Raw genomic sequence first — 115343 nt, 5'->3', positions numbered from 1 at the left:
TGAAATGGTTCCCCTGGCCCGCACCGCCTCTGAACAAGTCCAGCATCTCCAGGCCTGGGCCGCGGCCGGTAAAGCGAGATCTGCCTCCCGCTATGGCTTGGGATTACCGAAATCTCAGCCAGATTAAGAGGTCTCATTTGGCCCAAAGCAGCCGTCATGGACATGGCTAGGGTTAGGAACACTTTAATTGAGCATCAAATGGGTCAGTTCCTATAATGAGGCTAATGCTGTTGGGAGTTCTCAAGACTGTGCATCCACCATCTTCAACTACGCCGACAATTCCCTTGCCTTCCCACATCCACTATGAATTATTACTCCAGCTTTTAGAACAACAGTCTCTTCCCAGTTTGCCCCCCGGCAGCCCCAGCTATACCCAAGTTCAGCAGATTATCATTCAGTTACGGAAAGCTTTTGCTGTTCAGAAAAATCTTGAGCATGAATGTGAACAAATCGGCTGGGGCGTAGATTATCGCTGGTCATTAACCCAACCCACGGGGCGAGCTTCATAAATCCTCAGATAATCTTGTGTCGCTGTTTATCCTTAACACATTGGCCCGTATTCCTTAAGCTGCTCCTAACCTGGAATGGCCTAGATTGGGGGGATATTGGGAGCAAGTCAATTTGCAGGCTGCTTGGTTGTGATTCTTAGTTCTTGTTGGGGATGGGCAGCGTTTTGAAACCTCAGGTTTTTTGGGTGTGGAGGAGTAAGGATGATTGGGATTAGGCCAGCTGGATTGAGTGTTGAACGTCTGATAGTCCCAGTTAAAAATTTGCCCCAGGCCTGGGCAGGAGTGACCATTGCCCAACTCTCGGACTTACATTTTGATGGGGAAAGCCTATCGAGTCAGTTTCTCCAAGCCACCCTTGCAGTTATCAACCAGGCCGAGCCAGATTTAATTTGTCTAACTGGGGACTATGTGACGGATAATCCAGATCCGATCCATGAACTTAGCCACCATTTGCACCAGTTACAGGCCCGCTTGGGGATTTACGCCTGTTTGGGCAACCATGATGTGTATTACCCTGAATCGCAAGCAATTGTCACCCAGGCCCTCGAAAATGTTGGCATCCAAGTCCTATGGGATAAAATTGCCTATCCCTTGGGGCCTGGCCTGGCAGTGGTGGGGTTACGGGATTTTTGGAGTTTTCAGTTTAATCCAGGTTTGCTCTTAGATGAGTTACCGCCAGACTTGCCGCGGCTTGTCCTTTCCCATAATCCTGATAGTGCCAAGGTCTTACAAAACTGGCGGGTGGATTTACAACTCTCTGGGCATACTCACGGGGGGCAAGTGGTCATTCCCAAGCTGGGGCCGCTGGTAGCCTGGTTAAAACCGTTAAGAAAAAAACTCCCAAAGCTTTGGCGGCCCACCTTTAGTGCTATGACCAAGGGAAGTGAGCGGACGGTGCAATATTGGCAATGGGCTGAGGGCTTACATCAGGTAGGGGCAAATTGGCTCTATGTGAATCGGGGCCTGGGTTCCTATTGGCCAGGGCGATGGAACTGTCCCCCGGAAGTGACGCTGATTACCTTAGTCGCCGCCCCTCAATCGGAGCCAGTTTCAGCATCTGTCTCTGAACGTCTGCAATCCGTTCCCACCTGTGTGTAAATCGGTGAGCTTAAGGTACGGTCAAGGGAATTAGGTGATGCTCTGGAAAATATTCGCGATAAGTTCCCTGATTTGCAAGGAGAACCACCAACTGTAACTGCCAATCGGGATGAATGTTGGGGAGATTTTGCCAGGGGACAGCCACCTCTAAGCAGCTTTCCAGGGCATAGGTAATGCTATGGGCCTGGGATTGCCATTGGGAATTGGGCATGGCTTCTTGAAAAATAGTTTTGCCAGTCCCTAAATTCAAGCAAACATGATGGTGGAAAAGATAATTGAGGGGAGCCTGGTTCGGTAAATCTGCCAAGGGAATGGGGCTGTTGTGCATGGTTTGGTGGGGATAAAACCAGAGGAAATGCAGTTCTTGGCAGTCCCCCGCTCCCAAGGTTTGTCCGGCTTGGAGATCAAAGCGAAGATAAAAATTCAGGTGATCCACCCCATACCAAAGTCGTTGCACGGGGCCACTCCGGTGCATAGTCCCACGCGCGCCCCCGACACTAATTCGGCCGGCATGGTTCCAATCCTGCTCATTGCCATACCCATCAATCACGGGATGGATAAAACCTTGGGGCGGATAGTCGGCAGTGGGGGTATGTTGCTCCAGGGGATGGCGGAGAATATCAGGAATGGGTTCATCGAGGGCCTGGTAAAGGGCGGCTAAATGCTCCCGAAACAGTTGGTCAAACATGGCATCCTGATTTGAGGAATGACCTTCCCCAAACCACCAAAACCAGTCGGAACCTTCAGCAGCATAGAGGGCTTCCCAGGCCCCAGGGTTAGTTTTTTCGGTGGCTTCTGGGTGCTGGGCCAAGGTATCACGGGCGGCTTTGAGGAGATTCCAGGCCTTGTTTTTAATCGGCTCCCCAATCCAGGTGGTAAAGTTGCCATCAATCCAAGAACCACTGTGGAGGGCCTGGACAGGAATGGTTTCACGGGGGGAAAATTGGTTCAGGTATTCACTGACGGTGACTAATTTAATGTCTTGGCGGGCATTGAGCCGGGAATAAAGGGCCTCTAAAAAGGGTAAGCCATCTTCCCGATAGAACTCCCAACAATTTTCCCCGTCCAAGGCAATCGTCACTAGCCAAGGTTGCTCTAAGGTTGTGCCATCATCCCCTTGATTTGCCTTCAGTTTGGTGGCAATGGCATCTAGATGTTTAATTAAATCCTGGGCAGCCACATCCGGCTCCATCGAACTATAAGTGAAGCCAATCAAATCCGAGAGGCGATGATCCCGAAAGACAATGGCTAAGTCACCGGACTCGGTTTCGAGGCGATAGGGCTGATAGAGAACCTCCGGGGCAATCACATTTCCGGCTTCATCCCGATGGAAAAAGTGATGTTTTGTCCAACCCAAGACCGCTTCATCGGAACAGAGCCAATTAAAGCCATGTTCAGCCACCATGGGTAAAATTGCCGGACTAACGGATTGCTCAGAGGGCCAGAGGCCACGAGGTTTACAGTCAAAGGTTTGTTTATAGAAATGGACGGCCCGACTTAAATGCCGCCGGACATCTTCGGGATATTGAAACCGGGCCTGGGGTAAGGCCATTTGGGGCACGGCAACCCGACCGGCCTGGGTATCCGCTAAAAGGGGCAAAATTGGATGGGTGTAGGGAGTTGTAGTAATTTCAATCTGCCCCGCCAATTGCATTTTTTTGTGTTGGGGGATGATCTCGCTCAAGATTTGCCGTTGTTTCGCAATAATCCGTTGGCGATCACTGAGGCTGAAGTGCTGACCTTGGGCAAACCACTGGGCAATTTCTGGCTCATCCCAAAACAGGGGGTCAATCCAGGCCAGATTATGCCACGCTAATAAGTCACTGTAATCCTGAGGAGTCCAATGCTCCCAACACCAAACCGGGCCATTCGTTTGCCGTTGTTGATAGAGTTCATCATAGCGGGGATGGGGGGTAATCATTGTCCGCTGGTGGGCATCAAAAAAATGCTCAATGATAAACCAGCGTTGCTGTTCGCTCAGATTTTCCTCTGGGGTAAGGGCGGCGGTCAAGTAGGGGTCTAAAGCCGTTCCAGCCACATAATCCTGAATTTGCAGAATCAAAGACGGCACTAAATTAACCGTTTGATGCAACTTCGGATAACGGGAGAGAATCAGAATCAGATCTAGGTAATCTTTAGTTCCATGGAGTCTGACCCAAGGCAAGAGGTAACGCCCACTAATCCGGCTTTTGTAGAGGGGTTGGTGTTGATGCCAAATAAAGGCAACGTAGAGCGGGTGACTCACAGGATAGTCCTGGCACGACTTCTTAGTATCTCAAGGGGCAATGGGGCTTGGCAATGAATTGGGGCAGGGCTTCACATCCCGAAATGTTTGCAAATAAATAATTTTAGAATAATTATTAGGCTATTCTCTGACATCGGCTATTTTAAACCCAGAAAACGACGCGAATTCGCGTCCAACAGATGATTCTCAGGTTAGCTCTATCCAGTCCTAGGATTCGAGAATACCCTGTAAATCTTGGGTTGAATATCATTTTCCAGAAAGATTAACCCATAGGTAGAACATGAACTAGGTAAGCTGCGATGCATAGGAAATACGGCTCGGACTTTTGGATGTTTGATGTCTCAACTTGATCAGGTATTTTTCTCATTAGCTCTTAAAAAGGCACAGAATCAAGGAGTTATACTTGTTTCCCCAGCTACATGGCTTGAATTGGAAACCGTATTATCTCGTCCAAATTTAATCGCTACATTACAACTGAGGAACGCCAAACCTTTCTTTTAGACCTCTCACAAACGGTTGAACTGATTTTAGAGGATCAATTTACAACCTATGTAGGTCGAGATATTAAAGATAATAAATACCTGGAGTTAGCTGTCAATGGTCGAGCAAAATATTTAGTCACAGGAGATCAAGACCTTTTAGTTTTAAATCCTTTTCAAGGTGTTTCAATCCTTAATTTAGTCTGAAGAACGCGATGGCTTGGGGGGAATGTTCAGGTGTCAATGGTATCGAAATCACTCTTGGCTCGCTTAGACCGACTCATCCACGCCCCCCGGACTGAATTGGCTTTGGTGGCTTTAATTTTAATCACAGCTATCTTGGTCGTTTATCAAGTCGTGATTAGCAGGCAAGGTCAGCCCATGGCCCCGTTTGTGATTCTTGAGCTAGTTATTCGCCTGACATTTATTGCTGAACTGGTGACGCGCTACCTCATCGCCCGCAAGAAACAACGCTTTTTCCGCCATTACTGGTTAGACTTAATCGCAATTTTACCAATTCCCCCAGGCCTGGGCCTCTGGCAACTGCTGCCCCTTTTACGCTTGCCGCGGGCCGCTACCCTAATTAACCGCAATCTGAATCAATTTTCCCCTTGGGCTGCAGCAACTTACCGTTTGCAGATTACCGCGCTCCTGTTAACGGCTCTAATTATTGTGGCGGGGGGCCTGGCGATCTTTATGCTAGAAGGCCAGAAGAATCAAGATTTTGCCTCCATTGAGGACTCGTTGTGGTGGAGCTTTTTTTCACTCATTTCAGCGGAACCGATTGGGGGGGATGCACGAACCAGGGCTGGGCGGTTTGTGACAGTTATTGTAATTTTAGGGGGCTTAACTCTCTTTGCAGTTTTTACGGGGATTGTTTCTGCGGTCATTGTCAGACGTTTTCAATCAGGAGTGGGACTGAAAAGTATGGATTTAGACGAACTCAGGGAGCATATTATTATTTGTGGCTGGAATCGCAGTTTACCTTTGGTGCTCCAAGAACTCCAGTCCGATCCTGATATGTATCTTTGTCCGATTGTGATTGTTGCCGAACTCTCTGAACTTCCAGAACTGGAGTTGCGACATATCAATCAAAACCATATTTTTTTCTATAGTGGCGATTACACCAGAATTGATGTTCTAGAAAAAGTAGAGATACATCACGCCTCGCGAGCCATTCTGCTGGCCGATTTTTCTTTACCCCGCAGTGATCAGGATCGAGATGCCCGCACCGTTCTGGCTGCCTTAACGATTGAAAAACTCAAACCTGGCATCTACACCTGTGCCCAACTGCTTGACCGTAACAATAATGTTCAACTGCAAATTGCTGGTGTTGAAGATATTGTCGTTGCCGATGAAATGACTGGGCATTTAATTAGTAGCGCAGTTCGCAACTTGGGGGGCATGAATGTGATTTCTGAGCTATTAACGGTACAAGTTGGGAATCAAATTTATCGTCTGAATGTGCCCAAGGACTTAATGCAAGCGACTTTTTGGCAAGCCCATGAATATCTGAAATTTCGCTATGATGCCCTCTTGATTGCCGTTGAAACCCTCAATGGTATCAAAGGGAAGCAAACCCTGATAAATCCACCACCAGAACATCTCCTCCAGGCCAGCGACTATTTAATTGTGATTGCCCGCCAAGCCCCGCGTTTGCCGGTTTAGGTCATCTTAGTCTTCATTGAAAGTGAGTTTTATAGTGAAAGACTAAATTTGCTAAAAAGTGATTACTTTATTTTTATAAATTTAAAATTGTCATGGTAAACAGTAATGATTCGTGAGAATAACCCAGAATTATCTATCCCTGCAAAGTTTTGGTTTTATCCTAGGTTTAACGAGGGGGGATTCTTTACCAAGGCTTCTGATGATCAGTCATTCTCACAAATGAAGACGGACTGCTATATATGGCATATATGGCAATGAATTGTAACTTGCCTAAGGGCTTGGCCGTAAGTTACTAGGGGAAGTAGACATCTTCACGCTCCCCACCGCCAACACTTATCGTCCACCAACACTTGTAATTAGGTCAACGCCATAAAAAACGTCCTAACAAGAAATTGCACTGATTCCCAAGCCATGTACTTCTTGTTCTCGAATGTACTCATTATATTTACCAGTCAGCTTTTTATCCCCATGCATCCACTTGACACTCCCCGCACTAAAGTGACGGGGATTCTTGGTTCACCGAGTCAACTTATCTGAACCAGTTGCCTGACCCAAACAGAGGTTGTTCTCTCCCCAAGCGTTAATTCCGGTATGCCCTACCGTACTCAAGCCTTTTTTCAAGATGTTGATGGCAGCGTTTTCATCTCGGTCTTGAATATGCCCACATTTGGGACAAACGTGCGTCCGAGTTGACAATGACTTTTTCACCCCATCGCCCCGCAGTTCGAGCATTCCTGACTGGTGTACTGAGGCGGTACAGCAACCGTGACCACGCCAAACACCTGACCAAAATACTCAACCCATCGGCGAAACTCGCCCCATGCCGCATCACTGATGGATTTAGCGAGATGACGATTCTTGACCATGTTCCGCACTTGCAAGTGTTCCATCGCCACGAAGTCGTTAGACATCACCACGCATCTCGTAGCCTTAACTGCAAAATCTTTACGCTGGCGTTGAACTTTCAAGTGTTTTCGTCCCAAACGGTTGATGGCTTTCCGTCTGTTTTTTGAACCTTTGACTTTCTTGCTGACTCGGCGTTGCGCCCGTTTGAGCCGCTTTTCCGACTTCCGCAAGTACCTCGGATTCTCAACCGTGTTCCCATCAGAATCGGTATAGAAATAGGCTAAACCCACATCAATACCCACCGTTTTCTTGGTCGGTTCTCGGTCAATCACACGCTTTACATTAACTAGAAACTGTGCATAGTAGCCATCTGACCGCCGTACGACTCGCACTCGGTTGATTTGCTCAAGCTGATAGAAATTCAAGTCACGGGTTCCCTTGAGCTTGAACTGACCCGCCCCAAATCCGTCAGTGAAACAAATACTCTTGCGGTCACTAGATAGCTTCCATCCAGTGACTTTGTACTCCACTGAAGCACGGGTTTGTTGCTTCTTAAATTTCGGGTAGCCTTTCTTGCCGGGAACTTGTTTCTTGCAGTTATCAAAGAACCTTGCAATAGCAGACCAGGCTCTCTCCGCTGAGGCTTGTCGGGCTTGAGAATTGAGCTTCTTTGCCCACGGAAACTCTGGATTGTCCGACAACACCTTGCAGTATTTATACAGGTCGTTGCGAGTGGTTCCCTTGTTGTCCATCCAGTACCGAAGACAAGAATTACGCACAAAAATCGCAGTCCGAATTGCCCCATCTAAGGCTTGAAACTGCGGCTCTTTTCCGTATAACTTGGCTTCTAGTACGAGCATCTTACGCTGAATTTACTGGCGTAAATACAGTAGAACAAATTGCGACTAAAGTCGCCGTAGAAGCTCTGCTTCGTTCGTAGAGGTCAGCCTTTTCATCCCCGGTCTAAAGACACGGGGCTTTCAAGAAACGCTCATTGTAAGTCCAAATGTGAGTATCAAGTACAATCATTGTGTAAGTTCCCAGTCACCTTGTGCCACAGGTTCAGTCGGATCAGTGTATTGAATTGGGTTTCCACGCAGAGGATAGCGGTTTTGTCCAGAGTCTCTTCGGGTTCGGGCTAAGATTATAACCTCAACTTGTTCGCCAGTGTGAAATGGTAAGTTTTCTAAGGTTAGCGTTTTATCCTGAGTAATAATCGCCTCAATCCGATGTGCCAGCATAACTCGAAACTCTACTAAGGCTTACAGCGACATGATAACGGTATGAGAAGAAACTCTGTCCTACACTTGATTGTTTTTCACTCCTCTTGAGCCGATGACCTCACTAAGTCAAAATTGTGCCGCCTAGTAACTGTCGGTGTCGGGTATCGAGTTCTGCCAACAACAGCGGCCAGGCCTGGAGGGTTTTATCCTTAGCGATGATGGATTCCGCCGCTGTCCGAGCTAATTCTAAGCAATCTTGATCTTCCACTAGGCTGGCCAAGGCAAAATCCGGCAATCCCGACTGACGCGTACCTAACACCTCCCCAGGCCCCCGGAGTCTAAAATCCATTTCCGCAATAAAGAAACCATCTTGAGATTGAGACAAAACATTTAAGCGTTGCCGGGCCGGATCGGATTTTGAGCTATTCAAGAGTAAACAAAAGGATTGATGGGAACCCCGCCCCACCCGCCCCCGGAGTTGATGCAGTTGCGACAGGCCAAACCGTTCTGCATGTTCAATTAGCATGACAGTAGCATTGGGAACATCAACACCAACTTCAACCACCGTTGTGGCAACCAAAAGTTGAGTATGTCCATCGCGAAATTCATTAATTGCCGCTTCTTTCTCTACCGATGACATTTTCCCATGCAGTAATCCCACAGTGAAATTAGGAAACACGGTTTGCAAGTGTTGATGTTCTTCAATGGCGGATTTTAAGTCGAGTTTTTCTGATTCTTCGACTAGGGGTAAGACCACATAAACCTGCCGCCCCTGAGCCACTTCTCGGCGAATTAAATCATAGGCCTGTTGCCGTTCGCCTCGACCTAGAATGGTGGTTTGAATCGGTTGCCGGCCGGGGGGAAGTTCATCAATTTGACTCACATCTAAATCGCCATGCAAAGTTAAGGCCAAGGTGCGCGGAATTGGGGTGGCGGTCATGGTCAGGACATGGGGAAATACGCCTTTTTGCTGCAATTTTGCCCGTTGTTCCACCCCAAACCGATGTTGTTCATCAATCACTACCAGGCCCAGGCGATTAAACTCTACTGCATCTTGGATCAGGGCATGGGTTCCCACTAAGACCGTTAATTCCCCAGTCTGGAGGTGACTATGAATTTGACGACGTTTGGCCGCTTTCGTGGATCCAGTCAGGAGTTCCACGGGTAAATGGAGTTGGGTTAACCAGGCCAAAAGCTTCTGATAATGCTGTTCGGCCAAAACTTCCGTTGGAGCCATGAGGGCCGTTTGATACCCGGACTGAATCGCCGCCAACATGGCAATCACCGCCACCACCGTCTTCCCAGAACCAACATCCCCTTGGACTAAACGATTCATTGGGATCGGCTGCTCTAAATCCTGCAAAATTTCCTGAACCACCCGCTGCTGGGCCTGGGTTAGCTGAAACGGCAAGACTTGATAAAACTCCTCTAGTAAGGCTCCGGTGGGTGTAAGGGGATTACTTTTTTGTGCCGCCTGTTGTTGTTGCCGCCGCCGTAAAAGCCCCAATTGCAAATAGAAAAACTCATCAAACACCAATCGCCGCCGGGCCAAACTCAATGTTTCGTGATCATCGGGGAAGTGAATTTGCTTTAATGCGGTGGGTAAATCAATTAAGTCATGGGCCTGGCGCAAGTCTAGGGGGAGCGGATCCGGTAGTTCTTCTGTGTAAGGTAGAGCTAACTGCACCGATTTGCGAATTAAGTCTGGGGATACGCCTTCGGTCAAGGGATACACGGGAACTATCCGCCCAATGGTCAAGGATTCAATATTCCCCCCGGCCTGATCCAGGACTTCAATATCTGGATCCTCCAAGGTTAGGCCATATTTTCCCCCTTTCACCAGGCCCGAGGCGGCAATGATCGTTTGCGGGGCATAAAGCCGTTTTTGTTGTTCTTGCCAACCCCGATTCGTAAACCGCGTCCCGGCATAAAAGCGATTCAGTTTGAGTTGGCCAGTGCGATCCTGAATGACGATTTCGAGGATGGTTAGCTTCTGATTGCGGGGACTGGTAAAGACTTGGCAACGGCGGACAGTTCCGACTAGGGTGACAGTTTCTCCGGGGACTAACTCTCGAATGGGGACTTGGCGGGCATAGTCAATGTGGTCACGGGGATAGTAGAACAATAAATCTCGAATCGTTAATAATCCTAATTTTTGCAGCCGCTCAACTCCCCATTTATTCAGGCCGGAGAGGGTATTGAGTCCTTGATTTAAGACCTTTGTTTGTTGAATTTTAACAGGGGGTGGATTGAGAGACTGCTGGGCCTGGTAAATTAAGCGGCGGGTTTCAGCGACTAGGTGTCGGCGTTGGGGAATGGATAACTCAGGATAGGTGGCAAAATTCTCCGCGGCTCGCTGCCAGCGTTCTGATAAAGGTTTTGGTAATTCAGGGCGTTCTGGAGTTGAAAGTTGTAGGTAGAGATATTCACTAAACCGATATTCCCGCCCGACCATATCTCCAAAGCCGCGATCCGCCTCGATGGCCAAGGCCTTTTGGAGTCGTTGCCAATCTAGAGACGCAGACATGGGCAGATGCAAACGGGACAGAAAAACAGCGGCACTATGGCTATCCTACAAACTTCCTGCCCTTGCCCCCAGACCTGGGATAGGTTGCCCCAAAAATACCCCACTCTTTGGCAACAGGTGATACTGAAGATCAGGCCAAGTTTGATCATTGGGAACGACAACAACCTTTGAGAACCCATCCAAGAGAAATCCCGATGGACTTCATCAACCCAAAACGCCAACAATTATGAAGCCACTGGCCTGGAGTACGAGAAATTCTACTTCGATGAACAAACTGGGGGCTATGTGCTGATGCATCAGGGGCATAATCGCGGCGAAAGCTTTGCTTCAGAGGTGTTTATCTCCCAGGTTTTCGCTAGACAAGGTCGAGTTGTCGAGTTGGTGAATGAGCAGGGGGAAGATGGCCTGAGACGATTTGATGCTCTTGTGGATGGAGAAGAATGGGAGTTTAAGGAGTTAACAGACAAGGCAACAAATATCCAAAGTGCTTTCCAACGCGGTCTTTCTTACGGTGCCTCTCAAGCCCAACGGATTGCGTATCATGTTAATAGAAATGCCGATATTGGGCTACTGAATGCTGGATTAAATCAAGCAATTTACCATGACAAGAAGAAAATAATACAGGTAGTTGCCCTGGTTTTCCAAGATGGTAGTGTTCAGCAACTAAGGAGGAAAGAAATTGACTCAGGACGATATTTTTGAAAACAATGAACGTCTCCGCCGCAAGCGGACGGAGTATCACTTCGCAAAGGCTCAAACAGAATACTTTCGACTTTGCTCAACAGCAACCTAATAGACTGCTGTACCTCATGCGCCCCAAGGGGCGGGGAATTAACCCAAAGAGATTAAAGAGCGGATTGAAATTGGCTTAAGTAACAACTTTCCAGTTCAGTCTCGCTTGATCATGTTGGGCGAAATCTTTTGCTCGGTGACCTATGGGCATATCACGCCAAACCAGGGATACGAACTAGAAGGGCTTTTAGGGCTGGAAGAATTGATACCAGACTATGAACAAATTCGCTCCCTCGGACTCATCGGAGAACTTCAGCCAGCCTAATGATGAGCATCTGAGAGAAGTCTGGAACACCCAACAACTCCAAATCTGATGTCCACGAGAGTCTAAACGTCACTGTAATTTTTAAGAATGACTCTGATGCCGCCGCAAAAAACGTTTTCCCAAGAAAAATATGATCCCGATCAGAAGGGCAATGCCAACGACCGTTGTAATCGTATCCATGTAATCACTGACGAGATGATATTCTTTGCCCAAACTAAAGCCTAAATAGGTCAAAATCGTTACCCAGGCCACGATCCCAATTAAGGAAAACAGGACAAATTGAGCAAAATTCATGGCCGCAATCCCGGCTGGGAGTGAAATTAACGTTCTCACCCCCGGAATTAACCGCCCCCAAAGAACGGCCTTGTTGCCATGGCGTTGAAACCATTGTTGGGATTTGACGATATCTTTGCCGGAAATCCCTAACCATTTGCCATAGCGATCAAAGAACCGCCGCAGTCGATCCGCTTTCATCCTGTAGCCCAAGTAATACCAGGGGAGCGCGCCTAAAATCGTGCCAGCCACACCCGCAAAAATCACCAGGCCAAGATTCATTTTCCCTTGAGAAACTGCAAACCCTGCTAAAGGCATAATCAACTCAGAAGGGATTGGGGGAAACAGGTTTTCTAAACACATCAAGAGTGTAATGCCAACGTAACCCAACTGTCCGATTAAACTGACGATCCACTCTGCCACGATTGACCTCACAACTGCTCATAGGGTTGATTGAAATAATTGGCTCGAAGATATAGAAATCAGAACTGCTACTAGCCAGTATTGAGTGATACATTTTTCCTTGGATATTGGATAGTCTAGCCCAGGCCTGGGGTTGCATAGCTGAGTCAGAATCCGGGTAAGTAATGTTGCGGTAGCTCTCCATCCAGCCCTAAGATTTAACAGAATGCAACAATTCGGTCGCTTCTACGAACGAGCAAAGCTCTATAGGAGATTTTAACCTTGACCGCTGTGGACACCCCTTCGACTCGCTCCTCTCAACCTCGGCGGGTTTCTGTTTTAGGCTATCCCTTAGATCTGTTGGACAATTACCCGGCCTGGTTGACTGCCCATCAGGGAGACGGCTTTCATGTTGTCACGCTCAATGCCGAGATGATCATGCAGGCCGAAAAAGTCCCCCAATTAGCGCAGGTCATCAAGCAAGCTAGTTTTATTGTTCCGGATGGGTCGGGGGTTGTTCTTTATCTCCGTCTCTATGGCATCAAGGCCAATCGCCAACCGGGGATTGAACTCTCAGAAAGTTTGTTAAAGTTTGCCGCAACCCAAAATCCCCCCCTGAAAGTCTTCTTCTATGGCAGTGCTCCCGGCGTGGCGGCCCAGGCTGCGAAGAATTGGCAAAAACGCTACCCCCATTTGAATGTGGTTGGCATTTATACGGGCTATCAGACCCAAGAAACCGAAGCAGAACTGAAAAAGCATATTCAGACCAACCAACCGGATATTATTTTTGTCGCCCTCGGAGTTCCCCGCCAGGAATATTGGATTGCCGCGAATCGTCATTTAGCTCCCCAGGCCACTTGGGTCGGTGTTGGCGGTAGTTTTGATATTTGGGCCGGCAAAAAAGTTCGTGCCCCCCAATTTTTCCTCGATCATCACTTGGAATGGCTGTATCGGCTCTATCAAGAACCCTGGCGCTGGCGGCGGATGTTAGTCTTACCTCAGTTTGCCCTGCGGGGACTTTGGCATCGTTTACGAGTACACCAAATTTAAGCTATCTTCTCAGCCTTTCCCCCTCGTTTCCCTTTTACCCCTGGGTGTTTAGTTACTATGCCCTCCCTCTCCCCCCCATTCTCCAGTAAGCCCCAACAACCCCAGGCCCCCCAAGCCCCTGAATCAGCCCCAATTTTGCACCTCGAACAAGTCACAAAAAGCTATCGCTCGGGACGATTTTGCTTACATAATGTGGACTTTCAACTGGCAGCGGGGACATTTACCCTCTTAACAGGGCCATCGGGAGCAGGGAAATCAACCCTTTTGAAACTGTTTTATGGGGCCGAGCAGCCAGATCGGGGGCAAGTTTTAGTTCAAGGTCAATCTGTGAATCGCTTACAGGGGCGGGCACTGGCCTATTTACGGCGACAGGTGGGAGTGATTTTCCAAGACTATAAACTGTTGGAACGGCGAACGATTGCTGAAAATGTCGCGTTTGTGTTGGCGGCCCGAGGCCTGGCCTGGAGTGAAATTCAACGGCGAGTTCCGGCAGCCTTATCGTTGGTTGGCCTGGCAGATCGGGGGAATTGTTTTCCAGATGCCTTGTCGGGGGGGGAACAGCAACGAGTCAGTATTGCGCGAGCCATTGTTGGCCACCCGCGGATTTTATTAGCCGATGAACCCACGGGTAATTTAGATCGCCATAATGCCCTCCAAGTCTTGAAAATCCTCCAACAACTGAACAAAAAGGGCTTAACAGTGCTGATGACAACCCATGATCCCCACTTGGTGGAAATGGCCCAGGCCCCAGTCTGGCAGATTAAATCGGGTCGATTAAGTCCAGTCAACAATCGAGACATCCTAATTCAACCGTAGAGCTGTGCTCGTTCAAAGAGGACATGATGGGACTTAAGCAATTACCACCGATCCAGCAATCAGAAACCCTCACCAGGGCCCGATATTTAGCACGGGAAACCCAGTTGGGCCTATGGCGGGGGGGCTGGCTAAACGGGGCGGCGGTCTTGACGGTGGCGGTGCTGTTATTTCTGTTTGGTTTTGGCTTTAATATTGCCAGCCAGATTGATACGGCCTTTCAACAGTTGGGGAGTCGTCTCGAGATTACTGCCTATCTGGAACCCGGCCAGGCCCCGGAACCGATTCAAACCCAACTGGAACAACTGCCCAACACCGCTCAAGTAATTTTAGTTAGCAAAGACCAGGCCTGGCAGGAACTCTTAAAAGACTTAGGGGCCAGTGACATCACCACCGCCGCCGAAAACCAAGGCCTCCTCCAAAATCCCCTCGTGGATGAGTTTAAGATTATTGCCACCCGTGGCGAAGAGGTACCTCAATTAGCGGCCGCTGTCAAAACTATTCCGGGGATTAACTCGGTTCAATATCTTGACAAAGCCTTGGCCAGCTTACAAACCCTCAGTCAAAGTGCCCAACGGTTGGGGGGAATTTTAGTTATTGCTCTAGCTGTTACGGCCGTGGCAGTGATTGCAACAGTCATGCAGTTATTAGCCGTTGTCCGCCAACCAGAAATTGAAATTATGGAACTGGTGGGAGCCACTCCCCGCTGGATTTATTTACCCTTTTTAGTCCAAGGGGCGGGTCTGGGAACCCTGGGTGGACTCTTGGCCTGGGGGGGCATTAGTCTGACGGAACAAGCCCTCCTCCAGTGGCTCGGGCAACAGGGGGATCTGCTCAAGCTTTTGGGGCAGCTATTGGCTAGCTCGGTTCTCGGTGGGGCCGGGTTGTTACTGATCCTCTTGCTGTTGGGGGCCGTTGTCGGTCTGATTGGCAGTAGCTTTATTTTTCTGCGGGGGGTTCGGGGGACATTATCCTAACCTAAAAATCAAGCTAGGAAAATGGTCGAAAATCTGTAACGGTTGATACACCAAATTCAGCCCCGAGTTGCCGATGATGCAAATGTCTGCTTCGATTTTTCTTATTCCCTAACCTTCCCTAAAACCGAGGAAATTCCTGTGTCCCGCCGCCGCCCTTTGCTCCGCCGCTCTCAACTTAATCTCTGGCTTTCTCGTCCCCCGAAATTACGCACCTTTGCCGGCCTAGGGGCGGTGATTTTGCTGTTGTCGGCTACGGCCGGTTTAGCCCAAGGAGTTGAGGTTCCTAAGGACTTAAACGAAGTCGCCACGAGCCTGCAATCATTACAGGTAGCTGCAAATACGATTTGGGTTTTGTTTACGGCTTGTCTGGTCTTCTTTATGAATGCCGGCTTTTGTATGTTGGAGACGGGATTCTGTCGCCCCAAAAATGCCGTTAACCTGTTGGCCAAAAACTTAATTGTCTTTGCCTTGTCTTCGATTTCCTTTTGGGCCATTGGCTTTGCGATCATGTTCGGAGACGGTAACGAGTTTCTGGGTAATTCAGGCTTCTTTTTAATGGGGGCTGACAATAGTCCGGCCACTGGGGATGCCTATAAAGGGGTCTATAGTGCCTTAAGTTGGACGGCAACTCCCCTCCTGGCCAAGTTTTTCTTTCAACTGGTGTTCGCCGGTACAGCCGCAACCATTGTTTCCGGGGCCGTGGCCGAGCGGATTAAGTTCTATGCCTTTTTTGCCTTTAGTTTGCTGCTGGTGGGTATTTCCTATCCCATTAGTGGGCACTGGATCTGGGGTGGAGGCTGGCTGGCCAAATTGGGCTTTTGGGACTTTGCTGGCTCTACGGTTGTCCACTCGGTAGGGGGCTGGGCTGCCTTAATGGGTGCGGCATTACTGGGGCCAAGGATTGGACGTTATACCGAAGATGGTGGGGCAGTGGCGATTCCCGGCCATAATTTCGCAATTGCCACCTTGGGCTGTTTAATTCTTTGGTTGGGTTGGTTTGGCTTTAACCCTGGCTCCACCATGACCGCAGATGCAGGGGCAATTGCCCATATCACCGTGACAACCAACATGGCCGCAGCCTTTGGGGGTGCTACCGCGACTGTTGTTTCTACCCTTTATTTTGGCAAGCCTGACCTTTCGATGATCATCAATGGGATTTTAGCTGGCCTGGTGGCAATTACGGCTCCCTGTGCCTTTGTCAGTATTGAGAGTGCCATTTTGATTGGGATTGTGGCCGGAATCATTATTGTGTTCTCGGTAGTTTACGTGGATAAGCTGCGAATTGATGATCCGGTTGGTGCAGTTTCAGTGCATTTGGTCAATGGGATTTGGGGAACCTTGAGTGTCGGGCTGTTTGCCGCCGGGCCTGGTCAACTCTATGCCGAGGGGCTTGGGCCGGCAAAGGGCTTATTACTGGGCGGTGGTACGGATCAGCTGTGGCATCAGTTTATTGGGGTGGCCACCGTTGGTTTGTTTACCGTGATTTTTGCAACAGTGGCCTGGTTCCTGATTGACAAAACCATTGGGATTCGCGTCTCACCAGAGGAAGAAATCGAGGGGCTGGACTTGGGGGAACATGGGATGGAAGCCTATGCTGGCTTTATGTTCCGGGATGAAGTCAAAGGCTTTGTAGATCTGCTGAAAAAAATGTCTGTTGGACGTTAATTGATCACTGAAGCTGGCCAATGGAATGGGGAGTCCTGAGCTAGGTTAGGGGATGGACTTGATCGGTAGCTTCATTAGTAGAGTTGGCCATCTTTGTGAGTAATTATCCATTGCCCATCGGTTAAGCTGGCCTGGAGATCATCATTGGGATAGTTAACCTGATCGTTGGGGCTGCGGTCACCAATCTCTAAGTATCTGACAGGTTCTGCTGATGGGTTGACTAATTGATGGGCAATCCCAGTGCCGGCCGGAAACCCATAACAATCCCCAGGCCCCAAGGTAAGTTCCCGATCACCCAGAATTAGGGTTGGTGTTCCTGCCAAAATAAAAATGAATTCATCCTGCTGGGAGTGATGATGGAGCAGGGCGGACTGGGCACCGGGGGCCAAATCGGTTAAATTCACCCCAAAATTCTTCAGTCCAAAAAAGTCCCCTAATTTTCGTTTCAACCGCCCTTGAACTAGAGAGGCATAAGGCTCTGGGTAGATGGTCTGCCCCTGGGTGGCGGGGATAGATGTTGCGGAAATTGGCGATTGATTCATTGGCGGTTACTGATGATATTTAATTGTTTATCAAAATATTTTCAACGCTTTGCCAAACTAGAACTTCCCCGACCTGGCCCCCAGCCGCCAAGAGACTGCCATCCCCACTCCAGGCCAGGGTACTAAAACCAGCTTTTGCCCCTTCCAGAATTTGAATCGGCTCCTGGGCCTGATCCCATAAACGGATCCAGCCCTCTGAACCGGCCGAGGCTAGGAGTAAGCTGTTGGGTTGAAAGACAACGGTGATCACGGCCTGCTGATGCAGATCTAAAATCCTCGAGGCCCACCCCAGCTCCTCATCCCTCTCCCAAACCACAATGCCTTCAGCACAACTAGAAGCTAAAAGAGGCGTACCCGCATCAGAAAGCGCATCCGACCAAACCAGTTGTTTAACTTTTCCCGGAAACCCGCGCATTTCCCAGGGGCTGATATCTCCCCACTGCCAAAGGGAAAGGGTGCGATCAATATTGGCCGCTGCCATAAACTGGCCATTTCCTGACCAGGCCAGGTTCACACAGGCAGACATTAGGGGTAAATGCTCAGGGTCTTGATCCCAATCTGCGGCAGTCCAAACCTGAATCCCTTGATACCCTCCCACCGCTAGGTATGCCCCTGTCGGATGCCAGGCCAGGCCCAGGACTGATGAGGCGGCGAAATCTAGGGTGGTCATCGGGGTAAGAGTGGAAGCCTCCCAAACTTGGACATAATGCCCCAGGCCAATGGCCAGTTCCGGTCGGATTGGGTGCCAGGCCAGGTGATCGATCCAAGTATCCGGGTTGGGCAGAGTTGTGATCAGGGTGGCCCGAGCCTCGGAATCTCTGAACTTTGGTGTTAGGCTGTCGGGGGTGCAGCCATGCTCGACAATTTGCCAAATGAACACCTCTCCCGTTTGCCCCGCCGCCGCCAAAAACTGCCCATCGGACGAAAATAGCACCTGACTGAGGGAATACCCATCGGCTTGTTTAATCAGGGTCAGGACTTCACCATCGGCAATTCCCACCTCTCCCGCCGCCGAGCAGGTTGCCAATAGCCCCCGCGATGACCAGGCCAGGCCCGTGACATAATCACTCAATTCCTCCCTAAATACGGGTTGAAACTTGGGCGCAGAGTTACTCATGGGAGAAGGCAGGCCTGGAATCCTTGGGTCAGCATCGCCGCATCTAAGTTTCGGCCAATAAAGACCAGTTCATTTTTCCGTTCCGCTGGGGATTTCCAAGGGCGGTCGGCGCGACCATCAAACAACATATGTACCCCTTGAAAGACAAAGCGGTGATCTTCCCCAGCCAAATTGAGAATCCCCTTCATCCGAAAAATATTTGCCCCTTGGGTTTGCAACAGGTGACTCAGCCAACCATCGAGTTTCTCCCCGTCCACTGCCCCCGATTCCCGAATCGCCACCGACCCCACGGTTTGATCATGTTCATGGGCCGCTTCATGGAGGAAATTGGGATCAACGTCTAAGGCGCGGTCTAAATCAAAGGCTTGCACCCCCAGAATGGCATCCATAGAGATGTCGGCATTTTGAGTCCGGTAAATTTTGGCCAGGGCATTCATCCCGCGAATTCGTTCTTCCAGTCTGAGCAACTGTTCTGGGGAGACTAAATCGGTTTTGTTTAACAAAATAATATCGGCAAAGCCAATCTGTTCCAGAGCTTCATCCGCATCCCAATGGTGCTCAATATGTTTGGTATCCACCACCGTCACGACCGCATCTAACTGGGCCTGAGAGCGAACATCATCATCCATAAAAAAGGTTTGAATCACAGGAGCCGGATCCGCCAGGCCAGTGGTTTCAATCACCAAATGGTCAAATTTATCCCGCCGCCGCATCAGATTGCCAATAATCCGAATCAGATCGCCCCGGACGGTGCAGCAAATACAGCCATTGTTCATCTCAAAAATTTCTTCATCAGCATTGACAACCAGTTGATGATCAATCCCAACTTCCCCAAACTCATTGACAATCACGGCCACCTTCTTGCCATGTTCGTAGGTCAAAATTCGGTTCAGTAAGGTGGTTTTGCCGGCCCCCAAATATCCAGTCAAGACCGTTACCGGGACAGATGTAGTGGACATCACCATAAATCAACCTCTGAGAAACATATCCGACTGTCAAGCTTGACGGGTTGGGAGAGGATCCTCAACTATCTACAGCCAGGCCTGGGATGCTGACAAACCTAGGGTCTCCCTTCTAGCATAAGCTGAGTTCAGGGATAAAGGTTTAGCTGCTAATGGTTTTGGCCGTTGTCCTTGCCTAGATGGGGATGGAAAACAAAGGCGATGGCGGACTGGCAAATCATTGGATTGCCCACAAATTCAAGAGTCAGGTCTTGAGAGATAGATTTAGATGTGGAAGAAATTGAGTGGGCTAAATAATTTATGAAGCATGGGCCGCAACTATCAGGGTTTCTGAATCTGAATAAACCAGCGGGATTTACCTCCCATGATTGTGTGGCAAAGCTGCGGCGGATGTTTAGACTTAAGCGGGTTGGTCATGGCGGAACGTTAGATCCAATGGCAACTGGGGTCTTACCGATAGCTTTGGGGACAGCAACGCGACTATTGCCCTACTTACCCACAGAAAAAGCCTATCGAGGGGTGATCCAATTGGGCCTGGTGACGGATACAGACGATATAACAGGAACAATTATTGCTCAGGCCAATGCTAGTGAAATCACTCAAGCACAGGTGAGGCAAGGGTTAGAAATCTTTCACAAGGGTTATGATCAACGTCCTCCTGCCTATAGTGCCGTTCAAGTTGCCGGAAAACGACTTTATCAGTTAGCAAGAAAAGGTGAATCCATTGATATTTCCACTCGCTGGGTTGATATTTTCAATCTTGAGGTTTTAGCTTGGCAACCAGGCCCCACTGCCACCGTTGAGTTAATGATTAATTGCGGCCCCGGAACCTATATTCGCTCAATTGCTAGAGATTTAGGGGCAGTTTTAGGCGTGGGCGCAACTCTTGCGAGTTTAACACGGACAAAAAGTTGCGGCTTTGAATTAGGAAATTCTTGCACCCTTGATGATCTCAACCCCGACTCAACCAATCTCATTGCCCCAGGCCTGGCTCTGCAACATCTCCCGGCAATTAGATTGGATGCAGAGATTGCTAAACGCTGGTGTTGTGGCCAGAAAATGGCGATTGAAACCGTGAATTTAACCACTCCCCATCGAGTTTTAGATCAAGCAGGAACATTACTCGGCATTGGTCAGCTTGAAGACGATATTTTCCGGGCTAAAGTTGTTCTCCCTAGCCAGATTGATCATTCAATCGACAACAATGCTTCAAATAGTCACACCTCGCATGATTCTTCGGCCAATGACTTTAGCGGATAGTCAGGATTTACTGCTGGTTTTTTCTGATCCAGAAGTAATGAAGTTTTATCCTCAGCCCTTTGATGATGAGATGACTCAAACCTGGATCAACCATAATCTCCAAAGATATCGCAATCATGGCTTTGGCCTGTGGGCATTAGTTCTTAAGGAAAACAACAAAGTGATTGGGGATTGTGGTTTGGTGTTGCAGAATGTTGATGGAATTGAAAAGGTTGAAGTTGGATTCCACATTCAGCGTCAACTATGGGGACAAGGTTTGGCCACAGAAGCAGCCCAGGCCTGTTGCCAGTATGGATTCAATCAACTACAACTTAAACAATTAGTCTGTCTGATCCATCCGCAAAATCTTGCATCTAGGCGCGTGGCTGAAAAAATTGGCATGAACTTAGTTACAGCAGAAATAACCTGGCAAGATCAAAAGGTGTGTATCTATGAAATGAACTGTTGTCATGCCTAACCTTGCAGCGAAAAGAAAGAACTCTCATGACCGATCAACAGCATAAGACTGTATTGAGGCGGAAATTAAGGTTTTTAATGATCGGGTTTGTAAAATTGAAAACTTTGTCAGAGTTCCTGGGCTAAAACTCGTTCCATAACGCTTTTATAGGCAGCTTCAATATCCCCTAAATCCTGACGGAAGCGGTCTTTATCCATCACGCGACGATGGGGATCTGACTCGGCCTGATTCCATAAACGACAGGTATCTGGACTAATTTCATCGGCTAGTAAAATTTCACCTTGGGGATTGCGACCAAACTCCAGCTTAAAATCCACTAGGGTAATGCCACAATCTTGAAAAAAGTGCGTTAAAAGGCTGTTAATTTTCAAGGCCAGGCCCCGCAGTTGGGCAATTTCGGCAGTGCTGGCGACATTCAAGAGGGTTAAGCGATCTGGGGTCAGGAGGGGATCCCCCAAGGCATCATCTTTGAGATAAAACTCCACCAATGGAAAGGGCAAAACCAATCCCAGTTCCAGGCCCGTTTGTTTGCACAGACTGCCAGCGGCCCGATTCCGAACAACGACTTCCAGGGGAATAATTTCAACAGCCTGGACTTGCATCACATCGGCGGCCACCTGGGCTAGAAAGTGGCTGGCAATGGCCTGGTGGGCTAAGTAACGGAATAGGTGACTGGAAATCTGGCAGTTCATTGCCCCTTTGCCGACAATGGCCCCTTTTTTTTGGGCATTAAAAGCCGTCGCATCATCCTTGAAATAGGCAAGTAAAACCTGGGGATCTGGGGTTTTGTAAATAATCTTGGCCTTACCCTCATAGAGTTTATGGTCCGGGGCCAGGTCAAATTGATTCAGGTCATTGCTTGCAGTCATAGTCAGGCCAATCAGGGCAAAGGGTGGAGCTAACGCATCTCGGGCAACTAGCCATAACAAAGGGAGACATTAGCCATTTTGACACCTTTTGCCTTGGTTCCCCATTGTTCAATCTGCCCGCAGTCAATTATTTCTGCTGAAGAAAGTGATGCCTAAAAGCTGCTTGCAATCGGTTTGTCTGTGGACGCAATCAATCTCCAATTAGCCCAGGAACAGTGAAGCCGGCCTCGGCCAAAGGGGCAAAATGCTTAGTCCCGACCAAGGATATTTCTCAAATCCCCATTGGAGGCAGTTCCTGAAGCCATAGCAGGACTCATTTCGGGTGAGACAGGGCCAAGTCAGAAAATGTTGGATGGGCAGTTTTTGAAGATTTCTACTCTCTCAGAACAGTCGGCGTAACCCTATAAAACAGAAATGGCCAGTTGATAACTCATCTCGGACTGAACCCCTGCTCCCCGCACAGAACCCGTCACCGGAGCTGCATTGAGGGGATGAGCCGCCGCCACCAAAGGAATATGCCGATCCGCCACCGCTAAACCATGGGTTGGATCATAGCCCAGCCAGCCAGCCCCCGGTAAATAGACCTCGGCCCAAGCGTGTAAATGCCGTTCCCGACTGTCGAGATCTCCTTCCTGGTAGCCACTGACAAACCGAGCCGCCAACCCCATACAGCGACAGGCTTCCATAAACAAAACCGTTAAATCTCGACAGGAGCCAGATTGCTTTTGCCAGGTCAAACAGGGGGGCCAGGGTGATCCCGTTTCCCGAATTTGGTAGGTGCTGTGTTCATAGAGTTTTTGGGTCAGTTGGTTTAGGAAGAGGATGATGTTGCTGTCACAGGCCTGGGCGATTTCTTGGGCGAGTTGATAGGCGACTGGATCAAAGCCAACGGGGGGCAGGGGTGGGGTGAGATAGGCCTGGAGGCTATGGAGGGTGAGGGTGGGATAATTGAGGGGAAAATGGGTGGCCCAAGGTTCTAAAACAAAATTAAAGGGATTGGTACATAAGGTTTCCACCGCGGCGGTAATTTGCACTTGGAGTTGCTGAGTCGGTTGTCGCCCCCACCAGAGATGAATAACCGAGTTTCCTTCTGCATCTAAGACTAGGGTTTGATTTTCCGGCAGCGGTAACACTTGGCAACTAAACTGATGCAGTAATTGTGATCCAGACACCCTTGGCCGGAGGCGGATCGTATGGGGTAAAAGTTCAATGGCCTGGGCGTAATTGTAGGTTGTTTGGTGTTGAATGAAGTAACGCACAAGTATCCTGAAGGTATTTACTGAATTGGATCCAAGTTCCAGGACAATATCCCTAAGCGACAGCCTCCAATGCAAAAAATGTATTAAAGATTTCTTGATCCACTTGGTTAATTTGGGTTTGCAGTTGATCTAGAAATTCATGCATTCCGCGGGAAATAATTTCCTCAATGGTTAAATAATCCAACTCTGAACGTAAACGGCCAATGACCCGTTCCACAGGTAGCTTCCAAGAGCCAATTGGTGTTCCCGTAACTTTATACATATACTGCTCAACATGGAGTAAGCAAGAGCGAATTGCCCGCGGAAACTCAGCATCTAAAATCAAAAAGTCCGCAACTCCAGCCGGTGTAATCCGATGTTGTCCCCGTTTGCGATACATTTCATAGGCACTAGCAGATTTGAGCAGGGCAATCCAACCCAACTCATCAATGGAAGACCCGACATCCTCCACAGAAGGCAAGAGTAAGTAATATTTCACATCCAAAATCCGACTGGTTTTATCTGCCCGCTCCAGCAATCGCCCCATCTGCCCAAAATGCCACCCCTCGTTATGGGTCATCGTTGCGTCCATCACCCCTGTAAACGAATGGCTGGCCTGTTTAACCTTAGCTAAGAAATCAGCAATATCTCCCTGGGGCTGACTTTTGGCTGCGTCTCGGACAAAGGCATAAAAACTATTCACCTCTAGCCACATCTCCGAAGAAATTACTTCCCGAATCGAGGAGGCATTTTCCCGTGCCGCCCGCATACAGGAGTAGATCGAGTTGGGGTAATGACTATCAAAGGTGAGACATTGGATCACGTTCTCAGCGGTAGGATTCCCATAATGCTGTTGGAAAAAGGCCAGATCTCCAGTGGTCAAAACTAAGGGATGCCACTGCTCGCCCACCATGGGTAAATCTAGCAGCAGATTTAAGTTAACATCTACAAAGCGGGCAATATTTTCGGCTCGTTCAATATACCGATTCAGCCAGTAAATAGCATCCGCAACACGACTCAACATAGGGCTAGTTTCCAACAACTTGGGCAAAAGAACAAAATTTCTGCAAGCCTGAAAATAATCTTAGCAAATTTAATCTAGACTATTGCGTTACTTCAGATGATTCTGAGGCATAAACCCCGATAAACCTTTTCAGAGCAAGGTTTGTCGATTTATTTTCGTTCATTTCTAAATGGATCGGCCCGACTGAACGTTGGCCGATTGGCTTGATGCTGACTCCAGTTGGATAGGCTGTTCTCAACAAACAGAAATATTAAGAAGTACCTAGAGATAAAATTAATCCCTCATGGGCTACGGTCGTGTTGGGAAAGGCTTGTTGGGCGAGTTGGCAAATTTCATCTAAAAATTCGTCATCATGGGTGGGATCGTGATGAAACAAAACGAGGTGTTTGACTCGGGCAGTTTGGGCCAGTTTAACCGCTTCTTGCCAAGTGGAATGGCCCCAACCAATTTTGCTCTGGGCAGGGGAGTAATATTCGGCATCGGTGTAAGTGGCATCATAGATCATCACATCGGCTTGATTAGCCAAACTAAGCGCTGCGGGGTCTAGCTTGTCTGGATAATGCTCTGTATCGGTGACGTAGCTGATCACTTGACCGTGCCACTTGATGCGATAGCCCACCCCACCCCCTGGATGATTCAGGCGTTGATTGGTAATGGTAGCATCGGCAATTTTAGTCACTGCTCCGGGCCCCAAGTCATGAAACTTCAGCGCGCCCGCCATGATCTGTAGGGGAACTGGGAAGTTGGGATGGAGCATTTGGTCGTTGAGGCATTGCTGAATACTATGGCCATCCACACCGGGGACACCATAAATGTGAAAACAATTACCGGGAATAAACGCTGGTTGAAAAAAAGGAAACCCTTGAATATGATCCCAGTGGGTGTGGGAAAAAAAGACATGGGCGGTGATGGGTAAATGTTTCAATAGTTCCTCCCCCAAAACCCGCAAGCCAGTCCCGCCGTCAAAAATGAGTCGCTCTCCCCCGGCCTGGATTTCCACACAAGGGGTATTACCGCCGTAGCGAACCGTATGGGGGCCTGGGGATGGAATACTGCCGCGCACTCCCCAAAACCGGACAATCAAGGGAGACTGAAACATGGGAGACTTACCAATCAACGAAGGAAAATACTCTAGAAGCAGCGATGTGATTTATTACACCTGACCTTAAGGCTCCCACATTCCACCGTGGCTGGGGAGTGATCAGGATCAATCTCGCTTTTGGACTCGGATCACAATCTGCGTTGAGATCAATACCTACTGGGGATCTCCAAAAACCGAGAAATGCCAACCTTTTTCCGCCTCACCACTGAGATCAAACATGACGTGCTTGGCAATGGTGTATTCCTCAAAGGCATAGCGGGATAAGTCTTTCCCAAAACCCGATTCTTTGAAACCACCGTGGGGCATTTCCGCGCACAAGGGCAAGTGATCATTCACCCACACCGTCCCAAACTGCAACGCCGCCGCGACTTTCCAGGCCTGGTGGATATTTTTTGTCCAGACGGACGCGGCCAAACCATAACGAATATCATTGGCCACCGCAATCGCTTCATCCACGGAGTCTACCGGATTGATCACCACCACCGGCCCAAAGACTTCTTCCTGCATAATTTCGCTGTCTGTGGGGGCCTCGACAAAAATTGTTGGGGGATAGTAAAACCCTGGGCCATCGGGAACAGTTCCTTGATAATGCAGTTTAATTCCAGCGGCCTGGGCCCGATCGACAAATCCAGCCACACGCTCTTTTTGATCCGCTGAAACCAACGGCCCCATATCCGTGGACTCAGAGCTAATATCTCCAATTCGGACTTCCTTAGAAAGTTCTGTAAAGCGGTCTAAGAAATGGTGATAGTGGGGGCGTTCAACTAAAATCCGTGTCACCGCCGTACAGTCTTGGCCCGTATTCACATAGCTACCCACTACTGCCCCCCGTGCCGCCGCCTCAATATCCGCATCAGCCAAAACAATTAGGGGAGCTTTGCCGCCCAGTTCCAAATGCACCCGGGCCATTTTGTGGGCCGCTAATCCCATAATCCGTTTGCCGGTGGCGGTGGAACCTGTAAAGGAAATCATCCGGGCTTGGGGATGGATGACCAATGGCTCTCCCACTTCTGGCCCACCACCAGTGACAATATTCAAAACTCCTGGGGGCAGGCCAATTTCCTGGGCAATTTCGCCAATTTTCAGGCTGGTCAAGGGAGTTTGGGGGGCGGGTTTCAAGACAACAGTATTTCCGGCAGCCAGGGCGGGGGCAATTTTCCAGATCGCCATCATGATCGGGTAGTTCCACGGGGCAATGGAGCCAATCACGCCAATGGGTTCGCGCCGAATGGTTGAGGTATAGCCGCCGACAACTTCCCCTGTCCCTAAGCCTTCAATCACACGGGCCTGGCCGGCAAAATATTTCAGGTTATCAATGGCAAAGGGCACATCCCCATTACTGACTAGTTTGATTGGCTTGCCCGCATTGGTGCTTTCCAGTTGGATGAGTTCATCGCTATATTTTTCCAGGCCCTGGGCTAGTTGCCAAAGGTAGTGACTCCGTTCTCCAGGGGAAAGGGTTGACCAGGCCGGGAAGGCTTTTTGGGCCGCTTGTACGGCGAGATCTACATCCACTGCATTGGCCTGGGGGACTTCGGCAATAATCTCTTCTGTAGATGGGTTGATGATGGATTGCCAAAGGCCCTCAACGGCGGGGACAAGTTCAGACCCAATCAGCATTCTGTAGCGTGGTGTCATAAAAACCTCAATCGGGGCCTGGACGGAGAGAGCGTGCAAGTTGACAGGCATTTAGCCAATTTTCATTTTAAGCGCGACCCGGACTGACTGGGGGTGAACTCTCGGCCTGGGCGTTTTGGCCTGGAGATAAGCCCGGTTAGGGGGGAATTTTACCCGCAACGCTGAGGGCTACAGACTCGATTACGATCCCCAGTATTTTTATTCGGTTATATTTCCCTGACAAATGTTCGACTTAAGGTCTGAAAATGCACCCAATTGGGGATCAAATCCTTAACAGAACTTGACGAACCTGGGGATCAACGGCCAAACTGAGTTCATTCTGAAGTGAGTTAGCCAGATTTAGATTTAATTCTTTTCCCTGCCCACTCATTCAGATCTGACCTCGGTTAATTAGGAGGTGTTAGATGCCAAAAGAACAACCCCCATTGGAAGACATGACATTACGCCAACTCCGGCGTGTGGCCAGCGAATTCCAAGTTTCTCGTTACAGTCGGATGCGTAAAGATCAGCTATTGGACGCGATCCGTGAAAAACAAGTCGTTGTTCCCGCCGCCACCCAACCTGTACCCCCGCGTTTGGAGTCTCAAGAAAAAGTGGAAGCTGCAAAATTTGATCTCGGGCCTGCTGTTGATTTAGATGACACCCTAGCCACTGTGGATGAGGGCCTGGGAGATTTACCGGCTGGATATGGTGAAAGTCGGATTGTCTTAATGCCCCGAGATCCCCAATGGGCCTATACCTACTGGGATATTCCTAATGAACACCGCGAAGATTTCCGGCGACAAGGGGGGCAGCAGCTAGCGTTACGGATTTATGATGCTACGAATGTTAATTTAGATAGCCAAATTCCCCACAGTGTCCAGGAATACCCCTGCGATGAACTGGCGCGGGAGTGGTATTTACCGATTCCGGTCAGTGATCGGGACTATGTGGTTGAAATTGGCTATCGGTGTGGGGATGGCCGCTGGTTGGCCTTGTCCCGTTCAGCCCCGGTGCGTGTGCCGCCGACCTACCCTTCTGATTGGATCTGGGATCAATTTATTACCGTGGATTGGGATATAGATTTACAGGGCAAAACTCTGTTCAATTTGGGCACTCCTGAATCTGTAGAAACTGAAGTACCCACCAGCCCAATTTACGACAGCATTTTCGGGATGGCGCAGGGAGTGGAAGCCCAACGGGTAGCTGGGTCTTTGTATGGTTCTATGCAAATGATTCCCTCCTCCGCTGAACTATTACCATCCCAGGCCATCAGTTCCTATGTTTTCCCCTCGGGTGTGGGTCTGTGGGCGGTTCCCAACGTCTCTGGCTTAACCATGTCAGGCGTGGGCTTCTCGGCCTCGGTTCCCCCTGTTAAACCCCGGCAGTTCTGGTTAGTGGCTGATGCGGAATTGATTGTCTATGGGGCGACTGAACCCGATGCCACAGTTACCATTGGTGGCAAAGTGATTGAACTCAGTCCTGATGGCACGTTCCGCTTCCAGATGTCCTTCCAAGATGGTCTGATTGACTTTCCTATTAAGGCTGTGGCGGCTGATGGCGAACAAAACCGGGAAATTCACATGAAATTCACTCGAGAAACCCCAGCCCGGCGGACGAATGCGAAGGCTGAAGCGGTGCAGGAGTGGTTTGTGGATGGGGAGTGGAAAGCCCCTGTCTAAGCCCTAACTCCTGAGCTTGTAGTCTAAAATTAAATACTTAAAGGCCTTGGATATCCAAGGTTTTTTTGTGACCTGAAAAACTTAGCCTGAAGTAACCCGTTATCATTGCAATTCAACCAAAGGAAATTCACAAATTTTCAACCTAAATTTTTCAATCTATAAGGAAGATATTCCCTATATTCTGATGGCGTTACGGGACATTATTAACCAGCAAGAGGCTGGTATAGCGTTACTCATTTAGGGTGAGATGGGGACAAGTCAGAAAATGCTTTATGAGCAGTCTTTTTGACATTTCTACTCTCTCAGAACAGTCTGCGTAACGCTATAATACCCAATTTCGGGAGCAGCACAATGCCTTTTTAGAGGTCTGTCGGCAGTTGATTAAGCCAGAAATTGAGATTTTTGATATTCATGAGATGTTGATTTAGCACATTCTCACAGAAGACATTTTTACGAATATTTTTCATGAGTCGCAGTTTCACCAAGAACATAATATGGTCTGAGAACTGTCGGAAATTATCAATACGTTTTTTACGCGCGCAACACGCAAGAATATGCTTAAGAGTATTAAATATTACGATGCGGTGATTCGGCGGAAATCTGAGAATATTGCTAATCATCATAAAGAGCAAAACTTCTGAAAATGAGTATCACAAACCTGCTTGAGGTATTTGAGCTGCTGCTTCACCTGACCAGAATCTAGCAATTTAGCCGCCTGTTGAATCCCTTCAGTCAAGTTTTCAAAATCATTATATTGCCAAAGATAAAAGCCACTATTCCAAAGAAGGGCTTGACGAAGTTGATTAAAGCGACCGTCTAAAACTGCTTCCATGGCGACTATTGAATCATTCAGATTGGCCCAGGCCGGGTTCTTCCCTCCTAAACCATAATCACTAGCGTGCAACCGCAACCGAGTGAGGGATGCTTCCCCATCAACAACAGAATATAAACCAATAATGGCGGTGCGTTCTTGGGGTAAATCACAACTGCCCTCCAGGCCCTTGACTGTTGTAAATTCCGTCACCCCTCTTAAGGTCAACGCCTCCTGGATCATGGTTTCTGTTGGCGGATGAACAAATCCAGCGACGACATGACAAGGGCCCGCATAGGGAGACCAAATCAATTCCAAGGTCGCTAAGGGGGGACGTTTACCAATTTGCTCGCGGTAGGGGACAAGGGCCTGGGCCTGGGGAAAATGAGTCGGTAAATAAACAAATCCCAGGTTTGTAGCTTCTAAAATCTGCTGTATCTGAGCTAGAGAACAGCCTGACCAATCTACGCCCAGGCCCCGCCACAGATCAATCAGCGGTATTCCCTCTTTTGTGGGCATCCGCTCGCCCCCATGTTGCAAGACCGGACAACCAGCCGCCGCCAAAACCAACGCTGTCAGGATACTCAACGGAATGGTGCGATCCCGGCCATCATAGGGTTGACTTAAAATCACCACGGGTTGTGCAGAATTGATAGCAGGGACTTTGGGGCCAAGCTGCTCGTAAGCATCCAACATTCCGGCTAATTCTGCCCCCGTCGGCCGCTTAATTCGGTGGGCAATCAAAAATGCCCCAATCTGGGCCGGAGTCGCCGCTTGGGTGAGCATCATTGTCATGGCCTGGGCCGCTTCAGCACGGGTTAAATCTTTACTCGTATGAGCACCACTGCCAATTTTTTTTAATAACTCCCGAAACGCTCGACTCATGATGTTCTCAAAATAATTGACTAAGATTAGACTGCTAAAAGCTGAGGTGTGCTTCCTAACTTTTCAGTGATTAGATGAAAGAAGTCCGCAATCGGGGAAATATTGAGTCGATCAATGGTCGTCACAACCATGACTTGCCGCTGTAAAATAATGCCCTCAGATGAGTTTTGATTGTGAAAATAATGGACGACTAAGGCAGGATTTTTGGCAGCATCCACTAACATTGACTCTGGCAACAAGGCTAACATTTGACTCGAACCGACAACTGTATTAAACGCATCCGGAGTATTCAATTCTAAGGCCGCCATTAACGGGGTGTTGCGCCGCATAAATTCATCTTCAACTAATCGCCGCATCCCATAACCATCCTTAAAAACCACATGAGGATAGGCTGCTACCTGCTCCCAAGTGATAGTTGTTTTTTTAACTAACGGATGATTCGCCGCCATTAACAGGCCAATGGGTTCCTCAAACAGGGGCTGGACAACAAATTCGGCTGTGTTGGCTAAACTGCGATTACCCATCACAATCGCTACATCCACCAGGCCATCCCGCAATACCTTCAAGGCCCGATCACTCCCCAACGCGGTCACTCGTAATTGCACCTGGGGATAGTGTTGACAAAATCGAGGTAGTAACGGAGGTAATACCGTTGCGCAAACGGAATGAATAGCGGCCACACAGAGTTCAGTTTGTTTGCCCTGATGAAATTCATTCAGTTCTTGATTGGCGGTTTGCCACTCTTGCCAAATTTTACGGGCCCGCTTGAGAAATATTGTTCCTGATACGGTGAGTTTGGCCTGGGTACTGCGATGAAATAAACAGGTTGCCAGTTCCGTTTCTAAGGCTTGAATTTGCCGACTGATGGTTGATTGATTGACACCACATTCGAGGGCCGCTTGTTGAAAACTCCCCCGTTCCGCCACCACCAAGAAGGCCTGCAATTGCTCTAAGCGCATGGGCAAAATTGTGACTCCTGAGGCTGTCGGCAAGATTTCATTGGATTGAAGGCTGACTTAGGGATTAAACCGTAGCGGATTTCTCGATGGAATTTGGTAAAATAAGATACATTCCTTTGATGCAAGCCTTCTGATTCTGATCGATAAAATGTATTATTAACAACACTATGCAAAGGACGCATGACTGACATGATGATATTGCATTGATGCCAAGAAAATGTAGTTTAAGTTACAAAACCCTCCTGAAATAAATTCATACAGTGACGGCTATTGTGACCTAGCGATCAATCGTGGCTAATAAATTTGAGACCGTCAAAGCAACTAAGGATGGCCTGGCAGTCCAGAGCGAATTGGAGCATTTTGCTGCCATTGGTTGGGAGAATATTCCCGAAGATGACCGGGATTTGCGCTTGAAATGGCTGGGCATCTTTTTTCGCCCCGTCACCCCCGGCCAATTTATGCTGCGGCTACGCATCCCCCACGGGATTTTGACCAGTGACCAACTCCAGACCATCGGTGAAATTGTCCAACGCTATGGTGACAGTGGCAGTGGCGATATTACCACCCGGCAAAACCTGCAAATTCGGGGGATTCGGATTGAGGATATTCCCGCTATTTTTGAGCGACTCCAGGCCTGTGGCTTAACCACGATTCAATCGGGCATGGACAATGTCCGCAACATTACCGGCTCGCCTGTAGCGGGGATTGAGCGGGATGAATTGATTGATACTCGCCCTCTGGTGGCCCAACTCCAGGCCATGATTACCAATAACGGTCAAGGCAACTCGGAGTTTAGTAACCTGCCCCGCAAATTTAACATTGCCCTCGAAGGCGGTCGGGATAATTCCGTCCATGCCGAAATCAACGATATTGCCTTTATCCCCGCCTACCGACAAGGAATCTTAGGATTTAACGTCTTGGTGGGTGGCTTTTTCTCGGCCCGACGCTGTGAGGCAGCCGTTCCGTTAGATGCTTGGGTGACTCCGGATCAGGCCGTGCTTGATCTGTGTCGGGCAATTTTGGAACTGTTTCGGGATCACGGGCCGCGGACTAATCGGCAAAAATCCCGCTTGATGTGGTTGATTGACCAGTGGGGCCTGGAAAAATTTCGTCAAGAAGTTGCCGCTAAATTAACCTTTCCCCTCCTCAATGCCGCTCCTGAGGATGAAATTAACTGGGACAAGCGAGATCATTTAGGGGTCTATCCGCAAAAACAGCCGGGATTGAACTATGTCGGCCTTCATATTCCCGTGGGGCGGCTCTATGCCTCTGATTTTCTGGAACTGGGGCGAATTGCCCAAACCTATGGCAACGGAGAAGTCCGGCTGACCGTTGAACAAAATTTTATTCTCACCCATGTTCCCGATGCTCAACTCCCTGGCCTGTTAGCCGAACCCATTCTCAAACGCTTTGGTATTGATCCATCGCCATTGCAGCGTTCCCTTGTGTCTTGTACTGGGGCCCAGTTTTGCAATTTTGCCTTGATCGAGACCAAAAATCGGGCCCTGGCCATGAGTGCCGCCTTAGAAGCAGAACTGGAGCTATCTCGGCCCGTGCGGATCCATTGGACTGGCTGCCCCAACTCCTGTGGCCAACCCCAAGTGGCAGATATTGGCCTGATGGGCACCAAAGTTCGGCGCAATGGCGAAACCGTGGATGGGGTGGATCTCTACCTCGGCGGCAAAGTGGGCAAAGATGCTCAGTTGGGAACCTGTGTCCGCAAAGGCATTCCCTGCGATGAACTCCAGGCCATATTAACCGAGTTGTTAATTGAACGGTTTCAGGCTCGGCCCCGCGCCCCGACTGCAAACAACCCCTCTAATCCGATGTTGGTTTTGGTTTAAGCCATCCAGACCAGCCACTGACTCTGCCCCCAAGGCGTAGGATTCCTTGCGCAGGGCTTGATGCGGCCATTTTTTCTGATTTCTCAGTTATTAAATATCCAGGAATGATTCTATGTTGCACCCGATTTTATCCTTTCGAGACCGATACCGTATCCTGCATTTAACTTGGTTTGCCTTTTTCCTGACCTTTGTTGTTTGGTTTAACTTTGCCCCCTTAGCGACGATGGTGCAGGAAGATTTGGGCTTAAGCACCGGCCAAATTCGCACCCTGGCCATTTGTAATGTCGCCTTGACGGTTCCGGCCCGGATCATCATTGGCATGGTCTTAGATCGGTTTGGCCCCAAGATTACCTACAGTTGTTTGTTGGTGTTTTCGGCGATTCCCTGTTTCATGTTTGCCATGGCCAATGACTTTAGCTGGTTGGTGATGAGTCGCTTGCTCTTGAGCATTGTCGGGGCCGGGTTTGTGATTGGGATTCGGATGGTGGCTGAGTGGTTTCCGCCCAAAGAAATTGGTTTTGCGGAAGGCGTTTATGGCGGTTGGGGAAACTTTGGTTCGGCGGCGGCGGCCTTTACCTTGCCCTCAATTGCCTTGGGCCTCTCATTTTTATCCGGTGGTCAAGGAAACTGGCGGCTCACCATTGCGTTGACGGGGATTGCTGCGGCGATCTACGGCGTGATTTACTTCTTCTCGGCCCAAGACACCCCAACGGGCAAAACCTATCAAAAACCAAGTCGGCATGGTGGCCTGGAAGTAACCAGTGTCCGGGACTTTTGGTTAATGTTGGTCTGCAATATCCCCTTAGTCGGTGTGCTGGGATTACTGGCCTGGCGGTTAGAAAAAATTGGCTTGATTAATATGGGATTTATGGAACTCATTTGGCTGGGCCTGGTGGTGCTGTATGGGTTCCAGGCCTACAAATGTTGGGATGTAAATCGGGCCTTATTTACGGAAAAGAGACAATACCCAGCCAGCGACCGCTATCGGTTTAACCAAGTTGCGTTATTGAACTTGACCTATTTTGTTAACTTTGGTTCAGAGTTGGCCGTCGTTTCCATGTTGCCAGCCTTTTTTGAACTCACCTTTAGTCTGTCTAAGTCCCATGCCGGGATGATTGCCGCCAGCTATGCCTTTATGAATTTGATGGCCCGGCCGGGTGGGGGAATTATTTCGGATCGGCTTGGCAGTCGTAAATGGACAATGTCTGTGTTGACGGGGGGCATGGGCATCGGCTATTTGGTCATGGCCGGACAAAATAGTGGTTCCTGGCTGCCGTTTGCAATTTTGGTAACGATGGCGTGTTCCTTCTTTGTCCAGGCCGGGGAGGGTTCTACCTTTGCGATTGTGCCATTGATTAAACGTCGGGTGACGGGGCAGATTGCCGGAAATGTCGGGGCCTATGGCAATGTTGGGGCAGTGTGTTATCTGACGCTCTATAGCTTGTTACCGGAAGGGGCAGCGGGCAATCAAATTTTCTTCCAAACCCTCGGTGTAACCGCCTTAATTGTCACATTCCTCTGTGCCTTCTTCTTGAAAGAACCCAAAGGCTCCTTTGCTAGTCACCATGAAGGGGAAGAGTTAGCCCTAGGCCTGGAAGCAGATTCCGTAGTTTTAACCCATTCTTCTGATTAGGGAACTGTAAGAAGATGAATGACTTCCCGACCCAGGCCACCTTGGCAGTCCAAACGCCGCCGCACCTCTGTTATTACCGCAATGCCACTGAAGAATTACAGGTAATCCGGTTAGTGCAGGATGGGGCCTGGGAGCGGGTGATCTTCCCCGGACAACAAACCTTGTTTTGGGCCAATCCAGATGATGAAGTTAAGGTTTACCATCAAGCCCAGCCCCACCAAATTGCCGAGGTCATTCCCTGTCAACAGCTTTTAGTCCGAGAGACTCAATCATCATCTAGGGCGAATAAGCCAGACCCAATTAACCCCCCAACTAATGTTTCAACGCTTTGCCCCTACTGTGGTGTCGGTTGTGGCCTGGAAGCGGTTCCAAATGCTCAATCTGCCACAGGCTATAAAGTCCGAGGCGATCGGGAGCATCCATCGAGTCAGGGGATGATTTGTGTCAAAGGGGCAACCATTCTCGAATCTGTGGATCAACAGCGATTGCTCTATCCCCTATGGCGAGAACGTTTGGATCAACCCTTTCAACGGATTAGTTGGGATACAGCCCTGGATCTGATTGTCAAACGGATGCAAACGGTACGGTTTACCCAAGGGGCTGATGGCATCTGTATGTATGGTTCGGGGCAGTTCCAAACTGAAGACTATTATGTGGCCCAAAAGTTGCTCAAGGGTTGTTTAGGAACCAATAATTTTGATGCCAATTCCCGGCTCTGTATGTCTTCGGCGGTGGCGGCTTACATTAACAGCTTTGGCTCCGATGGCCCTCCTTGTTGTTATGACGATTTAGAATTAACTGACTGTGCCTTTTTAATTGGGACAAATACGGCGGAATGTCATCCGATTGTCTTTAATCGGCTCCGTAAGCATCATAAATTTAATCCCAAGGTGAAGCTGATTGTCATCGATCCCCGCTGCACACCCACAGCCGAGGTCGCGGATTTACATCTCGCGATTAACCCTGGCACCGATATTGATTTGCTCCACGGCATGGGGCATTTGCTGTTAAAGTGGCGGCTGATTGATGCGGAATTTATCGATGAATGTACCCAAGGGTTTGCCCAATATATTCAGGTGGTGGCAGACTATCCCCCGGAAACTGTAGCAGCCCGCTGTGGGATTACGGTAACTGACCTGGAAAAAGCCGCTCGGTATTGGGGCCATGCCAAGGCGGTATTATCTCTCTGGTCAATGGGAATCAATCAATCCTCGGAAGGAACCGCTAAAGCCCGCAGTTTAATTAATCTTCATTTATTGACGGGGCAGATTGGCCGGCCGGGGAGTGGGCCATTTTCCTTGACGGGGCAACCCAATGCTATGGGCGGGCGAGAAGCGGGCGGACTATCCCATTTGTTACCGGGGTATCGGCTGGTCAAAAATCCCCAACATCGGCAAGAACTAGAAGAATTTTGGCAACTACCCCCCGGACAAATTTCCTCGATGCCTGGCCGTTCTGTGTGGGAAATGATTCGGGGCCTGGAAGCAGGAGAGGTGGGCTGTTTATGGATTGCGGCGACAAATCCGGCGGTGAGTTTACCCGATTTAGAACGGACAAAGGCCGCCTTACTACGCTCTTCCTTTACGATTTATCAAGATGCCTATTTCCCTACCGAAACCGCTGCCTATGCCCACTTAGTTTTGCCCGCCGCCCAGTGGAGTGAAAAAACAGGAACCATGACCAACTCGGAACGGCGAGTCACCCTATGCCCAAAGTTTAGAGAGCCTCCCGGATCAGCCCGGCCAGATTGGGAGATTTTTGCCGAGGTGGGGCGGCGGTTGGGCTTTGCGGATAAATTTAATTTTCCTGATGCGGCGGCTGTCTATGCTGAGTTTGTCCAGTTAACCCAAGGACGTGTTTGTGATCAATCAGGCATCAGTCATCAACGCCTCCAAGAACTCGGCCCGCTGCAATGGCCCTGTGGTGTGAATGCCAGTGATGAAACAGCCCAAGAAACGAAGCGACTATATACAGATTTCCGATTTTTAACACCCAATCATCGGGCTAAGTTCGCTCTTGAACATTCTCGGGGCCTGGCAGAACCAGTAGATTTAGAGTATCCCTTTGTTTTAACCACCGGGCGACTCTATGGCCATTGGCATACGCAAACCCGCACCGGACATATTGCCAAGATTACCAAAATGCATCCCAGGCCCCAACTGGAAATTCATCCCCGTGATGCCAAACAACTGGGACTGAAACCTGATGATCTGGTCGAAATTAAATCTCGCCGGGGTGGGGCCTGTTTACCGGTGCTAATTACCAAAGCAATTACGCCTGGAACTGTTTTTATGCCGATGCACTGGGGCTTTCTCTGGGGTGACAATACCGAAGTGAACGCCTTAACCCATCCCGAAGCCTGTCCAATTTCCTTAGAACCTGAACTCAAAGCCTGTGCCGTGCAACTGATTCCGGTCAATCAGCAAACTCAGCCACCTAAACTCCAAGTCCCCGTTCGACAAGACAATGCACTGGCATTACATACATAATAGAAATGAAAATTTCCTCTTGATCTTTATCATAGAAAACCTTGCGTTTGCAAAACAAATCCCTTGCAATTAACCTAATTTCATAAACAATAATCTAATGACACTACTGGAATCTTCTGACTCTAATCAGGGCGATACGTCATCCATTGAAGCATTTCTCAATTTCCTTGCCAAAGACATTGATCAACACCCTGAGCATATTCGAGAAGTTAACTCTGATCTCGTAGCTTATGTTCGTGTATTAGTTAAAGACGTTACCGTAGAATTAGATTTACCATTATCAGATGAAGATGAGTAAACTTGATTTTTGATTAGTAATTTATGTTTTTTCACTTTGAAACCGACTTTGTTGATTCCCTGCGTTGTATTCCGATGGTGGTGCGCTATCGGTTGGATAGTTGTGGGGTGAAGCTGAAGTTAAATCATTGGCATCAGTTTTCAATGACCCAACGACAATATCTGATTGATTGTCCGTTTGATTCCCCAGAAGACATTACAGCTTATGCCGAAAAACTCCAGGCCTGGGTAACCGCCTACACAGGAACGCCTGCCAAAACCTTAGAAATTCCTGAAAACCCGGCCTGGTTCAACACTGAAGAAATTCCTGCCCAAGTGACTGTTGAATTTATCGCTAAAACGGGTTGTGAGTCTTTTCCACGCTTGGCCTGGGCCCAGTTAACCCCATTACAACGCTTTGCCCTGATTAAATTGAGTCAACCAGGCCATGAGAATCGTAACTTCTTACCCGCCCTACAAGAGTTTGGCATCCTTGCTAAAAATGACTAATTTGTACTCTTTAGTATGAAGTTTAATCAATCCTTTACCTCTGGTGTCATCCACGGCCCTGTATCCCGTAAAAAAGGTGAAAAGTCTGGCTCTGACCAACGTACAGGTAAGGTATTTTTGCCGTAATAGCCCGCCTCAAGCTCAAACCGGAGTAACCGCTCGGCTCCTTCATAGGCTGTAATTTCTTCGCCTTCCCAAATCACCCAGGCCCGGCCTGTCAGATAAAGCAAATCACCCCCGATAAAATCAATAAAAATCAAGCCTGCTCTAGAGTTTAACTCCAGGTTGCCAAAGGTATTGAACTGGAGGTTGCCGGAAAAGTCAGGAATGGTGAGCGTATGCCCCTCAATCTTGACAAACCCTGGTTTACCGCCCCGATGAGACACATCCACACCCCGACCTCGCCCGGCAGAGTCATCCTGATAGGCCGTGGCAATGAAAAACGTATCGGCTGCTTGAATCAGGGTTTGCTCGGGTATGCCCAGGCCCTGGATGGAACGGACTGATGCGGCCGAATTGGAGTCACGATCCACAAATTCAACCATCCGGGCCTGGATGTACTGGGGGCAATTCCCAAAACTCTGGCCCACTTCCACAACAAAGTGATCGGGATAAACTGCTTTGACCGCCCCATTCAAGCGATTGCGCCGCCGACTGTGGAGTTCAATCCCGAGAAAACCAAGATCAACCCCGGTCGCAAGGTTTTGAATCAAGGGGTCTCCCGGCCAAAGCTGAGTTGAAACCACCAAGGTGCGTTCATCTGGAGTAGAAAGAAACCCTGGCTGGCCCACCAGAATTGAGGCCCAAGGCCTGGCTGTGGCATCCACCGAACCGACAATCACATAGGGCAGCTGCTGGAAAAATTGCCGATGCTGTTCCGGTAAATAATCGCGGATAATTCGCCGCCCTTGTTTATCAATACGCTCCCGGACACCCAAGCGAGTTTGAATCGCCAATTCACCCGGATGAAACGGGGATTCAGGATAGGCCCAGCCAGAGTTTGCCATCAGGTTTCTCTCCTAGATATTTAGAGGTTACAGTTCTACAAACCAGCCATGGGGAGATAACCCAGTAGTTGTTTTACCCGTGCAATCCAGGCCTGGACATGAATGTAAGGGGTTAAATCAATTTTGCCATCTACCACTATTCATCACCACATCAGTCGTTTACCTGTTTTCCATGAAGTTGGGTGCCTAGTGAGCATCATTACCCGTCACGATTTGACACAGGCTTTAAAGACTTAAATAATATAGCCATGAACATCACAGAAATTTTTGCAGATAAGGTATTAAAATTAAAGATACAGAAGGAACTCCCAGAGCTTTTCTATCTTGCAGAACTCGAATGTTCAAGAGCGGGAAAAATAGGCATGGAAGTAGGATCAGTAAGAGAGAAAGTATTAATTGCCTTATTGATTTATAAATTCGACATCAAAAACATTACAACTGATAAAATTACTGAACCAGAGATAGATGTTAAGTTATCCGATAATCCAATTTCTATCAAAACAATTACAGGTAACTCATTTTCAGGAGTCAAGCTAATTTGGACAGTTGATTGGGATAAAGTAATTGAGTTTAGCCAAACATACAGACCAGCTTGTGACATTTTACCAGTACAAATTCATTGGGATGCCCAAGGAGCTTTATATCTAATTCCAAGATCAATTCAAGAAAATATTATTCAGAAACTTGGCATTAATCAATATTTAAAGTTACCAAAGCAAAGTACAAATCCAAGGGGAGTAGAAATTTCTCAAGAAGCTCTTAAAATTCTTGTATCAAACCCTCAGGCAAGCTCAATACCCATCTTTTGGAAGCGGAATCAAATAAATTTCGATCCCTATGCAAGATGGCTTGAACTTTAGGGAGGAAGTTTGATTTATGAAAAAAGGAACAAAAACAAGTGCTTTTGGAACTAGCTCTCGGATTAGTCATGATGCTTCAGATTATTACGACTCTAAGCTATACCAAGACTTAAATATCTCAAGCACAACTCAACCAAACGGAGATCATGAATTTCCGGAGATTTATTTAAATCAAATTATTAACCATAGTTCTGAAGCTATGACTGAGCTACCTGATAGTTGCTTACACTTAATGATTACATCGCCACCCTATAACGTTAGTAAAACCTATGATTCAGATTTGTCATTGACTGAATATTTGGATTTACTTAGAAATGTTTTTCAGGAAACCTATCGAGTTTTAGTCCATGGTGGCCGAGCCTGTATTAATGTTGCCAATCTAGGACGGAAACCCTATATTCCTTTGTCTGATTATATTTCTCAAATAATGATTGAAATTGGCTTTCTCATGCGAGGAGAAATTATCTGGCAAAAAGGCGCTGGGGCTGGTGTTTCTATGGCCTGGGGTAGCTGGCAGTCGGCTTCAAATCCAGTCTTGCGAGATACACATGAATATATTTTGGTGTTTTCTAAAGGCACTTTTGAACGGAAAAGGCAGAATCGAGAAAATACAATCACAAAAGAGCAATTTATGGACTGGACGAAATCCGTTTGGACAATGAATCCAGAATCAGCCAAGAAAATAGGTCATCCCGCACCCTTTCCCGTTGAATTACCATTTCGTTTGATTCAACTTTACAGTTATAAGAACGATGTTGTTCTTGATCCTTTTATTGGAAGTGGTTCTACAGCAATTTCGGCAATTAATACTAAACGTCACTTCGTTGGCTATGAATTAGATAAGAGCTATGTTGAGCTAGCAAATAATCGAATTGAACCACTTTTAACTCAAAAAAATATAGAGTTTATTTCGTGATATTGTCGTTTGTTATCTCTTCAAGATTGGCAAGGATATTAAACTGGAGATTAAGATAAAAGAAGGTTAAATGATTATAAAGGTGGGAAAGAGGATTTAAGTAAAGTTATAGAGTGGCCGTTTATTCGAGATTGCAGCATCTCGCGGTTATCTTACAAACTTGGCTTTGACTACACCTGATATTTCAATACTTGACTAAGTATCCTATGCAGTATCCCCGGCTTCGATTTAATTGGCAAGAGTTCAGTGGCAGTTTTGGTGATATTGGCACCGATTTACCGTTGTTGATTGGGTTGATCACCGTTGCCCACTTGAGCAGTGCCAATGTATTTACCCTGTTTGGCCTGGGACAAGTTCTTTCCGGGGTGATCTATGGTTTGCCGATGCCGCTGCAACCGTTGAAAGCCATGGCCGTAATTGTCATGACACAAAAGCTATCGGGGCAGACGTTATGGGCGGGGGGATTTTTAATTGCGCTGATTATGCTGGTGTTGAGCCTTTCCGGGGCATTATCTTGGCTGGCCCGAGTGATTCCGTTGCCCGTGGTGCGGGGCTGTCAGTTTGGCCTGGGGTTATCATTAGCCTCTTTAGCCTTAAAAACCTATATTCCTGAGGGCAATACCTGGGGTTATCTCCTGGCTGGCCTGGGCTTTTTAATTCTGGTGGCGTTACCGAAACAAAAGGGAATTCCCGCCGGATTAGTCGTTGTCGGATTAGGCTTGCTTTATGCCTGTAGCGTTGGGTTACCCTGGTCAAAAATCGCTCTAGGGATTCACTGGCAAACACCGGAATTTCAAACCATAGACCCCGCGGCTCTCCTCCCAGGCCTGTTTTTGTTAGCCTTACCTCAACTGCCCTTGTCTATTTCCAATGCCGTGATTGCCACGCAACAAACCGCCGAAGATTTATTTCCGGAAAAACCGTTGAGCATTCGCCAGATCGGGTTGACCTATGGCCTGGTGAATTTAATTGTGCCGTTTTTTGGCGGTGTACCTGTGTGTCATGGCTGCGGGGGCCTGGTGGGGCATTATGCCTTAGGCGCAAGAACCGGCGGGGCAGTGGTGATCTATGGTGGGCTGTATTTAATTGTCGGGCTGCTCTTTAGTGCCGTATTTAATGATGTCTTGGGAATTTTCCCGATGCCGATTTTGGGGGTCATTCTCCTATTTGAGGCCTGGGGGTTGCTGAGTTTAATTGGGGATCAGGTGCAAGAGTCTCAAGATTGGATGATTGCCTTGTTGGTGGCGGTGATTGCGTTTAGTGTCCCCCAAGGTTTTTTGATTAGTACGGTTGTGGGTACGGGGCTGTATTACTTGGGACAATATACGCCGTTAAATCTCCAAAAAGTTAAACAGGAATCGCCCCCATGCCAGCCTTGATTAGCGTCGAAACCGCTGTGGAACGGATCAAAACCCACTTACCGGATTGGGGTGAAGAATCAGTTGATCTTGAACAGGTACGGTCAGGAATTTTGGCTGAACCCATTACCGCTGATCGAGCTTATCCGGCTGCCCACCGGATCATGATGGATGGCATTGCCCTGGCCTGGGAGTCTTATAATCACGATCAACGGGCATTTAAAATCTTAGGAACGATTGCGGCGGGTGAACCGAAACGAACATTAACCGACCCATTGGCCTGTTACGAAATCATGACCGGGGCGGTCTTACCCGATGGCTGTGATGTGGTCATACCCTATGAAGACATTCAGATTAGCTCTGAGGGGGAGTTACGGATTGCTGAAATTGTCCATGACCAGGCCTGGCAACGGATGGCAAATATTCATCCCCAAGGCAGCGATTTTAATTTAAGTGAGGTGTTACTCAGGCCTGGGGTGGTCTTAAATGGGCCGGCCTGGGGAATTTTAGCTTCTGTTGGAAAAGCTCAGGTAATAATCAAACGCCTGCCCCGCATCCAAATTACCGCCACCGGCCAAGAGTTAATTCCCGTCCACCAGCCCCCCCAACCCCATCAAGTCCGTATTTCCAACCCCTATGCCCTCAAAGCCTCCTTAATTAGTCATGGGTTTCCCGACGTTGATCTCGATTATGTTGCCGATGATCCAGAGTTAATGACGGCCCATTTCCAACAGCAAACCGTGAATTATGATCTATTGATTTACTGTGGTGGTGTTTCTAAAGGTAAGTTTGATTATTTACCCACGGTTTGGAGTCAGGCTGGTGTTAAAAACTATATTCATGGTGTAGCTCAACGGCCGGGGAAACCGCTCTGGTTTGGGGTCGATCATATGCATCAAACAGCGGTATTTGGTTTGCCGGGTAATCCGGTTTCGAGTTTAGTTTGTTTACACCGCTATATCCTCCAGCAGCGACCCATGTTTGCCCAATTAACCACTGATTTTGAATTTACCAAACCCCTAACTTATTTCTTACCGGTGCAATCCCATGTCAGTTCGGATGCCCGGATTTTAGCCACACCTCATCCCATGAAAAATTCTGGTGATTTTATGGCCTTAGCTCCTACCGATGGCTTTGTGGAATTACCAGCAGATCGCGCAATCTTTAAGGCAGGTGAATCATTTCCGTTCTTTCCTTGGTAAATCGCAATGTTGGTTGATAGTTATGGTCGCCGGATTCGGAAGCTGCGGGTTTCACTCACGGATCAGTGTAATTTGCGCTGTCATTACTGCATGCCGATTAATGCAGAGTTTATGGAGGTGAACCGCTATCTCACACCGAAAGAATATGGAGAAATTATTGCTGAGTTAGTCACCCTGGGCCTGGAAGAAGTTCGCTTAACCGGAGGAGAACCGCTTTTGCGCCAGGCCCTGCCCGAAATCTTAACTACTATTAGCCGTTGTAGTCTGAAAAAAATATCTTTGACAACCAATGGCATCCTTTTACATCGCTATTTAGAACTTCTGCAACAGCATCACATTTTAGATTTGAACATTAGTTTAGATAGTTTGAAACCAGAAATTTTTACTCAAATCACCCACGGCCGTAATCTGAGCCAAATTCAAACCAACATTACCTTAGCCAAGCAACAGGGCTTTCGGATTAAAATCAATACAGTCATGATGCGAGGCGTTAATGATCTTGAACTCTTTAATTTTGTCGAATATGCTAAATCAGAAAATATCGAAATCCGGTTTTTAGAACTCATGCGAATTGGCCAAGCCTGTCAACAACAACAGGATCAATTTATTCCAGCCCAAGAACTGATAGATCGCCTTAAAACGAGATATACACTCCAGGCCCAGGCCATGCCCCTTGACTCTACGGCCTTTAACTTTATAACTGAGTGTGGGGCCAGAATTGGTTTTATTGCTTCAGAATCTCAACCCTTTTGTGGTCATTGTTCCCGCTGGCGACTGTCCGCTGATGGCATTTTACGGGCCTGTTTGCTCAAAACTGATGGCCTGGAAATCCGGGAATTGAATCATGAGCAACGATTAGCGGCCTATGAACAACTTTTAGGAATGAAACCCTACCTAAGACCAATGGAAGTGACCCATCTCATGCACCAAATTGGAGGCTAAATGCTGAGTCATATTGATATTAACAATCAGCCAACTATGGTAGATATTAGCGAGAAATTGGATTCTCAACGGCGAGCTGTAGCCCAAACCTTGATACAATTACCGCCTTCCCTCAAACCCTATTTACACGGGGAAGAATTAATCCTCAAAAAAGGGCCAGTCATTCAAACGGCAATCATTGCTGGCACAATGGCGGTCAAAAAAACCAGTGACCTGATTCCCTTTTGCCATCAAATCCCCATTGAGTCCTGTAAATTTGAGATTGAGATTGATCCAACCCTCATGGTGATAATTACCTGTGAAGTTAAAACTCACTATAAAACTGGCGTGGAAATGGAGGCCCTATGTGGCGCGTCTGTGGCGGCATTAACAATTTATGATATGTGCAAAGCGGTTTCCCCTCAGATAACCATCTCCCAAACCAAGCTTTTAACTAAAACCGGGGGTAAATCAACCTTTAAACGAGTCCCGCAACCCCTCTATGGCCTGGTGCTAACTGGGGGGAAAAGTAAACGGATGCAACAAGATAAAGCACTGTTGAAATATCATGATCAACCCCATGCTAAGTACATTTATAATCTCTTAAATAACTACTGTGAACAGGTCTATCTTTCGGCTCGCAAAGGGCAATGGCAACATACGGAATTAGCTGCTTTACCGACTCTGATAGATCACTATGATGACATGGGGCCTCTGGGGGGAATTTTAACTGCTTTGGAAACGCACCCTGATGCAAATTGGTTGATCATGGCCTGTGATTTAGCCTATGTGAACACTGGTACGATTGAAAAGTTAATGGAAAATTATCATGATCATGTGGTTGCTACCTGTTATCAAAACCCAGAGCATGGTTTTCCTGAACCCCTTTGCGCCCTCTATACGCCCCAGGCCCTGCAACAATTTCAACGGGCCAAAACAGCCAAAATTTATTGTCCAGTAAAGGTGCTGCAAATGAGTGATTGTTACTTTATTACCCCAGGCCTGGCCCAAGAACTCGACAACATTAACACTCCCGATGAATATCAACGAGTCCGCCATGCACACAATTAAAATTCGTTATTTTGCCGCCTTACAAGAGCAAGCCCAACTGAGCGAAGAAACGGTGAAAACTGACTTGAAAACCTATGGTGAACTCTATGAATTCTTGTCCGATCGGCATCAGTTTTCTCTGCCCTTAAGTCAGGTTCAAGTTGCCGTTAATGATCATTTTTCTCAACTGACCGACCAAATTACCGACCAGGCCCAGGTTGTCTTTATTCCCCCGGTTGCTGGAGGTTAGGATTTGTGACATTTACCATTAGTTTAGCTTCGATTGATTCAGATAGTTTGCAAGCAAGTTTAATTAATTCCCAGGCCGGGGCTTTAGTTACTTTTCAAGGTTGGGTTCGCAATCATAATCAAGGCAAAAAGGTCACCTCCTTAGAATATCAGGTCTATCCTGAACTAGCGATCAATGAAGGATTAAAAATCTTAGCCGAAGCTACCGGGAAATTTGACTTACATGGAGCCGTGGCCTGTCATCGCTATGGACATTTAGAGATTGGAGAAATTGCGGTTTGGGTGGGGACAACTGCCAGCCATCGCCAGGCCGCCTTTGCCGGAACCGAATACATCATTACGCAAATTAAGACTCGTTTACCTATTTGGAAAAAGGAACATTATCAAGATTATCCGGCAGTTTGGGTCAATTGTTTAGATCATGAACATTCACTTAACTCCCCTCCCTAAAAAGAGAGACAGATCAATTAGGATTAGCTGGACTCTTTCATTCATTTTGCTAGCGTGGAGGGCTGGTTTCAAGGTAAATAACTTTTTCCGATTTTTATCTCAAAGTGCGCTATGGTCAATCTGCCAATGAGGTCTGGATTCTGTCATCTCTCTCTTCAAGCTCACCCAACAGTCATCGCCCCAGGCCAATCACCGCATTTTGCCCCCCAAATCCATAACTACAGCAAAGAATCTTCTCTAAGGGCCGGGCCTGGAGGCTGGTGATAAAGTTCAAATCAAACGCCGGATTTCTTAAACCAACCGTTGGAAATAGGACGTGATCCCGGAGAGAAAGCAGGGAAAATACGGTGGCCATGGCTCCAGCAGCTCCGAGGGTGTGGCCTGTAGATCCTTTACTGGCACTAATGGGGACATCAGGGCAAAGCTGCTGAATCCATTGAGCTTCGGCTTGATCGTTGAGTCGGGTGCCAGTGCCGTGGGCGTGAATATGATCAATTTCGGTAGCCGAAAGACGGGCCTGGGTCAAACAGGTTTTAACGGCAGATAGCATTCCCCTGGCCTGGTGATCTGGTGCTGTTAAATACAGTCCATCGGCGGTCAACCCCACCCCAAGAATCTGACCATAAATTTTGGCCTGGCGTGCAATGGCTGAGGCTTGGGTTTCCAAGAGCAGTAATGCCCCCCCTTCCCCTAAGGCAAATCCTTGGCGTTGGCGATCAAAGGGATGCACTCCGGTTTGACATAAGGCCCCCATCTGCCTAAAACCAGCTAAGGTCAGCGGAGTAATCGGTGTTTCCACGGCCCCCACAATCACTTGCTGACATTGACCCGATTTAATTAATAATATCCCGTGGGCAATGGCCCAAATCCCCGTTGCACAGGCAGCCGTTGGTGAGAGAACAGGGGCTTGGGTTTGGAGCTTAGTGGCCACACTCAAGGCTAAGGATTGGGGTAAAGATGCCCACCAGGCCCCAAGGTCTAAATCATGCCCCCCTTGATGGCGTAACCGTAACCAGGCTTCCCATTGGTATTGCAGGCCGCGACTAGAGCCAATCACAATTCCGCAATGGGGTAAAGGGGGGCAGAGGTTGGTATCGGTGAGGAGGGCCTGGAGAAGTTGATCCAGGAGGGTTAAGCAACCGGTTGGCTGGCGGTGAATCAGTCCCAGGGGTAAGGGGGGGTGTTCAGGATAGGGTTGTTGAACCTGCAAGCCAGATTGTCCCAAGCAAAGTCGCTGCCAAGATCCCTCCGCAGAATGTCCTAAGGCAGAAACTAAACTGATCCCCGTGACAACGATGGGGGCTTGGGAGGAAGGCAAAAGACAAAAGTAATATTTTTGAAGAAACTGAATTAACTATAACATTGGCTCAGGTTTTAGAGTAGAACTAGAATCATCCTGCAATGGGGCATCTGTGATGACCGCCTTTACTCTAGATTTGAGTCCACTCCCCCACTATACCGATGAGCAATTTGAAAAACTCTGCCAGGCCAACCCTGATCTCAAATTTGAACGGACAAGCCGAGGAGAATTAGTGATTGTGGCTCCAACAGGGGGAATCAGCGGATGTCGTAATGCTGACTTGATGATTGATATTGGGAATTGGAATCGGCGGGCTCAATTAGGGGTAGTGTTCGATTCTTCCACCTGTTTTCGATTTCCCAATGGGGCGATGCGCTCTCCCGATGTGGCCTGGATTAGAACTGAGCGTTGGCAAAGTCTTAGCATAGAGCAACAGCAAAAATTTCCCCCCATTGCCCCGGATTTTGTTTTGGAACTACGCTCGTTCAGTGATGGACTAGTCATGCTCCAGGCCAAGATGCAGGAATATCTCGATAATGGGGTGCGCTTAGGGTGGCTCATTGATCCGCTGAATCGGTCTGTGGAGGTTTACCGGCCTGGGAGTTCCGTAGAGGTGTTAGAAGCTCCAGCAACGATATCTGATACAGAGGTTTTACCGGGATTAAGTCTTGGCCTGGCCTGGTTATGGGGATAGGGAGCTTTCATCCCTTCTATAACGTTACTCATTTAGGATGAGACGGGGACAAGTCAGAAAATACTTGATGGGCAGTTTTTTTGACATTTCTACTCTCTCAGAACAGACTGCGTAATGCTATATAGTTGAGTGACAATCAGGCCATGGCGATAACTCATCATCATTACCTCTAGGCTTTAGGTGCTGACCGACTCCTGTTTAAGCCGCAAGGGGGCGTTTTATAAAAGGGGCTTAAAGCGATCTAAATTCGGTAATTGCCCAATTACAACCGCCTGCTGATGGGTAATCCAGGCATGGGCTGCAAGTTTTTTCTGCTCATCTAACATTACCCCCACACAGAGCCGGGCTTCATAGCCATAGGTTTGTAACAGGGTTTGAGCCGCCAAGGCCTGGGTCAGACAGGTGGCTTTTGGAATACGTCTGGCGGTAATTTTGATGCTCCAGATCAGCTTTTTGAGGGGAATTGATTGCAATGGGACAGATTTATGCAGCCGTTGACTGAGAAAATCTGGAAACCGCCGTAATCGAGCAAAGGGCAAAAACCACAATCCCAAACGAAACCCCAACACTAAAACACTAGCACTTAGGACTAATAGTCGATCAGCAACAGACCATTTTAGCCAAGTTTTGATGAGTTTAGAGATCATTGAAGGTGAGCTAACAACTGGAACCAGGAAAATGATTTCATTTAAGAATCTCTACGACTTGGCAATCAACCAGGCCATGTGATTTAGCTAGATATTCAGGTCTTCAAGATGAGCATAACTGTTGCAGAGATAGTTGTCTATTCTTATCAAGTTTCACCCTAATATGGCTTGAAAGGCCAATCTAACTACCCAGATTATCAAAATCTGCTCCATCATTTTCCCCTGCAAGAGTCATATTGGATAGATGACCAAAAAACTCTAACTGAGGAGGGCTGTAGAATTTGCATTGTCTGGTTTTAGCTTCTTTTTCCTGAGCCTGAATATTCTGAGGCTGTGACATGAAAGCTCCGGTAAAGGTCAATTCAAGAGAGAGTCTTAACTAGCTGGCTGCTGTCCGGCCCCGAAAGACATCAACAATCGAAATAGCTTGAGTTAACGAATGTAAATTGCCAAAAAACTCTAGCTTTGGGGTTTTGTAACGCTTGCGTGGGGCCTGGCTATTTTCCTCTGGGGATGCTGTACTGACTTGCGATTCCGACATCACTCAAAACTCCTAGAAATCAAGACTGGATGATATAAACTTACCTAAAATTGATGCGAAGTAGTCAGGTTACTCTCAAGCTGAATCAGGGGCCTCTACCCAAAGTTAAGGCAGCAGGGTTAATAATGGCGAGCCTCCAGGCCTTGGATCACCTCCTCCATATATTCAAACTGCCTGGGGCGATTCAAGCGATAGAGGGGAATCTGCTGTAAGACCTGCCCAATGAGTCGGAACTGCGTAGGGTTTTCACCTAAGACCGGGATCGCTGGGGCAATATAGCGATGACAGGTTAACTCAAAAAAAGCATTTTGCCCCAACAGTGGTTCGATGGAAACAGTATCGGCTGCGGTGAGAACATAAAGGGCCGTGAGAGGAACAGCCTCCTGGCAAAATCCCGCCTCTAAGCGGTGTATCTTTTTCGTGATGCCAGTAAATAAATTGGGTAGGCGGTTTAGACTGAATCCTAATGCGGACACCGTATCTGGCCAGAGGCGAATATGGGGATATCCCGGAATAACCACGGGTGGCCCGGCTGGACTAGGTTGGACTAACACCTTATCATCGGCAACCAACGAATAGCCCCGCTGGTAAAGGAAAGACGTGAGAGTGGACTTACCTTGACCGCTGGCTCCCATAAACGCAACTGCCCCAGACCCCATGACCACACAACTAGCATGGAGAACTAGATGCCCTCGCACATAGAGCAGTGCCCCGAATACTGGCCCCAACAAAAACGCCCGAATTAGGTCTTCCTGAGCTTCTGGTAGGGGGTCAAGCCAAATTTCTCGGGCCTGGTGAATCTGGAACAACCCCACATTGGGATAAAAATGAAACAGATCGGGGCTATCTGGGGCAGAATATGTGCGCGGACGGGCGGCTAGCTCCTGAATGGGGTGTTGGACTGGGGCATATTTGATTGTGATATCGGGTGGGGCCTGGGTTGGTAATAATTCGGGTAAGGCCAACTCCGAAGCAATATTCAGGTGATACGCCGTATAGAAATACACTGAGCAAATAGAAGTTAAAATCTCTTTAATCCTACAGTCCTAGGCCGGCATCTCTGAAGGGTTCTCTAATGCGGTGCCATATTCCTTGATGTTTTAGGTATAGCCTTACCGATTGAGGGTTAGGCATGATCCCATCAGAAAAACAACTGCTGCTCAATAGCTTGGCGATTTCTACTTGCTTAAACCAGCCTGTGTAACGCTATGCTTGGTAATTTTGTCTAGGATGGCAGAGACTTAGCTGATGTTTTTGCCGGAGTAAGCTGATGCGTGTTGCTGTCTTTAATACCAAACCCTATGACGAGAAATTTTTAACAGCGGCCAACCAAACCCTACCCCCAGCCGAAGCCCACGAACTCGAGTTTTTTGAGAGTAACCTCCGGCCTGGAACAACGGCCCTTGCCGCCGGATTTCCCTGTGTCTGTATTTTTGTTAACGATTATCTGAATCGCCAGGCCCTCGAACGCTTAAAACAGGGGGGAACCACTCTGATCGCCTTACGCAGTGCTGGATTTAATCATGTGGATTTAGCGGCGGCGGCCGAATTGGGCATGACGGTGGTGCGAGTCCCCGCTTATTCCCCCTATGCGGTGGCTGAACATACGGTGGGCTTAATTCTTGCCTTAAATCGCCACATCCATCGAGCCTTTAACCGAGTCCGAGAGGGAAATTTTGCCCTGAATGGCCTAATGGGGTTTGATCTCCATGGCACAACCGTTGGGATTGTTGGGACGGGAAAAATTGGTTTAATTGTAGCCCAAATTTTAGGACAGGGTTTTGGGTGTCATATTCTGGCCTATGACCTCTATCCCAACCCGGAACTCGAAACCATCGGCGGGCGTTATGTGGATATTCTCTCGCTTGCAGCCCAGGCCGATATAATTGCTCTCCACTGTCCCTTAACCCCAGAAACCCATCATCTGATTGATGCAAAAGCCATTGAATATATGAAACCGGGAGTGATGATTGTCAATACCAGCCGGGGAGCTTTGATTGATGCCGCAGCCATGATTGGGGGCTTAAAATCTGGCAAAATTGGCTACCTGGGCCTAGATGTCTATGAGGGCGAGGAAGAACTCTTTTTTGAAGATTTTTCCAACGAGGTGATTCATGATGATGTCTTTCAACGGTTGTTGACCTTTCCCAATGTGTTGATCACGGGGCACCAGGCCTTTTTCACCCGGAATGCGATGGTCAGTATTGCCGAAACCACGCTCCAGAATATTAGTGATCTTGAACAGGGGCGGGCCTGTGCCAACGTGGTGACAACCTCGTAATGGAAAACGCTCATTCCCTTGGCTTGCGGACAGACCCTATCCGGGCGGGGGGGATTACTGCAATTCCTTAACATTGAGTGGTTACTTGATCTAAATTGATAGGATAGTTAATTAATCCCTATTGTTTTGGCTAAATGAAGTCATCCTGGATATTAGTTGAGTGTCTATGAATTCTGGGTTTGCGGTGATCATGTATGTCTGAGGTATGGTCTTGGTTAGCCTGGTTGCAGCCCCTCTTGACTCCCCTATGTTTTCTAGTTGCTTGGTCATTTTTAGGACTCCTGGCCTGGAATGCTTGGCAATTTTGGCAAGAGGGGATGCTGGTTGCCAAGCGAATGCACCAAATTCCCTGTAGTCAATGCCGGTTTTTCTGCGCTGACTACCGTTTGAAGTGTGCGCTTCATCCCCACCAGGCCGCGACAGAATCGGCTATTTATTGTGTTGACTTTCAAAAATAAGGGGTGGCGGATCTGCTGCTCCGGTTCCTGCTTGATGTTGATGACTTGCCCCCCTTGAATAGTTGGTTGTTGACCCATTGTGCCTAGAAACTTTCCCCAATTAGTCGTTTATACCAATGGCGGTCATTATGTTGCTCCCCTTGATCAAGGCACGGCCTGGACTTTGGGGCGGGGTAAAGACTGTCAAGTAGTTTTGTCTGATCGCTGGATCTCTCGCCGCCATGCCTTGGTACAAAGACTCGAAAATGGTGATTACTATCTCATCGATCTCGGTAGTCGCAATGGCTGCACTCTCAATAACAGCAAAATCACAGTCCCAACACTCCTGAAAACAGGTGACCGCATTGCCTTGGGTAAAACCTTTGTCGAATTTCGGGCAGCCCAGGCCCAAACCACCATTCCGCCCCAAGCCGACAGCCCAATTGATACCTTACCGGATGCCGCAAAAATTCGGCCAGTGGTTTTGATTATCCAGGAATACACGAACCAAAGTCATCTCTGGCGCGATTTACTGGTATCTCAGGATATTAATGTCATTGTTGAGTCCGGTAAAATTAATGTCCGCCAAGTCCTTCAGGATTTTATGGTGATGGTGCAGTCTCATCCGGGCATTGTCATGTTGGATACGCGGGCTGAACTTCCCGATGTCAGCCATCTTTTACGCTGGTGCTATCAACAATCACCCCAACTCAGAATTATTTTGATTGATAGCCATGACCGTATTGTTTCCGCCGAGAAAAGAAACTGGGCCCGTCAACAACGAGTCTTAGGGTGTTTACCAGCCTTACCTGAGGATAATTTCACGGTCTATAGTGCCGAGATTGAGCAAATGATGAAGCAAATTTTACGAGTCTTGGCCTGGGGGCCGGTGCGGCGGGAAAAATTAGCCACTACGCTTTTAGATTTACAAATGGCTGTGATTTCCGATGACACCCCCTCCCAATGGTTAGGCGAATTTGTCGTCAGTCCGGGAAATGTCCAGCATCCCTCTTAGATCGGTTAGTTTAATATCATGCTTCGTATAGATTAAATAGGTGAATAGCTGCGATGATGGCTGATCCAGTAACTGCTGCGGTTCAAAAGCTCTACGATACCTATCCCTTTCCGCCAGAGCCACTTTCGGATCAACCGCCTCCCGGTTATAACTGGCGCTGGAGTTGGCCGGCTGCCTATAGTTTCTGTACTGGACGCACCCCCACAACCAATGCAATTAAAATTCTTGATGCGGGCTGTGGCACAGGGGTTGGAACTGAATATCTGGCCTATCTCAATCCCAAAGCCCAGATTACGGCCGTTGACTTAAGCCAAGGCGCGCTCACCATTGCCCAGGAACGGATTCATCGCCTGGGAGCTAAGAATGTTACCCTTCACCAGGCCAGCCTGTTAGATGATGCCCTCGATCTGTCTGGTCCGTTTGACTTAATTAATTGCGTGGGGGTTTTACATCATTTACGGGATCCGGCTCGGGGCCTGGCTAACCTGGCGAAACAATTGGGGCCGGGGGGGATTTTTCATATCTTTGTCTATGGGGAACTGGGCCGCTGGGAAATTAAACTCATGCAGGAAGCGATTCAGATTCTCCAAGGGGATCAACGGGGTGACTATACCGATGGGGTGCAACTGGGCCGGCAAATATTTGCCGTATTACCGGAGCAAAACCGCCTCAAACAACGGGAAACTGAACGCTGGGCGATGGAAAATATCCGCGATGAATGCTTTGCCGATATGTATGTGCATCCCCAGGAAGTTGACTATACCATTCCCTCTTTGTTTGCCTGGTTAGAGACTACGGATCTGGAGTTTCTTGGTTTTTCTAATCCGGCGATTTGGCGACTGGAGCGGGTCTTGGGTGACAATCCTGAATTACTTGAACGGGCCGCCCATCTCTCTCCAAAAGAAAGATATCGCCTGATTGAATTATTAGACCCCAGTAGCATTACCCATTATGAATTTTTCCTCGGCCGCCCACCGTTACCAGACCATACCTGGACAGAACCCACTGATCTGTTAGGGGCCATGCCCACTTTGCATCCCTGTATTGATGGCTGGCCGGGTAACTGTCTCTTTAACAGCTTTTACGAACTCATTCACCTAACCGATGGGGAAGTGGCGTTTCTCCAGGCCTGTCAAGAAAACCAAACCCAATCTGTGCAAGCACTCCTTCCCTCCAGCAGCCTGACTCTGGCCGAAGTCTATTCCCTCTGGCAACGACAACTGATTCTTCTCACACCCGATGCTGGATCGACTAAGGAATAATGCAACCTGCTATCTTAGTTTGGGGTTGTTGGGGCTAACCTCAAGGCACCTCAATCATCCTCACGGTTGTAAACATTGCCATTGGCCTGGGATTGTATGACACGCAAATATCAGCGGGTATTACTCAAACTTAGTGGGGAAGCCCTCATGGGAGACCTTGCCTATGGCATTGATCCCACCATTGTCCAGGCCTTTGCCAGTGAAATTGCCCAAGTTGTCCAGGCCGGGGTGCAAACGGCGATTGTCGTGGGTGGAGGCAACATTTTTCGGGGCATGAAAGGGGCAGCGGCGGGGATGGATCGGGCCACAGCAGACTACATTGGGATGATTGCCACCGTCATGAATGCGATGACTTTACAGGATGCCCTGGAACGGATGGATATCCCCACTCGGGTCCAAACCGCCATTGCCATGCAAGAAGTGGCCGAACCCTATATCCGGCGGCGGGCGATTCGGCATTTAGAAAAATCTCGGGTTGTGATCTTTGGGGCTGGTTCGGGGAATCCCTTTTTTACCACCGATACCACAGCAGCTTTACGAGCCGCGGAAATTGATGCCGAAGTCATTTTTAAGGCCACCAAAGTTGATGGCGTGTATGATTCGGATCCTCGCAAGAACCCCCAGGCCAAGCGATTTCAGACCCTGACCTATAGCCACGCCCTTGCCAATAATTTAGGGGTCATGGATAGTACGGCCATTGCATTATGCAAAGATAATGATATTCCCATCGTGGTGTTTAGCTTAAGTGAGCCTGGGAACATCTACCGCGCCTTGATGGGTGAGGCAATTGGCACGCTTGTGGGAGGAACCTGTGAAGTTAGCTGAAATTGAAGATCATATGCAAAAGTCCGTAGAAGCAACCCAACGGATGTTTAACTCAATCCGAACCGGGCGGGCCAGTGCTTCTTTATTAGATCGGATTACCGTGGACTATTACGGCACCGAAACTCCCTTGCGCTCCCTCGCCAACATCAGCACTCCCGATGCTACCACCATTACCATCCAGCCCTATGATCGCTCCAGCTTAACCCAGATTGAAAAAGCGATTCAGATGTCAGACCTCGGCTTAAATCCTAATAATGACGGGACAGCCGTGCGGTTAAATATTCCCCCTCTAACCACCGACCGCCGCAAAGAATTGGTCAAAACGGTGGCTAAACTAGCTGAAGAAGGGAAAGTAGCCATTCGCAATATTCGCCGGGATGCCGTGGATGCGGTCAAAAAACAAGGGAAAAATGGTGAACTTTCAGAGGATCAGGTAAAAGATAGCCAAGACCAAATCCAGAAATTAACCGATAAATACATTGCTAAAATTGAGAATCACTTGTCTGAAAAAGAAAAAGATATTATGACAGTCTAAAATCCCAATTACTGCACTGCAAAATCCCTATATTGCCGCAGGTTAGGTGGATCAATTCTCTGACTCGGTTTTTTGGGGTGATAGCAAACCGGAACAGAATAGACAGTGCTCTGAGGAAAAATAAGTTTCTATGAGAGCCGAGTCACATTTTTAAAGGCCATGACAATCAGGGAATCTTGGGCTTCTAAATGCTGAAAGGAACTATGCCGGGGATTAAGCAAGATTTCCCCATTAGCCTGCTTAACGCCTAACAGCAAGACTGGGTTTTCAGGATGTTTACGGCTGTATTGACTAATCCATTGACTGAGTTCTTCAAAGGTTTTGCCGATCAGTTGGGATGGATAGCGATCCGGATCAATAAAGTAAAATTCGTTTGTGTCCTCGGAATAGGTTAATAACTGTTGATAAACCACAGACATATTCGTAAATAAGGCACTTTGGGCAATAATTCCCGAACTGTATTCCCGAGCCGAAATAATTTCATCAACCCCTGCTTCTTTGAGATGTCGCTGTCGATCTAAATTGACTAACTCGGCAACTACATGGATATTTTGCTCCCGGCCTGGGGTTTCTTCTAAATGTTTAATCGCCAGGGCAATCAAGGCATTTTTCGCATCGGGGCTGGCACTGTCTTGATCGGCTAAGAGAATCACCGACTTGGCCTGGGTAGCCCCATATTTAGCTAAGGTGGCGTGGTGAGTCGGGTCGGCCTGGATGAGGTGAATATCTGAGCGAGCTTGTAGATCTTCGGGGAGTTTCACATCTGCCGTGGAAATAATCACAATCTCCCGCTGATGTTGTTTATTGGCTTCAATCAGTTGCTGCAGAATGGCCACCGCCTTGAGATTCCAATTACAGATAATAATATGATCCTGAAATTGCTTCATTATTGTTTTCCTCCGCAACGAGCGCATCACAAAAAACGATGAAACCCGACCAATCACTGCCCCAAAAACAAACGTCCCAAAGATAAATAAGAGCAATTGCAAAACCTGCCCAGTTAGGGTCTTCGGTCGATCTGGATATTCTCCCAAAAGCGTGATAATGACATTTTCTAGGAGTTCCCAGGCCTGGTCTTGTGAAGTTGCCCCCTCTGTCCACAGCAATAATCCCACCAGGCCAACCAGGCCCAAGCCCGCGATTGCGACTAACAGAAATTGCCAGCGAGGACGAAACATCAGGGTAGATGAATTTTAGAGAATCAAACTGACTTAAAGATAGGGCTTGAGAAGAATACCCAATTTCTCTTTAGTCGCCGCCGGAACTTGATCCAACGGGGTGAGAATGGCATGGCGCAGGGCTTTATGGGCTTTGGATACCGGGGGATTGGCGGTTAATTTGGCAACTGTGGCCTGGATGACGCTCTGGGCATTGGCGGCATTCCGATGCAAATTGCCAATGATCATTTCCACCGTCACGCTGTCATGTTCAGGATGCCAACAGTCATAATCCGTGGCTAAGGCTAGGGTGGCGTAGGCAATTTCGGCTTCTCGGGCCAGTTTAGCCTCGGGTAAATTCGTCATCCCAATTACGGTTCCGCCCCAACTCCGATAGAGATTAGATTCAGACAATGTGGAAAAGGCCGGCCCTTCCATACAGACATAGGTTCCGCCCCGATGCAACGTTACTTCTGGTAAATTCAGTTCGCTAATCGCATCTCCTAACACCTGGGCTAATGCCGGGCAAATCGGATCTGCAAAGCCAATATGGGCCACAATCCCATCCCCAAAAAAGGTGGAAACCCGGCTGCGGGTGCGGTCAATGAACTGATCCGGTAAGACCATATCCAGAGGTTTAACCTCTTCTTGGAGTGAACCCACCGCCGAAGCGGAAATGATGTATTTCACCCCGATGGCTTTTAAGGCATAGATATTGGCCCGATAGGGAACTTCCGTGGGGAGTAAATGGTGATTGCGGCCATGACGGGCTAAAAAGGCAACTTTGGCACCATCAAGCGTTCCGACAATCAAGGCATCAGAGGTAGGGCCAAAGGGAGTATCAATTGTCACTTCTTCCACATTTTGGAGGGCTGCCATTTTGTATAAGCCACTGCCACCAATAATCCCAATGGATACATCTGCCATGATGAGTTTCCTTGATAATGTCTGACGCTGAACTACCGCAAATTATACGGCTTTCCTTTCCCGCTTCTTTGACCGGCCCAATTGCAACCTAGGCTACAGTTTGCCCCTCAGAGAGATGTCGTACTCTGGAAAGTAGGGCCTGGTTAGACTGGGTGATTAAAGATTATTGCGTCCTTGAGAGAGGTTGGTTGTGGAAAATTTCGATGTTTTGGCAGTTTATCGGCAACATACAGCAGAGCGGGCTGAGTTAGGCATTCCCCCGTTGCCCCTAACTGCGGAACAAACCTCCCAGGCCTGTGAACTCCTGAAATCTCCCCCGGCCGGTGAAGCGGATTACCTGTTGCATTTAATTCGGGATCGGGTTCCCCCCGGTGTGGATCAAGCCGCCTATGTCAAAGCTGGGTTCTTAACGGGAATTGCCAAGGGTGAATTTTCCAGCCCGTTAATTAGCCCCAAATACGCCGTTGAACTGCTGGGAACCATGCTCGGCGGCTATAACGTGCATTCATTGGTGGAGTTACTCAAGTCCGAAGACATTGAATTGGCGACTACGGCCATGACCGCCCTGAGTAAAACCCTGCTGGTTTATGATGCCCTCCACGATGTCCAAGAATTAGCCGCCAGTGGGAATACTTTGGCCCAAAAGCTACTCCAGGCCTGGGCTGATGCCACATGGTTTACAAGTCGGCCAGAGTTACCCGCAGCAATTACGGTCACGGTATTCAAAGTCCCTGGGGAAACTAATACGGATGATCTGTCTCCAGCCCCTCTAGCCACAACTCGCCCCGATATTCCCCTCCACGCCACGGTGATGTTGGAAAGCCGCCAACCCGGAAGTTTGGAAACCATTGCGGAACTGAAGAAACTTGGGCATCCGGTGGCCTATGTCGGGGATGTGGTGGGAACGGGATCCTCGCGGAAATCGGCCACTAACTCTGTCCTTTGGCATACGGGGGATGACATTCCTTTTGTCCCCAATAAACGCACGGGTGGCTACTGCTTAGGCGGAAAAATTGCCCCGATTTTCTTTAACACGATGGAAGATTCGGGGGCGTTACCGATTGAATGCGATGTGACCCAAATGAACACGGGCGATGTGATCACGATTTACCCCTACCAAGGCGAGATTAAGAATACGGCGGGGGAGGTGATTTCCACGTTCCAACTCAAACCTGACACGATTCTCGATGAAGTCCGGGCCGGGGGACGGATTCCCTTGCTGATTGGGCGGACTCTGACGGATAAAGTGCGGGCGGCGATGGGGTTAGAACCAAGTCCTGTCTTTACCCGGCCTGGGATTCCGGCAACAGTGACGCACGGGTTTACCTTGGCTCAAAAAATGGTCGGCCAGGCCTGTGGATTGCCAGGAGTATTACCTGGAACCTATTGCGAACCCGTAATGACAACTGTTGGCTCTCAAGATACAACCGGGCCGATGACGCGGGATGAACTGAAGGAGTTAGCCTGTTTGGGGTTTGGGGCTGATTTGGTGATGCAGAGTTTTTGCCATACCGCCGCCTATCCCAAGCCGGTGGACATTACGACCCATAAAGAACTCCCAGATTTTATTAACTCCCGTGGGGGTGTATCGCTCCGGCCTGGGGATGGGATTATTCACTCGTGGTTAAACCGGATGTTGTTGCCGGATACAGTCGGGACGGGTGGCGACTCCCATACGCGGTTTCCTTTGGGGATTTCGTTTCCAGCCGGGTCGGGATTAGTAGCCTTTGCGGCGGCCTTGGGGGTAATGCCCTTGGATATGCCGGAGTCGGTGTTGGTGCGGTTTAAGGGGCAATTACAGCCAGGCGTGACGTTGCGGGATATTGTCAATGCGATTCCCTATGTGGCGATGCAGCAGGGCAAGTTGACGGTGGCTAAGGAAAACAAAGTTAATGTCTATTCCGGCAAAATCATTGAAATGGAAGGCCTCCCGGATTTGCAGTTGGAACAGGCTTTTGAGTTAACCGATGCTACTGCCGAGCGTTCTGCGGCCGGATGCACAATCAAACTGAGTGAAGAAACCGTTGCCACCTATTTACGCTCCAATGTGGCCCTCTTGAACAACATGGTGGCGCGGGGGTATGGCGATGCTCGGACGATTCTGCGGCGGGTGAAGAAAATGGAAGAGTGGCTGGCGAATCCTGTGTTGCTGTCTGCGGATGCCGATGCGGTCTATGCCGATGTGATTGAGGTGGATTTAGACCAAATCAAAGAACCGATCGTGGCGGCTCCCAATGACCCAGACAATATCAAGCTGATGTCGGAATGTGCAGGTGATCCCATCCATGAGGTGTTTATTGGCTCCTGCATGACAAATATTGGTCACTATCGGGCGGCAGCTAAGGTTTTGGAAGGGGAAGGGGCCTGTAAAGTCCGGTTATGGGTGGCTCCCCCAACGCGGATGGATGAGCAACAACTCAAAGAAGAAGGTTACTATGCCACGTTTGCAGCGGCAGGGGCGCGGTTAGAAATGCCGGGATGTTCGCTCTGTATGGGAAATCAGGCCAGGGTGGCAGATGGGGTAACGGTCTTTTCCACTTCAACCCGGAACTTTAACAATCGCATGGGCAAAGGCGCACAGGTTTATCTGGGTTCAGCAGAGTTAGGGGCGGTGTGTGCCTTGTTGGGGCGGATTCCCACGGTGGAGGAGTACATGAACATTGTCACGAAGAAAATTGACCCGTTAGCGGCTGATCTTTATCGCTATTTATACTTTGACAAGGTGGTGGGTTTTGAAGATGAAGGGCGGTTAATTTCGGCTGAGGAGGAGTCTAAGTTATTGGCTTCTGTTTAATTTTCTCTGTGCTTATAACCAGTTGTTCCCTGTTATCAGTAATTTATAGTTAATTAACTTGCAAAAATCACGTCGAAGTTGAATATAAAGCTATGCTTTCAAAAGAAGATGCTCTTCAAAGATTTAACCGTCAAATCAAAGCTATAGAGGATTTAATGAGAAAGCCTAGGTTTTGTCCAGACTTTGATAAGTGGCATCGAGATACTGAGATTTTGATTGAGAAGATATTTAGTGAGAATACTAGGCATATAAATGATTTCAATAATATTTCTTATGATTTAGGTATTCTAATGTCGAATACTCCAGACTACGAATATGACAAGGTCTACAGAAATGGTCTCACTCGTGCTGAGTCGATACTCAAGTCGTTTATCGATGAAATCAATGATTATTGGGACTTGGAACGAAAAGTAGATAACAGAGACTGTTTACTTATTGTCGAAAAAATTTGCAGTCGCTTTCCTAAGGTTGCCAGACAACTAGGTTCTCGCCAGCGCAATAAAAAACCTTTTGAAATTATGGATGAGTATGATGTTCAGTATCTACTTCATGCCTTACTTTTATTAGAGTTTGATGATATCAGACCTGAAGAATGGACACCAAGTTACGCTGGCGGTAGTTCACGAGTGGACTTCTTATTAAAGAATGAGAAAATTATCATTGAAGTCAAGAAAACTCGACCTAATTTGAAAGATAAGGAAGTCGGTGAACAACTAATTATTGATATTGAAGGTTACCAAACTTATCAGGATTTCAAGAAACTCATATGCTTTGTTTATGATCCAGATCATTTAATTAAAAATCCCTCTGCGCTTGAAAACGATTTAAGAAAAGACAAAGATGATTTCATGGTCAAGGTAATTATTGCTCCTAAATTATGATTATAATCGCAAAGGATTATTTGTCTTTGCTCGAACCGGGAGAATATTTTTATTTTGAATGACGCAAAATTTCAGCCTAAAGCCTTCAAAATTAACAGTGAAATATTTTTGTAAATACTCCTTGGAACTTAGTTTATGAAATTAGATCGGATCACTAGCAATCCTGCTCAAATAATGGTCAACCTTGCATTCGTAATATGCGTTTAACCGTGCGGAGGATTTTGGAACTATTAGCCCTTTACCCAGATCGGCAGGAGCTTTTTCAGGAATTTCCTGAACTTGACGATGAAGATATTCACCAGGCCTTAACCTATGCCACATCCGATTTATCAAGGTACGTCATCCCCAGGCCTCGACCCAGCCAATAGTGAATGGGCCTCTGCTGAGGTTTGGATGGATGCCATGCTGACACCGCCCTACTTATTGCTGTTGTTAAGCTCACCATCAGGTAGTTACCACATTTATAATCCAGCAAAAATTATAAATTAATTTTTAGTTGTGCCAGCTACGAAGAAGCCCAGGCCTGGTTATTGGAAGATGAATATGAACCTGTTGAAGGTAAAGTTCTAGCATCAGAGTTGTAATGGGTAATTTTCAAGAGATGCATGGTTATGTTCACAACTCAAAATCACAGAATACAGACTTTAGTTGATCTGAGTCAGATTCCTGAGTTATTCCAGCATTGGAAAATTAAAGAACTTACAGTCTTTGGCTCTATCCTAAGAGATGATTTTAATCCGAATCAGAGTGATATTGATCTACTTGTTTCTTTTACTGAAGATGCTCACTGGATTCTGTTTGATTGGATTGATATGCAAGATGATTTTGAGCAAATCTTGCACCGTAAAGTTGACCTAGTGAGTCGTAGGGGTATCGAAGACAGTCAAAACGTAAATCGTCGCCAGTCTATCTTCAATTCAGCCCAAGTGATCTATGTTGCCCCGTGAATTCAACTACCTGGAGGATATGTTAGAAGCAGCAACATTAGCCCAAGGCTTTATTGAAGGTATCGACTGGGAAACATTTGAACAAGACTTAATGTGTCAAGCTACGGTCATGCACCAATTTACCATCATCGGAGAAGCGACTCGGCGGATTTCACCAGAAACTCAAGCTACAATATCCAAAATATTCTGGCGACAAATTATTGGAATGCGGAATCGTTTAACCTATGAATATGATGATTTAGATATTCAAGTGATTTGGGATACTGTCCAGATCGCATTACCAGGCCTGGTTAATACCCTAGGCCCTAACCTATGCCTCGACCTAATTTTATGGAGAGGTAAAATTGGATGCTAAAGATCGCTATCACGTCATCCCCAGGCCTTAACCCAGCCAATAGTGATTAGAGCTTTGCAGAAGTCTCGATTAATTCAATTCGCCCATCAACGCAGGCGGTAAGATCAAGGTTGCACCCGATGATCTCGCGACTCAAGCCCCAACTAATCACATGTCCATCACTCCCCCATCCCGACTCCAGCAAGCCATTCAACGGGGAGAATTTTTAATTACTGCCGAAGTTTGCCCCCCCAAAGGCAGCGACCCCCAGCAGATGATGGACAATGCCCACCTCCTCAAACACCGAGTTCATGGCATTAATATCACCGATGGTAGCCGGGCTGTGATGCGCATGAGTTCCCTAGTGGCCGCCATATTGTTAAAGCAAGCGGGCTTAGAGCCGATCTATCAAGTGGCCTGCCGGGATCGAAATCGAATTGCCCTCCAGGCCGATCTCTTGGGGGCGGCGGCTTGTGGGGTACAAAACGTGCTGGCCTTAACTGGGGATCCCATTCAAGCAGGCGATCATCCCCAGGCCCGGCCTGTATTTGATCTTGAGTCAGTACGCTTACTACAACTGATTGGCAAACTCAATCAAGGCTTAGATAGCAACGATAAACCCCTACCCGATCAGCAAACCCAACTCTTTCCCGGAGCCGCCATTGATCCCCAGTCTCCTAGTTGGTCTGGCCTGCAACAACGCTTTGAGCGCAAACTAGCCGCCGGGGCCCAGTTTTTCCAGAGCCAGTTGATTACGGATTTTGATCGCCTCGATAAATTTATGAATCAAATTGCCTTAGGTTGCGGGAAACCCATCTTAGCGGGTATTTTTCTACTCAAGTCAGCGAAAAATGCCCAATTTATTAACCGAGCCGTTCCAGGAGTTCATATTCCAGATGCGATTATTAACCGTTTAGCCCAGGCCCCGGAGCCATTGCAAGAAGGAATCAAAATTGCCGCCGAACAAGTCCAACAGGCCCAACACCTATGCCAGGGGGTGCATTTAATGGCTGTGCGCCGGGAAGATCTGATTCCGCAAATTCTTGACCTGGCCAATATTCCCCCCGTAGCCTAAGTCGAGATTTTGGGGTTAGCCCTCTTCCGCGTTGGCCTGGTGCCGTGATTGGAGTTGCAGGAGAATTTGGGTGTGGTATTCCTGAGTAATGGGATAGAGATAGGCCAAGACAATCCCCAAGGCTAAAAACACAGTCGGAACTGGCCCAATGGCTAACCGAATGGCTAATAAGGCAGAGTCCGGTTGAATTGGTGGAGTGTCTCCAGGCCCCGAGGAAATAAATCCGGCAAAATTTAACCCTTGCCCAACAATAAATAACCCAAAGGCCAGCCCCATTTTTTGCAACAGCACCATAAAGCCATAGAAAATCCCTTCCCGCCGTTGTCCCGTATTGAGTTCATCCAAATCCACCACATCGGGAATCATAGACCAAGGAATTAAATAGGCCGTGGAAACCCCAACCCCCGCCAAAATTGCCATCCCATACATTAACCCGACTTGATGGGGCTGCAAGAAAAATAACCCGGCCTGGGCAATCATCCAAATCACCATCCCAAAGAAATAGACCGCCTTTTTGCCATAGCGTTTACTAAACCAACTCCAGGCAAATAACATCACCAACGCTGTTCCCTGCACTGCCAAAGCCACCTGAGTTGCCGCCGCCGCAGGCAGTTTCATCCAATCAATGACAAAAAACGCAATCATCGAAGCCGTAATTTGCACTGCCAACCAAGAACACAAATAAATCCCCATCACATAGACAAAAGGCCGATTGCTAAACACCAGCTTGAGTTGTTGCCGATAGGGAATTTGCGCTTGGACAGGGGCAGCTAAATGAATGGCTTCAGCAGCTTTAATCCGGTTGCGGGTGCCGAAAATACACCAATACAAAGGCAACACCGAAATAATCGCCGTGACCAGGCCAATGATCAGATATTGGTTAACGGGGTCTTTCACCTGCTGAAAAATGACCTGGGCTAAAAGCAGTGAGCCAATACTGCCACCAATGGAAAACGTAAACCGAAAACTATTTAGGCTAGTGCGCTCGTTATAGTCTTGGGTCATCTCTGGGGTCATCGCCGTGTAGGGTAAGTTCACAGCGGTATAACAGGTATTAAACAAAATCCCAACCAAGACGTAATAGGCAAATAGTACCCATTGGTTATCGGTGGGAATGATCCATTGCAGAAAGAAGGTCAAGCCAAAGGGAATGGCCCCCCAAAACATCCAGGAATGACGGCGACCCCAACGGGCATTTTTGGTGCGGTCACTTAAGACCCCAATAATTGGATCGTTAATTGCATCCCAAATTTTGCCAATCATCAGGACACTACCTGCCAGGCCGGCATTCATCCCCGCCACATTGGTAAAAAAGATCAGCAGAAAAAAGACAAGAATGTTGGCCGTAATGGCTGTGCCTAAGTCCCCGGCCCCAAAAGCCAGCTTTTCTCCAACTGTTAAGGGCTTTGTCATGGGACGACTCACCATCGGGACACCTCCTCCTTGCTGATCATGATTTGCAACCAGGGCTAAAAATATGGCCTTTAAGTATCATCCCCTGGCCTGGCTAATCTGGCAGTAATAGGGGCAATGCCTATAATTATTCCTAGGTTTGGCCAGTCTGATGAAGCTACCTCATGGGGAGTTTGCCATCATTCCAATCGAAAAGCTCACAGGTGATTGCTTGCACCCTGATCATCTGTTGGGCAAGGATCAGGCCAGAGTTTTTGCTTCAGCCTAAGGGCCACATGACACCGGCTAGGAGGTGATATATGTCTATCGTTGGTGAATTAAAAATTGAGAACCAGGCCTGGACAGATGAAGCCTTCATGGCCCTGCCTCAAGACGGACATCACTATGAAATCGTCAACGGAGAATTAGTGGACATGGGAAATTCAGAAGCCATACATGGTCAAATTGCCATAATTCTCAGTTCCGCTCTATTTGGTGCAGTCAATGACCAACAACTCGGAATATTATTTGACTCCAGCACAGCCTTCAAGATGAAAAGCGGGAATAAACGCTCACCTGATATTTCTTTCTTTGCCAAGGAACGGTTGCGGGGGATGAGGCAGTTGCCTGCTGGTTTTCTTGAGGGTGCACCAGACCTAGCGGTTGAAATACTGTCTCCTGGCAACACTGTAGAAGAGATGCATCAAAAGTTGGTTGAGTATTTTGACAATGGCTCCCGGCTGGTGTGGGTGGTTAATCCCAACGAACATTTTGTGTTGACCTATCACTCTGCCCAAGAACCAGATCGGCTCCTGAAGTCAGGGGATGTTCTCGATGGCGAGGATGTCATTAGAGGATTTTCCCTGCCCGTTGCGAACCTGTTTGCCCCCCTTTGCTTTGAATAGGTCATCTACCTTGATCTGCCCGATATTTTTCCAGAGTTGAGGGAGAGACAGTCCATGATACCCTTGGGATAGATTGATCAGCCCTGCATTGTTAAGTATTATTACCTACTATAAGTCATCCTAAGTTTTCCCTCGGAATGGCCTGGGATTGATCCGTAATTTTCCCTCTCGTTGTCCACATACCCCACTCCAGAAGCATCATGCCAGTCGCCACTACTCAGTCCCTCGAAGAACTTTGTATTAACTCCATTCGCTTTCTTGCGGTTGATGCCGTGGAAAAGGCCAAGTCTGGTCACCCCGGTTTACCCATGGGAGCCGCGCCAATGGGGTTTATCCTCTTTGACCAATTCATGCGGTTTAACCCGAAAAATCCCCAGTGGTTTAATCGAGATCGGTTTGTTTTGTCCGCCGGCCATGGCAGTATGCTCCAGTATGCCCTGCTCTATTTGACAGGCTATGACAGTGTCTCGATTGACGATATCAAAAACTTTCGGCAGTGGAAATCTCGCACCCCCGGCCACCCCGAAAACTTTGAAACGGCGGGTGTAGAAGTCACCACGGGCCCCCTCGGTCAAGGCATTGCCAATGCGGTTGGGTTAGCCGTTGCCGAAGCCCATTTAGCCGCCACCTATAACAAGCCTGACTGCAAATTAGTTGACCATTACACCTATGTGATTTTGGGTGATGGCTGCAACATGGAAGGGATTTCTGGAGAAGCGGCCTCGATTGCCGGTCACTGGGGCCTGGGTAAACTAATCGCCCTCTATGACGACAACCACATTTCCATTGATGGCTCCACCGATGTGGCCTTTACGGAAGATGTTTCCAAGCGGTTTGAAGCCTACGGTTGGCACGTCCTCCATGTGGAAAACGGCAACACCGATATTGCGGCCATTGCCAAAGCCATCGAAACCGCTAAATCCGTCACCGACAAACCGACCATGATTAAAGTCACGACCACGATTGGTTATGGCTCCCCTAACAAGGCCAATACAGCCGGGGTGCACGGTGCGGCCTTGGGTGGTGATGAAGTCAAGTTAATGCGGGAAAACTTGGGGTGGGAATTTGCCCCCTTTGAAGTTCCGGCTGATGCCTTGTCCCATATGCGCAAAGCCGTTGAACGGGGAGCCAGCTACGAGGCTGAATGGCAATCCACCTATGCCCAATACAAAGCCAAGTATCCAGCAGAAGCGGCGGCCTTTGAGCGGCAAATTTCTGGGCAGTTACCCCCCAATTGGGATAGTGTGCTGCCGACCTACACCGCTGCTGATAAGGCCCTCCCGACCCGGAAGCATTCTGAAACCTGCTTGAATAAACTTGCACCTGTGTTACCGGAATTGATTGGCGGCTCGGCGGACTTGACCCACTCCAACTTGACCGAGATCAAGGGCTATGGGGATTTCCAAAAAGGGCAATACCAAAACCGGAATATCCACTTTGGGGTGCGGGAACACGCCATGGGTGCCATCTGTAACGGGATTGCCTTGCATGGTTCGGGCTTGATTCCCTACGGAGCTACCTTCTTAATCTTCACCGACTATATGCGGGCGGCAATTCGCTTATCTGCGTTGTCTGAGGCCGGTGTGATTTGGGTGATGACCCACGACTCGATTGGCCAAGGGGAAGACGGCCCCACCCACCAACCGATTGAAACTCTAGCGTCTTTACGGGCAATTCCCAACTTAACCGTGATCCGGCCGGCCGATGGTACCGAAGCGTCTGGGGCCTACTATGTGGCGATTAACCAGGCCAAGGAACACAAACCCACCCTTTTAGCTTTCTCCCGGCAAAACTTGCCTAACTTAGATGCAACCTCCATTGAAGGAGTGACCAAAGGGGCCTATGTGGTGGCGGATTGTGATGGCACGCCGGAATTGATTTTGATCGGCACAGGGTCGGAATTGAATCTTTGCACAACGGCAGCTGAGAAATTAACGGCTGCGGGTAAAAAAGTCCGGGTGGTTTCGATGCCCTCCTTTGACTTGTTTGAAGCCCAAGATGCAGCTTATAAAGAGTCTGTCTTGCCGAAAGCCGTGACCAAGCGGTTATCTGTGGAGGCTGGTTCGAGCTTTGGCTGGCATAAATATGTTGGGACGGAAGGCGATACGGTCAGCATTGATCGCTTTGGGGCTTCTGCTCCCGGTGGTGTAGTTATGGAGAAATTTGGCTTCTCGGTGGAGAATGTTTTGGCTAAGGCCGAAGCTCTCTTAGGTTAGGTTCTCCTAATTTAAAAGTTCTTGAACGGGGCCTGGTTGTGTGAATCCTTTGAACGGGATAAGCATTCCCAGGCCAATTTTTTATAAAGACTATTTCCTTAGGAATGTGCAGAGATCAGACATAAAGTTGTTCTTTACTATTGTTAGAAATATTTCCTACCTCCTGCACGGTTAAGACATTAAAACCACGAGTTCTGAGTAAAGTGGAAACCAGTCCGGAAATGTCCTCGTTAGTATAAATACTTGCAAAGAGCTTCATTACAGGCCCGAAGCACTTTTAATTCGGATAGTTAAACGGGGTCAGGGCATTTGGTTTCGAGACAGGCCCCTTTCAATCGTGCAATAAACCAACTCAATATTTCTTTAGGTTGAAGAGTCAAATTTTCACTGACAAGGGGTATAGCTAAATTATTATTGTTAGGATAAAAATTGACCAGGGCAGCTAGGCCCCGGAACTCATCCCTTAGAATCTCAACCACCAAAAAAGGGCCAGATCAATGAAGATCTAGGCCCCTAGTTGAGAATCAACAGAATATCAGGAGTCAAACTTAACGGCTAAACTATCGACCCAAGATGGATGGGAATAAATCTGGCCAGGACAGAGATTCTAAATAACGACAATATCACTGGCGGTCAAGCTAGGCAGGCTAGTCAAAGTGGCAATTTGTGCCTGAGCTGTTCCCCCTAAGCCATCCACATCAAAGAACAAGCTGCCTGTTCCCTGGTCATAAATAAACCGCTGACTGGTGTTAGTGGCCGCCGTACCCAGAATAAACCGAGACGAAGCCAATGTACCTAGTAATAAACCACCGCCAAACCCACTACCAAGGATGTGAATCTTATCCGTATTCCCAGACACTTTACTGAAATCCGTAAGGGTATCAATCCCTTCGGTAGGGGCATTAAACCGGAAAAAGTCATTCCCGTTGCTACCCGTAAGATTATCGTTCCCAGCCCCCCCAATTAACAGATCGCTGCCATCCCCACCTAAAAGAACATCTGCCCCAAAACTTCCATCCAAAGTATTATTGCCTGTATTGCCCGTCATGGTATTCGCCAAAGCATTTCCTGTGCCGCTGAGAGCAGATGTGCCCGTCAAAAACAGATTTTCCACATTGCTGGTCAGGGTATGGGTGACTGAAGCATAAACGGTGTCAATCTCAGTGGTTATAGTGGAAGTCTCCGTGACTAGATCGCCAATGTTGTCCACTAAATAAGTATCGTTACCGATCCCACCGACAAGATTATCAGCCCCAGCCCCACCATCTAAATAGTCATCACCCATCCCACCATTGAGTGTGTTAATGCCCGCATTGCCGATGATGGTGTTATTGAGGGCATTCCCAGTTCCGTTAATATCACTGATTCCCGTCAGGATCAAATTTTCAACATTGTTCGTCAAACTATATAGCAGTCCGTCTTTATTTGTGAGAATGACTGATCATCAGAAGCCTTGGTAAAGAATCCCCCCTCGTTGAGCCTAGGATAAAACCAAGACTTTGCAGGGATAGATAATTCTGGGCTATTCTCACGAATCATTACTGTTTACTATAGCAGTTGGGTAGTGCTAAAATCTCCATGCCTAATCACTGCTATAGCATTACGCAGACTGTTCTAAGAGAATCGAAATCTTATAAGCATTGCCTAAAAAGTATTTCCTCCCTTGTTCTTATCTAGCCTTAAATGCGTAGTGCTATATTACTGGGGCAAATCATTTATTCGGATCGTTACAGTCGCCAAAGTCACTCAGAAAACAATCAGTGAGCCAGCATTTCAGCCTGATGGACAAATTACTTGACTGGATTTAGTTTATTTAGTTCGGGGTCTGGTTTAGCCATGTGGCCAGGTCGGTGGGGGTTTGAAAGTCTAAAAGGGCTTCAGCCAAACTCTCTAGTTGCGGAATGCCAAGACTGCAAATCTGCTGTCTGAGATCGTCTGACAGGGGGCCAAATTTATGCTGGAGTAGCCGCAGGGTTAGCAAAACCTCACCTTCTTGTCGTCCTTCTTGCCGCCCTTCTTGCCGTCCACGTTGAATCCCTTGTTGAATCCCTTGTTGAAGTCCTAGCTGAAGTCCCCGTTGTTCACTGCTTTCCACTAGCTCCCGATAGGTAACAGATTCCCGCATAATCTCCTCCCGTAGTAGTTGCTGTAACATCTCTTTCTTAAACTTTAGCCCACCCAACAAGTAGGTGTAGGTTGTTAAACTCAGTCGTAATTCTCGGTTTTCTAAGGTTTCTAATCGCTGAGTAACATCAGTTAATAGGTTATCGGGGTTTTCGGTTTTTGCCAAAATTGCCAGGGGCCACAGGGTCGGAAATGCTAGGAGTTTTGTGGCTGCCACTTCCCATAATCGAATGACTTGATAGTGATGCCGGGTGCTGGCGGATTCAAAAAAGTCTACTTGGACACCAGTTGAGCTTGTTTCTCTGAGAAATAAAACAATTTGTCTGACCGGCCGGCGGTATTGGCGATAAAGCCGGGTGTAGTAATCGAGCATTCGTAAAGGCATTTCGGGGTCGGCTTGGGTTTGAAATTCGAGATGTAAGATTTGATTGCCAACTTCTAAAAAGCTAACAAAATCGGCCCGGATCGGTTCCACGGATAGTTCGGTTTTGAGAATGTTAATTTCAGTGACAGATTCTCCTAATAGCCACGTGACAAAGGGCCTGGGGTTACTTTCTACGAGGGATTTACAGAGGTTGTCGTAGGCCATAGTGTTGATGTGAAAAGGCTTGCTCTAACTCTGACGTAATTTCAGCCAAGTTCATTACAAAGCATATCTGGCCTGGCAGTGTAGGATTAAACAGAATCTCATTTGGCCGCTGTGATCTATGCCCCGTCGTACTGACCTGAAAAAAATTCTTCTGATTGGCTCAGGGCCCATTGTGATTGGCCAGGCCTGTGAATTTGACTACTCTGGCACCCAGGCCTGTAAAGCATTACGGGAAGAAGGCTACGAGGTAATCCTGATTAACTCCAATCCGGCCACGATCATGACGGATCCAGAAACGGCCGACCGCACCTATATTGAGCCGTTAACTCCAGAAATTGTCGAAAAGGTGATTATTGCCGAACAACCCGATGCGATGCTCCCGACCATGGGCGGCCAAACAGCCTTGAACTTGGCGGTGACGTTAGCAAAATCCGGCGTTCTCGAAAAACATGGCGTGGAATTGATCGGCGCAAAACTCCCGGCAATCGAAATGGCGGAAGACCGAAAACTCTTTAAAGAAGCGATGGCTCGGATTGGCGTACCGGTCTGTCCCTCGGGCCTAGCGGAAACCATGGCAGAATCCAAAGCCATTGCCCAGCAAATCGGGAGCTATCCCCTGATCATTCGGCCGGCGTTTACATTGGGGGGAACCGGGGGTGGGATTGCCTATAACCAGGAAGAATTTGAAGAAATAGCTGCCTCGGGGTTAGATGCCAGTCCGGTATCCCAGATTTTGATTGAGCAGTCGTTAATTGGCTGGAAAGAATACGAGCTGGAGGTGATGCGGGACTTAGCCGATAACGTTGTGATTATTTGCTCGATTGAAAACATTGACCCGATGGGGATTCATACCGGCGACTCAATTACAGTGGCTCCAGCTCAAACCCTGACGGATAAAGAATACCAACGCCTGCGGGATGCCTCGATCAAGATCATTCGGGAAATTGGGGTGGAAACCGGCGGCTCGAACATTCAATTTGCCGTCAATCCCGAAACGGGCGATTTTATTGTGATTGAGATGAATCCCCGCGTCTCCCGGTCTTCTGCCTTAGCCTCTAAAGCAACTGGCTTTCCAATTGCCAAGATGGCGGCCAAACTGGCGGTGGGTTATACCCTGGATGAAATTCCCAATGACATTACCCGGAAAACCCCGGCCAGCTTTGAACCAACGATTGACTATGTGGTGACGAAAATTCCCCGCTTTGCCTTTGAAAAATTTCCCGGTTCTCAACCTGTGCTGACCACCCAAATGAAATCTGTTGGGGAAGCGATGGCCATGGGACGCACATTCCAAGAGTCATTTCAAAAAGCCTTACGCTCTCTGGAAACTGGCCGGGCCGGTTGGGGCTGTGACAAAGCCGAAAAACTTCCCAGTCTGGAGCAAATTCGGGCCAATTTACGCACACCGAACCCCGATCGCATTTTGACGGTGCGCCAGGCCCTGTTGATGCAGATGACTGTGGAGGATATTTATGAACTGACCGCGATTGATCGTTGGTTTTTGAACGAGTTCAAGGAGCTATTGGACACCGAAAAATTCCTCAAACGCAAGGCTTTAACTCAGATCACGGCCGATGAAATGTGGACGGTGAAGCAACAGGGGTTTAGTGATCGCCAAATTGCCTATGCGACCAAATCCACGGAAGATCAGGTGCGAGCTTATCGTAAATCCTTGGCGGTAATTCCCGTCTATAAAACTGTGGATACCTGTGCCGCCGAATTTGAAGCCACCACCCCCTACTACTATTCCGCCTATGAACGCCCCACCCAACGGGTGAATTTAGAAACCGGCCAAGTGGAAACCATTGCCCCCGACTCAGAAGTTTTACCAGCGACAAAACCGCGGGTGATGATTTTGGGTTCTGGCCCGAACCGGATTGGCCAAGGGATTGAATTTGACTATTGTTGTTGTCACGCGGCCTATGCCCTCTCTGCCGATGGCTATGAAACGATCATGGTCAACTCCAACCCGGAAACCGTTTCCACCGACTACGACACCAGCGACCGCCTTTATTTTGAACCCCTGACTAAAGAAGATGTCTTAAACATTATCGAAGTCGAAAAACCTGTGGGCGTGATCATTCAATTTGGCGGGCAAACTCCCTTAAAACTGGCAGTGCCGTTGCAGGCCTATCTGAATCAACAGGGGCCCGAAGGCACAACCAAAATTTGGGGCACCTCGCCGGATTCTATTGACATTGCCGAAGATCGGGAGCGGTTTGAACGGATTTTACGAGAACTTAATATTCCCCAACCTGCCAATGGCCTGGCCCGTAGTTTTAATGAAGCCCTCGCCGTCGCCCAACGAATTAGTTATCCCGTCGTCGTCCGGCCCAGTTACGTTTTAGGCGGACGGGCGATGGAAATTGTCTATTCCGATAGTGAACTGGAACGCTACATGACCTATGCCGTGCAAGTGGAGCCGGATCACCCAATTTTGATTGATAAGTTTCTCGAGAATGCGATTGAGGTGGATGTGGATGCCATTGCCGATGCCCAGGGGAATGTGGTCATTGGGGGGGTGATGGAGCACATTGAACAGGCCGGGATTCACTCCGGAGATTCAGCCTGTAGCTTGCCGCCTCAAACCTTGCCGCCGCAGATTTTAGAAACAATCCGGGGATGGAGTGTCGCCCTAGCCAAAGCCCTAAATGTGGTGGGTCTGATGAATTTGCAGTTGGCGGTCCAGGGGGATCAAATTTTTATGATTGAAGCCAACCCCCGCGCCTCTCGGACTGTTCCCTTTGTTTCTAAGGCCATTGGGGTTCCCCTGGCGAAAATTGCCGCCCGGTTGATGTCGGGGAAAACCTTAGCCGAACTGGGCTTAACCCAAGAAATTATTCCCAACCATGTAGCTGTCAAGGAAGCGGTCTTGCCCTTTGAGAAATTTGCTGGCACTGATACCTTGCTTGGCCCGGAAATGCGCTCAACAGGAGAGGCCATGGGGATTGACGTGGATTTTGGCCAGGCCTTTGCTAAGTCCCAACTTTCAGCCAATCAAAAACTGCCATTATCGGGAACCGTATTTGTGTCCATGAGTAATCGGGATAAAAAAGCCATTGCCCCGGTGATCAAAGATTTACAGGCCCTGGGCTTTCATGTCTTAGCGACAGAAGGTACAAGGGCGGCGTTGTTAGAGTATGGCCTGGAGAATATTGAGCTAGTCCTCAAACTCCATGAAGGGCGGCCGAATGTTTTGGATGCGATTAAAAACCAACAAATCCACCTGATCTTTAACACCCCTTCTGGAGAAGAAGCCCAGGCCGATGGTCGCCTGATTCGCCGTTCAGCTTTGACCTATAAAATCCCGATGGTAACAACTATTGCGGGAGCCAAAGCAACTGCCGCGGCCATTAGAGCTTTGCAAACCAATCCCCTACAGGTAAAAGCAATTCAGGATTACCATTAAGATTAAATTGATTGTTTGCAGTGTTCCCAGCCCTCCACAGGCTCAACAAACTGTGATAAGAACTAACAACCCATGACCAAATTCTTCTCATGCCACCAAAACCTATTGTCACTTACTCTATTTTGAATAAAAAACTATTTCGTAAAATTATTTTGCCGTTTTTCTGGGTTGCTGGTTCTTTCTACCCTATCAAATGTCTCGGACAAAATCTAAGCCCAGGCTGGGCAAAACTAGGGGGTGACTACAGCACTACTCAGGTGTATGTACTACCAATTCACCAAATTAATCGTCAGTCTTCAGTTCGATTTGGAGTTCCTGCCAGAATATTTAAGCCTACTTCAAATAATACTTTTGATGGAGAACAAAACAGATATAAAATATTTTGTTCAAATAATTCGATGCAATCACAATCTATAATTAGGATTTCACACATAAAGCTAAACAAGGACAATCAACAAGTAGGAATGTCAGATAATCGAGAAATATCTCAGTCAAATAGCGGCTATAATCGTGAAATTTACAACTGGTATTGCCAATAATAATTTATATAGACTATTCTAAAAAATAGAGTTGGTTCTACAATAGTCCACGATAGCGAATAAAAATCAGAATCGCCGCCCAAGACCCCAAGGCCACTTTGAAAGCCACAAGGGCATTGAGAATCGGAATCATGCCTCCACTCACCAGGGCCCCAAATTCTCCTTGGGCTAATTCCCACCCCCCAAAAGTCAGCCCAGCCAAAACAATAAACACCAAAACGGAAACTTTTTCCCAAGTCCCAATCTGCCAGCGTTGATAGAGTTGCTCCATCCAAGTTGTTGAGGCTGTAATTGCCACCAGGCCAATGGCTGTCCCCCCCGCAACCCCGGCCGCAAATCCCCCTCCCGGACTGAGATGGCCGCGAATGGCTAACTCAATGCTCACCAAGGCCGTAATGGTTGCACCCAGCCGAGCTAAGACAATCGAGGGCTGGTCTGAAAACTGCTCCACTTGGCCGAGGGGTTTCTCATTAGCCATCAGGTAACTAACCCCCATAATCGCAATTGTGAAGACCAGCACCTCAAAAATCGTGTCATAGAGGCGGTTACGAAAAATAATTCCCGTGACGGCATTGGGGACACCACTATCTAGGACAATTGATTGGACAATATCTACCCCAGGATAGTCGAGGCTGGGATTGGGCAGTAGCCAAACTTTCACGGTAAAGAATAGGGCCGTCAGGCAATACAGCCACTGTAGCGGGGAAATTTTCAGGGTCGGTCGGCTCATGGGGATTCTTCCGGTAGGGCTAAACTCGTAGGGGGCAGGGTTGGGGAATCATTGGCCAAGCGCAACCTACAAACTTGGATCAGCGTTGGGGTGAGACCGGCCTGGATAATCCTAAAGAGGCGGGGAATCCGAATCACGGCTTCAAAGCAACTAGGGGGCGGGGTGGCTAGGGGCGTACAAATCCCATGGACATCCCTTTCCTGTAGGGCAATGGTTAAGGCCTCTAGAGTTGGATAGGGGACTAACTCTAAGCGCAAATGGTAGGGAGCAATGATCTGGCGAAAGGCGGCAATAATTTCGACAAAATCGGCCTGTGGTATTCCATGGCCCTCCCCATTAGCATCTTCCTCTTGACCATTGGCCTGTAAAACCCCCAAGCGCATCACCAAGGACGAGCGCACCGCCACCGCGTAAAGGGTAATGGCTAACATCGTTCCCACGAGGGCTTCCGTTAAGGCCACATCGGCGGCTCCCAAAAGGGCATAGATCAAGGCGGCAACTGCACCTAAAATCCCCCGCGTTACCAGGGCATAGTAGGGGTTGGCCTGGAAAATCACCATCCCAGCAGCCAAGGGAAACAGGAGCATCATCGCGGTAATCGTTGGATCGGAGCTATCAATCATGGCTAGCCGTTAGAGTTTATATTCATCAGCAGTAAGTAAAGCATCAATCTGGGGACTAGGGGTGGAACAATAGGCCAACACATAGCCCAAAACCGTATTCCAAATCGCGAGGGAAATTAAGGCCAACAGGAGCAGGGGCCACTCCCGGGGAATTTTGATCAGCAACCCAATCGTAATAGTCAGGGAGCCAATCGTATCGGAGACCGAGAGACCATGCAATTTATAGAGGACGGATCGTTTTGACAGTAAGGGAGCAGTGCCCCAAAACCAAAAAACTAATCCCAGGCCAAAGCAACCATAACTGAGGATATTTAACATCGTGATCACCTCACAACCGGAGAGTTTGGGCCGTAACAACATCATTAATGCGTTTAACCAAGTGGGCCAGTAACATTAAGGCGGCATTCCCAACACTGAGAATAATTACCCCCACCACCCCAATCATCCAATCATCCCGGAGGACAGAAACAACCAAAATCATCATGGATGTTTTCGTGGCCACGCTGGCAAAGGCTAACATTTTCTGCCAAACCTCTTCTTCCCTCCAGGCCACCCAGAGGGGGATCAATAGAGCCAATAACATTCCCCACAGTACCCAGATCATTTCCCGATCCTCCCGGCGGCCTTGCGATGGACGAGATTGTGAACTTCATACCAGCCATCTTCCCGATACTTGAGCACAATGGTTTTCGGGGTAAAGGTAATCACAAAAATATCCAAAAAGATCAGTCCCGGGGTCCGATTCGGCCGGACTCGTTCCAGTTTGACTTCACTGTGGTTATAGGGGGCAAGCATAATCTGAAAGGCTTCCACATAGGCCTTAGGAATCGCGAGGATAATTTCTTTGAGAACACCGGCCCAATCCCTCAGCTTCGACTTAATTCTAGAACTGCGGGGCAAAATTAAGGCAACCGCCACACCAATGAGAATGTTCGCCAAGCTGAGATCCGATGTCAACAAAAACCAAATCACCAGCCGGAGGGTTAAATCTAAAATGCCAACCATGCCCAAAGCCCTCCAAAAAGTAGCACCAAGATCACGCTAATGAGGCCAATCAATTGCTGAAAATACTCTAAAACGCGGGGCAGTTGCACCTGGAACTGACGCAGGAGGAAAAAAGACGCGCCCCAGCCCCCGACAATAACTGCCAATGTCTTGAGTAAATTGGCCAAGGTATAGGCAGGTAGATAAACACCATTGGCGATCACCAAGCTCAACAGTAACAGCAGCACCCCAATCCAAAATCCCCCCGTTACCCCCTTTGTGCCAGGCCCCCCTTGACTTGCTCCCAGGGCAAAAGGAATAAAGATGACTTTGGCAAAAACCACCACCGTCCCCAAGGCCGCCCCATTCATTGCCCAACTTTGCCAGCCCGTTAGTTGTTCTAAGGCCCATACTTTTGCGCCATACCCTGCCAAAAGGGGAAAGCCAGAAATCGAGAGGGCCGCCATGGTTAAGACACCCCAGAGGCGAGCGGGGATTACCGTGGCCTGGAGCTTGGCTAATTGCCGTTCTGGTAAATTGCCCACAGTCAAAAACAAGCTTGCTTTAGCTAACCCGTGGCTGAGGGCATAGAATCCGGCCACAGTGGGGGAAGCAACAATAAAGCCAACCTGGGAAATGGTACTCAGGGCCAATAGCCGTTTTAGATCGGACTCAAACAAGGCATAGCCCACCCCTAAAAAAGCTGAGGCAATTCCAAAGAGTTGGATCATTGGGCTTAATTCCCCAAACATCAGGGAGAGACGGACTAAGGGAAAAATCCCTGCTTTAACCACCGCCCCCGAAAGCATGGCAGATACAGGTGTTTCCGCTTCAGCATGGGTGAGGGGCAACCAAAGACCGGAAATGAACAGCCCCCCTTTGGTGAATAACCCCAAGAAAATCAAGGCAATCCCTTCTAGGGGAGCATTCAACAATCCTGAAAAGCTAAAGGAATGATTGGCCTGATAGACCAAGACCGCCCCCATTAGGTAGAACAACATGGCAACGCTACTGACGAATAAATAGCGTAAACTAACCCAAATTGTCCGCTCAGTCCGGCTGTAGGCAATCAATAGAAATGAGGCGATCCCAATTGTTTCCAGGGCCACATAAACAGTGACAAAATCGGCACTGATAAAAATGGCATTTAAACTGCCGTGCAGAATCAGCAGTTGGGTATAGAAAAAACCGGACTTAGGCAATACCCAGCAATAGGCGAGGACGGCAGCCGTAACCAGGGCATTGGTCACAATGAAAAAGCCACTCAACCCATCTATGGACAAGATCACCCCAAAATGATCCAACAGTTCTAAGGTGATGGGAGTTTGGCTGACAATGGCCTGCAAACCATAGGCCAGGGAACTCACCACTGCGATCACCGTCAGATAGCGAGCGAGTTTTGGCAGTAGATAACTACTCATCCCTAAAAATAAAGGGAGCAGAATCCAGGTAATTGTTATTTCTGTCATGGTAAATAATTACGCTCAATCTCATCCAATTCCAGGGTGGGATTGTTTTTGGATAGCTTCATGGCCCCGACTAGCATTAAGGCCTGGGTGGATAGGCCAATCACAATTGCCGTTAGGATGACGGCCTGGGGAACGGGATCCGCATAGGTCACGGATTGAGTTGGGAACAAAATTGGGGTAAAAACACCGGTTCGGGCCGCAATTAAGACAAAGTAGCCAATCACTCCCGTACTCATCACATCTAGGGCAATGATTTTGAGGAGTAAACTCGGTTGCCAAACCAGGCCAGAGAACCCCAAAAGAATAACTCCTAAAACACAGGCCTCTAAAATCATTAGATTTCCTCCAGGGTACTGGTGATGATCCTAATTGTTGTCCTTTCCCCTAGGTTCTCATTAAACGGGGAGAGAATCGGCCGCGATGGCTTGTTTTTCATGGACGTAGATCACCGCCAACTCTAGGGCATCGGTTCGATCCGTCAGGATATGATCTGGGGTAATGCAGGTAAATAGGCCCAATTTTTCTAGCCGTTTCAATACCTTCGCACTTGCTCCAACTAAATAGACCACTACTCCTTTGTCTGAGGCATCTCGGATCGCATTTTCAATGGCAAGGGACGCAGTCACCCCCAACAGCGGCACATCACTCAAGTCCATCACCAAAACATCGGCTTCCTTCATGGCATTGTGTTCACGGGCAATAGCTTTGGAAAGACCAAAAATCATCGGGCCACTGAGGTAAAACAGCAAAATCCGTCCCTGTCCGGCATCAAGTAAAGCATTTTCAGCCTCGGTTAAGCGGGCATCATCATCCGTGTCGGAAATGAGCTTTACCTCCTGGGATTGGAGACTACTCAGGCGTTCAATGGTGAGAATATTGGCAATAAAGACCCCAACACCCACTGCGACAATCAAGTCCACAAACACTGTCAGCAGCAGCACCCCGTACATGATCAGGGAGCCTTTAACTGAAACTTTGTGAGACCGCTTCAGGAAACTCCAATCAAGAATATCAATCCCCACCTTCAGTGCAATCCCCGCTAGAACCGCCATCGGAATCGGTTGAGTATAACGAGCTGCTCCTAGCACCACCACCAACAGAACCAAGGCTCGGGTAATCCCAGAAACGGCTGTTTTGGCCCCGGTTTGAATGTTGACCACAGTTCCCATTGTCGCCCCGGCTCCCGGTAAGCCCCCACACAGGCCCGAGACAATGTTGCCAATCCCTTGCCCAATCAGTTCTTTGTCAGAGTTATGCTCCGTGCGGGTGAGACTGTCGGCAATGACAGCGGTTAACAAGGTATCAATAGAACCCAACATCCCTAACATCACGCCATTGATCAGCATGGTTGTAATCTGGCCTGGGCTAAAGGTGGGTAGGACAAAATCCGGTAATCCCATCGGAATGTCTCCCAAGTCCCCAATCCGGCGCAGGTCAGCAGTTTGGAAGAGAGTCAGCGAAAGAATTGTCCCAACGACAAGCGCAATTAGTTGGGGTGGCACAATCCGCTTCACTTTTTGGGGGGTAAAGAAGATAATGGCCACGGTTAAAATGCCGAGAATAGCCGCCGCCGGGTGAATATTACTCAATAATTCTGGTAATGCCCGGACGGTGCCAATAACGCCTCCTTTGGGGGCAGACTGACCTAAGAACGGCCCAATTTGCAGAATAATCAGAATCACGCCAATCCCGGACATAAAGCCAGAAATGACACTGTAGGGCATTAACGTAATGTATTTCCCAAGCTTGAACACGCCAAAAATAATCTGAAATGCCCCAGCCAGCATCACCACCGTAAACGCCATCGCCAGGCCATAGTCAGGATTAGCAGCGGTCAAACTGGCCACAATCGCCGTCATCACTACCGTCATCGGGCCTGTGGGTTCAGAAATTAAAGTCGGAGTCCCACCAAATAAGGCCGCAAAAAAACCGACACAAACCGCTCCATACAACCCGGCAATTGGCCCGGCTCCTGATGCCACTCCAAAAGCCAGAGATAAGGGCAGAGAGACAATCGCGGCAGTGACACCCCCAAATAAATCGCCTCGGAAGTTAAGAAAGTTAATCTTATTAGTTATTTGCATAGACTTGGCTCTATATATTAAAGTCAGTATTAAATATATTCAATTACTTAATGAGTCGTCATTACTCTATCTCTATTGATGACCTTTCTTTCATTCATTTTTAACAATGCTACTGATGGGTTTTCTCTATGATTTTCCTTGATGAGACAGGTATAGACCAGCCAAGACGGGTGGGTTGTTGATAGATACGAATCAAGGTTTGAATGTCACGGGCAGAAATAGGCGGTGGGTCGGCAACTTGGGCAAAGTAGAGGGCATCTGAGTTTAAGGGACTATGGCCCCAAATTCCGAGGGCATGGCCGAGTTCATGGCGGAGAGCGGCTAAGACATATTTGGGGGCCTGAGTGGGGCGGACGATGACTTGACACCGATGGGCCAAATGATCTTGGGGGTCAATATAGAGTTCATAGAAGGTTTCAGCGGATCTGACCCGCTCTCCACTCCGATGACTGGGCCGATTGGCTTGAATGGTGATGTCGGCCGTCGTCGGATACGAAGATAGCTTTAAGGGTAAATAGGCTTGCCATTCTTGAACGGCTTGTTGGGCGGCGGCAATCCAGGCCTGGGCGGTGGGACTATCGGGGGGCTGGATGTAAACCTGAATTGGAAACTGACTCCAAATGAGATACCCGACCTCGGTTTGTTTCACTTGATCAAAATAGTCAGGGGTGGGGGTTCCAGGGCCGGGGGATGTGGGAAGGGGTTTAGACCAGGCCTGGAGGGTGGGCGGGACGGGATGGGTTTGCAGGGGGGGGAGCGTAATTTGCTGATCTTGATGGCTATTGGCCAGGCCCCGTGAGTGGGAGAGACCCCAGGCCAAAATCAAGCCCAACAGCAGGGACAACCACCACCTAGGACGTAAGCACCAAGCCATAAATCAAACGAGAAGTGAGTGAAGATAAAAAAAGAGCCTAAGAACAGGTGGCTTCCGGGTAGATGAGAATTTTATAGGTTTCTGGGGTCGGGGCAACCGCTTGATTGACGGCCTGGTCAAGTTTTTCTAAGGGATAGCGATCACTGATCAGGGCATCCACATCAATACGGCGGTTAAAAACTATATCGGTGGCCAAGGCCTGGACGCGATAGGAGGAACTGTAACTGCCCATTAAGTCAATTTCCCGTTGGTAGAGAACATTGGGGTTGAGGGGAATTTCTACTTGATCCGGGAACTCAGCAAAGAAGAGAATCTTACCGCCTTTACGGGTACAGTCGAGGGCCTGGAAAAATGCCTTTTCACTGGGAACAGCTAATAAACTGACATCAGCCCCTAAGCCCTTGGTTAAGGCCTGGATTTTACTGGCTAAGTCAGGATCCCGAGCATCAAAGGCCGCTGCGGCTCCTACCTGTTGGGCTTTCTCAATCCGGGCGGGGATTAAATCGGTGGCAATGGCTTTAGCACCAAAATATTTGACTAACATAATAAACATCAAGCCAATCGGACCGGCTCCAGTAATTAAAACCGTTTGTCCAGGGGCAATTTGGGCCTTTTTAACCGCTTTTAAGCAGCAATTGGTGGGTTCGACAAAACTGGCCTGGTCAAAGCTAATGGAGTCGGGAATCGGAATTAACCCCCCGTTGGCGACAATGTGGCCAGGGACTTTGACATATTCGGCAAATCCACCTCCACTGGGGATAAATCCAGCCGTAGTCGTCACAGTTTTATAGATATGGCACATGGAATAGTTTTCGTTGAGGCAGTAATCACAGCGCATACAGGGGATATGGTGCATGACCACCACCCGTTGCCCAACCTGCCATTTTTTAACGTTTTCGCCAACCGCAGCAATGACCCCAGCCGTCTCATGGCCAAAGATGCGCGGGGGTTCGTAAAGGGGATAGCGAATTTTCTTAATATCCGATTGGCACAAGCCCACGACTTTCACCTGAACTAGAACCTCATCGGCCCTCAATTCTGGCATTGGCAAGTCTTCGTAGCTTAAATGATTAACCCCCCGAAACACCTGCGCCTTCATCTTTGCCCTTCTTTGTTTAGAGTCACACTGCTACACGGTAACATGAGATGTTCCGAGTTTTGGCAGCTAAGTTTGGGATCGATTAGGGAGGCAGGAGCCTGGGGGGATAAACCCTTCATTGATTGAATGTCTAACTGTTCCTAACGTTTGGCAGCCGAGCCACTATAGGGTTGAGTTCCAGTGGCGGGGTAATCATCCTTGACAGGAGTAAAGATGCGTCCACAGGCCTCAAACAACCGTTGCATGGCTTGTCGGAATTCGTTCCACATAACCTTGCTCCTAAATACTGTATAAACCGCTACCCTCATCTTAGGGTCTGGTTCTGTTTTCTGAGAATGATTGTGATATTTCTTGATGTGATAGCTTATTGTTAAGTTTTATAGCGTTACCCAGATTATTTTTGACTGATCAACATTTTAGGAAATATTGCTAGTGAGACACCCAAACTCATTTTAAATACGCAATCTCAATCATCAGAATCTGAACTTCAATTCCACTTCAGCTCTTGCCCATCAATCCGTCTGGCTTTTAGTGCTTTTTTAAGGATTTTTATAAAGTCTCAATTCGCCACCGTTGACAATAGCTCTCTCCAGTCTCCTCACTAGTTCATCCCTCTCCTGAACTGCTGGCTACTATCCAAATAATCTGTTTGACTTTATAAGTCATAAAAATGGACAACTCGATAAGCTACTAATTTCTTGCTCACGACTTTTGTCTGATTCCCACAATCTGGTTTATAGTTATTTTTAATCTTGACAATAACTTGCTGTTCTCTATCAATCATCTGTTGTAGATTCTCAAGCCCTGAAAACTCTCGATCTTCCACGGCTAAATCATATCTCTGGGACTATATATTATTTTTTAATTTATCCGAACAGGGTGTCACACTTTGGCGATATTTTTTAGCCTTTTCGACTGACTTTCAACACTTCTGAGTTAAGCTATTCTGAAATGGGTACTTTCCCAAAAATTTTGTTGCGTTTCAATCTTGTCCTGAGGTAGTTGCACCAGTGCCCAGACTTTGTATCTCTGTTAGTGTTGCTCGCTTAGGTAGCCTATTTTTTGTGGCAGGGATCAGTATCTGGCCCCTGAGTGTTGCCCAGGCCCAGGTCTTAATCCCCCATACTCCACAACTCAGCGCCACTGACATGGAGCGTGATGGCCTAACAGTAGCCCAAGAAGCCTTGCAACTGGCCCAATTTCAACAGTTTAACGAAGCCTTGGTACGGGCCAAATTAGCGGCTCAACTAGCCCCCCAGGCCTATGAAGTGTGGGCCCTCCTCGGTGGTCTCTATCTCACGGTTTCTCAACCCGCTGAAGCCATTCCGGCCTTGAATACCTCAATTGCCCTGAATCAAAAAAATGCTGGAGTTTATTTTAGCCTTGGTTCAGCCTATTTTCGGACAGGAGCCTACCAAGATGCAGCTCGGGCATTAGAGCAAGGTTTAGCCCTTCGCAGTGATGTTGCCGAGGAGTGGTTTAACCTCGGGAACGCCTACCTGAAGCTCAAGCAAAATCCCAAGGCCATCGCTCAATATCGCCAGGCCCTCAAGTACGACAAAAAATTCTGGCCAGCTTTAAATAACATTGGTTTACTCCAATATGAACAGGGGGAAATCCCCCAGGCCATTCGCAGTTTCCAGGCCGCCGTTGCCCTTGATAACAAAGCTGGAGAACCTAAACTAGCCTTAGCAGTTGCCTTATTTCGACAAGGGCAAGTACAGCAGGGTATTAACACGGCCCTTGTGGCACTACGTCTCGATAGCCGCTATATTGAACCAGAGTTTCAACGGGAGAACCTTTGGGGTGAGCGGCTGATGGCAGATACAAAAGCCCTATTTGCCAACCCTCAAGTCCAAGAACTAATCCAAACTCTGCAAGCGGACGTTGGCCAGTAATTCATCCATCATCTCTTTATCCTGATCCAGATTTTGCTTTGTCTGCTTCCCTTTTACCCCGCTCCCTAGAGTTTCGCCCCGCCCAGGCCAATGAATTAGAGGCCGCCGCCGCCCTGATTTGCCAGTCTTTCTATGCCCTCGACACCCCCTTACTGCTGATCGCGCCCCTGATTCAGTGGGGAATTTGGCAAGACCTAAACCAGCGACAACGCCACGGCAAGCAGGGGTATGGCTGTTTTATTGCCACTCATCCCCAGGCAGCAAATTTACTTGGAGTTGTCGAGGTTGAACTACGCCTCCTAGAGCCAAATCTCCCCTACAAAAAAGGGATTCCCCGCCCATACTTATCGAATCTGGCTGTTCACCCCGATTATCGGCGGCAAGGGATCGGCCAGCAGTTGATCCAAACGGTCGAGGCCTGGCTGATTCAACACCAACATCCAGAGGTTTATTTACACGTTTTAGCCAGCAATACAATTGCCCAAGGACTCTATCAACAATTGGGATATCAACTGCGGGCCACCGATGCCCATTGGCTATTCCCAACTCGTTTACTGTTAAGCAAAACCCTCTCATCCCTAGCCTAAAAATCAACGTGGAATATTAGCTAATCGTGTTATCTCCATCCAGGCCTGGGGAGGAATGAGGAGGAAACTCTCTGGCCTGAGGCAGCCGATTGTAACTCCTAAAAATCTCAGCAGCCCTGGCTAGAGAACACTTTTCACACATTTCCATCAAGTCTTCAGTGAAGAACACTATCCTTAGGATCGCCCACAGTCAAATAACAGACAGAAAATATTGGCAAATAAAATTTTTGGTTTTTCTAGAAATATTAAGCCATTCTAAAAATGGTTCAGCCTCAATGTTTGCCGAGTATCTGCAAATTATCATGTCATCAAGGTTATGGAAACTTACACCGATAAATTCTTTGTACTTAAGCGTGAGTAAATTAACCAAACCTTTCCCTAACGTTAACCAAAAAAATGCTGATTGCTGCGTATTCTGATCGGTGGGCCTAAGAATTCTTGCCTATTGGGAGCATTTTTACGCAATGTTACCCAAACTCCTCTAACCTCCCTCAATTACTGAATTTCAACCATTCCGAGGAATATCATGTTTCAGATGATCAAGCAAAAGTCCCTACCCATCTTGGGGGCCCTTGCCGGTACTGTTGCCATCTCTGCCCTCTCAATCCCCCTTGCCCAATCCCAAGGCGTGCCCACCGTCAAAATTGATGGTTCTAGTACCGTCTTCCCAATAACGGAAGCGATTGCAGAGAGCTTTCAAAAGTCCACTGGTGGTAAAACACGGGTGACCGTTGGGGTTTCTGGAACTGGTGGTGGTTTCAAAAAATTCTGCCGGGGTGAAACCGATATTTCCAATGCCTCTCGCCCCATCTTGTCCAAGGAAATTGCTGACTGTAAAGCAGCCGGGATAAACTTTATTGAATTACCAGTTGTTTACGATGCCCTGACCGTCGTCATCAATCCAAAAAATACCTGGGCCAGCAACTTAACCACCGCTGAACTAAAAAAAATCTGGGAGCCAGGTTCCAAGGTTAATAACTGGAGTCAAGTCCGGGCTGGCTTCCCCAATGTTCCCCTTAAGCTCTTCAGCCCAGGAGCAGATTCTGGCACTTTCGACTACTTCACTGAAGCAATTAATGGTAAATCAAAACAGATTCGTAAAGACTTTACCGGCAGTGAAGATGATAACGTGCTGGTTCAAGGTGTGTCCCGGGATCGGGGTGCGCTAGGTTACTTTGGCTTGTCCTACTATTTAGAGAACAAGAGCAAGGTTAAGGCCGTTGGGGTCAACAGCGGTAAAGGCCCCGTCATGCCCTCTGCCAAAGCGGTCTTGGATGGGACTTACAGACCATTGTCTCGTCCCTTGTTCATCTATGTGAGCTCAAAGGCTGCCTCCCGTCCCGAAGTCAAGCAGTTTGTCACCTACTACATGAACAATGCAGCACCCGCTGCCAAGAAGGTTGGGATGGTAGCCTTACCTGCTTCTGCCTACAAAACTATTCTTGCTAACTTTAACAAAGGTCGGGTTGGCACGGTCTTTGGCGGTGAAGAGGCTGTCGGTTTAACTATTGCTGAACTGTTGAAACGGGAAGCCAGGTAATTTCCTCTGGCTCGTTATATAACCAATGCGGCTGGTGGCTGCTTTCGCTGCTGGCCGTTTTTAGTTAAGCTCTTGTTCAACATCCTTCCGTTCTTTCCTTAGCTCAAACCATGTCAGATTCTGCCCCTAATTACGCAACACAACTACCCCTAAACCTGCCATCACGCACCGTGAGAATATGGCGAGAGCGAATCATTGCAACGATCTTGTTTTTAGCAGCTTTCTCTTCTGTCGCTACAACCCTTGCTATTGTCTATATTTTATTTAGCGAGTCAGTGATTTTCTTTGAACTGGTGGCTGAGGATCATGCTGGGACAGTTTGGGCTGCTTTGGTAGAATTTTTGACTACCACTGAATGGTCGCCCCTGATTGAGCCAAAGACTTTTGGGGTTTTGCCATTACTGACTGGAACTTTAGTGACCTGCTTGGTGGGTTTGACGGTTGCTATTCCCTTGGGAACTGTGATGGCCATCTATCTGAGTGATTTTGCCTCCCCCCGCCTTCGGGAATCGCTCAAACCCGTTTTGGAGCTTCTGGCCGGCATCCCCACTGTTGTTTATGGCTACTTTGCCCTGCTTTTGGTTAGCCCAACGTTGCAAAAGCTAATCTTAGCTGTGCAGATGTTTTTCTGGCCGGGGCGTGAGGAATTTGAATATTTCCAATTACCTGGGTTTAATATGCTTTCGGCCGGGATTGCCATTGGCATTATGATTATTCCTTACATCAGTTCTTTGGCAGAAGACTCCATGCGGGCTGTGCCAGTTTATTTGCGGGAAGGTTCCTATGCGATGGGGGCAACCCGTTTACAAACTGCTATTGGTGTCGTTTTGCCCGCCGCATTTTCTGGAATTGTGGCTGCCTATATCTTGGCCATCTCGCGAGCAGTTGGGGAAACAATGATTGTGGCTGTAGCAGCCGGTTTACAACCCATTTTTACCCTTAATCCCCTTGAAGGTGCTGCCACCACAACTGCCTTTATCGTCTCAGTAAGCTTAGGGGATCTACCCCACGGCTCTTTAGAATATCAATCTATCTTTGCGGCTGGAATTATGTTATTTTTGTTGACCCTAATCTTCAACATTTTGGGATATTTCCTGAGTCGTCGCTTCCGAGAGATTTACTGAACTGCTGTTTAGAACTCATGAGATTTGAGACTATGACTACTGCGCCGGTCGAAATTACCCAGGACTTGACTGCCATTCATCGGTCGATTGACCAGAGACGCCTTCAAGAGAAGATTTTTATTCTCCTCGGTCTTCTTTCAATCCTATTTGCCTTGCTTGCGCTGACTGCCCTAGTCTTAGATTTATTCTTTCGGGGACTGCCAATCTTAAACTGGCGCTTTATTACCTCACCACCGAGTAGTACTCCTGAAGAAGCTGGAGTCTTAATTGCCTGGGTTGGCACATTATTGGTGATGGTGGTCACGGCTTTGTTTGCCATTCCGATGGGTGTTGCGGCAGGCATTTACCTAGAGGAATATGCGCCCAAGAACTGGTTTAGTAATTTTATTGAAATTAACATCAGTAACTTGGCGGGAGTGCCTTCGATCATTTATGGTCTGCTAGCTTTAGGCTTTTTTGTTTATACCCTTAACTTGGGCCAGAGTGTGGCTACGGCAGGGCTGACCTTGGGCCTACTTATTTTACCGATTGTGATTGTGACAACACGGGAGTCTTTACGGGCAATTTCCAGCACTATCCGCGAGGCGGCCTATGCCGTGGGAGCTAGCAAATGGCAGATGATTGCTGATCATGTTTTACCTTACTCTATGGGCGGGATATTAACAGGGATCATTGTCGGTATTTCCCGCGCCATTGGTGAGACGGCTCCCCTAATTACGATTGGGGCTTTAACGTTTATTACCTTTTTGCCAGATTCTCCACTCAAGTCAGAATTTCCATTTATTTCTTTTGCTTGGTTGCAATCTCCGTTTACAGTTTTGCCAATCCAAATGTTTAACTGGGTGTCCCGTCCCCAAGAGGCGTTTCAAGTCAATGCAGCGGCAGCGGGGATTATTTTGTTGGTGTTAACGCTGGGTGTCAATGGCCTGGCAATCTATTTACGTTATCGCTTTCGGAAAGGTATCAAATGGTAAACAATTCCTCTGTCCAATCTGCTGGCTCCCAGGCCCCGGCCTTGCCCTTAAAAGCAGAAGTCGAAGGCTTGAATTTCTACTATGGCTCTAAGCAGGCCCTCAAAAACATTAATTTGCTGGTTTATGAAAAGAAGGTGACGGCATTGATCGGCCCATCGGGATGTGGTAAGACAACCCTCTTGCGCTGTTTTAACCGGATGCATGATCTCTATCCAGGCAATCGCTATGAAGGCTGTATTACCCTAACAAGTGATCAATCTAATTTGTTAAAGGCAGATCCAATTGAAGTGCGGATGCGGATCGGGATGGTCTTTCAGAAACCTAATCCATTTCCGAAATCGATCTATGAAAATATTGCCTATGGCCTGCGAGTCCGGGGAATCAGTAAGCGGTCGGTGTTAGATGAGGTGGTGGAGCGGTCTTTAAGGGGGGCAGCAATTTGGGATGAGGTGAAGGATCGACTCAATGAAGCGGGTACAGCTCTCTCTGGTGGTCAACAACAACGTCTCTGTATTGCCCGGGCTTTAGCGACAAATCCAGAGATGATCCTGTTTGATGAGCCAACTTCTGCTTTAGACCCGATTGCCACTCTTAGCATTGAAGACTTGATTGGGGATCTCAAGGATCAAGTCACGATTTTGATTGTTACCCACAATATGCAACAGGCTAGTCGGGTATCGGACTATACGGCATTTATGTATTTGGGTGAGATGGTCGAATATGACCGGACTGAGAAGATATTTAATAATCCAGCCCAGCAGCAAACTGCGGATTATGTTAGTGGTCGCTTTGGTTAAGGAGAGGGTAGAAGATATTTTTTACCATGAATTCTAGAGTATTTATGGTTCTAGAACAGTCCAGATAACTCGATGACTGATAGCTTACATTGCTTGAGTAAATAATAGAATTATTACGAATTACAAACAGAGATGGTTTTATTTAATGACAATGCGTAATAAACCGCTGGAAATAAGTAAATTGAGGTAGCCTAAAAGCATTTATAGCGTTACTCATTTAGGGTGAGATGGGGACAAGTCAGAAAATGCTTTGTGGGCAGTCTTTTTGATAGTTCTACTCTCTCAGAACAGCCTGCGTAACGCTATAAAAGCCAGTCTTCGGACAATAGGGGGTAATGATATGGGAACCATAACGACACAAGATGGTACCGAGATTTATTACAAGGATTGGGGTTCTGGACAACCGATCACCTTCAGTCATGGCTGGCCTTTGAATTCTGATGCGTGGGAGTCGCAGATGTTTTTTCTGGCTTCTCATGGCTATCGCTGTATTGCCCATGATCGGCGCGGGCATGGTTGTTCTAGTCAACCTTGGCAAAGCAATGATATGGACGCCTATGCTGATGACTTGGCGGAACTGTTCCAGGCTCTTGATCTTCAGGATGCTGTGATGATTGGTCACTCAACGGGTGGGGGAGAAGTAGCGCGTTTCATTGGCCGGCATGGGACAAGTCGCGTGGCAAAGGCGGTCTTGATGGGTTCTGTAACGCCAATTATGGTCAGGACAGAAGCAAATCCCGGGGGGCTACCCTTAGAGGTTTTTGATGGGTTTCGTGCCGCTTATTTGGCAAATCGGGCCCAGTTCTTTCTCGATATTGCCAGTGGCCCATTTTTTGGCTTTAACCGGCCTGGAGCTACGGTTTCCCAGGGGACGATTCAATCGTGGTGGCAACAGGGAATGATGTCAGGCCATAAGAATGCTTACGATTGTATTCAGGCCTTTTCTGAGACCGATTTTACTGAAGACTTGAAAAAGTTTGATATTCCAACGTTGATTATTCACGGTGACGATGATCAGATTGTTCCCCTTGAGGCTTCTGCCCTATTAGCCGCTAAACTAATTCCCAATGCAATTTTAAAGCTTTACTCTGGAGGTTCCCATAGTTTAGGCGATACGAGTAAAGATCAACTGAATACCGACTTATTGGCGTTTGTGCAATCGTAATCTAGACCATATTAGATGGCAAACTTTGGCTAGGACTGCTCATTTTGAGAGTCGGCAGAACGGGGTAGGGCATTGGCGCGACCGATTAGATAAACCATTGGTATAATTAGTTATTAGTATGAATTTCATGTGTGGGAATTTAATTCTGATGTTAGGAAAAGATAGATTCAATGGTCAGGAAAAACCCGCCTCCTTCAACTAGTCCAATTTTTCATGTTCGCCCCAGGCCTGGTGGTGGTGGTTGGCAAGTAAAACAAGAGGAATCCGAAAACTATCAAAGCCTTTTTAACCCAGAAACAGGCTACTCAGTTTCAAGCATAAGACCATAAACATAGAAACTCGACAGCGGCAACTCCTGGGGGGATAATCCTCACCTAAGCTGGAGCAGCTCAAATTGTTACGATAAAATAAGAATTAAGCCAACTTGAGAGTTTATCCCTATGGCAGAAGTCGCAACCTTAAACCCAGCGGTCATGCAGGCTGTTGAACAATTAGGCTATCGAGTCACGGTCGGTGATGTTGCGGCCAAGGCTGGTTTAGACCTCAATACTTCTCAAAAGGGCCTGTTGGCCTTGGCCAGTGCAGTGGGTGGAGATCTGCAAGTGGCCGAATCTGGGGATATTGCCTATGTCTTGCCACGGGACTTTCGGGGAATTTTGCGGTCTAAGTATTTACGGATTCAACTCCAAGAGGCCTGGGCCAAGGTTTGGGCCGTTCTGTTTTATTTGATTCGGATGTCCTTTGGGATTTTCTTGATTCTCTCAATCGTCTTAATCTTTGTTGCCATCATCCTCATTGTGATTGCTGCCAGTAGTAGCCGAAATGATAACAATAATCGCTCCGGCGGCTTTGACTTCCCCCGTTTTATCTTCTTCCCAGACTTTTGATGGTTCTTTGGCAGTGATCCCTATCGGCCGCGGCGGCAGTCGTCCCGTAATCAGCGACAAAATCCAGAGGAAATGAACTTCTTAGAAGGGATTTATTCGTTTCTCTTTGGTGATGGGAATCCCAATGCCAATCTGGAAGAACGGCGCTGGCAAGAAGTCGGGCAGCAAATTATCAACCAAAAAGGAGCCGTCGTTGCTGAACAAATTGCCCCCTATCTGGATATTTCCCCAGGCCCGCTGTCCAGTGGCGAAAACTTTATGATTCCGGTCTTGAGTCGCTTTAATGGGGTTCCCCAAGTTACGGAGCAGGGCGAGATTATTTATCATTTCCCAGATCTCCAGGCTACGGCCAAACAACAACGCCAAAAACCTGTTTCACCCTATCTGGAAGAAATTACCTGGAAATTTACCCGCGCTAGCAGTGGACAAGTGATGTTAGCCATTGGCCTCGGCTGTATCAACCTAGTCGGGGCGTTAGTCCTGTGGAATTTACTTGGGGATGGATCCGTAGCAACCCAGTTGGGCGGCATCGTCGGCTTTGTGCAGTCAATCTTTTGGGTTTTGGTCGCCTATGGCCTGGGCTTTTTGGGAATTCCCCTCGGTCGCTACTACTGGATTCTAGTGATGAATGGCCGAATCAAAGCCCGCAATCAAATCCGAGAAAACCGGGCCGAAATTCTCCGCACCGCCGATGCCACCCTTAAGGACAAAATTACCGCCGCCCAGGCCTATGCCGCAGAAACCCTGATCACACAGACAAACCTGGCCTACACCACTGAAAAAGACCTGATCACCCAAGAAGCCGAGCAAACTGACAAAATTGATGCCGAGTGGCAAAGGCTCTTGGAAGACCGTAGCTAAGTTGAGCGGATTAATTATCCTATTCTCAAAAAACGATGAATCTTGACATCATCGCTCTTGACTAGGGCAATAATTGAGAATGATTTGTGGGGATGTGGCTCATAATCAGTCCGATCATAATTTATTCCTAAATATAGGTTCGACTACTCCCAGGCCAGGCCCAACCACTTACAAACTCAATTAGCCCAGATATGAAAATGCTTTACTATGGCGATAATTTAGAAGTCTTACGGGCCAGCCTTGCCGAGGAATGTGTGGACTTAATTTATCTTGATCCACCGTTCAACTCCCAGGCCGGGTATAACATCCTGTTCAAATCTCTTAAAGGTGAAAGCTCCCAGGCCCAGATCACGGCATTTGAAGACACTTGGCAATGGGGAGAAGAATCCGTAAGAGCTTTAGAACAACTGAAATTTAAGCGGGGCGAACTGGCTGAATTACTGGATCTATTAATCCGCACCTTGGGGCAAAATTCGTTATCAGCCTATTTGGTGATGATAGCAATTCGCTTAGTGGAATTACATCGGGTTTTGAAGCCAACAGGTAGTCTTTATCGGTAGTCCTATTTAGTAAAGGATGAGGAAAAGACAGCTTGATTTGCACTCATTGCCTTCTCTAAACGAATCTGTTCATTCTTCATGATGTCTGATGTCGTCTGAGCCACAGGTCGGGCAAGGCAGAAAACCAGGGACGTTTTACATAGGCACTAAAAGAACAATCTTCCCTTATTTTATCTGTCCTTTACTAAAAGACATTACCGCCATTTGTAGTTGCAATAGTCATTAGATGATCTAAACAATCTCACTATTCTGGTTGAGAAGCTGCCTAATACTAACAAAACGAGGCAAAAGTGGAGATTATCCTAGACTTTCAGCACATAATATTCTCGTAATTGAGGACGGATTGCTTTATAATGGTTATCTTTGTGTTACTTGTTATTAAAATCTTGGATACTCCCGTTAGGAATTAGTATGGCCAGTAGTTTTTCCTTTGATATTGTCAGCGACTTTGATCGACAGGAGTTAGTTAATGCTGTAGATCAAACAGTTCGAGACATTAAAAGCCGCTATGATCTCAAAGGCACCAAAACAACTGTAGAACTTGGCCCAGAGGCAATTACGATCAATACCGACAGTGAATTTACCCTCGATGCTGTGATCACCATCCTGCAAACTAAAGCAGCTAAACGTAACTTATCCCTCAAGATTTTTGACTATGGCCCCATTGACCCGGCGGCCGGTGGGCGGGTGACTCAGGCCATTCAACTGCGGCGGGGCTTGACTGCTGAGTTGGCCAAGGACATTAGTAAGCTGATTCGGACAGAGTTTAAGAAAGTTCAACCGAGTATTCAAGGGGATGCAGTGCGGGTGGTAGCCAAGTCTAAGGATGATTTGCAAGGGGTGATTCAACGGCTTAAGGAAGAGGATTATCCAGCCGCGTTACAATTTGTAAACTATCGTTAATCTTAGGCCCTGCGTGGCTGGTAGTAGCAAAATCTCAGAGTCCCGGTGGGGAGAGGTCTTCATGTTTGGTCGGTTTTCCTTAAGTACGCTCGGCCTGGTGGTAGGTTCGATTTTGACCGTGATTGGGTTTATTGCCTATGGGTCAGGTAATGCCACCTTAAACTTGGCCGGTTTTTTCTATGGTGTGCCTTTACTTTTGGGGGGGCTGGCCTTAAAAGCTGCGGAATTGTCCCCTGTCCCCTATAGCCAACCCACTCCCCCGGACATTATTGCTTTGCGGGAAACCCAGGCCACGCCGATCCAAACCCAAATTCGCAAAGATGTTACCCGCTATCGTTATGGTCAAGATGCCCATTTGGACAGTTCTTTAACAGCCTTGGGCCTAAGCCCTTCCGATGATGAGCGACCGATTTTGGTGGGTATCCGGGAAGACCTGATCCACGGAGCCTATACCTTAATTTTAGAATTTGATTCCTCGGCGATTGAGTTTGAAGTTTGGCAACAGAAGCAGGATAAGATCACCAAGTTTTTTGGCCCCAATATTGCCATTCAATTAACCCAACCCCAGGCCGAACGGGTGGAAGTGGCTTTAATTGCCCAGGCCTAACCTTTGGATTCAGAAGATATGCAGCCTAATTTAGTGCCGGGTCAGGTTTGGGGGGCCTGGGGGGTTGATTGGGCCAGGTTTTGGCTTCGGTCTCCAATTCTAAACTGAGGGACTCTAACTCATCGGCAATCTGGATTAACTCCCCATTTAAGGCCTGGGCATTGGCATAGTGTTGGTCAAAGGCCTGGCTGGTGGCATCAAGGGTGGCAAATAATTCCCGATATTCTGGGGGTGGATGGGCTAACCATTGTTCATAGGTGAGATTTGGTTCCGCGGGTGGGGGCAATGTGGAGAGAAATTTTAAGGCGGTTTGCCAGGCCTGTTTGCGGCGAAAGTCGAGGGATTTTAGGCTGGGGTATTGGGCTTTAAGCTCCTTCGGGGTTCTGGCCTGGGCCTGGTCATAAACTAGTGCTTTAAGTTCAGAAAGTTTCATCACGTTAACCGCGTCAGTTCGATAAAGATGTCATTGGCCATTGGCTGGGTTGTCCCTTTCTAGCTCGGATGTGGCGAGGGGAGATTTTTTCAGTCTGCGTTGAGATTTATTGGGTTCTGAGCGCAAAGGTACCCCCTTAAGTTGATTGAGTTCATTTTGTAACGTCCGATTGATTTGTTCTAGCTTAGTTACTTGCTCTCTGGCTTCATTCCGTTCTCGCTTATACCGCTCCGTATGAGCTACTCGGCCGCCTAAACTTTGGTTATTCTTTCCAAGTTCCTCACGTCGTTTTTTCTCCTTTTCAAACTTCTTTCTGAGTGTTTCTACTTCTTTTAACAGTTCTGCATAGGCACTTGATTGATCACTTTCAGCCTGGAGAACTTCTTTTTCAGCTTCTAACAAAGCAATCTGGGCCGTAAGTTGTTTAATTTCAATATCTTTGCTGAACAAAAGCCGTCTGAGTTGTTCAATCCAATTCTTGTTTTCCTGATTTTGATGATTCAGTTGATCAAGTTCATGACGAATTTCTACAGACTTTTGACGAAAATAGCTGGCTCGGCGTTGAAGAACCTTGCTAGTGCATTGATACTTGATGATAGCGTAAACTCGATCTCGTTCCAGTCCCGTCAGTGTTTCAACTTCTGGCAACTTAAGCAAAGTATCATAATTTGTGCATTCATGACGGATTTCATAGGCAGGCAAATGATTATCAGATTCAATGAGATCATGATTGCGAAAGATAACTTTGTGATACCAATAATCAAATAGCTCTTTTGTGCTTTGAATGTTTGAGACTGATTGAGGTGTGGGCATGATGATGGCAGGCAAACAGACTAATAGGTAATGGACATTTGTGATTGGGGAAATTGCTTGCGAAGGGCATCCAGGGCAGGACAAGGTTTTTTCGGATCGAATTTATAGCTTTGATGCCAATTAAAACTTGCCCAACTGAAGGGGCCATTGATCGCCGCCGACATCCATAGCAAACGTTTGGCCCGCGTCATCGCCACATAGAGTAACCGATAGGCTTCGGCGGCTTTGAGGTGATTAGCGTGTTCCCAGGCCCCGTTAATATCTGGAATTGGGCGTTGGTGAACGGCACTGCGAATTTGGGCCCGCGCGACTTCCTCAAGGTTGGCATGACCGAGAAACTTGAGCGAACCCGGAACCCAAGGATTACCCGGAATGACGGTGTCATGCAAAAACGGTAGAAAGACATAATCCCAATCCAGGCCCTTGGCTTTGTGCATGGTCATAATCGTTAATTGCCGTGGTCGAATCAAGTTACTGTCTGGATCCCCTAGCTCCACCGCATCAAATTTTTCTTCACTGACAATCTCCTGCCAAATTGGGCTAATTCTTGTCCAAGTTTGTTGTCCGCCGGCCTGTTGTGCCAATTGGCTAATTAACTTATCAGCGGTGGCCAGTTCGGTCGGGTCGTATTGGAGCACATTGGCCACATAGGCAATCAGGGGATAGAGGGCTAGGTTCAAACGGGCCTGGAGGAGAGCCTGGCAGAGTTGTTGGGCGGCTTGTTCATCGGGATGGGGGCCAGGATCGATTGGACTGGGAAATAAAAATAATTCCGGTTGGCTGACGAGAGCGTTCCAATCTTGGCGGCGGATGAGTTGACGGGCGGTGAAAATATCCAGGGCTGCCTTGAAATAGCCAGGGGAATGGGGGCGATGTAAAAAAAGGAGCATATTCAGTAACTCGGCTGGAACATGGGAACGCCGGGCCTCGCTGCCTGTGTCGTAAACCGTAATTCCCAGGCCTGCCAAATTGGTGTTTAAGCCAAACTTTTCCGGCTGGGCTAAAACATCGGTCACAAATCGCCCCTGCTTATTTTCCCGCACCAAGACAGCGGCATTGGCCTGGGGATTTTCCGTTAGCAGTTGTCCCACCCGTTCCCCAATCAAGGCCACCGTATGGATAACATCTCTGGGCGCGTAAATTTCCAGGCCCCGGCCGGTCGCAGCTGGATTGGCATCTGGTTGGGGGTCGTCGGGAGAAACTAGCTCAATTTTCTGGGGTTGAAACGGCAATTCTGGCCCAGCCACTTGTGTCCCATTAGTCCAGGCGACGAGATAGTTTGCTGCGTCAATAATGATCTGACTAGAGCGACCGGCCTGGTTCATCGTAAAGAATCGGGATTGATCTGCACAGGCCTGGCAGAATTGGGCAAAGAAGATCGGGTCAGCCGGGGTAAAGGTGGAGTTGATGGCCTGGTTTGGATCTCCCACCCGGACAAGGTTCACTAGATGGGGATTAAGCGGGTCTGTAGCTAGGATTTTGAGAAGTTCCGTTTGCAGGGGGGTGGAATCCTGGGCTTCATCTTCAAAAACCCCATAAACTTGAGTTTGCCAGTGGCGGCGGGACTCTGGATCTGCAAGCACTCGTAAGGCGGCCAAAATCATTTCGTCATAGTCAATGAGTCCGCGGGCGCTGAGGTGGGTTTGATAGCGGCCATAGAGGTCGGCGGCAATTTCTAAAATGGGGTAGGCATCGGGATGGCCGGCGGCCAGGTTAGCCAAATCTGCCGGACTCAGGTTAGAACTTTTTGCCGCGGCAATACTGGTTTGGGCTAGTTTGGGTAAGACTTCACTCAAAAGGGCCGTCCGGCGGCGAATCAGTTCTGTTTCCTCGTATTCAGTCGCTTGGCCATCTAATAAGATCTGCCAGGCCCGGGGGTGATCCTGCTGCCACTCTTGGGCGCACCGCCGCAAAATCCGACTTTTCTGGACATCCGTAATCAGAGTTGCTTGAGATAAATCCAGGCCGTGGCGGATGTTACTGGCAGCAATGTTCAGGGCCAGGCCGTGGAGGGTTTGAACCGAGAAACCATAGCGGGGTAAACCCAAATTAGCCAGGTGTTGGCGAATCCGGCTCTTAATGTTGGCGGTGGCGGAGCGGGTAAAGGTGACAATCACCAGTTGTTTTTGGCGGTGGAGTTGGGACTGGGCCAACGTCATCACGGCTCCAATGGCCATCCCGTGAGATTTTCCCGCTCCCGGAACTGCTGAAACCGCCAAGGGGCCATCTAACCAATTTGCTAATTCCCGTTGCCCCGGGCGGAGAGTGTTTCGCAGTTTGGCCAGGCCAAGCTCCAATTCCCCTAAACTCGGCACAGGAGTGACTAATGTATTCACCATGATCAGGGGCCGGATACAAGGATCACGTCTATCTTAAATCTGCCAGCCCTGTATCGGGCCATTGATCCGAAAAGTCTCTATTTTATGTTTTGAAAGCTAAATTTAGTCCTCTCCGGCCCCGAGTTATCAAAATCCCCTTAGAGTAAAGGATAGCGGTTGGCGATGGGACTGGAGCGGAGATGATTCAGCGTTTGAATCGGTGGTTAGAGCGACAATGGGTGACTCCAGCCTTTGGGGCATTACTGCTGGGCGGCCTGGCCTTGTTTTTCTTTGGGGCGGCAGTAAATTCGATGTCCGGCTGGCTCTATGTGATGACTGGGATTATTGTCGCTTTGCTGTTGGTGGGGGCCTTAACACCAGCGCGGATGATTCGGGGCCTGGTAATGACCCGTTTACCCATTCGACCCGTCAGTGTGGGGGATGTCTTGACCCTAGAACTCGAACTCTCTAATCCCAGCCAAACCCCGCGGGCCCTGATCACCCTTAAGGATCATCTGCCCCCAGGCCTGGCCCAGCAAGCCCCACCGCCCCATGTCATTGCCGACTTGCCCACCCAAACCCAAAATCGCTATGTCCGCAAAATAATTCCGACCCGGCGAGGCATTTATCATTGGGAAAAAGTAACTCTCCGCACGGCGGCCCCCCTGGGTTTATTTTGGTGTCAGCGGGCCTGGTCTGTCCCCGCAACCGCTGTCGTTTATCCAATTGTCTTACCCCTACAGGCCTGTCCGCTCTTGGATCAACTGGGTCAAGAAACCTCCCAACGCTGGGTTGACCGGCAATACCAACGGCAATTGGCCACGGAAGGCTTAACCCGTTCCCTCCGGCCCTATCGTTGGGGAGATGCTCTGCGCTTAGTGCATTGGCGGACGAGTGCCAGGTATGGGGAATTACGGGTGCGAGAGTTGGATGCCTTGAGTGGTGGTATGGCGGTGATGGTTAGCCTGGATGTGAGCGGGGCCTGGCTCCCGGATGAATTTGAACAGGCCGTCATGGCCGCGGCGGCTATTTATTTCTATGCTCGCAAACAAAATATTCCCGTTGAGCTTTCCCTGGGGGATGTGGAGCATTTGATCAACGAAACCGCCATTCTCCGGGCCTTAGCCGCGATTCAACCCCAGCCCCAACGCCCCCAGTCACCGCCCCCGATACAGACTCCAATTCTTTGGCTCACCACCAATCCCACCAGCTTATCTCAGTTATCCCCAAGCAGTAGTTGGTTACTCTGGCCAGGCCCACATCAAGTCGAGGGAATCAATAACCTCCCGATGAATCAACTAACTCCCGGCCGACTCATTAACCCCGGATTACCCCTCCAGCCCCAATTGGAACGTCAACTGGACAATGCTTGGGTTAGTTCCCTTTAAGCAGCGGGTTGGGAGGCAGTGGCAATCGGATCAGGAATAGTGGCACTGGGGGCCTGGAACTCTCCGGTAATCACAAACTCTAAACGTAACTTCAACCACTGAATAAATTGAGGATTAGTAGAAATAATGGCTGCTGCGGGTTGGGGGCATTGATTTCGCTGGGGAGATAACTCAGGAGCGGTTAAAAATGCGGGTTCCGACACCAGCCAAAAGTCAATTTCTTTCCCTGTTTCTTGATAATGCCGCCGCCGTTCCTTCAAGACTTCTTCTAAGGGTTCTTCCTCAATGAGAAATTTACGACTGGCGAGGACATAATAGTAGGTTTGCATAGGTTAGTCAAAGCACTTTATTTAAGGTGGGCGAATCTCAGAAGCTGAATATCTGCCCTTTCCTATGCTATCAAGGTCTGGGAAATCCAGAGAAACCGTTCAACTCTTAGACATCAGCACCATTAGCCTAGAGTGAATTAGGAATCTCAGTGGCAAAGCTTTCGGTACGGGTAAAATAAAACGGCCCAGCCACAGAACCCCAAATATGCTCATCGGTTTGCGGATCCCGGCCCCGGTCATGGCTAATAAACTTTTCGCCATCGATCTCAAACGTGCTGTCTAAATAGGTGGTTTTCCCTTTGCGGACTACGGTACAGGCCTTGCCCGGTTCGACTTGCCCCTGAAACCCTGTCCCTGTCCAGGCCACAATCATGTTACAGCCGGGTAAAAGCTCTAAATCGACTTCTGTTAGCTCTTGGAGGCGATGGGGATTGCGGGCGGCTCCGTAGAATTTTTTCTCATCCTTGAGGGTGTAGTTCTTAATGGCAATCTGATCCGACATCACCAACAACTCTAAAACCCGCACCCGATAGGGCACAGAGAGTAAATAGTCATAGGCTTGTTCGACATACAACCCCAGGCCAGACACGATTCCTTTGGGCAAGGGGCGCATACACACCCGAATGTGGGCAAAAAAAGGTGGGTTTTCAAAGGCCTGGGCCTGGTTACTAAAATCAGCGGCCATCCAGCGGGCTAAGGTGAGAACATCAGTAGCATGGGACATAGGAAAAATTGCAGTGGAGCGACTTTTGGGTCTGGAATTGATGGACTTTATGATCCAGCCTACAGGAGAATCTACCCAATGAATATAGCCTGTCTTCCTACCTCCAATATCGCCTTTTTATTTCATATGGTTGCTTTTAATGGTGTCATAATATAAGAATCCGTCTCCCATCTTAACGATGTAGAAGTCAAAGATTTATAGTCATTTCTGCCAAAAGTGAGACTCTTAAAAGTACTACTGGTAGCGGCTTCAAGCATTTTCGTGTTCTATTCCTCAGGGAAATGACTATAACGGTTGAGGAAATTAAGCCCTTAAACTAAGAAACTTTGGCTGAAATCCTTGAAACTCTACTGATTGATCCTGATCTTCTTCAATCAAAAATGTGGCCAGGAAAATTGAGCCGTCTTGGTAATGATCTGTAGCGATTATTTAGATAATTTCATCAATATAGCAAACAGTAATTATTCATGAGAACGTATCATACATGCTCAAATAAGAAGAATGGAGAACAAAAAGACTTAAAAATAATTCAAACAGCCATTTTATAATTTTAAACGTCTTCAATAAGTGCCACACTTTCCTTAAGAAGTTTTTAACTTACAGCCACACTGCTTCAATCGGATTCTGTTCCGGTGCGTATGGGGCTAATTTGATGCAGTAAATCGGCCATTCTTGTTCTGACTTATCTCCATTGACTTGATGTAAATATTTACGGAAATCATCACTGTTATGATATGCTGCACCATCCCAAATCACCATAATTTTCTGATTGGGATGAATCGCCTTTATCGCTTTGATAAACTGAATAGTATTCTGACTATTTCCACTCAAATAAGGTTTGACAATTAGGCGATCTGTGACATAGTTTATTGCACCATAATCGGTTCGCCTCTCCTTTATATTCTTGATGGGAACCTGTATTCTTTCATCCGCTTTACCCCAAGCGTATCCACAAATATCCTCTGAAACAAGATGACACTGATCCACGCAGTAGACAACGGTTTTTCCTGATTCAATTGAAACTCGATTCGCTTCTAAATACTGACAAATCTCTTTTTTTTTAAGGCAACTTTATCGGGGTCTTTTTGGGGATGAGTGACCTGGGCTTTTCGTGCTTATTAAGACAAAGAGCGTTAGGTCGTCAGATTTCAGATATACTTAATTCCTCAGCACATAACCATCTGTGGTAGTGCCTGACTGTATCTTAAGAATTGAGATTGGAGCAACTGCAGGCAGCATATTAATGAGTGGACGGAAGCAGATAGCTCGATGTCACAACATTATTTAAGAATTTGAAAGATCATCTCTAGATGAAGCAGTCTAACACCCCCTAGTATCAAGCAGCCGCAACCCGAGGACATTTCATGACAGAGTGGCACGCAAACGATTATCACCGCCAATCGGGCCTTCAGCAGGTAATGGCGGAGGAACAACTTGGGCGGTTGGTGCTGGAAGGCGACGAGCGGATTCTTGATATTGGTTGCGGAGACGGAAAGATCACAGCGGAAATTGCTATGCAGCTTCCCCGTGGCTCGGTACTTGGCATTGATCCGTCGCGAGAGATGGTTGCTTTTGCATCGAGCCGCTTCGGTCGCCCTGTTCTAGAGAACCTCCACTTCGAGGTGGCCGATGCTCGCCAATTACCCTACCAGAATGAATTTGATCTTGTCGTTTCCTTTAATGCTCTCCACTGGGTTGTGGAGCAAGACTTGGCCCTTTGCTCAATTCGAGCGGTACTGAAGCCAGGCGGACGGGCCCTGCTGCGCTTGGTACCAAGTGGTCAGCGTAAATGCCTGGAAGACGTTATTGAAGAGGTCTGTCATCGGGCGTGCTGGATCAACAACTTCACGGGCTTTCGCCAACCCTATGTGCATTTCACGCCTGAGGAGTACAGAGTGTTAGCTGAGAAGGCTGGATTTCGGGTTGTGAAGTTGAACGTGGAGGATAAAGTCTGGGATTTCAAAACCCGCGAGGCGTTTTTTGCTTTTGCCTGGGCCACCTTTGTGGAATGGACTCAGCATCTGCCAGAACCCGAATGGGAGAGCTTCATTACGGACGTACTAGACTCCTACCAGTTAGTGGCAGCGAATCACCCACAGGAAGCGAACACATTCAAGTTTTATCAAATGGAAGTTGAGATCACGCCTGTGCCTTAGTAGAGAGAACTTTGATTCTTGGGAACCGCAGAGACTTTGTTATCAATGCTGTCATTGATGTGGTTAATGAATACCCGTCCCGAAGCGTGGGGTGTCCGGGCTGCGGCGAGAGATGTTGATGATCACAAGAGATGGATAGCGTTACTCATTTAGGGCTCTCATTGGGACAAGTCAGGAAATGCTTTATAGGCAGTCTTTTTAAGATTTCTACTCTCTCGTCACACTATACCAATCTGCAGGGGCAGCATTTGCAAGTGAACACAGTTTGGCATGGCGTGACCCTGGGGCAAGCGGGGCGGTTCTGGCCCCCCTACGGACGGTACGTGACTTTGTTGGCCATGTTTCAGGCTGATATCCATCACCGGACGAGCGAGACTAGATGCAAATCTCTAAATTACCCTGGATAAACAGTAACGCTATTGATCCATCTTGGTAAGGGGATAGCCTGACCGTAATTCTGAGTCAGGTGGAGCTATGAACGGCATTAGTGGAGCATCAATCAAATCCTGAATATTTTGTTGCATGGTTTGACAGATAGCATCTAGGGGCAAATCATTACAATCGCGACCAAAGGGGTTTTCAATTTCCAGGCCAATTTCTTCTACTCCAAATAATGTGAAGGCAATCAATCCCACCACCAGGCCAGTAAAAATGCCCAATTGTCCCACTAATTGAAAAGGCAGCAGGAGGCAATAAAGCAGGAGGAGTTGCTTAAGGTGAATTGCATAGGCCAAGGGAATTGGGGTTTTGATAATCCGCTCCGAACCACCGACTACATCCACCAAATTCCCCACATAATCACTTAAAACCGTCAGTTGATAGATGGGAATTTTCCCTTGCCGATATTGCCGATGGAGATAGTCCTCAAGCCAAAACGCAATTCGCAGGGGGGGATTTTGCACCGTGGCTAAGGCCTGGAGTTGATCAGGGGTCAAAAATGGGGCTATTTCTTGCAAAGGTTCTTGCCGTAAATGTTGTTTCGTTGCAATTGCAAACGCCAGAATTAAATGCAGTGCGCCAACCTTGGCCTGACGATCTGCTTCTGTCTCACATGGAATGGCCACCCAAATTAGGCGGGTCAGATTCCGGCTCGTATTCACCATCAGGCCCCATAGTTTCCGCCCCTCCCAAAATCGTTCATAGGCTGTATTCGTCCGAAAAACTAAGAGCAACCCGAGGACAATGGTGGGAATTACCGTCCCCAGAATCGGCAGACTCAGGGGATAGACATAGGTATGGAGGAGGCTAATCACAATCCCAGCAGCCGTACAGAGTAGCACTGGCGGCATAATGGCTGGAATCACGGAGCCACGGTATTGCAAGGCCAGACGAAGACGGCCGGGGCGGGGATAGAGAACCTGGCGCAGTTTTGATTCCCAGTATCGTGCTGAACTCACCGCAGACTTGCCCGAAACATGGAGGATTTTTGGAGTTTGGCCCTAGAGTATTAAAAAGGATTTGGCAGGCAGTTGTGCAGGGAAGCAAAATTCTGTGGCGATTTTACCCCATTGGCTGATCTTAGATACGCTTCTCCAGGCCTGGCTCAAGGAAGATATTGGCCGGGGTGATCGGACAACACAAGCCTTGGGCCTGGGAGAACAAACCGGACAAGCCGAACTGGAAATCAAACAAGCTGGAATGATCGCTGGACTATCAATTTTTGGGCGGGTCTTTCAACTCCTCGAACCAACAGCCCAAATTGAGTTTTTGATTCAGGATGGTGAGCCGGCCAACCCTACTCAAATTGCCGCCCGTGTGACAGCCAGTTTAGAAACGCTCCTCCTCGGCGAACGGGTTGCCCTCAACTTAGTCATGCACCTGAGTGGAGTGGCCAGCTTAACTCGGATATATGCCGATCTGATTGCCGATTTACCAACCCAACTAGTTGATACCCGCAAAACAACACCTGGTCTGAGATTGCTGGAAAAATATGCCACTCAAGTCGGGGGAGCCATTAACCATCGCTTCGGCTTAGACGATGCGGTAATGATTAAAGACAATCACATTCAGGCTGCTGGCGGGATTGCCCAGGCCCTTGATCAGATTCGCACCCAAATTCCCTTTACCCACAAAGTTGAAGTCGAGACCGAAACCCTCGGGCAAGTCCAAACCGCCCTAGCCGCTGGGGCAGACATCATTATGCTAGATAATATGCCTATTGAGCGGATGACCCAGGCCGTGGATATGATTCGCCATCAACGCCCAGAAGTCAAAATTGAAGCATCCGGCAATATCACCCAGGAAACCATTCGCACTGTCGCCCTGACCGGAGTGGACTATATTTCCACCAGTGCTACCATCACCCGCTCTCCCTGGCTGGATTGTAGCCTGAACCTATTGGCCGAGATGAAATAAGCTGCCACAATGGGCAATTAAGCTTCTGGTAATTCCTCACTGACCAGACTGATACCTTTCCTCAATTCAATTGCGATCCTCTTCCCTTTATGGCTAAAGCCTGTGAGTCGTTCATGACCGATCTTCCCTTTACATTGGATCACCTTCGCATTCTCAAAGCCATTGCCGCCGAAGGTAGTTTTAAGCGGGCGGCCGAAAGCCTTTATATTTCCCAACCCGCCGTCAGTTTACAAATTCAAAATGTTGAGAAGCAACTGGATGTTCCCCTATTTGATCGGGGGGGGCGGCGGGCCCAACTGACTGAGGCAGGACAGCTACTTTTGGAATACGGCGACCGGATTTTAGCCCTCTGCCAAGAAGCCTGTCGGGCCGTTGATGACCTGCAAAAACTCCAAGGGGGAACCCTGATTTTAGGGGCAAGTCAGACCACTGGCACTTACCTGATTCCGCGGATGATGGGCCTGTTTCGCCATCTCTATCCCCAAGTGGCCGTCCAACTCCATGTCCATTCCACCCGGCGAACCTGTTGGAGTTTAGTCAATGGGCAAGTGGATTTGGCCATCATTGGCGGCGAAGTTCCAGCCGAATTAACGGAATCCATTAGTGTCACGCCCTATGCGGAAGATGAATTAGCCCTAGTGTTACCCGCAAGCCATCCCCTGGCGGTCTCTGATCAAATTGTTAAAGAGGACTTATACAAGCTGAACTTTATTACGTTGGATGCCCAATCCACGATCCGCAAGGTAATTGATCAGGTTCTCCTCCGCGCCAATATTGACCCTCGCCGCTTAAAGGTGGAAATGGAGCTGAACTCGATTGAAGCGATTAAAAATGCGGTGCAGGCGGGCCTGGGGGCAGCGTTTCTTTCGGTCACAGCCATTGATAAGGAATTGCAGTTAGGGGATATGCGCTGTATCAAAATTGAAAATGTGGTCATCAAGCGCACCTTGTCTTTAATTACTAACCCCAACCGTTATCGGTCACGGGCCGCAGATACTTTTTGTCGGGAAATCTTACCCCAGTTTGCCACGTTCGAGTTGGGGCGGGATTTTCAGGAATTAAAGCCCACCTTAACCAGTAACTCAACCCCCCTGAAGGAACTCTTAGCCACGCCCCAGGCTGAACCAGTTTCCCCAGGCCTGTAAAGTCCCCCAGCAGACCTTGATCTAGACCAACAGCTAGGAAAAGATGCCCAAGAACTGGTTAAGATGGGGAGGCATTGGTTCTGCTTGAGAGGGCAGTATGGATCAGGAAGCATTACGGACTGGGGTACGGGACATTGTCCAACAACGGGGAGCTTTAGTGCAGTTGCTGGAGCAGCCGGACATTGGGACTTTACGCATTGACATCAACCAGGCCCTGGAGGAACTTGATGATCTTCTGGAGGAGTTTAAGCGTACCTTTCCCGACCTTGATGTAGCGTAGGACAAAACTGGCGATGACCATCACGACTCGCTCCGTGCAAATTCCCAGTAGTGACATTGCCATTGATGCCTACTTAGCCCTGCCTGAAGCCCCCGGCCCCCATCCGGCGGTGATTGTTTTTCAAGAAATTTTCGGGGTCAACAGTCATATTCGCCATGTTACAGAACGATTTGCCCAGTCAGGATATGTAGCCATTGCCCCGGCCCTTTATCAACGCCAGTCCCCAGGGTTTGAAACGGGTTATACGGCCGCCGATGTTGAAATTGGGCGGAAATATAAGGATGCCACCACCGCGGCCCATCTCCTTGCCGATACCCAGGCCACCCTTTACTACCTCAGCCAGTTACCCGATGTGAATCCCGAAGCTATTGGTACGATTGGGTTTTGTTTTGGGGGGCATGTGGCCTACTTGGTCGCAACCTTGCCGGAAATTAAAGCTACAGCCTCTTTTTATGGGGCCGGCATTGCCACCTCTACCCCCGGCGGTGGTCAACCAACCCTCAGTCGCACCCCAGAGATTAAGGGAACAATTTATGCCTTTTTTGGCGATCAGGATGCCAGTATTCCCCTAGAACAAGTCACCGCCATCGAAACCGAACTCCAAAAATCTGGAATTAAACATCATATTTTTCGCTATCCGGCCGATCATGGCTTCTTCTGTGATCAACGGGGCAGTTATGACGCGGCGGCGGCTAGTGATGCCTGGTCGCAGGTGCAAACCCTATTCAAAACAACTCTAGTTTAGGTTTGTCCGGGGATTGCTGTTTTCTGATGGGTGACTTGTACCCCGGTCAGGCAATCTAGGGTCAGGGTTTCCCCCCAGGCCTGGGTCATTGTCCTTTCTAACTCGGCAAAGAGCCGCTGCCTTACCTCAGGTTCCAAGGCTATGTAGGGGGATAAGGTTCCCAGCAGAGCTAAATAATCTGCTAGAGAGTAGGTAATTTGCCAGGCCTGGGTATGGGTCTGAAAATCTTCAAAATAACCTGACTCTAAAATATGCTCTTTGAGAATATCCATCGCGGCTAAATGTTGGGCAGGATGTTCATACTGGCCAAGGCTGGGGGCAAATTCACCATAAATCGGGGCCATAGTTGGAAAAAGATCTGGATCGGGTTGGGGCGGGACATTCCAAAGTAGAATTAACGGCCCACCAGGAGACAATAACTCTGCCGTTTTTCGACACCGAATCGCTGGGTCTAACCAATGAAAGGAGGTTGCCGCCAAGACTGCATCAAAGGACTGTTCTGAACTATCCCAGGCCTCAAAGGTTGTGTTAATAATCTCAACGTGGGGAAATTCGCGACACCGGGCCTGGGCAATCTCGCAGGCAGTCCCACTGGGTTCCAAACAGGTCAGGTGAAATCCCAACTGGGCCAAGGCCACGGTCGCAATTCCTGGCCCACAGCCCAACTCCAAAATATGACTGCCAGGTGAAAGTTTTGCCCAATCTAAGGCCTGCTGAATGCACCCTTGGGGATAGCGCGGTCGGACTCGATCATAGGTTTGAGCGACAGAACTGTACCAAGAATCTCGCTTGACCGTTGGATAGTAGGCCTGGGTAATATTGCTCCAAGGGGGTGGAACGACCGCATCAGCCATAGCAACACCGACTTTAATCTGACCTCAGCTTAGGCCATGACCATCCCACCATCCACATTCAACACTTGCCCCGTAATATAAGCCGCCGCTGGATCCAGAGCCAAAAACCTGACCATCCCTGCCACTTCCGCAGGTTGTCCAAATCGTCCGAGGGGAATGTACTTGAGAATTTCTGCCGCATCCAGGTCTTGGGTCATTTCCGTAGCAATAAACCCCGGCGCAACTGCATTCACCGTCACCCCACGACTGGCAAACTCCTTGGCAACTGTTTTTGTAAAGCCAATCACCCCCGCCTTGGCCGCACTGTAATTGGCCTGGCCGGGATTGCCCATCAGTCCAGACACGGAAGCGATGTTAATAATTCGTCCTGATCGCTGTTTCAGCATGATGCGACTGATAGCTTTGGTACAGAGAAAAACCCCCGTCAAGTTCAGATCAATCACCGCTTGCCAATCTTCAAGACTCATCCGCAGAAGTAAGGTATCTCGGGTAATTCCGGCATTGTTCACCAAAATATCTACCCGCCCCCAGGCCTCGGTGACAGTTTTGACCAAGGCATCCACTTCATCCGTTTTGGAGACATCGGCCTGCACCGCCATCGCTACCCCACCTTGGGCCTGGATTTTCTCCACCAGGGCCTGGGCTGCGGCCGCCGAGCGAGCATAATTGATGGCTACCTGAACGCCCTGGGCCGCCAGCGTCAAGGCAATCTCCTGACCAATACCACGGGACGCGCCTGTGACAATTGCCACTGATGTACTCAAGGGGTGATACTCCTCAATAACCGTTTGCTGATTAACCTATTGCTCCAATCTTCCCAAGGAAATGTCCACCATGCAACGGCTAGAGCCGAAGAGACTCCCTGGGGCAACCTGGATACGCAGGATACTCAACTCGGTGCCTACCCCTCTGATTATCCCCATGTGGCTGGTGACGATCCCAAAAGTGGCACTCAGATGATGAACAGCCCTAATCAGGGAGACTACTATGAATTCAGTGAGGAGTGATTCGCAAACAGAAAGCTTCAGGGTCGAAACACGGCAAGACTCCTGGAGCTTTTCTCTTTGAACTATAATTTTTGCTCTCAGGCATTGACACCCCACATTATTCAAACTCACAGAATTCAAAACAGTCAGAGTCAACTTTTCCGAGTCAACGTTCTAAATTTTTGCCTCAATCTATCCCAGGCCTGGGCCTGTTCACTCACATTGACTCACGTTCTGCCCCGCACTCAAGCATTGACTAAAACCTTGAGAAATACCCATCGGGTCAACTCTGATAATTCTGGGTTAGCTGAGATTTGTTAAATTTGTAAAGACATCGCGCCCCAAAAGCCCTACCTCTCTCACCCTTCCGGTACTGATCAAGGACATATTTTTTCATGGCTCCTGCAACTTTGCTGATTTCCCACGAACTGCCCAATCTCACCTATGCCCCCAATTCCGAACGCTTTGATCTGTCTTGGGAAGCTCCGTTATCTACCTTGCTGGGCCTGGGACGAGCCGCCGGAGCCGATTTAGTTGAATTTTTCCTGGAACGGGTCAACTACATTAGCTGCTTGGCTGAAGAAGATAAAATCACCAGCATTTCGCCGCGCTTAACCACTGGGGCCGGGGTGCGGGTGTTCCGAGGAACGGGGGATTGTTATGTCAGCACCAACGATTTAAGTTTTGCGGGCTTACGGGCCGCCCTTGAAAAAGCTCTATTGTTGCTCGGTCTCAATCTCCCCAGTGCCCAGGCCTATGTCCCCGAAATTCATTTGGAGCTACTCCGGGATTACAGTGGCCAGAAGGGGAAAGATTTTTGGTTGGGAACCTGTAGCTCGATCCAGGAAACGGGGGAGATTCTCTTAGGGGCCAGTGCTGAAATTGCCCGAGCGACCCAGCATTTGCAATCACGGCGGATTAGTTATTTTCGCGATTGGCAGGAAATCTTGGTGGCGGCCAGTGATGGCACGTTTGCTCGGGATATTCGTTTGACCCAATCCGCTGGAGCCTCGGTGTTGTGTGCAGATGGAGAGCATCGGACTTCCATTGGTGAGCGCAAAGGAGATACCAGTAATCCTGATTTCCTCCGGGCCTGGGACTATCAAACCACGGCGGCTGATGTTTCCGAAGCGGCGGGGCGGATGCTGCGGGCTGATTACATTGAGTCAGGCACTTATCCGGTGATCATGGCTAACCAATTTGGCGGGGTGATTTTCCATGAGGCCTGTGGGCATTTACTGGAAACAACCCAAATTGAGCGGCAAACGACCCCATTTATTGATCAAAAAGGGGAGAAAATTGCCCATGAAAACCTGACGGCCTGGGACGAGGGCATTTCCAGCGGGGCATTTGGCACGATTGATATGGATGATGAAGGGATGCCGGCCCAACGGACTCTTTTGATTGAGCGGGGGATTCTGAAAAACTTCCTCAGTGATCGGGCTGGTTCTTTACGGACTGGTCATCCTCGCACCGGGAGTGGTCGCCGCCAGAGTTATGCCTTTGCTGCCGCGTCACGGATGCGAAATACTTATATTGCTCCCGGAGACTACTCTCTGGATGATCTCCTCGCTTCCGTAGATAAAGGACTTTATTGCAAACGAATGGGTGGTGGCAGTGTTGGGGCCACGGGACAGTTTAACTTTGCGGTGGAAGAAGCTTACCTGATTGAAAACGGCAAAATTACCAAACCCCTCAAAGGCGCAACGCTGATTGGGGAAGCCAAGGAAATTATGAACCGGATTTCCATGTGTTCCCAAGATCTGGGCCTGGCAGCGGGTTTTTGTGGTTCTGTCAGTGGCAGTATTTATGTGACGGTCGGACAACCCCATATCAAGGTAGATAGTATTACGGTGGGTGGGCGTTAGATTGTATTCAAGGGGATTCAGATGGGCTTGGGTTTGGGGCCTGGGCTTCTTCCTTTTGGTTGTCGGTATGGGGCATCCCCCCGGCCTGGCAGAACCTCCCCCGATGCTGAGCATTGCCGCAGATATTCAACCCATCACCGGCCAATTAAAAGCTCAAGCTCAACTGCCCCTACAACAACCTGTCAAGATCAAGGCTGGCATTTTTGTCTATGACTTTGGGGAGATCAATCAAGTTCTCCAAAATTATCAATTAAACACAATTATTTGGTTGAGTTGGCAGGATTCACGCTTAGCCTTTACTCCCGATTCAGCGGACAAGTCAGAAAAATTTATACCCCTAGCATCAATTTGGTCTCCTGATGTGGAAGTTGTCAACAGTGCTAATTTGGAACTTCCCAGTGATGGTGATGTCACTGTTGAGCCAGATGGAACCGTGACCTATATTCGCAGACTCAACTTAAAATTATCTTCAGAGTTAAACTTAGTTCGTTTTCGATTTGATCAACAGCAGTTAAAGCTAATTTTAGAATCTGGCAACTATACCAGTAATCAAGTCGTCTTCACCGTTAGCCCCAGGCCCAGTCAGTGGCGAAAAGAGGTTTTTATTAGCGAATGGAACTTGGAGAAAATTACCCAAGACGTTGTTACTACCCAACTCGTGCCTGAGGCAGATGAAGAATCCCAAGCTCGGTTTGCGATTCATATTCAACGGCGGAGTGGCTTTTATCTTTGGCGGGCATTCTTACCATTAATTCTGATTGTCATCGTGGCCTGGTTATCTCTTTGGGTTCCCCTCTTGAATGTCCCCACTGGCCCGTTTCCGCTTTCCATTGGGGCACTACTAACGGCAATTACGTTTAACTTTAGTATTAGCAGCAGCTTACCACGAGTCAGTTACTTAACCTTTTTTGATGCTTTCTTTTTGATTTGTTGTATTTCCATCTTTTTAACCCTAGTTGTGAATGTTTATCTGACCAAACGACAGCAGGAAGTGCAAATGGAGACAAAAACAATTAGACGCTTAGGCCGCCGACTGATTCCAACTAGCTTTCTGGTTTCTTTAGCCATCATTATCCTCGTGTTCTTAATCTAGGCCTGGTTCAAGCCTCAGTAAGACTATGCCTTCTCATTTTTAACTAGCACATTGAACCTATTGAGAGTATTGACTCATAAAAATCTCATGTTATAGCGTTACGCAGACTGTTTTGAGAGCGTGGAAATCTTAAAAAGACTGCCCATAAAACATTTCCTGATTTGTCCCAATAAGAGCCCTAAATGAGTAACGCTATAGGAGCCAAAGGTTTTCTAACTGGCCCTTACCAGTCCTAATCTGGACAACCCGATATGGCTTGGGGGCGTAGCTTAAGGCATTTGAACAATATAACCAGTCAGGCTGATCAAAGCTCAGATAAGATCCGTTGATAATCAGCATTGGATTATGCATAAAACCTGATGATATCAATAGGAAATTTTAATTACAGGCCTGGCTAAAATCTGGAAGATACTGACTAATAGGCGGTGGGGGTAACCATAAAAAGTCTTTCCTCCGCAGCTCCCCAATTTCATAGTGTTTTCCATCCCCGAGGAATTGTTAATTTAGATACATTTTACTAGAGGAGATTTCTCTAAGCTGTACCAAGGGGGTTGTAGTCAAAATCAAATCAGTGAGATATGATGCCTACACATCTTTGAGTCACTGAAACTTTAGCTCAGTGAAAGGGGTGTGGACTAAAGACTTTAGAGGGGAACTTGAGGGGAAGCTATATTTGCTTATTGAATAGGTTCGTAGAGTTTTCGATTCCGACTCAACACGACACAAATACTACATACCTTGAGGATTAGCCACAGCGACCATGACACACACCACCTTACCGAGTTCTAACACTGCTCCTCCGAAGCCGACAGCGAAGGGCAACCCAATGGTGTTTCCGGCCAAGGTACTTCAGAAAATTACGGCATCTCACTTGTCTGGCCGGTTTACTTTTTTCGATCCCAACGATAAATCTGTGATCTGGCAACTGTATGTGGGCAATGGTCAACTTCACTATGCCAACAGCAAAATGGGACAGCCAGAACGGATTGCCTATGTGCTACAGCAGATTGGGGTCCGGCTGCCCGCCAACTTTACAGAAAACCAGACCGACTATCAGTGGCTTTGTCAGTTATGGAAAGTAGGCACAGTCAATCTGACCCAACTTCGCAAGCTGATCTTTCTTCTCAGCCAAGAAGCCCTAGTCCATTTGCTGGCCTTGCCCCAAGCGGAAGTTGAGTTTGACCGGGTCTTGGGCCTGGAGAATTTAATCTTATCTGTGCCCATTCGCCAGGCCATTCTGCCGATGCGCAGCGAAATCTCTCAGTGGGCCCAACTGCGGACTATCATCAGTTCTCCCTTCCAACGGGTGACCATTACGAACCCCAACAAACTCCAGCAATGCCTTTGGGAACATAGCACCAACTTAACCCTCTTTAAGGGACTCACTACCCATCTCACCCCTGGTGTCAGCATCTACAGCTTGGCGACAAAGCTCAAACTATCCACCTTCGACACCGCCACCATTCTTAAATCTCTGATCGCCGAGGGTGGAATTGATGTCGGCCCCTTTGTGAAACCCAAACAAGAGCAACGCCCAGTCGTGGCTTGCATTGACGATAGTAAAACTGTGCAGCGCAATGTCCGGCTCATTTTAGAGACATCGGGTTATCAGGTCATGGGACTGACAGAACCAGCCCGAGCAATTACCGCCTTAGCCCGGCAAAAACCGAATTTAGTCTTGATGGACATTACGATGCCGGAGGTGGATGGGTATGAGCTTTGTCGAATGTTGCGCCAGTCTGATCTCCTCAAGGATGTACCCATTGTGATGTTAACTGGACGGGATGGGCTAATTGACCGGATTCGGGCCCGGATGGTCGGCGCAACAGACTATTTAACCAAGCCATTTACCCCCCAAGAATTACTCACCTTGGCAGAACGTTTTGCCCGCCAGGCCCGGCCAACAGTCGCTTAGCCAATAGGAAGCAGAAAGCAGGAAAAGGACGATACAAAGCATGAAAACAGTCTTGGTTGTCGAAGATTCGCGCACAGAGCAACAATTGCTGACGGGTTTATTGGAACGGTCTGGCCATAGGGTTGCCTTGGCTGAGTCAGCAGAACTGGCCTTAACATGGCTGGCTGAAAATCAACCGCCGGATTTAATTGTTTTAGATATTGTCATGCCTGGAGCCAATGGCCTGGAGTTATGTCGGGAAGTCCGAGCTAAACCAGCCCTTAAGGAGATTCCAATTGTGTTCTGTTCATCAAAGGATCAAGAATTTGATCGGTTTTGGGCCTTGCGACAAGGGGGGAATGCTTACATTACTAAACCCTATGATCCTGATGAACTGCTGGAGACTGTTGCCGAATACTTACACGATTAAGGGCTAGGGCAAATTGGGGGAGTTATGGAGCAAGAGTTTTTCCATATTGAATTGACTAAATCTGTGCATATTGCGGTGCCATTAGCCCAAACAGCAGAAGTCTTGACGCTGGAAACCTCAGAACTTTGTGTCATTCCAGGGGTTGCGCCAGCCTTGTTGGGGGTTGTCAATCAACGGGGGCGGTTACTCTGGATGGTTGATTTGGAATACCTCTTGGGGTTACAGCCAACCCACACCACTAAACGCCGCCGCTCCCCAGCCCTAGTTGTTAATTGGCTTCCCGATCAAGCTGAAGATCAAGAGACTGAGTATCGTTTGGGTTGTCTGACGAGTCATCTGCGGGGAATTGTGGCCTGCCAGGCCAAGGACATTAGCCCTGTGCCCCCCCGTCTGGAACAACGGATGCATCAATTTTTCTCAGCGTGGATTCATCCTCCTGGATACTCCTTACTGAAATTAAACGTTGCAGCTATTTTTACTGCCGTACAACTGTACTCTTCCCCTACCTCAATGGCCCTCCTATGACTCTGACGACTGATTCCCTCACCACCTCTGGGGGTATTCCCAGTAATGATGCCTATTTTGAAGCGATTATTCGCCAAGATGTGGCCGCCCTCCAGCAAATCGTTACCGCTGATCCCCAGGATTACCTGGCTCAATTTAGTTTGGCCACAGCCTATGAGCAGCAGGGTTTAACAGCAGAAGCAACCGCCATTTATCAACACCTTGTGGCCGAAGATGAGCATGGCTTCTATGGCATCAGTGCCCAAAATAGTCTGGCCGCCATTGCGGGAGAGCCGATTCATGCTCCAGCCCCA

General features: G+C 48.3%; 109 protein-coding genes and 4 pseudogenes (2 of these 113 running past the window's edge). 68 read left to right on the top strand and 45 right to left on the bottom strand.

All coding sequences use genetic code 11. The annotated features are described in order from the left end of the window. The 3 genes from RIF25_RS06885 to RIF25_RS06875 all read left to right on the top strand — a co-directional run. Positions 1–127, top strand: partial view of an AAA family ATPase gene (locus tag RIF25_RS06885; RefSeq protein WP_322877808.1) — the end only. It extends 1373 nt beyond the left edge of the window; only the last 127 of its 1500 coding nucleotides appear in the window; the start codon falls outside the window, past its left edge; it ends in the stop codon at positions 125–127. Positions 128–248: 121 nt separating this feature from the next. After that, positions 249–509 carry a DUF5340 domain-containing protein gene (locus RIF25_RS06880; RefSeq protein WP_322877807.1) on the top strand — a complete coding sequence of 87 codons (261 nt, stop codon included), beginning with the start codon at positions 249–251 and terminating at the stop codon, positions 507–509. Positions 510–710: 201 nt separating this feature from the next. After that, the gene (locus tag RIF25_RS06875) at positions 711–1607 is read left to right on the top strand and encodes a metallophosphoesterase (protein ID WP_322877806.1); all 897 of its coding nucleotides are present in this window, start codon (positions 711–713) and stop codon (positions 1605–1607) included. 10 nt (positions 1608–1617) lie between these two features. On the opposite strand, the gene RIF25_RS06870 is transcribed toward RIF25_RS06875, so the two are convergent. Further along, positions 1618–3852, bottom strand: coding sequence for a glycoside hydrolase (locus RIF25_RS06870; RefSeq protein WP_322877805.1), 2235 nt, complete (start codon positions 3850–3852; stop codon positions 1618–1620). A gap of 428 nt (positions 3853–4280) precedes the next feature. Here RIF25_RS06870 and RIF25_RS17205 point away from each other — a divergent pair, with 428 nt between their 5' ends. Together RIF25_RS17205 and RIF25_RS06865 are read left to right on the top strand one after the other, a co-directional pair. Next, a complete protein-coding gene (locus RIF25_RS17205; protein WP_407682353.1) occupies positions 4281–4538 on the top strand; it encodes a putative toxin-antitoxin system toxin component, PIN family in 258 nt (85 codons plus the stop codon). Between the two features lie 36 nt (positions 4539–4574). Beyond that, a complete protein-coding gene (locus RIF25_RS06865) occupies positions 4575–5999 on the top strand; it encodes an ion transporter (protein ID WP_322877804.1) in 1425 nt (474 codons plus the stop codon). Positions 6000–6515: 516 nt separating this feature from the next. Here RIF25_RS06865 and RIF25_RS06860 read toward each other — a convergent pair. Together RIF25_RS06860 and recG are read right to left on the bottom strand one after the other, a co-directional pair. Next, a pseudogene (locus RIF25_RS06860) lies at positions 6516–7705 on the bottom strand (RNA-guided endonuclease InsQ/TnpB family protein). Between the two features lie 484 nt (positions 7706–8189). Then, positions 8190–10595 (bottom strand): ATP-dependent DNA helicase RecG, encoded by a 2406-nt coding sequence (gene recG, locus RIF25_RS06855; RefSeq protein ID WP_322877802.1) that lies wholly within the window; start codon positions 10593–10595, stop codon positions 8190–8192. Between the two features lie 291 nt (positions 10596–10886). On the opposite strand from recG, the gene RIF25_RS06850 reads away from it, so the two are divergent. Together RIF25_RS06850 and RIF25_RS06845 are read left to right on the top strand one after the other, a co-directional pair. Continuing rightward, positions 10887–11297 (top strand): CdiA C-terminal domain-containing protein, encoded by a 411-nt coding sequence (locus RIF25_RS06850; protein WP_322877851.1) that lies wholly within the window; start codon positions 10887–10889, stop codon positions 11295–11297. A 202-nt stretch (positions 11298–11499) separates the two neighbouring features. Beyond that, positions 11500–11652 carry a hypothetical protein gene (locus RIF25_RS06845; RefSeq protein WP_322877801.1) on the top strand — a complete coding sequence of 51 codons (153 nt, stop codon included), beginning with the start codon at positions 11500–11502 and terminating at the stop codon, positions 11650–11652. Between the two features lie 81 nt (positions 11653–11733). On the opposite strand, the gene RIF25_RS06840 is transcribed toward RIF25_RS06845, so the two are convergent. Further along, positions 11734–12348 (bottom strand): DedA family protein, encoded by a 615-nt coding sequence (locus tag RIF25_RS06840; protein WP_322877800.1) that lies wholly within the window; start codon positions 12346–12348, stop codon positions 11734–11736. A gap of 261 nt (positions 12349–12609) precedes the next feature. On the opposite strand from RIF25_RS06840, the gene RIF25_RS06835 reads away from it, so the two are divergent. The 4 genes from RIF25_RS06835 to RIF25_RS06820 all read left to right on the top strand — a co-directional run bounded on the left by RIF25_RS06835 (position 12610) and on the right by RIF25_RS06820 (position 16832). Further along, complete coding sequence (locus tag RIF25_RS06835) at positions 12610–13377, top strand: WecB/TagA/CpsF family glycosyltransferase (RefSeq protein ID WP_407682347.1); 768 nt, start codon at positions 12610–12612, stop codon at positions 13375–13377. 57 nt (positions 13378–13434) lie between these two features. Next, a complete protein-coding gene (gene ftsE, locus RIF25_RS06830; protein WP_322877799.1) occupies positions 13435–14193 on the top strand; it encodes a cell division ATP-binding protein FtsE in 759 nt (252 codons plus the stop codon). 26 nt (positions 14194–14219) lie between these two features. Continuing rightward, the gene (locus RIF25_RS06825; RefSeq protein ID WP_322877798.1) at positions 14220–15167 is read left to right on the top strand and encodes a cell division protein FtsX; all 948 of its coding nucleotides are present in this window, start codon (positions 14220–14222) and stop codon (positions 15165–15167) included. Positions 15168–15305: 138 nt separating this feature from the next. Then, the gene (locus RIF25_RS06820; protein WP_322877797.1) at positions 15306–16832 is read left to right on the top strand and encodes an ammonium transporter; all 1527 of its coding nucleotides are present in this window, start codon (positions 15306–15308) and stop codon (positions 16830–16832) included. Positions 16833–16906: 74 nt separating this feature from the next. Here the strand turns inward: RIF25_RS06820 and RIF25_RS06815 are convergent, their stop codons facing one another. Genes RIF25_RS06815 through RIF25_RS06805 form a run of 3 tightly spaced genes read right to left on the bottom strand, consistent with a single transcriptional unit; the run spans position 16907 to position 19456 of the window. Next, complete coding sequence (locus RIF25_RS06815) at positions 16907–17374, bottom strand: cupin domain-containing protein (protein ID WP_322877796.1); 468 nt, start codon at positions 17372–17374, stop codon at positions 16907–16909. 19 nt (positions 17375–17393) lie between these two features. Continuing rightward, entirely contained in the window at positions 17394–18491 is a 1098-nt protein-coding gene (locus tag RIF25_RS06810) for a WD40 repeat domain-containing protein (protein WP_322877795.1), read from the bottom strand. Continuing rightward, on the bottom strand, positions 18488–19456 hold the full coding sequence (locus tag RIF25_RS06805) for a CobW family GTP-binding protein (RefSeq protein ID WP_322877794.1): 969 nt from the start codon (positions 19454–19456) through the stop codon (positions 18488–18490). The genes RIF25_RS06810 and RIF25_RS06805 overlap by 4 nt, the downstream gene beginning before the upstream one ends. 297 nt (positions 19457–19753) lie before the next feature. Here RIF25_RS06805 and truB point away from each other — a divergent pair, with 297 nt between their 5' ends. Together truB and RIF25_RS06795 are read left to right on the top strand one after the other, a co-directional pair. Next, complete coding sequence (gene truB / locus RIF25_RS06800; protein ID WP_322877793.1) at positions 19754–20713, top strand: tRNA pseudouridine(55) synthase TruB; 960 nt, start codon at positions 19754–19756, stop codon at positions 20711–20713. Further along, positions 20697–21170, top strand: a complete 474-nt coding sequence (locus tag RIF25_RS06795; RefSeq protein WP_322877792.1) for a GNAT family N-acetyltransferase — start codon at positions 20697–20699, stop codon at positions 21168–21170. Before truB ends, RIF25_RS06795 begins: the two co-directional genes overlap by 17 nt. A 107-nt stretch (positions 21171–21277) precedes the next feature. Here RIF25_RS06795 and purC read toward each other — a convergent pair whose 3' ends face one another. The 5 genes from purC to RIF25_RS06770 form a co-directional block, all read right to left on the bottom strand. Beyond that, positions 21278–22006: a phosphoribosylaminoimidazolesuccinocarboxamide synthase gene (gene purC, locus RIF25_RS06790; RefSeq protein ID WP_407682352.1), complete on the bottom strand. Its 729-nt coding sequence runs from the start codon at positions 22004–22006 to the stop codon at positions 21278–21280. A 434-nt stretch (positions 22007–22440) separates the two neighbouring features. Further along, positions 22441–23298, bottom strand: a complete 858-nt coding sequence (locus RIF25_RS06785; RefSeq protein WP_322877791.1) for a transglutaminase family protein — start codon at positions 23296–23298, stop codon at positions 22441–22443. A 52-nt stretch (positions 23299–23350) separates the two neighbouring features. Further along, complete coding sequence (locus RIF25_RS06780; protein ID WP_015123725.1) at positions 23351–24301, bottom strand: alpha-E domain-containing protein; 951 nt, start codon at positions 24299–24301, stop codon at positions 23351–23353. Between the two features lie 250 nt (positions 24302–24551). Continuing rightward, positions 24552–25400: an MBL fold metallo-hydrolase gene (locus tag RIF25_RS06775; protein ID WP_322877790.1), complete on the bottom strand. Its 849-nt coding sequence runs from the start codon at positions 25398–25400 to the stop codon at positions 24552–24554. Between the two features lie 156 nt (positions 25401–25556). Beyond that, positions 25557–27092 (bottom strand): aminobutyraldehyde dehydrogenase, encoded by a 1536-nt coding sequence (locus RIF25_RS06770; RefSeq protein WP_322877789.1) that lies wholly within the window; start codon positions 27090–27092, stop codon positions 25557–25559. 353 nt (positions 27093–27445) lie between these two features. Here RIF25_RS06770 and RIF25_RS06765 point away from each other — a divergent pair, with 353 nt between their 5' ends. After that, entirely contained in the window at positions 27446–28702 is a 1257-nt protein-coding gene (locus RIF25_RS06765) for a DUF4912 domain-containing protein (protein WP_322877788.1), read from the top strand. 619 nt (positions 28703–29321) lie between these two features. Here the strand turns inward: RIF25_RS06765 and RIF25_RS06760 are convergent. Further along, entirely contained in the window at positions 29322–30398 is a 1077-nt protein-coding gene (locus tag RIF25_RS06760) for an anthranilate phosphoribosyltransferase family protein (RefSeq protein WP_322877787.1), read from the bottom strand. Between the two features lie 26 nt (positions 30399–30424). Next, entirely contained in the window at positions 30425–31357 is a 933-nt protein-coding gene (locus RIF25_RS06755; RefSeq protein WP_322877786.1) for a LysR family transcriptional regulator, read from the bottom strand. Positions 31358–31647: 290 nt separating this feature from the next. Here RIF25_RS06755 and RIF25_RS06750 point away from each other — a divergent pair, with 290 nt between their 5' ends. From RIF25_RS06750 to RIF25_RS06730, 5 genes are all read left to right on the top strand, one after another. Further along, positions 31648–33201 (top strand): ferredoxin--nitrite reductase, encoded by a 1554-nt coding sequence (locus RIF25_RS06750; protein WP_322877785.1) that lies wholly within the window; start codon positions 31648–31650, stop codon positions 33199–33201. Between the two features lie 112 nt (positions 33202–33313). Beyond that, positions 33314–34834, top strand: a complete 1521-nt coding sequence (locus RIF25_RS06745; RefSeq protein WP_322877784.1) for an MFS transporter — start codon at positions 33314–33316, stop codon at positions 34832–34834. Positions 34835–34848: 14 nt separating this feature from the next. Further along, positions 34849–37323, top strand: coding sequence for a molybdopterin-dependent oxidoreductase (locus RIF25_RS06740; protein ID WP_322877783.1), 2475 nt, complete (start codon positions 34849–34851; stop codon positions 37321–37323). Between the two features lie 97 nt (positions 37324–37420). Beyond that, the gene (locus RIF25_RS06735; protein ID WP_322877782.1) at positions 37421–37621 is read left to right on the top strand and encodes a type II toxin-antitoxin system PrlF family antitoxin; all 201 of its coding nucleotides are present in this window, start codon (positions 37421–37423) and stop codon (positions 37619–37621) included. A 23-nt stretch (positions 37622–37644) separates the two neighbouring features. Continuing rightward, positions 37645–38109, top strand: coding sequence for a nitrate reductase associated protein (locus tag RIF25_RS06730; RefSeq protein WP_322877781.1), 465 nt, complete (start codon positions 37645–37647; stop codon positions 38107–38109). A 26-nt stretch (positions 38110–38135) separates the two neighbouring features. Here the strand turns inward: RIF25_RS06730 and RIF25_RS06725 are convergent, their stop codons facing one another. Continuing rightward, a complete protein-coding gene (locus tag RIF25_RS06725) occupies positions 38136–39116 on the bottom strand; it encodes a pyridoxamine 5'-phosphate oxidase family protein (RefSeq protein ID WP_322877780.1) in 981 nt (326 codons plus the stop codon). A 248-nt stretch (positions 39117–39364) separates the two neighbouring features. Between RIF25_RS06725 and RIF25_RS06720 the strand changes: the two genes are divergently transcribed. The 8 genes from RIF25_RS06720 (at position 39365) to RIF25_RS06685 (ending at position 46122) form a co-directional block, all read left to right on the top strand. Beyond that, complete coding sequence (locus tag RIF25_RS06720) at positions 39365–39976, top strand: ThaI family type II restriction endonuclease (protein ID WP_322877779.1); 612 nt, start codon at positions 39365–39367, stop codon at positions 39974–39976. A 16-nt stretch (positions 39977–39992) separates the two neighbouring features. After that, on the top strand, positions 39993–40892 hold the full coding sequence (locus tag RIF25_RS06715) for a DNA-methyltransferase (protein ID WP_322877778.1): 900 nt from the start codon (positions 39993–39995) through the stop codon (positions 40890–40892). A gap of 206 nt (positions 40893–41098) precedes the next feature. Next, a complete protein-coding gene (locus RIF25_RS06710) occupies positions 41099–42271 on the top strand; it encodes a putative sulfate/molybdate transporter (RefSeq protein ID WP_322877777.1) in 1173 nt (390 codons plus the stop codon). After that, a complete protein-coding gene (locus RIF25_RS06705) occupies positions 42259–43452 on the top strand; it encodes a molybdopterin molybdotransferase MoeA (protein ID WP_322877776.1) in 1194 nt (397 codons plus the stop codon). The genes RIF25_RS06710 and RIF25_RS06705 overlap by 13 nt, the downstream gene beginning before the upstream one ends. Positions 43453–43458: 6 nt before the next feature. After that, the gene (moaA, locus tag RIF25_RS06700; RefSeq protein ID WP_322877775.1) at positions 43459–44394 is read left to right on the top strand and encodes a GTP 3',8-cyclase MoaA; all 936 of its coding nucleotides are present in this window, start codon (positions 43459–43461) and stop codon (positions 44392–44394) included. Further along, positions 44395–45444, top strand: coding sequence for a cyclic pyranopterin monophosphate synthase MoaC (gene moaC / locus RIF25_RS06695; RefSeq protein ID WP_322877774.1), 1050 nt, complete (start codon positions 44395–44397; stop codon positions 45442–45444). After that, entirely contained in the window at positions 45431–45673 is a 243-nt protein-coding gene (moaD, locus tag RIF25_RS06690) for a molybdopterin converting factor subunit 1 (RefSeq protein ID WP_322877773.1), read from the top strand. Before moaC ends, moaD begins: the two co-directional genes overlap by 14 nt. Positions 45674–45678: 5 nt before the next feature. Further along, a complete protein-coding gene (locus RIF25_RS06685) occupies positions 45679–46122 on the top strand; it encodes a molybdenum cofactor biosynthesis protein MoaE (protein ID WP_322877772.1) in 444 nt (147 codons plus the stop codon). Positions 46123–46294: 172 nt separating this feature from the next. On the opposite strand, the gene RIF25_RS06680 is transcribed toward RIF25_RS06685, so the two are convergent. Then, on the bottom strand, positions 46295–47440 hold the full coding sequence (locus RIF25_RS06680; RefSeq protein WP_322877771.1) for a beta-ketoacyl-ACP synthase: 1146 nt from the start codon (positions 47438–47440) through the stop codon (positions 46295–46297). Positions 47441–47537: 97 nt separating this feature from the next. On the opposite strand from RIF25_RS06680, the gene RIF25_RS06675 reads away from it, so the two are divergent. Next, positions 47538–48116, top strand: a complete 579-nt coding sequence (locus RIF25_RS06675; RefSeq protein ID WP_322877770.1) for a Uma2 family endonuclease — start codon at positions 47538–47540, stop codon at positions 48114–48116. A 218-nt stretch (positions 48117–48334) separates the two neighbouring features. Here the strand turns inward: RIF25_RS06675 and RIF25_RS06670 are convergent, their stop codons facing one another. The 4 genes from RIF25_RS06670 to RIF25_RS06655 form a co-directional block, all read right to left on the bottom strand. Continuing rightward, a complete protein-coding gene (locus RIF25_RS06670) occupies positions 48335–48763 on the bottom strand; it encodes a lasso peptide biosynthesis B2 protein (RefSeq protein ID WP_322877769.1) in 429 nt (142 codons plus the stop codon). Between the two features lie 181 nt (positions 48764–48944). Continuing rightward, positions 48945–49103, bottom strand: coding sequence for a hypothetical protein (locus tag RIF25_RS06665; RefSeq protein ID WP_322877768.1), 159 nt, complete (start codon positions 49101–49103; stop codon positions 48945–48947). A 39-nt stretch (positions 49104–49142) separates the two neighbouring features. Continuing rightward, positions 49143–49304: a hypothetical protein gene (locus RIF25_RS06660; protein ID WP_322877767.1), complete on the bottom strand. Its 162-nt coding sequence runs from the start codon at positions 49302–49304 to the stop codon at positions 49143–49145. Positions 49305–49423: 119 nt separating this feature from the next. Continuing rightward, the gene (locus RIF25_RS06655; RefSeq protein ID WP_322877766.1) at positions 49424–50311 is read right to left on the bottom strand and encodes a hypothetical protein; all 888 of its coding nucleotides are present in this window, start codon (positions 50309–50311) and stop codon (positions 49424–49426) included. A gap of 263 nt (positions 50312–50574) precedes the next feature. Here RIF25_RS06655 and RIF25_RS06650 point away from each other — a divergent pair, with 263 nt between their 5' ends. The 6 genes from RIF25_RS06650 to frr all read left to right on the top strand — a co-directional run bounded on the left by RIF25_RS06650 (position 50575) and on the right by frr (position 55659). Beyond that, positions 50575–51585, top strand: coding sequence for a 2-hydroxyacid dehydrogenase (locus RIF25_RS06650; RefSeq protein WP_322877765.1), 1011 nt, complete (start codon positions 50575–50577; stop codon positions 51583–51585). A 194-nt stretch (positions 51586–51779) separates the two neighbouring features. Further along, positions 51780–52043 (top strand): hypothetical protein, encoded by a 264-nt coding sequence (locus tag RIF25_RS06645; protein ID WP_322877764.1) that lies wholly within the window; start codon positions 51780–51782, stop codon positions 52041–52043. A gap of 79 nt (positions 52044–52122) precedes the next feature. Beyond that, positions 52123–53037, top strand: a complete 915-nt coding sequence (locus RIF25_RS06640; protein WP_322877763.1) for an FHA domain-containing protein — start codon at positions 52123–52125, stop codon at positions 53035–53037. A gap of 56 nt (positions 53038–53093) precedes the next feature. After that, positions 53094–54299, top strand: coding sequence for a class I SAM-dependent methyltransferase (locus RIF25_RS06635; protein WP_407682351.1), 1206 nt, complete (start codon positions 53094–53096; stop codon positions 54297–54299). Positions 54300–54395: 96 nt separating this feature from the next. After that, a complete protein-coding gene (pyrH, locus tag RIF25_RS06630) occupies positions 54396–55124 on the top strand; it encodes a UMP kinase (protein ID WP_015125587.1) in 729 nt (242 codons plus the stop codon). After that, entirely contained in the window at positions 55111–55659 is a 549-nt protein-coding gene (frr, locus tag RIF25_RS06625) for a ribosome recycling factor (RefSeq protein ID WP_322877761.1), read from the top strand. Before pyrH ends, frr begins: the two co-directional genes overlap by 14 nt. A 128-nt stretch (positions 55660–55787) precedes the next feature. On the opposite strand, the gene RIF25_RS06620 is transcribed toward frr, so the two are convergent. Both RIF25_RS06620 and RIF25_RS06615 read right to left on the bottom strand, forming a co-directional pair. After that, complete coding sequence (locus tag RIF25_RS06620; protein ID WP_322877760.1) at positions 55788–56837, bottom strand: potassium channel family protein; 1050 nt, start codon at positions 56835–56837, stop codon at positions 55788–55790. Positions 56838–56870: 33 nt separating this feature from the next. Further along, on the bottom strand, positions 56871–57743 hold the full coding sequence (locus RIF25_RS06615; RefSeq protein ID WP_322877759.1) for an S-methyl-5'-thioadenosine phosphorylase: 873 nt from the start codon (positions 57741–57743) through the stop codon (positions 56871–56873). Between the two features lie 190 nt (positions 57744–57933). On the opposite strand from RIF25_RS06615, the gene acnB reads away from it, so the two are divergent. From acnB to RIF25_RS06585, 6 genes and pseudogenes are all read left to right on the top strand, one after another. Continuing rightward, positions 57934–60537 (top strand): bifunctional aconitate hydratase 2/2-methylisocitrate dehydratase, encoded by a 2604-nt coding sequence (gene acnB / locus RIF25_RS06610; protein ID WP_322877758.1) that lies wholly within the window; start codon positions 57934–57936, stop codon positions 60535–60537. A 398-nt stretch (positions 60538–60935) separates the two neighbouring features. Next, positions 60936–61418 carry a PD-(D/E)XK nuclease domain-containing protein gene (locus tag RIF25_RS17200; protein WP_407682350.1) on the top strand — a complete coding sequence of 161 codons (483 nt, stop codon included), beginning with the start codon at positions 60936–60938 and terminating at the stop codon, positions 61416–61418. 135 nt (positions 61419–61553) lie between these two features. Further along, a pseudogene (locus RIF25_RS06600) lies at positions 61554–61786 on the top strand (DUF433 domain-containing protein). Positions 61787–62029: 243 nt separating this feature from the next. Further along, entirely contained in the window at positions 62030–62365 is a 336-nt protein-coding gene (locus RIF25_RS06595) for a nucleotidyltransferase family protein (RefSeq protein ID WP_322877755.1), read from the top strand. After that, a complete protein-coding gene (locus RIF25_RS06590; RefSeq protein WP_322877754.1) occupies positions 62352–62720 on the top strand; it encodes a HepT-like ribonuclease domain-containing protein in 369 nt (122 codons plus the stop codon). Before RIF25_RS06595 ends, RIF25_RS06590 begins: the two co-directional genes overlap by 14 nt. A gap of 151 nt (positions 62721–62871) precedes the next feature. After that, on the top strand, positions 62872–63774 hold the full coding sequence (locus RIF25_RS06585) for a methylenetetrahydrofolate reductase (RefSeq protein ID WP_322877753.1): 903 nt from the start codon (positions 62872–62874) through the stop codon (positions 63772–63774). A gap of 15 nt (positions 63775–63789) precedes the next feature. Here RIF25_RS06585 and RIF25_RS06580 read toward each other — a convergent pair whose 3' ends face one another. Then, positions 63790–65202, bottom strand: coding sequence for an MFS transporter (locus RIF25_RS06580; protein WP_322877752.1), 1413 nt, complete (start codon positions 65200–65202; stop codon positions 63790–63792). A gap of 284 nt (positions 65203–65486) precedes the next feature. On the opposite strand from RIF25_RS06580, the gene RIF25_RS06575 reads away from it, so the two are divergent. Continuing rightward, entirely contained in the window at positions 65487–66071 is a 585-nt protein-coding gene (locus tag RIF25_RS06575; RefSeq protein ID WP_322877751.1) for a Uma2 family endonuclease, read from the top strand. A 200-nt stretch (positions 66072–66271) separates the two neighbouring features. After that, positions 66272–68287, top strand: a complete 2016-nt coding sequence (tkt, locus tag RIF25_RS06570; protein WP_322877750.1) for a transketolase — start codon at positions 66272–66274, stop codon at positions 68285–68287. A 607-nt stretch (positions 68288–68894) separates the two neighbouring features. On the opposite strand, the gene RIF25_RS06565 is transcribed toward tkt, so the two are convergent. Both RIF25_RS06565 and RIF25_RS06560 read right to left on the bottom strand, forming a co-directional pair. Beyond that, entirely contained in the window at positions 68895–69689 is a 795-nt protein-coding gene (locus RIF25_RS06565; protein ID WP_322877749.1) for a calcium-binding protein, read from the bottom strand. 411 nt (positions 69690–70100) lie between these two features. Continuing rightward, complete coding sequence (locus RIF25_RS06560) at positions 70101–71000, bottom strand: Rpn family recombination-promoting nuclease/putative transposase (RefSeq protein WP_322877748.1); 900 nt, start codon at positions 70998–71000, stop codon at positions 70101–70103. Positions 71001–71118: 118 nt separating this feature from the next. Between RIF25_RS06560 and carB the strand changes: the two genes are divergently transcribed. Beyond that, positions 71119–74409, top strand: a complete 3291-nt coding sequence (carB, locus tag RIF25_RS06555) for a carbamoyl-phosphate synthase large subunit (RefSeq protein ID WP_322877747.1) — start codon at positions 71119–71121, stop codon at positions 74407–74409. 89 nt (positions 74410–74498) lie between these two features. After that, positions 74499–74948, top strand: a complete 450-nt coding sequence (locus tag RIF25_RS06550; RefSeq protein WP_322877746.1) for a hypothetical protein — start codon at positions 74499–74501, stop codon at positions 74946–74948. Between the two features lie 37 nt (positions 74949–74985). Here the strand turns inward: RIF25_RS06550 and RIF25_RS06545 are convergent, their stop codons facing one another. From RIF25_RS06545 to RIF25_RS06495, 11 genes are all read right to left on the bottom strand, one after another. After that, positions 74986–75678, bottom strand: a complete 693-nt coding sequence (locus RIF25_RS06545) for a Na(+)/H(+) antiporter subunit B (protein WP_322877745.1) — start codon at positions 75676–75678, stop codon at positions 74986–74988. Then, a complete protein-coding gene (locus RIF25_RS06540; RefSeq protein ID WP_322877744.1) occupies positions 75675–76301 on the bottom strand; it encodes a DUF4040 domain-containing protein in 627 nt (208 codons plus the stop codon). The genes RIF25_RS06545 and RIF25_RS06540 overlap by 4 nt, the downstream gene beginning before the upstream one ends. A 9-nt stretch (positions 76302–76310) precedes the next feature. Further along, positions 76311–76619: a monovalent cation/H(+) antiporter subunit G gene (locus RIF25_RS06535; protein WP_407682349.1), complete on the bottom strand. Its 309-nt coding sequence runs from the start codon at positions 76617–76619 to the stop codon at positions 76311–76313. Between the two features lie 10 nt (positions 76620–76629). Beyond that, positions 76630–76905 carry a hypothetical protein gene (locus tag RIF25_RS06530; protein ID WP_407682346.1) on the bottom strand — a complete coding sequence of 92 codons (276 nt, stop codon included), beginning with the start codon at positions 76903–76905 and terminating at the stop codon, positions 76630–76632. Further along, the gene (locus tag RIF25_RS06525) at positions 76902–77306 is read right to left on the bottom strand and encodes a Na+/H+ antiporter subunit E (protein WP_322877741.1); all 405 of its coding nucleotides are present in this window, start codon (positions 77304–77306) and stop codon (positions 76902–76904) included. The genes RIF25_RS06530 and RIF25_RS06525 overlap by 4 nt, the downstream gene beginning before the upstream one ends. Further along, positions 77291–78754 (bottom strand): cation:proton antiporter, encoded by a 1464-nt coding sequence (locus RIF25_RS06520; protein WP_322877740.1) that lies wholly within the window; start codon positions 78752–78754, stop codon positions 77291–77293. Before RIF25_RS06520 ends, RIF25_RS06525 begins: the two co-directional genes overlap by 16 nt. Then, entirely contained in the window at positions 78751–79089 is a 339-nt protein-coding gene (locus tag RIF25_RS06515; RefSeq protein ID WP_322877739.1) for a cation:proton antiporter subunit C, read from the bottom strand. Before RIF25_RS06515 ends, RIF25_RS06520 begins: the two co-directional genes overlap by 4 nt. A 60-nt stretch (positions 79090–79149) precedes the next feature. After that, on the bottom strand, positions 79150–80838 hold the full coding sequence (bicA, locus tag RIF25_RS06510) for a bicarbonate transporter BicA (RefSeq protein ID WP_322877738.1): 1689 nt from the start codon (positions 80836–80838) through the stop codon (positions 79150–79152). Between the two features lie 109 nt (positions 80839–80947). Next, the gene (locus tag RIF25_RS06505; RefSeq protein ID WP_322877737.1) at positions 80948–81712 is read right to left on the bottom strand and encodes a peptidase; all 765 of its coding nucleotides are present in this window, start codon (positions 81710–81712) and stop codon (positions 80948–80950) included. A 37-nt stretch (positions 81713–81749) separates the two neighbouring features. Continuing rightward, positions 81750–82811, bottom strand: coding sequence for a zinc-dependent dehydrogenase (locus tag RIF25_RS06500; RefSeq protein ID WP_407682345.1), 1062 nt, complete (start codon positions 82809–82811; stop codon positions 81750–81752). A 140-nt stretch (positions 82812–82951) separates the two neighbouring features. Beyond that, positions 82952–83080, bottom strand: coding sequence for a hypothetical protein (locus RIF25_RS06495; RefSeq protein WP_322877735.1), 129 nt, complete (start codon positions 83078–83080; stop codon positions 82952–82954). Positions 83081–83821: 741 nt separating this feature from the next. On the opposite strand from RIF25_RS06495, the gene RIF25_RS06490 reads away from it, so the two are divergent. From RIF25_RS06490 to RIF25_RS06435, 11 genes and pseudogenes are all read left to right on the top strand, one after another. After that, on the top strand, positions 83822–84709 hold the full coding sequence (locus tag RIF25_RS06490; protein ID WP_322877734.1) for a tetratricopeptide repeat protein: 888 nt from the start codon (positions 83822–83824) through the stop codon (positions 84707–84709). A gap of 38 nt (positions 84710–84747) precedes the next feature. Beyond that, positions 84748–85296, top strand: coding sequence for a GNAT family N-acetyltransferase (locus RIF25_RS06485; protein ID WP_322877733.1), 549 nt, complete (start codon positions 84748–84750; stop codon positions 85294–85296). Between the two features lie 526 nt (positions 85297–85822). Further along, positions 85823–86836, top strand: a complete 1014-nt coding sequence (locus tag RIF25_RS06480) for a PstS family phosphate ABC transporter substrate-binding protein (RefSeq protein WP_322877732.1) — start codon at positions 85823–85825, stop codon at positions 86834–86836. Positions 86837–86946: 110 nt separating this feature from the next. Further along, complete coding sequence (gene pstC, locus RIF25_RS06475; RefSeq protein ID WP_322877731.1) at positions 86947–87960, top strand: phosphate ABC transporter permease subunit PstC; 1014 nt, start codon at positions 86947–86949, stop codon at positions 87958–87960. Positions 87961–87992: 32 nt separating this feature from the next. Next, positions 87993–88934, top strand: a complete 942-nt coding sequence (gene pstA / locus RIF25_RS06470; RefSeq protein WP_322877730.1) for a phosphate ABC transporter permease PstA — start codon at positions 87993–87995, stop codon at positions 88932–88934. Beyond that, positions 88928–89731: a phosphate ABC transporter ATP-binding protein PstB gene (gene pstB / locus RIF25_RS06465; protein ID WP_322877729.1), complete on the top strand. Its 804-nt coding sequence runs from the start codon at positions 88928–88930 to the stop codon at positions 89729–89731. Before pstA ends, pstB begins: the two co-directional genes overlap by 7 nt. A gap of 340 nt (positions 89732–90071) precedes the next feature. After that, entirely contained in the window at positions 90072–90896 is an 825-nt protein-coding gene (locus RIF25_RS06460; protein WP_322877728.1) for an alpha/beta fold hydrolase, read from the top strand. A 440-nt stretch (positions 90897–91336) separates the two neighbouring features. Then, positions 91337–92644: pseudogene (locus RIF25_RS17195) on the top strand (hypothetical protein). Between the two features lie 191 nt (positions 92645–92835). After that, positions 92836–93198, top strand: a pseudogene (locus RIF25_RS06445) (site-specific DNA-methyltransferase); the annotation flags it as partial. A 417-nt stretch (positions 93199–93615) separates the two neighbouring features. Then, entirely contained in the window at positions 93616–94107 is a 492-nt protein-coding gene (locus tag RIF25_RS06440) for a YajQ family cyclic di-GMP-binding protein (RefSeq protein WP_322877724.1), read from the top strand. Between the two features lie 61 nt (positions 94108–94168). Then, positions 94169–94714, top strand: a complete 546-nt coding sequence (locus RIF25_RS06435; RefSeq protein WP_322877723.1) for a DUF2854 domain-containing protein — start codon at positions 94169–94171, stop codon at positions 94712–94714. 25 nt (positions 94715–94739) lie between these two features. Here the strand turns inward: RIF25_RS06435 and RIF25_RS06430 are convergent, their stop codons facing one another. Genes RIF25_RS06430 through RIF25_RS06420 form a run of 3 tightly spaced genes read right to left on the bottom strand, consistent with a single transcriptional unit; the run spans position 94740 to position 98299 of the window. Further along, the gene (locus RIF25_RS06430; protein ID WP_322877722.1) at positions 94740–95147 is read right to left on the bottom strand and encodes a hypothetical protein; all 408 of its coding nucleotides are present in this window, start codon (positions 95145–95147) and stop codon (positions 94740–94742) included. 30 nt (positions 95148–95177) lie between these two features. Further along, a complete protein-coding gene (locus RIF25_RS06425) occupies positions 95178–95960 on the bottom strand; it encodes a hypothetical protein (protein WP_322877721.1) in 783 nt (260 codons plus the stop codon). Between the two features lie 20 nt (positions 95961–95980). Continuing rightward, positions 95981–98299, bottom strand: coding sequence for an ATP-dependent helicase (locus RIF25_RS06420; RefSeq protein ID WP_322877720.1), 2319 nt, complete (start codon positions 98297–98299; stop codon positions 95981–95983). A gap of 179 nt (positions 98300–98478) precedes the next feature. On the opposite strand from RIF25_RS06420, the gene RIF25_RS06415 reads away from it, so the two are divergent. Continuing rightward, the gene (locus RIF25_RS06415) at positions 98479–99666 is read left to right on the top strand and encodes a DUF58 domain-containing protein (RefSeq protein ID WP_322877719.1); all 1188 of its coding nucleotides are present in this window, start codon (positions 98479–98481) and stop codon (positions 99664–99666) included. Here the strand turns inward: RIF25_RS06415 and RIF25_RS06410 are convergent. From RIF25_RS06410 to RIF25_RS06400, 3 genes are all read right to left on the bottom strand, one after another. Continuing rightward, complete coding sequence (locus RIF25_RS06410) at positions 99663–99995, bottom strand: MgPME-cyclase complex family protein (RefSeq protein ID WP_322877718.1); 333 nt, start codon at positions 99993–99995, stop codon at positions 99663–99665. The genes RIF25_RS06415 and RIF25_RS06410 overlap by 4 nt on opposite strands. A 127-nt stretch (positions 99996–100122) precedes the next feature. Next, positions 100123–100719 carry a chromophore lyase CpcT/CpeT gene (locus tag RIF25_RS06405; protein WP_322877717.1) on the bottom strand — a complete coding sequence of 199 codons (597 nt, stop codon included), beginning with the start codon at positions 100717–100719 and terminating at the stop codon, positions 100123–100125. 597 nt (positions 100720–101316) lie between these two features. After that, entirely contained in the window at positions 101317–101706 is a 390-nt protein-coding gene (locus tag RIF25_RS06400; protein ID WP_322877716.1) for a transposase, read from the bottom strand. A gap of 377 nt (positions 101707–102083) precedes the next feature. Here RIF25_RS06400 and RIF25_RS06395 point away from each other — a divergent pair, with 377 nt between their 5' ends. After that, the gene (locus RIF25_RS06395; RefSeq protein WP_322877715.1) at positions 102084–102875 is read left to right on the top strand and encodes a class I SAM-dependent methyltransferase; all 792 of its coding nucleotides are present in this window, start codon (positions 102084–102086) and stop codon (positions 102873–102875) included. Positions 102876–103291: 416 nt separating this feature from the next. On the opposite strand, the gene RIF25_RS06390 is transcribed toward RIF25_RS06395, so the two are convergent. Beyond that, positions 103292–104272: a bestrophin family protein gene (locus RIF25_RS06390; RefSeq protein ID WP_322877714.1), complete on the bottom strand. Its 981-nt coding sequence runs from the start codon at positions 104270–104272 to the stop codon at positions 103292–103294. 94 nt (positions 104273–104366) lie between these two features. On the opposite strand from RIF25_RS06390, the gene nadC reads away from it, so the two are divergent. From nadC to RIF25_RS06370, 4 genes are all read left to right on the top strand, one after another. Further along, entirely contained in the window at positions 104367–105230 is an 864-nt protein-coding gene (gene nadC, locus RIF25_RS06385) for a carboxylating nicotinate-nucleotide diphosphorylase (RefSeq protein ID WP_322877713.1), read from the top strand. A gap of 113 nt (positions 105231–105343) precedes the next feature. Further along, on the top strand, positions 105344–106375 hold the full coding sequence (locus RIF25_RS06380) for a LysR family transcriptional regulator (RefSeq protein ID WP_015126214.1): 1032 nt from the start codon (positions 105344–105346) through the stop codon (positions 106373–106375). A gap of 97 nt (positions 106376–106472) precedes the next feature. Continuing rightward, complete coding sequence (locus tag RIF25_RS06375; protein ID WP_322877712.1) at positions 106473–106655, top strand: hypothetical protein; 183 nt, start codon at positions 106473–106475, stop codon at positions 106653–106655. A 13-nt stretch (positions 106656–106668) separates the two neighbouring features. Further along, positions 106669–107400, top strand: a complete 732-nt coding sequence (locus RIF25_RS06370) for a dienelactone hydrolase family protein (protein WP_322877711.1) — start codon at positions 106669–106671, stop codon at positions 107398–107400. Here RIF25_RS06370 and RIF25_RS06365 read toward each other — a convergent pair. Beyond that, the gene (locus RIF25_RS06365) at positions 107397–108254 is read right to left on the bottom strand and encodes a class I SAM-dependent methyltransferase (protein ID WP_322877710.1); all 858 of its coding nucleotides are present in this window, start codon (positions 108252–108254) and stop codon (positions 107397–107399) included. The genes RIF25_RS06370 and RIF25_RS06365 overlap by 4 nt on opposite strands. Positions 108255–108283: 29 nt before the next feature. Then, positions 108284–109018 carry a 3-oxoacyl-[acyl-carrier-protein] reductase gene (gene fabG / locus RIF25_RS06360; RefSeq protein WP_322877709.1) on the bottom strand — a complete coding sequence of 245 codons (735 nt, stop codon included), beginning with the start codon at positions 109016–109018 and terminating at the stop codon, positions 108284–108286. 3 nt (positions 109019–109021) lie between these two features. On the opposite strand from fabG, the gene RIF25_RS06355 reads away from it, so the two are divergent. The 7 genes from RIF25_RS06355 to RIF25_RS06325 all read left to right on the top strand — a co-directional run. Then, positions 109022–109261, top strand: a complete 240-nt coding sequence (locus RIF25_RS06355; protein ID WP_322877708.1) for a hypothetical protein — start codon at positions 109022–109024, stop codon at positions 109259–109261. A gap of 374 nt (positions 109262–109635) precedes the next feature. Continuing rightward, entirely contained in the window at positions 109636–111108 is a 1473-nt protein-coding gene (locus tag RIF25_RS06350; protein WP_322877707.1) for a TldD/PmbA family protein, read from the top strand. Positions 111109–111175: 67 nt separating this feature from the next. Further along, complete coding sequence (locus RIF25_RS06345; RefSeq protein WP_322877706.1) at positions 111176–112201, top strand: ligand-gated ion channel; 1026 nt, start codon at positions 111176–111178, stop codon at positions 112199–112201. A 760-nt stretch (positions 112202–112961) separates the two neighbouring features. Further along, positions 112962–114116: a response regulator gene (locus RIF25_RS06340; RefSeq protein WP_322877705.1), complete on the top strand. Its 1155-nt coding sequence runs from the start codon at positions 112962–112964 to the stop codon at positions 114114–114116. 40 nt (positions 114117–114156) lie between these two features. Beyond that, positions 114157–114525 carry a response regulator gene (locus RIF25_RS06335; RefSeq protein ID WP_322877704.1) on the top strand — a complete coding sequence of 123 codons (369 nt, stop codon included), beginning with the start codon at positions 114157–114159 and terminating at the stop codon, positions 114523–114525. Positions 114526–114549: 24 nt separating this feature from the next. After that, positions 114550–115050: a chemotaxis protein CheW gene (locus RIF25_RS06330; RefSeq protein ID WP_322877703.1), complete on the top strand. Its 501-nt coding sequence runs from the start codon at positions 114550–114552 to the stop codon at positions 115048–115050. After that, positions 115047–115343 carry the start of a methyl-accepting chemotaxis protein gene (locus RIF25_RS06325; protein WP_322877702.1) on the top strand. It continues 1278 nt past the right edge of the window, so only the first 297 of its 1575 coding nucleotides appear in the window; its start codon is at positions 115047–115049; its stop codon lies beyond the right edge, outside the window. Before RIF25_RS06330 ends, RIF25_RS06325 begins: the two co-directional genes overlap by 4 nt.

The organism is Pseudocalidococcus azoricus BACA0444, assembly GCF_031729055.1.
GTDB classification, from domain to species: Bacteria; Cyanobacteriota; Cyanobacteriia; order Thermosynechococcales; family Thermosynechococcaceae; genus Pseudocalidococcus; species Pseudocalidococcus azoricus.
This window is presented reverse-complemented; position numbering and strand designations above follow the sequence as displayed.

Bases quoted from the DNA above. Each gene is read 5' to 3' on its own strand.
- RIF25_RS06875 (WP_322877806.1), top strand. From the start codon at position 711: ATGATTGGGATTAGGCCAGCTGGATTGAGTGTTGAACGTCTGATAGTC.
- RIF25_RS06865 (WP_322877804.1), top strand. From the start codon at position 4,575: ATGGTATCGAAATCACTCTTGGCTCGCTTAGACCGACTCATCCACGCC.
- recG (WP_322877802.1), bottom strand. From the start codon at position 10,595: ATGTCTGCGTCTCTAGATTGGCAACGACTCCAAAAGGCCTTGGCCATC.
- RIF25_RS06850 (WP_322877851.1), top strand. From the start codon at position 10,887: ATGCATCAGGGGCATAATCGCGGCGAAAGCTTTGCTTCAGAGGTGTTT.
- RIF25_RS06845 (WP_322877801.1), top strand. From the start codon at position 11,500: ATGTTGGGCGAAATCTTTTGCTCGGTGACCTATGGGCATATCACGCCA.
- ftsE (WP_322877799.1), top strand. From the start codon at position 13,435: ATGCCCTCCCTCTCCCCCCCATTCTCCAGTAAGCCCCAACAACCCCAG.
- RIF25_RS06825 (WP_322877798.1), top strand. From the start codon at position 14,220: ATGGGACTTAAGCAATTACCACCGATCCAGCAATCAGAAACCCTCACC.
- RIF25_RS06815 (WP_322877796.1), bottom strand. From the start codon at position 17,374: ATGAATCAATCGCCAATTTCCGCAACATCTATCCCCGCCACCCAGGGG.
- RIF25_RS06810 (WP_322877795.1), bottom strand. From the start codon at position 18,491: ATGAGTAACTCTGCGCCCAAGTTTCAACCCGTATTTAGGGAGGAATTG.
- RIF25_RS06805 (WP_322877794.1), bottom strand. From the start codon at position 19,456: ATGGTGATGTCCACTACATCTGTCCCGGTAACGGTCTTGACTGGATAT.
- truB (WP_322877793.1), top strand. From the start codon at position 19,754: ATGAAGCATGGGCCGCAACTATCAGGGTTTCTGAATCTGAATAAACCA.
- RIF25_RS06795 (WP_322877792.1), top strand. From the start codon at position 20,697: ATGACTTTAGCGGATAGTCAGGATTTACTGCTGGTTTTTTCTGATCCA.
- RIF25_RS06780 (WP_015123725.1), bottom strand. From the start codon at position 24,301: ATGTTGAGTCGTGTTGCGGATGCTATTTACTGGCTGAATCGGTATATT.
- RIF25_RS06775 (WP_322877790.1), bottom strand. From the start codon at position 25,400: ATGTTTCAGTCTCCCTTGATTGTCCGGTTTTGGGGAGTGCGCGGCAGT.
- RIF25_RS06770 (WP_322877789.1), bottom strand. From the start codon at position 27,092: ATGCCTGTCAACTTGCACGCTCTCTCCGTCCAGGCCCCGATTGAGGTT.
- RIF25_RS06765 (WP_322877788.1), top strand. From the start codon at position 27,446: ATGCCAAAAGAACAACCCCCATTGGAAGACATGACATTACGCCAACTC.
- RIF25_RS06760 (WP_322877787.1), bottom strand. From the start codon at position 30,398: ATGAGTCGAGCGTTTCGGGAGTTATTAAAAAAAATTGGCAGTGGTGCT.
- RIF25_RS06755 (WP_322877786.1), bottom strand. From the start codon at position 31,357: ATGCGCTTAGAGCAATTGCAGGCCTTCTTGGTGGTGGCGGAACGGGGG.
- RIF25_RS06745 (WP_322877784.1), top strand. From the start codon at position 33,314: ATGTTGCACCCGATTTTATCCTTTCGAGACCGATACCGTATCCTGCAT.
- RIF25_RS06740 (WP_322877783.1), top strand. From the start codon at position 34,849: ATGAATGACTTCCCGACCCAGGCCACCTTGGCAGTCCAAACGCCGCCG.
- RIF25_RS06735 (WP_322877782.1), top strand. From the start codon at position 37,421: ATGACACTACTGGAATCTTCTGACTCTAATCAGGGCGATACGTCATCC.
- RIF25_RS06730 (WP_322877781.1), top strand. From the start codon at position 37,645: ATGTTTTTTCACTTTGAAACCGACTTTGTTGATTCCCTGCGTTGTATT.
- RIF25_RS06725 (WP_322877780.1), bottom strand. From the start codon at position 39,116: ATGGCAAACTCTGGCTGGGCCTATCCTGAATCCCCGTTTCATCCGGGT.
- RIF25_RS06720 (WP_322877779.1), top strand. From the start codon at position 39,365: ATGAACATCACAGAAATTTTTGCAGATAAGGTATTAAAATTAAAGATA.
- RIF25_RS06715 (WP_322877778.1), top strand. From the start codon at position 39,993: ATGAAAAAAGGAACAAAAACAAGTGCTTTTGGAACTAGCTCTCGGATT.
- RIF25_RS06710 (WP_322877777.1), top strand. From the start codon at position 41,099: ATGCAGTATCCCCGGCTTCGATTTAATTGGCAAGAGTTCAGTGGCAGT.
- RIF25_RS06705 (WP_322877776.1), top strand. From the start codon at position 42,259: ATGCCAGCCTTGATTAGCGTCGAAACCGCTGTGGAACGGATCAAAACC.
- moaA (WP_322877775.1), top strand. From the start codon at position 43,459: ATGTTGGTTGATAGTTATGGTCGCCGGATTCGGAAGCTGCGGGTTTCA.
- moaC (WP_322877774.1), top strand. From the start codon at position 44,395: ATGCTGAGTCATATTGATATTAACAATCAGCCAACTATGGTAGATATT.
- moaD (WP_322877773.1), top strand. From the start codon at position 45,431: ATGCACACAATTAAAATTCGTTATTTTGCCGCCTTACAAGAGCAAGCC.
- RIF25_RS06675 (WP_322877770.1), top strand. From the start codon at position 47,538: ATGACCGCCTTTACTCTAGATTTGAGTCCACTCCCCCACTATACCGAT.
- RIF25_RS06670 (WP_322877769.1), bottom strand. From the start codon at position 48,763: ATGATCTCTAAACTCATCAAAACTTGGCTAAAATGGTCTGTTGCTGAT.
- RIF25_RS06665 (WP_322877768.1), bottom strand. From the start codon at position 49,103: ATGTCACAGCCTCAGAATATTCAGGCTCAGGAAAAAGAAGCTAAAACC.
- RIF25_RS06660 (WP_322877767.1), bottom strand. From the start codon at position 49,304: ATGTCGGAATCGCAAGTCAGTACAGCATCCCCAGAGGAAAATAGCCAG.
- RIF25_RS06650 (WP_322877765.1), top strand. From the start codon at position 50,575: ATGCGTGTTGCTGTCTTTAATACCAAACCCTATGACGAGAAATTTTTA.
- RIF25_RS06645 (WP_322877764.1), top strand. From the start codon at position 51,780: ATGTCTGAGGTATGGTCTTGGTTAGCCTGGTTGCAGCCCCTCTTGACT.
- RIF25_RS06635 (WP_407682351.1), top strand. From the start codon at position 53,094: ATGGCTGATCCAGTAACTGCTGCGGTTCAAAAGCTCTACGATACCTAT.
- pyrH (WP_015125587.1), top strand. From the start codon at position 54,396: ATGACACGCAAATATCAGCGGGTATTACTCAAACTTAGTGGGGAAGCC.
- RIF25_RS06620 (WP_322877760.1), bottom strand. From the start codon at position 56,837: ATGTTTCGTCCTCGCTGGCAATTTCTGTTAGTCGCAATCGCGGGCTTG.
- RIF25_RS06615 (WP_322877759.1), bottom strand. From the start codon at position 57,743: ATGGCAGATGTATCCATTGGGATTATTGGTGGCAGTGGCTTATACAAA.
- RIF25_RS06595 (WP_322877755.1), top strand. From the start codon at position 62,030: ATGTTCACAACTCAAAATCACAGAATACAGACTTTAGTTGATCTGAGT.
- RIF25_RS06590 (WP_322877754.1), top strand. From the start codon at position 62,352: ATGTTGCCCCGTGAATTCAACTACCTGGAGGATATGTTAGAAGCAGCA.
- RIF25_RS06585 (WP_322877753.1), top strand. From the start codon at position 62,872: ATGTCCATCACTCCCCCATCCCGACTCCAGCAAGCCATTCAACGGGGA.
- RIF25_RS06580 (WP_322877752.1), bottom strand. From the start codon at position 65,202: ATGGTGAGTCGTCCCATGACAAAGCCCTTAACAGTTGGAGAAAAGCTG.
- RIF25_RS06575 (WP_322877751.1), top strand. From the start codon at position 65,487: ATGTCTATCGTTGGTGAATTAAAAATTGAGAACCAGGCCTGGACAGAT.
- tkt (WP_322877750.1), top strand. From the start codon at position 66,272: ATGCCAGTCGCCACTACTCAGTCCCTCGAAGAACTTTGTATTAACTCC.
- RIF25_RS06560 (WP_322877748.1), bottom strand. From the start codon at position 71,000: ATGGCCTACGACAACCTCTGTAAATCCCTCGTAGAAAGTAACCCCAGG.
- carB (WP_322877747.1), top strand. From the start codon at position 71,119: ATGCCCCGTCGTACTGACCTGAAAAAAATTCTTCTGATTGGCTCAGGG.
- RIF25_RS06550 (WP_322877746.1), top strand. From the start codon at position 74,499: ATGCCACCAAAACCTATTGTCACTTACTCTATTTTGAATAAAAAACTA.
- RIF25_RS06545 (WP_322877745.1), bottom strand. From the start codon at position 75,678: ATGAGCCGACCGACCCTGAAAATTTCCCCGCTACAGTGGCTGTATTGC.
- RIF25_RS06540 (WP_322877744.1), bottom strand. From the start codon at position 76,301: ATGATTGATAGCTCCGATCCAACGATTACCGCGATGATGCTCCTGTTT.
- RIF25_RS06535 (WP_407682349.1), bottom strand. From the start codon at position 76,619: ATGTTAAATATCCTCAGTTATGGTTGCTTTGGCCTGGGATTAGTTTTT.
- RIF25_RS06530 (WP_407682346.1), bottom strand. From the start codon at position 76,905: ATGATCTGGGTACTGTGGGGAATGTTATTGGCTCTATTGATCCCCCTC.
- RIF25_RS06525 (WP_322877741.1), bottom strand. From the start codon at position 77,306: ATGGTTGGCATTTTAGATTTAACCCTCCGGCTGGTGATTTGGTTTTTG.
- RIF25_RS06520 (WP_322877740.1), bottom strand. From the start codon at position 78,754: ATGACAGAAATAACAATTACCTGGATTCTGCTCCCTTTATTTTTAGGG.
- RIF25_RS06515 (WP_322877739.1), bottom strand. From the start codon at position 79,089: ATGATTTTAGAGGCCTGTGTTTTAGGAGTTATTCTTTTGGGGTTCTCT.
- bicA (WP_322877738.1), bottom strand. From the start codon at position 80,838: ATGCAAATAACTAATAAGATTAACTTTCTTAACTTCCGAGGCGATTTA.
- RIF25_RS06505 (WP_322877737.1), bottom strand. From the start codon at position 81,712: ATGGCTTGGTGCTTACGTCCTAGGTGGTGGTTGTCCCTGCTGTTGGGC.
- RIF25_RS06500 (WP_407682345.1), bottom strand. From the start codon at position 82,811: ATGAAGGCGCAGGTGTTTCGGGGGGTTAATCATTTAAGCTACGAAGAC.
- RIF25_RS06495 (WP_322877735.1), bottom strand. From the start codon at position 83,080: ATGTGGAACGAATTCCGACAAGCCATGCAACGGTTGTTTGAGGCCTGT.
- RIF25_RS06480 (WP_322877732.1), top strand. From the start codon at position 85,823: ATGTTTCAGATGATCAAGCAAAAGTCCCTACCCATCTTGGGGGCCCTT.
- pstC (WP_322877731.1), top strand. From the start codon at position 86,947: ATGTCAGATTCTGCCCCTAATTACGCAACACAACTACCCCTAAACCTG.
- pstA (WP_322877730.1), top strand. From the start codon at position 87,993: ATGACTACTGCGCCGGTCGAAATTACCCAGGACTTGACTGCCATTCAT.
- pstB (WP_322877729.1), top strand. From the start codon at position 88,928: ATGGTAAACAATTCCTCTGTCCAATCTGCTGGCTCCCAGGCCCCGGCC.
- RIF25_RS06460 (WP_322877728.1), top strand. From the start codon at position 90,072: ATGGGAACCATAACGACACAAGATGGTACCGAGATTTATTACAAGGAT.
- RIF25_RS06440 (WP_322877724.1), top strand. From the start codon at position 93,616: ATGGCCAGTAGTTTTTCCTTTGATATTGTCAGCGACTTTGATCGACAG.
- RIF25_RS06435 (WP_322877723.1), top strand. From the start codon at position 94,169: ATGTTTGGTCGGTTTTCCTTAAGTACGCTCGGCCTGGTGGTAGGTTCG.
- RIF25_RS06430 (WP_322877722.1), bottom strand. From the start codon at position 95,147: ATGAAACTTTCTGAACTTAAAGCACTAGTTTATGACCAGGCCCAGGCC.
- RIF25_RS06425 (WP_322877721.1), bottom strand. From the start codon at position 95,960: ATGCCCACACCTCAATCAGTCTCAAACATTCAAAGCACAAAAGAGCTA.
- RIF25_RS06420 (WP_322877720.1), bottom strand. From the start codon at position 98,299: ATGGTGAATACATTAGTCACTCCTGTGCCGAGTTTAGGGGAATTGGAG.
- RIF25_RS06415 (WP_322877719.1), top strand. From the start codon at position 98,479: ATGATTCAGCGTTTGAATCGGTGGTTAGAGCGACAATGGGTGACTCCA.
- RIF25_RS06410 (WP_322877718.1), bottom strand. From the start codon at position 99,995: ATGCAAACCTACTATTATGTCCTCGCCAGTCGTAAATTTCTCATTGAG.
- RIF25_RS06405 (WP_322877717.1), bottom strand. From the start codon at position 100,719: ATGTCCCATGCTACTGATGTTCTCACCTTAGCCCGCTGGATGGCCGCT.
- RIF25_RS06395 (WP_322877715.1), top strand. From the start codon at position 102,084: ATGACAGAGTGGCACGCAAACGATTATCACCGCCAATCGGGCCTTCAG.
- RIF25_RS06380 (WP_015126214.1), top strand. From the start codon at position 105,344: ATGACCGATCTTCCCTTTACATTGGATCACCTTCGCATTCTCAAAGCC.
- RIF25_RS06375 (WP_322877712.1), top strand. From the start codon at position 106,473: ATGGATCAGGAAGCATTACGGACTGGGGTACGGGACATTGTCCAACAA.
- RIF25_RS06370 (WP_322877711.1), top strand. From the start codon at position 106,669: ATGACCATCACGACTCGCTCCGTGCAAATTCCCAGTAGTGACATTGCC.
- RIF25_RS06365 (WP_322877710.1), bottom strand. From the start codon at position 108,254: ATGGCTGATGCGGTCGTTCCACCCCCTTGGAGCAATATTACCCAGGCC.
- RIF25_RS06350 (WP_322877707.1), top strand. From the start codon at position 109,636: ATGGCTCCTGCAACTTTGCTGATTTCCCACGAACTGCCCAATCTCACC.
- RIF25_RS06345 (WP_322877706.1), top strand. From the start codon at position 111,176: ATGGGGCATCCCCCCGGCCTGGCAGAACCTCCCCCGATGCTGAGCATT.
- RIF25_RS06340 (WP_322877705.1), top strand. From the start codon at position 112,962: ATGACACACACCACCTTACCGAGTTCTAACACTGCTCCTCCGAAGCCG.
- RIF25_RS06335 (WP_322877704.1), top strand. From the start codon at position 114,157: ATGAAAACAGTCTTGGTTGTCGAAGATTCGCGCACAGAGCAACAATTG.
- RIF25_RS06330 (WP_322877703.1), top strand. From the start codon at position 114,550: ATGGAGCAAGAGTTTTTCCATATTGAATTGACTAAATCTGTGCATATT.